At 69.2% G+C, this 112,734-nt stretch carries 112 protein-coding genes, 3 tRNA genes and 1 pseudogene (2 of these 116 running past the window's edge); 26 read left to right on the top strand and 90 right to left on the bottom strand.

Annotation, left to right across the window (positions count from 1 at the left end; genetic code table 11):
* The 13 genes from ACWCO2_RS07285 to ACWCO2_RS07225 all read right to left on the bottom strand — a co-directional run.
* A protein-coding gene (locus ACWCO2_RS07285) for an NADH-quinone oxidoreductase subunit J (RefSeq protein ID WP_450126833.1) crosses the window boundary here: on the bottom strand, positions 1–489 show its 5' portion. The gene continues 453 nt to the left of window position 1, outside the view; 489 of the gene's 942 nt are visible here — the first part of the coding sequence; the start codon lies at positions 487–489; the stop codon falls past the left edge of the window.
* Positions 486–1,088, bottom strand: coding sequence for an NADH-quinone oxidoreductase subunit NuoI (gene nuoI, locus ACWCO2_RS07280; protein WP_450126832.1), 603 nt, complete (start codon positions 1,086–1,088; stop codon positions 486–488). The genes ACWCO2_RS07285 and nuoI overlap by 4 nt, the downstream gene beginning before the upstream one ends.
* A complete protein-coding gene (gene nuoH, locus ACWCO2_RS07275) occupies positions 1,075–2,379 on the bottom strand; it encodes an NADH-quinone oxidoreductase subunit NuoH (RefSeq protein WP_450126831.1) in 1,305 nt (434 codons plus the stop codon). The genes nuoI and nuoH overlap by 14 nt, the downstream gene beginning before the upstream one ends.
* Complete coding sequence (locus tag ACWCO2_RS07270; RefSeq protein ID WP_450126830.1) at positions 2,376–4,886, bottom strand: NADH-quinone oxidoreductase subunit G; 2,511 nt, start codon at positions 4,884–4,886, stop codon at positions 2,376–2,378. Before ACWCO2_RS07270 ends, nuoH begins: the two co-directional genes overlap by 4 nt.
* Complete coding sequence (gene nuoF / locus ACWCO2_RS07265; protein WP_450126829.1) at positions 4,883–6,184, bottom strand: NADH-quinone oxidoreductase subunit NuoF; 1,302 nt, start codon at positions 6,182–6,184, stop codon at positions 4,883–4,885. Before nuoF ends, ACWCO2_RS07270 begins: the two co-directional genes overlap by 4 nt.
* A 7-nt stretch (positions 6,185–6,191) precedes the next feature.
* Positions 6,192–6,947 carry an NADH-quinone oxidoreductase subunit NuoE gene (gene nuoE, locus ACWCO2_RS07260; protein ID WP_450126828.1) on the bottom strand — a complete coding sequence of 252 codons (756 nt, stop codon included), beginning with the start codon at positions 6,945–6,947 and terminating at the stop codon, positions 6,192–6,194.
* Positions 6,944–8,287 carry an NADH-quinone oxidoreductase subunit D gene (locus tag ACWCO2_RS07255; protein WP_450126827.1) on the bottom strand — a complete coding sequence of 448 codons (1,344 nt, stop codon included), beginning with the start codon at positions 8,285–8,287 and terminating at the stop codon, positions 6,944–6,946. The genes nuoE and ACWCO2_RS07255 overlap by 4 nt, the downstream gene beginning before the upstream one ends.
* An 82-nt stretch (positions 8,288–8,369) precedes the next feature.
* Complete coding sequence (locus tag ACWCO2_RS07250) at positions 8,370–9,083, bottom strand: NADH-quinone oxidoreductase subunit C (protein WP_450126826.1); 714 nt, start codon at positions 9,081–9,083, stop codon at positions 8,370–8,372.
* Between the two features lie 6 nt (positions 9,084–9,089).
* Complete coding sequence (locus ACWCO2_RS07245) at positions 9,090–9,764, bottom strand: NuoB/complex I 20 kDa subunit family protein (protein ID WP_450126825.1); 675 nt, start codon at positions 9,762–9,764, stop codon at positions 9,090–9,092.
* Between the two features lie 189 nt (positions 9,765–9,953).
* Positions 9,954–10,319 carry an NADH-quinone oxidoreductase subunit A gene (locus ACWCO2_RS07240; protein ID WP_270953813.1) on the bottom strand — a complete coding sequence of 122 codons (366 nt, stop codon included), beginning with the start codon at positions 10,317–10,319 and terminating at the stop codon, positions 9,954–9,956.
* Between the two features lie 158 nt (positions 10,320–10,477).
* Entirely contained in the window at positions 10,478–11,776 is a 1,299-nt protein-coding gene (locus tag ACWCO2_RS07235) for a geranylgeranyl reductase family protein (RefSeq protein ID WP_450126824.1), read from the bottom strand.
* 377 nt (positions 11,777–12,153) lie between these two features.
* Complete coding sequence (locus tag ACWCO2_RS07230; protein ID WP_450126823.1) at positions 12,154–12,843, bottom strand: demethylmenaquinone methyltransferase; 690 nt, start codon at positions 12,841–12,843, stop codon at positions 12,154–12,156.
* A 48-nt stretch (positions 12,844–12,891) separates the two neighbouring features.
* Positions 12,892–14,022, bottom strand: coding sequence for a glycosyltransferase family 4 protein (locus tag ACWCO2_RS07225; RefSeq protein WP_450126822.1), 1,131 nt, complete (start codon positions 14,020–14,022; stop codon positions 12,892–12,894).
* A gap of 273 nt (positions 14,023–14,295) precedes the next feature.
* On the opposite strand from ACWCO2_RS07225, the gene ACWCO2_RS07220 reads away from it, so the two are divergent.
* Entirely contained in the window at positions 14,296–15,156 is an 861-nt protein-coding gene (locus tag ACWCO2_RS07220) for an inositol monophosphatase family protein (RefSeq protein ID WP_450126821.1), read from the top strand.
* Between the two features lie 177 nt (positions 15,157–15,333).
* On the opposite strand, the gene ACWCO2_RS07215 is transcribed toward ACWCO2_RS07220, so the two are convergent.
* The 3 genes from ACWCO2_RS07215 to ACWCO2_RS07205 form a co-directional block, all read right to left on the bottom strand.
* Positions 15,334–15,930 carry a hypothetical protein gene (locus ACWCO2_RS07215; protein ID WP_450126820.1) on the bottom strand — a complete coding sequence of 199 codons (597 nt, stop codon included), beginning with the start codon at positions 15,928–15,930 and terminating at the stop codon, positions 15,334–15,336.
* 233 nt (positions 15,931–16,163) lie between these two features.
* On the bottom strand, positions 16,164–17,030 hold the full coding sequence (gene paaC / locus ACWCO2_RS07210; protein ID WP_450126819.1) for a 1,2-phenylacetyl-CoA epoxidase subunit PaaC: 867 nt from the start codon (positions 17,028–17,030) through the stop codon (positions 16,164–16,166).
* A gap of 122 nt (positions 17,031–17,152) precedes the next feature.
* Positions 17,153–17,650 (bottom strand): DUF3592 domain-containing protein, encoded by a 498-nt coding sequence (locus ACWCO2_RS07205; RefSeq protein WP_450126818.1) that lies wholly within the window; start codon positions 17,648–17,650, stop codon positions 17,153–17,155.
* Positions 17,651–17,764: 114 nt separating this feature from the next.
* Here ACWCO2_RS07205 and ACWCO2_RS07200 point away from each other — a divergent pair, with 114 nt between their 5' ends.
* Entirely contained in the window at positions 17,765–19,057 is a 1,293-nt protein-coding gene (locus ACWCO2_RS07200; protein ID WP_450126817.1) for an isochorismate synthase, read from the top strand.
* 63 nt (positions 19,058–19,120) lie between these two features.
* Here ACWCO2_RS07200 and ACWCO2_RS07195 read toward each other — a convergent pair whose 3' ends face one another.
* The gene (locus ACWCO2_RS07195; RefSeq protein WP_450126816.1) at positions 19,121–20,620 is read right to left on the bottom strand and encodes a M1 family metallopeptidase; all 1,500 of its coding nucleotides are present in this window, start codon (positions 20,618–20,620) and stop codon (positions 19,121–19,123) included.
* Between the two features lie 240 nt (positions 20,621–20,860).
* Positions 20,861–22,531 carry a 2-succinyl-5-enolpyruvyl-6-hydroxy-3-cyclohexene-1-carboxylic-acid synthase gene (gene menD, locus ACWCO2_RS07190; protein WP_450126815.1) on the bottom strand — a complete coding sequence of 557 codons (1,671 nt, stop codon included), beginning with the start codon at positions 22,529–22,531 and terminating at the stop codon, positions 20,861–20,863.
* Positions 22,532–22,665: 134 nt separating this feature from the next.
* Here menD and ACWCO2_RS07185 point away from each other — a divergent pair, with 134 nt between their 5' ends.
* From ACWCO2_RS07185 to ACWCO2_RS07175, 3 genes are all read left to right on the top strand, one after another.
* Positions 22,666–23,589, top strand: coding sequence for a 1,4-dihydroxy-2-naphthoyl-CoA synthase (locus ACWCO2_RS07185; protein ID WP_450126814.1), 924 nt, complete (start codon positions 22,666–22,668; stop codon positions 23,587–23,589).
* Between the two features lie 308 nt (positions 23,590–23,897).
* A complete protein-coding gene (gene menE, locus ACWCO2_RS07180; RefSeq protein ID WP_450126813.1) occupies positions 23,898–25,082 on the top strand; it encodes an o-succinylbenzoate--CoA ligase in 1,185 nt (394 codons plus the stop codon).
* Positions 25,083–25,140: 58 nt separating this feature from the next.
* A complete protein-coding gene (locus ACWCO2_RS07175; protein ID WP_450126812.1) occupies positions 25,141–26,013 on the top strand; it encodes a 1,4-dihydroxy-2-naphthoate polyprenyltransferase in 873 nt (290 codons plus the stop codon).
* A 62-nt stretch (positions 26,014–26,075) separates the two neighbouring features.
* On the opposite strand, the gene ACWCO2_RS07170 is transcribed toward ACWCO2_RS07175, so the two are convergent.
* The 7 genes from ACWCO2_RS07170 to ACWCO2_RS07140 all read right to left on the bottom strand — a co-directional run bounded on the left by ACWCO2_RS07170 (position 26,076) and on the right by ACWCO2_RS07140 (position 30,501).
* Complete coding sequence (locus tag ACWCO2_RS07170) at positions 26,076–26,552, bottom strand: hypothetical protein (RefSeq protein ID WP_450126811.1); 477 nt, start codon at positions 26,550–26,552, stop codon at positions 26,076–26,078.
* Between the two features lie 19 nt (positions 26,553–26,571).
* The gene (locus ACWCO2_RS07165; RefSeq protein WP_450126810.1) at positions 26,572–27,000 is read right to left on the bottom strand and encodes a hypothetical protein; all 429 of its coding nucleotides are present in this window, start codon (positions 26,998–27,000) and stop codon (positions 26,572–26,574) included.
* Between the two features lie 22 nt (positions 27,001–27,022).
* Positions 27,023–28,000 (bottom strand): WXG100 family type VII secretion target, encoded by a 978-nt coding sequence (locus ACWCO2_RS07160; RefSeq protein ID WP_450126809.1) that lies wholly within the window; start codon positions 27,998–28,000, stop codon positions 27,023–27,025.
* Between the two features lie 10 nt (positions 28,001–28,010).
* Entirely contained in the window at positions 28,011–28,340 is a 330-nt protein-coding gene (locus ACWCO2_RS07155; RefSeq protein WP_450126808.1) for a hypothetical protein, read from the bottom strand.
* A 157-nt stretch (positions 28,341–28,497) separates the two neighbouring features.
* The gene (locus tag ACWCO2_RS07150) at positions 28,498–29,055 is read right to left on the bottom strand and encodes a DUF3558 family protein (protein WP_450126807.1); all 558 of its coding nucleotides are present in this window, start codon (positions 29,053–29,055) and stop codon (positions 28,498–28,500) included.
* Positions 29,056–29,080: 25 nt separating this feature from the next.
* Positions 29,081–30,178 carry a PLP-dependent cysteine synthase family protein gene (locus tag ACWCO2_RS07145; RefSeq protein WP_450126806.1) on the bottom strand — a complete coding sequence of 366 codons (1,098 nt, stop codon included), beginning with the start codon at positions 30,176–30,178 and terminating at the stop codon, positions 29,081–29,083.
* Positions 30,179–30,186: 8 nt separating this feature from the next.
* A complete protein-coding gene (locus tag ACWCO2_RS07140; RefSeq protein ID WP_450126805.1) occupies positions 30,187–30,501 on the bottom strand; it encodes a DUF4229 domain-containing protein in 315 nt (104 codons plus the stop codon).
* Between the two features lie 196 nt (positions 30,502–30,697).
* Here ACWCO2_RS07140 and ACWCO2_RS07135 point away from each other — a divergent pair, with 196 nt between their 5' ends.
* Together ACWCO2_RS07135 and ACWCO2_RS07130 are read left to right on the top strand one after the other, a co-directional pair.
* Entirely contained in the window at positions 30,698–30,922 is a 225-nt protein-coding gene (locus ACWCO2_RS07135) for a BldC family transcriptional regulator (protein WP_450126804.1), read from the top strand.
* Between the two features lie 305 nt (positions 30,923–31,227).
* Positions 31,228–31,419: a hypothetical protein gene (locus ACWCO2_RS07130; RefSeq protein ID WP_450126803.1), complete on the top strand. Its 192-nt coding sequence runs from the start codon at positions 31,228–31,230 to the stop codon at positions 31,417–31,419.
* A gap of 86 nt (positions 31,420–31,505) precedes the next feature.
* Here the strand turns inward: ACWCO2_RS07130 and ACWCO2_RS07125 are convergent, their stop codons facing one another.
* The 20 genes from ACWCO2_RS07125 to ACWCO2_RS07030 all read right to left on the bottom strand — a co-directional run bounded on the left by ACWCO2_RS07125 (position 31,506) and on the right by ACWCO2_RS07030 (position 50,210).
* Positions 31,506–33,029, bottom strand: a complete 1,524-nt coding sequence (locus ACWCO2_RS07125; protein ID WP_450126802.1) for an AAA family ATPase — start codon at positions 33,027–33,029, stop codon at positions 31,506–31,508.
* Positions 33,030–33,265: 236 nt separating this feature from the next.
* Entirely contained in the window at positions 33,266–34,267 is a 1,002-nt protein-coding gene (gene ccsB, locus ACWCO2_RS07120) for a c-type cytochrome biogenesis protein CcsB (protein ID WP_450126801.1), read from the bottom strand.
* On the bottom strand, positions 34,267–35,889 hold the full coding sequence (gene resB / locus ACWCO2_RS07115; RefSeq protein ID WP_450126800.1) for a cytochrome c biogenesis protein ResB: 1,623 nt from the start codon (positions 35,887–35,889) through the stop codon (positions 34,267–34,269). Before resB ends, ccsB begins: the two co-directional genes overlap by 1 nt.
* Complete coding sequence (locus ACWCO2_RS07110; protein ID WP_450126799.1) at positions 35,889–36,671, bottom strand: cytochrome c biogenesis CcdA family protein; 783 nt, start codon at positions 36,669–36,671, stop codon at positions 35,889–35,891. The genes resB and ACWCO2_RS07110 overlap by 1 nt, the downstream gene beginning before the upstream one ends.
* A gap of 524 nt (positions 36,672–37,195) precedes the next feature.
* Positions 37,196–37,786, bottom strand: a complete 591-nt coding sequence (locus ACWCO2_RS07105; RefSeq protein WP_450126798.1) for a TlpA family protein disulfide reductase — start codon at positions 37,784–37,786, stop codon at positions 37,196–37,198.
* Positions 37,783–38,388 (bottom strand): histidine phosphatase family protein, encoded by a 606-nt coding sequence (locus ACWCO2_RS07100; RefSeq protein ID WP_450126864.1) that lies wholly within the window; start codon positions 38,386–38,388, stop codon positions 37,783–37,785. Before ACWCO2_RS07100 ends, ACWCO2_RS07105 begins: the two co-directional genes overlap by 4 nt.
* Positions 38,389–38,540: 152 nt before the next feature.
* Positions 38,541–39,821 (bottom strand): glutamate-1-semialdehyde 2,1-aminomutase, encoded by a 1,281-nt coding sequence (gene hemL, locus ACWCO2_RS07095; RefSeq protein ID WP_450126863.1) that lies wholly within the window; start codon positions 39,819–39,821, stop codon positions 38,541–38,543.
* Between the two features lie 108 nt (positions 39,822–39,929).
* Positions 39,930–40,268 (bottom strand): hypothetical protein, encoded by a 339-nt coding sequence (locus ACWCO2_RS07090; protein ID WP_450126797.1) that lies wholly within the window; start codon positions 40,266–40,268, stop codon positions 39,930–39,932.
* 154 nt (positions 40,269–40,422) lie between these two features.
* Positions 40,423–40,857, bottom strand: a complete 435-nt coding sequence (locus tag ACWCO2_RS07085; RefSeq protein ID WP_450126796.1) for a hypothetical protein — start codon at positions 40,855–40,857, stop codon at positions 40,423–40,425.
* Positions 40,854–41,222, bottom strand: a complete 369-nt coding sequence (locus ACWCO2_RS07080) for a hypothetical protein (protein ID WP_450126795.1) — start codon at positions 41,220–41,222, stop codon at positions 40,854–40,856. Before ACWCO2_RS07080 ends, ACWCO2_RS07085 begins: the two co-directional genes overlap by 4 nt.
* A gap of 47 nt (positions 41,223–41,269) precedes the next feature.
* Complete coding sequence (locus tag ACWCO2_RS07075; protein WP_450126794.1) at positions 41,270–41,974, bottom strand: hypothetical protein; 705 nt, start codon at positions 41,972–41,974, stop codon at positions 41,270–41,272.
* 317 nt (positions 41,975–42,291) lie between these two features.
* Positions 42,292–42,774, bottom strand: coding sequence for a hypothetical protein (locus ACWCO2_RS07070; protein ID WP_450126793.1), 483 nt, complete (start codon positions 42,772–42,774; stop codon positions 42,292–42,294).
* A 39-nt stretch (positions 42,775–42,813) separates the two neighbouring features.
* Complete coding sequence (locus ACWCO2_RS07065; protein ID WP_450126792.1) at positions 42,814–43,386, bottom strand: hypothetical protein; 573 nt, start codon at positions 43,384–43,386, stop codon at positions 42,814–42,816.
* Entirely contained in the window at positions 43,383–44,366 is a 984-nt protein-coding gene (hemB, locus tag ACWCO2_RS07060; RefSeq protein ID WP_450126791.1) for a porphobilinogen synthase, read from the bottom strand. The genes ACWCO2_RS07065 and hemB overlap by 4 nt, the downstream gene beginning before the upstream one ends.
* Positions 44,367–44,443: 77 nt before the next feature.
* Positions 44,444–44,626 carry a DUF397 domain-containing protein gene (locus ACWCO2_RS07055; protein ID WP_450126862.1) on the bottom strand — a complete coding sequence of 61 codons (183 nt, stop codon included), beginning with the start codon at positions 44,624–44,626 and terminating at the stop codon, positions 44,444–44,446.
* Positions 44,627–44,911: 285 nt separating this feature from the next.
* Positions 44,912–46,444 (bottom strand): uroporphyrinogen-III synthase, encoded by a 1,533-nt coding sequence (locus ACWCO2_RS07050; RefSeq protein ID WP_450126790.1) that lies wholly within the window; start codon positions 46,442–46,444, stop codon positions 44,912–44,914.
* A 14-nt stretch (positions 46,445–46,458) separates the two neighbouring features.
* Entirely contained in the window at positions 46,459–47,397 is a 939-nt protein-coding gene (gene hemC, locus ACWCO2_RS07045; RefSeq protein ID WP_270950781.1) for a hydroxymethylbilane synthase, read from the bottom strand.
* Positions 47,394–48,776: a glutamyl-tRNA reductase gene (locus ACWCO2_RS07040; protein WP_450126789.1), complete on the bottom strand. Its 1,383-nt coding sequence runs from the start codon at positions 48,774–48,776 to the stop codon at positions 47,394–47,396. The genes hemC and ACWCO2_RS07040 overlap by 4 nt, the downstream gene beginning before the upstream one ends.
* Positions 48,773–49,615 (bottom strand): redox-sensing transcriptional repressor Rex, encoded by an 843-nt coding sequence (locus ACWCO2_RS07035; protein WP_450126788.1) that lies wholly within the window; start codon positions 49,613–49,615, stop codon positions 48,773–48,775. Before ACWCO2_RS07035 ends, ACWCO2_RS07040 begins: the two co-directional genes overlap by 4 nt.
* A gap of 358 nt (positions 49,616–49,973) precedes the next feature.
* The gene (locus tag ACWCO2_RS07030) at positions 49,974–50,210 is read right to left on the bottom strand and encodes a glutaredoxin family protein (RefSeq protein ID WP_450126787.1); all 237 of its coding nucleotides are present in this window, start codon (positions 50,208–50,210) and stop codon (positions 49,974–49,976) included.
* Positions 50,211–50,613: 403 nt separating this feature from the next.
* Between ACWCO2_RS07030 and ACWCO2_RS07025 the strand changes: the two genes are divergently transcribed.
* Together ACWCO2_RS07025 and ACWCO2_RS07020 are read left to right on the top strand one after the other, a co-directional pair.
* A complete protein-coding gene (locus ACWCO2_RS07025; protein WP_450126786.1) occupies positions 50,614–51,240 on the top strand; it encodes a sigma-70 family RNA polymerase sigma factor in 627 nt (208 codons plus the stop codon).
* 188 nt (positions 51,241–51,428) lie between these two features.
* Positions 51,429–52,310: an HAD family hydrolase gene (locus ACWCO2_RS07020; protein WP_450126861.1), complete on the top strand. Its 882-nt coding sequence runs from the start codon at positions 51,429–51,431 to the stop codon at positions 52,308–52,310.
* Positions 52,311–52,354: 44 nt separating this feature from the next.
* On the opposite strand, the gene ACWCO2_RS07015 is transcribed toward ACWCO2_RS07020, so the two are convergent.
* The 8 genes and pseudogenes from ACWCO2_RS07015 to proC all read right to left on the bottom strand — a co-directional run bounded on the left by ACWCO2_RS07015 (position 52,355) and on the right by proC (position 60,097).
* Entirely contained in the window at positions 52,355–52,765 is a 411-nt protein-coding gene (locus ACWCO2_RS07015) for a VOC family protein (RefSeq protein ID WP_450126785.1), read from the bottom strand.
* A gap of 161 nt (positions 52,766–52,926) precedes the next feature.
* A complete protein-coding gene (locus ACWCO2_RS07010) occupies positions 52,927–53,508 on the bottom strand; it encodes an HdeD family acid-resistance protein (protein ID WP_450126784.1) in 582 nt (193 codons plus the stop codon).
* A 160-nt stretch (positions 53,509–53,668) separates the two neighbouring features.
* A pseudogene (locus ACWCO2_RS07005) lies at positions 53,669–56,191 on the bottom strand (ATP-dependent Clp protease ATP-binding subunit).
* 249 nt (positions 56,192–56,440) lie between these two features.
* Complete coding sequence (locus ACWCO2_RS07000) at positions 56,441–57,349, bottom strand: lysophospholipid acyltransferase family protein (RefSeq protein ID WP_450126783.1); 909 nt, start codon at positions 57,347–57,349, stop codon at positions 56,441–56,443.
* Positions 57,349–58,407, bottom strand: coding sequence for an NAD-dependent epimerase/dehydratase family protein (locus ACWCO2_RS06995; protein ID WP_450126782.1), 1,059 nt, complete (start codon positions 58,405–58,407; stop codon positions 57,349–57,351). The genes ACWCO2_RS07000 and ACWCO2_RS06995 overlap by 1 nt, the downstream gene beginning before the upstream one ends.
* A 209-nt stretch (positions 58,408–58,616) precedes the next feature.
* Complete coding sequence (locus tag ACWCO2_RS06990; protein ID WP_010241351.1) at positions 58,617–58,718, bottom strand: 30S ribosomal protein bS22; 102 nt, start codon at positions 58,716–58,718, stop codon at positions 58,617–58,619.
* A gap of 201 nt (positions 58,719–58,919) precedes the next feature.
* Complete coding sequence (locus ACWCO2_RS06985; protein WP_150067011.1) at positions 58,920–59,144, bottom strand: helix-turn-helix domain-containing protein; 225 nt, start codon at positions 59,142–59,144, stop codon at positions 58,920–58,922.
* A 137-nt stretch (positions 59,145–59,281) separates the two neighbouring features.
* Positions 59,282–60,097, bottom strand: coding sequence for a pyrroline-5-carboxylate reductase (gene proC, locus ACWCO2_RS06980; protein ID WP_450126781.1), 816 nt, complete (start codon positions 60,095–60,097; stop codon positions 59,282–59,284).
* Between the two features lie 154 nt (positions 60,098–60,251).
* On the opposite strand from proC, the gene ACWCO2_RS06975 reads away from it, so the two are divergent.
* Positions 60,252–61,880, top strand: coding sequence for a long-chain fatty acid--CoA ligase (locus tag ACWCO2_RS06975; protein ID WP_450126780.1), 1,629 nt, complete (start codon positions 60,252–60,254; stop codon positions 61,878–61,880).
* A 52-nt stretch (positions 61,881–61,932) separates the two neighbouring features.
* On the opposite strand, the gene ACWCO2_RS06970 is transcribed toward ACWCO2_RS06975, so the two are convergent.
* The 12 genes from ACWCO2_RS06970 to ACWCO2_RS06915 all read right to left on the bottom strand — a co-directional run bounded on the left by ACWCO2_RS06970 (position 61,933) and on the right by ACWCO2_RS06915 (position 74,511).
* Positions 61,933–62,721 carry a thioesterase family protein gene (locus tag ACWCO2_RS06970; RefSeq protein WP_450126779.1) on the bottom strand — a complete coding sequence of 263 codons (789 nt, stop codon included), beginning with the start codon at positions 62,719–62,721 and terminating at the stop codon, positions 61,933–61,935.
* Positions 62,722–62,886: 165 nt separating this feature from the next.
* The gene (locus ACWCO2_RS06965; RefSeq protein ID WP_450126778.1) at positions 62,887–63,744 is read right to left on the bottom strand and encodes a sugar phosphate isomerase/epimerase family protein; all 858 of its coding nucleotides are present in this window, start codon (positions 63,742–63,744) and stop codon (positions 62,887–62,889) included.
* 136 nt (positions 63,745–63,880) lie between these two features.
* Positions 63,881–65,026 (bottom strand): hypothetical protein, encoded by a 1,146-nt coding sequence (locus tag ACWCO2_RS06960; protein ID WP_450126777.1) that lies wholly within the window; start codon positions 65,024–65,026, stop codon positions 63,881–63,883.
* Positions 65,023–66,051, bottom strand: coding sequence for a Ppx/GppA phosphatase family protein (locus ACWCO2_RS06955; protein WP_450126776.1), 1,029 nt, complete (start codon positions 66,049–66,051; stop codon positions 65,023–65,025). The genes ACWCO2_RS06960 and ACWCO2_RS06955 overlap by 4 nt, the downstream gene beginning before the upstream one ends.
* Before the next feature lie 131 nt (positions 66,052–66,182).
* A complete protein-coding gene (locus tag ACWCO2_RS06950; RefSeq protein ID WP_450126775.1) occupies positions 66,183–66,863 on the bottom strand; it encodes a response regulator in 681 nt (226 codons plus the stop codon).
* Positions 66,860–68,095, bottom strand: a complete 1,236-nt coding sequence (locus ACWCO2_RS06945; protein ID WP_450126774.1) for a sensor histidine kinase — start codon at positions 68,093–68,095, stop codon at positions 66,860–66,862. Before ACWCO2_RS06945 ends, ACWCO2_RS06950 begins: the two co-directional genes overlap by 4 nt.
* Before the next feature lie 370 nt (positions 68,096–68,465).
* The gene (locus ACWCO2_RS06940; protein WP_450126773.1) at positions 68,466–69,209 is read right to left on the bottom strand and encodes a phosphoglyceromutase; all 744 of its coding nucleotides are present in this window, start codon (positions 69,207–69,209) and stop codon (positions 68,466–68,468) included.
* 66 nt (positions 69,210–69,275) lie between these two features.
* On the bottom strand, positions 69,276–69,707 hold the full coding sequence (locus ACWCO2_RS06935) for an OsmC family protein (protein WP_450126772.1): 432 nt from the start codon (positions 69,705–69,707) through the stop codon (positions 69,276–69,278).
* Positions 69,708–70,200: 493 nt separating this feature from the next.
* A complete protein-coding gene (locus tag ACWCO2_RS06930; RefSeq protein ID WP_450126771.1) occupies positions 70,201–71,028 on the bottom strand; it encodes a DUF4349 domain-containing protein in 828 nt (275 codons plus the stop codon).
* Between the two features lie 67 nt (positions 71,029–71,095).
* Positions 71,096–71,608, bottom strand: coding sequence for a YbjN domain-containing protein (locus tag ACWCO2_RS06925; RefSeq protein ID WP_450126770.1), 513 nt, complete (start codon positions 71,606–71,608; stop codon positions 71,096–71,098).
* Complete coding sequence (gene mshA, locus ACWCO2_RS06920) at positions 71,605–72,900, bottom strand: D-inositol-3-phosphate glycosyltransferase (protein ID WP_450126769.1); 1,296 nt, start codon at positions 72,898–72,900, stop codon at positions 71,605–71,607. Before mshA ends, ACWCO2_RS06925 begins: the two co-directional genes overlap by 4 nt.
* Before the next feature lie 456 nt (positions 72,901–73,356).
* Positions 73,357–74,511 carry a L,D-transpeptidase gene (locus ACWCO2_RS06915; RefSeq protein ID WP_450126768.1) on the bottom strand — a complete coding sequence of 385 codons (1,155 nt, stop codon included), beginning with the start codon at positions 74,509–74,511 and terminating at the stop codon, positions 73,357–73,359.
* Positions 74,512–74,731: 220 nt separating this feature from the next.
* Between ACWCO2_RS06915 and ACWCO2_RS06910 the strand changes: the two genes are divergently transcribed.
* A complete protein-coding gene (locus tag ACWCO2_RS06910; protein ID WP_450126767.1) occupies positions 74,732–75,478 on the top strand; it encodes an SDR family NAD(P)-dependent oxidoreductase in 747 nt (248 codons plus the stop codon).
* Between the two features lie 119 nt (positions 75,479–75,597).
* Here the strand turns inward: ACWCO2_RS06910 and ACWCO2_RS06905 are convergent, their stop codons facing one another.
* Positions 75,598–76,518: a hypothetical protein gene (locus ACWCO2_RS06905; protein ID WP_450126766.1), complete on the bottom strand. Its 921-nt coding sequence runs from the start codon at positions 76,516–76,518 to the stop codon at positions 75,598–75,600.
* 176 nt (positions 76,519–76,694) lie between these two features.
* Entirely contained in the window at positions 76,695–77,864 is a 1,170-nt protein-coding gene (locus tag ACWCO2_RS06900; protein ID WP_450126765.1) for a UDP-N-acetylmuramate dehydrogenase, read from the bottom strand.
* Between ACWCO2_RS06900 and ACWCO2_RS06895 the strand changes: the two genes are divergently transcribed.
* The 4 genes from ACWCO2_RS06895 to purU all read left to right on the top strand — a co-directional run bounded on the left by ACWCO2_RS06895 (position 77,851) and on the right by purU (position 81,012).
* Positions 77,851–78,363, top strand: a complete 513-nt coding sequence (locus ACWCO2_RS06895) for a DUF2505 domain-containing protein (protein WP_450126764.1) — start codon at positions 77,851–77,853, stop codon at positions 78,361–78,363. The genes ACWCO2_RS06900 and ACWCO2_RS06895 overlap by 14 nt on opposite strands.
* On the top strand, positions 78,342–79,220 hold the full coding sequence (locus ACWCO2_RS06890) for a class I SAM-dependent methyltransferase (protein WP_450126763.1): 879 nt from the start codon (positions 78,342–78,344) through the stop codon (positions 79,218–79,220). The genes ACWCO2_RS06895 and ACWCO2_RS06890 overlap by 22 nt, the downstream gene beginning before the upstream one ends.
* A gap of 39 nt (positions 79,221–79,259) precedes the next feature.
* A complete protein-coding gene (locus tag ACWCO2_RS06885) occupies positions 79,260–80,000 on the top strand; it encodes a maleylpyruvate isomerase family mycothiol-dependent enzyme (protein WP_450126762.1) in 741 nt (246 codons plus the stop codon).
* A gap of 139 nt (positions 80,001–80,139) precedes the next feature.
* Positions 80,140–81,012, top strand: a complete 873-nt coding sequence (gene purU, locus ACWCO2_RS06880) for a formyltetrahydrofolate deformylase (RefSeq protein WP_450126761.1) — start codon at positions 80,140–80,142, stop codon at positions 81,010–81,012.
* A gap of 144 nt (positions 81,013–81,156) precedes the next feature.
* Here the strand turns inward: purU and ACWCO2_RS06875 are convergent, their stop codons facing one another.
* From ACWCO2_RS06875 to ACWCO2_RS06855, 5 genes are all read right to left on the bottom strand, one after another.
* On the bottom strand, positions 81,157–81,705 hold the full coding sequence (locus ACWCO2_RS06875) for a YbaK/EbsC family protein (protein ID WP_450126760.1): 549 nt from the start codon (positions 81,703–81,705) through the stop codon (positions 81,157–81,159).
* Positions 81,706–81,742: 37 nt separating this feature from the next.
* Positions 81,743–82,441, bottom strand: a complete 699-nt coding sequence (locus ACWCO2_RS06870; protein ID WP_450126759.1) for an alpha/beta fold hydrolase — start codon at positions 82,439–82,441, stop codon at positions 81,743–81,745.
* 38 nt (positions 82,442–82,479) lie between these two features.
* Positions 82,480–82,764 (bottom strand): DUF2516 family protein, encoded by a 285-nt coding sequence (locus tag ACWCO2_RS06865; protein ID WP_450126758.1) that lies wholly within the window; start codon positions 82,762–82,764, stop codon positions 82,480–82,482.
* Between the two features lie 126 nt (positions 82,765–82,890).
* Positions 82,891–83,526 carry a hypothetical protein gene (locus tag ACWCO2_RS06860; protein ID WP_450126757.1) on the bottom strand — a complete coding sequence of 212 codons (636 nt, stop codon included), beginning with the start codon at positions 83,524–83,526 and terminating at the stop codon, positions 82,891–82,893.
* Between the two features lie 5 nt (positions 83,527–83,531).
* Positions 83,532–83,936, bottom strand: coding sequence for a helix-turn-helix domain-containing protein (locus ACWCO2_RS06855; RefSeq protein WP_450126756.1), 405 nt, complete (start codon positions 83,934–83,936; stop codon positions 83,532–83,534).
* Between the two features lie 85 nt (positions 83,937–84,021).
* On the opposite strand from ACWCO2_RS06855, the gene ACWCO2_RS06850 reads away from it, so the two are divergent.
* Positions 84,022–84,567, top strand: a complete 546-nt coding sequence (locus ACWCO2_RS06850; protein ID WP_450126755.1) for an MmyB family transcriptional regulator — start codon at positions 84,022–84,024, stop codon at positions 84,565–84,567.
* On the opposite strand, the gene ACWCO2_RS06845 is transcribed toward ACWCO2_RS06850, so the two are convergent.
* Together ACWCO2_RS06845 and ACWCO2_RS06840 are read right to left on the bottom strand one after the other, a co-directional pair.
* Positions 84,558–84,941, bottom strand: coding sequence for a VOC family protein (locus tag ACWCO2_RS06845; RefSeq protein ID WP_450126754.1), 384 nt, complete (start codon positions 84,939–84,941; stop codon positions 84,558–84,560). The two genes, ACWCO2_RS06850 and ACWCO2_RS06845, sit on opposite strands and share 10 nt — an antisense overlap.
* Before the next feature lie 11 nt (positions 84,942–84,952).
* The gene (locus ACWCO2_RS06840) at positions 84,953–85,168 is read right to left on the bottom strand and encodes a hypothetical protein (protein ID WP_450126753.1); all 216 of its coding nucleotides are present in this window, start codon (positions 85,166–85,168) and stop codon (positions 84,953–84,955) included.
* 99 nt (positions 85,169–85,267) lie between these two features.
* On the opposite strand from ACWCO2_RS06840, the gene ACWCO2_RS06835 reads away from it, so the two are divergent.
* On the top strand, positions 85,268–85,813 hold the full coding sequence (locus ACWCO2_RS06835) for a CGNR zinc finger domain-containing protein (protein WP_450126752.1): 546 nt from the start codon (positions 85,268–85,270) through the stop codon (positions 85,811–85,813).
* Between the two features lie 98 nt (positions 85,814–85,911).
* On the opposite strand, the gene ACWCO2_RS06830 is transcribed toward ACWCO2_RS06835, so the two are convergent.
* A complete protein-coding gene (locus ACWCO2_RS06830) occupies positions 85,912–87,117 on the bottom strand; it encodes a DUF445 domain-containing protein (protein WP_450126860.1) in 1,206 nt (401 codons plus the stop codon).
* Positions 87,118–87,332: 215 nt separating this feature from the next.
* On the opposite strand from ACWCO2_RS06830, the gene ACWCO2_RS06825 reads away from it, so the two are divergent.
* On the top strand, positions 87,333–88,502 hold the full coding sequence (locus tag ACWCO2_RS06825; RefSeq protein ID WP_450126751.1) for a pyridoxal phosphate-dependent aminotransferase: 1,170 nt from the start codon (positions 87,333–87,335) through the stop codon (positions 88,500–88,502).
* Between the two features lie 80 nt (positions 88,503–88,582).
* Here ACWCO2_RS06825 and ACWCO2_RS06820 read toward each other — a convergent pair whose 3' ends face one another.
* From ACWCO2_RS06820 to ACWCO2_RS06805, 4 genes are all read right to left on the bottom strand, one after another.
* The gene (locus tag ACWCO2_RS06820; RefSeq protein WP_450126750.1) at positions 88,583–91,201 is read right to left on the bottom strand and encodes a CHAT domain-containing protein; all 2,619 of its coding nucleotides are present in this window, start codon (positions 91,199–91,201) and stop codon (positions 88,583–88,585) included.
* Positions 91,198–91,674 (bottom strand): hypothetical protein, encoded by a 477-nt coding sequence (locus ACWCO2_RS06815; protein ID WP_450126749.1) that lies wholly within the window; start codon positions 91,672–91,674, stop codon positions 91,198–91,200. Before ACWCO2_RS06815 ends, ACWCO2_RS06820 begins: the two co-directional genes overlap by 4 nt.
* Positions 91,671–92,255, bottom strand: a complete 585-nt coding sequence (locus ACWCO2_RS06810; protein ID WP_450126748.1) for an RNA polymerase sigma factor — start codon at positions 92,253–92,255, stop codon at positions 91,671–91,673. The genes ACWCO2_RS06815 and ACWCO2_RS06810 overlap by 4 nt, the downstream gene beginning before the upstream one ends.
* Positions 92,256–92,337: 82 nt before the next feature.
* A complete protein-coding gene (locus ACWCO2_RS06805; protein WP_450126747.1) occupies positions 92,338–93,531 on the bottom strand; it encodes a S8 family peptidase in 1,194 nt (397 codons plus the stop codon).
* A 198-nt stretch (positions 93,532–93,729) separates the two neighbouring features.
* Here ACWCO2_RS06805 and ACWCO2_RS06800 point away from each other — a divergent pair, with 198 nt between their 5' ends.
* The gene (locus ACWCO2_RS06800; protein ID WP_450126746.1) at positions 93,730–94,428 is read left to right on the top strand and encodes a hypothetical protein; all 699 of its coding nucleotides are present in this window, start codon (positions 93,730–93,732) and stop codon (positions 94,426–94,428) included.
* 289 nt (positions 94,429–94,717) lie between these two features.
* Here ACWCO2_RS06800 and yczR read toward each other — a convergent pair whose 3' ends face one another.
* Positions 94,718–96,160, bottom strand: a complete 1,443-nt coding sequence (gene yczR / locus ACWCO2_RS06795) for a MocR-like transcription factor YczR (protein ID WP_450126745.1) — start codon at positions 96,158–96,160, stop codon at positions 94,718–94,720.
* A 61-nt stretch (positions 96,161–96,221) separates the two neighbouring features.
* Between yczR and yczE the strand changes: the two genes are divergently transcribed.
* Entirely contained in the window at positions 96,222–96,869 is a 648-nt protein-coding gene (yczE, locus tag ACWCO2_RS06790) for a membrane protein YczE (RefSeq protein WP_450126744.1), read from the top strand.
* Positions 96,870–96,989: 120 nt separating this feature from the next.
* On the opposite strand, the gene ACWCO2_RS06785 is transcribed toward yczE, so the two are convergent.
* Positions 96,990–98,636 carry an ABC-F family ATP-binding cassette domain-containing protein gene (locus tag ACWCO2_RS06785; RefSeq protein WP_450126743.1) on the bottom strand — a complete coding sequence of 549 codons (1,647 nt, stop codon included), beginning with the start codon at positions 98,634–98,636 and terminating at the stop codon, positions 96,990–96,992.
* A gap of 284 nt (positions 98,637–98,920) precedes the next feature.
* Here ACWCO2_RS06785 and ACWCO2_RS06780 point away from each other — a divergent pair, with 284 nt between their 5' ends.
* The gene (locus tag ACWCO2_RS06780; RefSeq protein ID WP_450126742.1) at positions 98,921–99,631 is read left to right on the top strand and encodes a GTP pyrophosphokinase; all 711 of its coding nucleotides are present in this window, start codon (positions 98,921–98,923) and stop codon (positions 99,629–99,631) included.
* A gap of 311 nt (positions 99,632–99,942) precedes the next feature.
* On the opposite strand, the gene ACWCO2_RS06775 is transcribed toward ACWCO2_RS06780, so the two are convergent.
* Positions 99,943–101,514: a trypsin-like serine protease gene (locus ACWCO2_RS06775; RefSeq protein ID WP_450126741.1), complete on the bottom strand. Its 1,572-nt coding sequence runs from the start codon at positions 101,512–101,514 to the stop codon at positions 99,943–99,945.
* A 234-nt stretch (positions 101,515–101,748) separates the two neighbouring features.
* Here ACWCO2_RS06775 and ACWCO2_RS06770 point away from each other — a divergent pair, with 234 nt between their 5' ends.
* The 3 genes from ACWCO2_RS06770 to ACWCO2_RS06760 all read left to right on the top strand — a co-directional run bounded on the left by ACWCO2_RS06770 (position 101,749) and on the right by ACWCO2_RS06760 (position 104,898).
* Entirely contained in the window at positions 101,749–102,444 is a 696-nt protein-coding gene (locus ACWCO2_RS06770; protein ID WP_450126859.1) for a response regulator, read from the top strand.
* On the top strand, positions 102,441–103,916 hold the full coding sequence (locus ACWCO2_RS06765; protein WP_450126740.1) for a HAMP domain-containing sensor histidine kinase: 1,476 nt from the start codon (positions 102,441–102,443) through the stop codon (positions 103,914–103,916). The genes ACWCO2_RS06770 and ACWCO2_RS06765 overlap by 4 nt, the downstream gene beginning before the upstream one ends.
* A gap of 361 nt (positions 103,917–104,277) precedes the next feature.
* Positions 104,278–104,898 (top strand): polysaccharide deacetylase family protein, encoded by a 621-nt coding sequence (locus ACWCO2_RS06760; protein WP_450126739.1) that lies wholly within the window; start codon positions 104,278–104,280, stop codon positions 104,896–104,898.
* 330 nt (positions 104,899–105,228) lie between these two features.
* Here the strand turns inward: ACWCO2_RS06760 and ACWCO2_RS06755 are convergent, their stop codons facing one another.
* From ACWCO2_RS06755 to ACWCO2_RS06735, 5 genes are all read right to left on the bottom strand, one after another.
* The gene (locus tag ACWCO2_RS06755; RefSeq protein ID WP_450126738.1) at positions 105,229–105,372 is read right to left on the bottom strand and encodes a hypothetical protein; all 144 of its coding nucleotides are present in this window, start codon (positions 105,370–105,372) and stop codon (positions 105,229–105,231) included.
* Between the two features lie 75 nt (positions 105,373–105,447).
* Positions 105,448–105,521: transfer RNA gene (locus tag ACWCO2_RS06750), tRNA-Phe, on the bottom strand.
* A gap of 29 nt (positions 105,522–105,550) precedes the next feature.
* Positions 105,551–105,627, bottom strand: a tRNA-Asp gene (locus ACWCO2_RS06745).
* A 23-nt stretch (positions 105,628–105,650) separates the two neighbouring features.
* Positions 105,651–105,723: transfer RNA gene (locus tag ACWCO2_RS06740), tRNA-Glu, on the bottom strand.
* A 609-nt stretch (positions 105,724–106,332) separates the two neighbouring features.
* Positions 106,333–106,572: a hypothetical protein gene (locus tag ACWCO2_RS06735; RefSeq protein WP_450126737.1), complete on the bottom strand. Its 240-nt coding sequence runs from the start codon at positions 106,570–106,572 to the stop codon at positions 106,333–106,335.
* Positions 106,573–106,804: 232 nt separating this feature from the next.
* Here ACWCO2_RS06735 and ACWCO2_RS06730 point away from each other — a divergent pair, with 232 nt between their 5' ends.
* Together ACWCO2_RS06730 and ACWCO2_RS06725 are read left to right on the top strand one after the other, a co-directional pair.
* A complete protein-coding gene (locus ACWCO2_RS06730) occupies positions 106,805–107,026 on the top strand; it encodes a heavy-metal-associated domain-containing protein (protein WP_450126736.1) in 222 nt (73 codons plus the stop codon).
* 312 nt (positions 107,027–107,338) lie between these two features.
* Positions 107,339–107,887 (top strand): hypothetical protein, encoded by a 549-nt coding sequence (locus tag ACWCO2_RS06725; protein WP_450126735.1) that lies wholly within the window; start codon positions 107,339–107,341, stop codon positions 107,885–107,887.
* Positions 107,888–108,039: 152 nt separating this feature from the next.
* Here ACWCO2_RS06725 and ACWCO2_RS06720 read toward each other — a convergent pair whose 3' ends face one another.
* The 3 genes from ACWCO2_RS06720 to ACWCO2_RS06710 all read right to left on the bottom strand — a co-directional run.
* A complete protein-coding gene (locus tag ACWCO2_RS06720) occupies positions 108,040–109,233 on the bottom strand; it encodes an acyl-CoA dehydrogenase family protein (RefSeq protein ID WP_450126734.1) in 1,194 nt (397 codons plus the stop codon).
* A gap of 29 nt (positions 109,234–109,262) precedes the next feature.
* The gene (locus ACWCO2_RS06715; protein ID WP_450126733.1) at positions 109,263–111,278 is read right to left on the bottom strand and encodes an acetyl-CoA carboxylase biotin carboxylase subunit; all 2,016 of its coding nucleotides are present in this window, start codon (positions 111,276–111,278) and stop codon (positions 109,263–109,265) included.
* A gap of 101 nt (positions 111,279–111,379) precedes the next feature.
* Positions 111,380–112,734, bottom strand: the 3' portion of a protein-coding gene (locus ACWCO2_RS06710) for a carboxyl transferase domain-containing protein (RefSeq protein WP_450126732.1). The gene runs 259 nt beyond the window's last position; 1,355 of the gene's 1,614 nt are visible here — the last part of the coding sequence; its start codon lies beyond the right edge, outside the window — the gene reads right to left on this strand; its stop codon occupies positions 111,380–111,382.

Genomic DNA, 112,734 nt, shown 5'->3' with positions numbered 1-112,734 from the left:
CAGGTACTCGGTGAAGATCAGCCGACCGAGGCCACCCGCACCGCCGCCCTGCGGCGTCCACGGGTTCAGCGGCGCGGCGACCGGCACGTCGGTGAGCGCCCGAGCCAGCCCGGACACCAGCAGCGCGGCTAGGCCGATGCCGCCGATGCCGGCCCACAACCGTTGTCCGCGAAGGACTTCCACCACGGAGTCGGAGGAGTCGCGGCCGACCATCATCAGCACGAACAGGAACAGCATCATGATCGCGCCGGTGTAGACGATGATCTGCGTGAACCCGAGGAACTGAGCGCTCTGCGCCATGTAGAGCACGCCGAGGCACAGCATCGTCAGCACCAGGAACAGCGCGGAGTGCACCGCGTTGCGCGCGAAGACCATGCCCAACGCGCCGACCAGCGCCAGCGGCCCCAAGATCCAGAAGGCCGCCGTCTCACCGGCACCGATGGTGGCTCCCTGCGCCTGCGCCAGGAACTGCGCCGTTTCGAGGGTCATCTCCCGGCCTCCTCGTGCCCGGACTCGACCGTTTCCTCGGAAGAAACATCCACGCGCTGACTGCTTTGATGGCTCGACCCTGCAAGCAGGTCTCGCGCCAACTCGGGACCGCGGACGTAGTAGTCCTGCTCGTTCTCGCCCAGCCGCATCGGGTGCGGAGGCTGTTCCATGCCGGGCAGCAGCGGCGCCAGCATGTCTTCCTTGGTGTAGATCAGGTCCTGGCGGTTGTCGTCCGCGGTTTCGTACTCGTTGGTCATCGTCAGCGCCCGCGTCGGGCACGCCTCGATGCACAACCCGCAACCGATGCAGCGCAGGTAGTTGATCTGGTAGTCCTTGCCGTAGCGCTCACCGGGCGAGTAGCGCTCTTCCTCGGTGTTGTTCCCGCCCTCCACGAAGATCGCGTCGGCCGGGCACGCCCAAGCGCACAGCTCGCAGCCCACGCACTTCTCCAGCCCGTCCGGATGCCGGTTGAGCTGGTGGCGGCCGTGGAACCGGGGCGCCGGGATCTTCTTGACCTCCGGGTACTCCTCGGTGGCGACCTTCTTGAACATCGTCGAGAAGGTGACGCCGAAGCCCTTGATCGGATCAAACATTCCCATGCGGCGCCTCCTCGCCCTCCGCGCGCTCGACCTCGCCCGCGGCACCGTTGCGCACCGGGGTGCGGCGTGGCGGGGCCTCGGGGACCTGCAGGTCGAGCGGCGGGATCGGGTAACCGCTGCCCGACAGCGGCACTTCGTCGGTGTCCTTGGCCGGACGGCGGTCCGGGATCAGGAACGTGGCCACCAGCAGCACCGCGATCACGACGGCGCCGCCGATGAGGAACTGCTGCGTGGTGACCGCTTCGTCGTTGCGCACCGCGCGGATCACCGTCACCGCGATGATCCACAGCAGGCTGCAGGGCACCAACACCTTCCAGCCCAGGTTCATGAACTGGTCGTAGCGAAGGCGGGGCAGCGTGCCGCGCAGCCAGATGAAGAAGAACAGGAACGCCAGCGTCTTGCCGAGGAACCACAGCACCGGCCACCAACCGGTGTTGAGCACCCCGTCGCCGATCATCGACAGCGGCCACGGTGCGTGCCAGCCGCCGAGGAACAGCGTGGTCGCCAGCGCCGAGACGGTGACCATGTTGATGTACTCGGCGAGGAAGAACAGCGCGAACTTCAGCGACGAGTACTCGGTGTGGAAGCCACCGACCAGCTCGGACTCGGCTTCCGGAAGGTCGAACGGGGCGCGGTTGGTCTCACCGACCATCGCGACCACGTAGACCACGAAGCTGAACGGCAGCAGCAGCGCGAACCAGCCGTTGGTCTGCGCGTCGACGATGCCCGAGGTGGACAGCGTCCCCGAGTACATGATCACCGCGACGAACGACAGGCCCATCGCGATCTCGTAGGAGATCACCTGCGCCGCCGAGCGCAGCGAACCGAGCAGCGGGTACGGCGACCCGGACGCCCAACCGGCCAGCACGATGCCGTACACGCCGACGGACGCGCAGGCCAGCACCACCAGCAGGCCGACCGGCAGGTCCACCAGCTGCAGGGCGGTGCGCTCGCCGAAGATGGTCACCTCGGGGCCGATCGGGATCACCGAGAACGACACCAGCGCGGGCGTCGCCGAGATCACCGGGGCCAGGAAGTAGATCCACTTGTCGGCCAGGACCGGGCGGATGTCCTCCTTGAACGCCAGCTTCAGACCGTCGGCCAGCGACTGCAGGATGCCGAACGGGCCAGCCCGGTTCGGGCCGGGCCGGTTCTGCATCCGGCCGATCACCCGGCGCTCCGCCCAGATCGTCAGCAGCGTCATGACGACCAGGAAGACGAAGATCGCCACGACCTTCAGCAGGATCAACCAGAGCGGGTCGTCGGCGAGCAGTTCCGCGGTTGGAGTCATGCTCTCCCCCCGTTGAGGTGGGTGGTGCCGTGGCCGTTGCTGGCCGCGGGGGACATCGGCGAGGTGGCGGCGATGTCGACGAGAGCGCCGTGCCCGACGCCGAGTGCGCGGTGCACCTGCGACGTTCCGGAATCGCTGGGCAGCCACACCACGTCGTCGGGCATCTCGGCGAGTTGCACCGGCAGCACGATCGCGCCCTTGTCGGTGCGGACCTCGATGCGCTGCGCGTGGCCGAGTTCGATGCGCTGCGCGGTGCGCGGCGAGATCACCGCGACGGCGCTGCGCGCGGTGCCGGCCAAGCTCGGCTCTTCAGCCTGCAGCGAGCCGTTGTCCAGCAGCTGCCGCCAGGTTGCGAGCACCGCCTGCTCGGGTCCGGGGACCGGCGCGGTGGACGCCGGCACGTCCGGGGCGGGAAGTCTGGCACCGACGCTCGGACCGATCCGGTCGAGTTCAGCGCCCGCGGCGGCCGGGGTCTGGGTGAACAGGTCGGCGTCCATCTCCACCGCGAGGGTGTCCAGAACCCGGCAGTCCGGCAGCGCCCCGGTGCCCTCGATGGTGGTGCGGAACTCGCGGCGGCGGCCTTCCCAGTTCAGGTAGCTGCCGGACTTCTCGACGCTCGGCGCGATGGGCAGCACCACGTCGGCGTGCTCCGTGACCGCGCTGGGCCGCAGCTCCAGGCTGACCACGAAGTCCGCGCTGCGCAGGGCCTGCCCGGCCAGCGCCGGATCCGGCAGGTCGTTCGGGTCGACACCGCCGACGACAAGGCCGGACAGCTCCCCGGATGCTGCGGCGGTGAGGATGCCGGTGAGGTCGCGGCCGGCCGCTGCGGGCAGCCCCACGCCCCAAGCCTGTTCGAGCTCGGCGCGGGCCGCGGCGTCCGCGACCGGCCGACCACCTGGCAGCAGCGTCGGCAGCGCACCGGCCTCGATCGCTCCGCGCTCCCCCGCTCGACGCGGGATCCAGGCGAGGCGAGCTCCGGTCCGCTGCGCGGCGCGCAGGATTTCCGAGTACAGCCCGGGAATCTCCGCCGCGCGCTCACCGACGATCAGCACCGCGCCCGACTGCTGGAGGGATTCCTCCACTTCGGATGGAAGCGATCGCAGCGCGGCGGCCTCTCCGCCCGGGGTGCACGAGACCAGCTCGCCGGTCCGGACCGGGCCGCCGTTGTGCGTGATGACCGTGGTCTTCTCCACGCCCGGCGAGGCCCACTGCCCGAGGTGGAACACCTTCGTCTTGCCCTTGCGAGCGGCTTTGCGCAGCCGCAGGAAGACGATCGGCGACTCCTCCTCGGGTTCGAAGGCCACGCACAGCACCGCGGGCGCGGACTCCAGCTCCCGGTAGGTGACCCCGGTCCCCGGCGTCACACCGACCACAGTGGACCCGAGGAACTGCAGCTCCTCGTCGGAGTGCGGCCGCGCTCGGAAATCGATGTCGTTGGTGCGCAAGGCGATCCGCGCGAACTTCGAGTACGAGTAGGCGTCCTCGACGGTCAACCGACCACCGGGCAGCACGCCGACCCCGCGCGCATCGCGCGCATCGGTCAGACCCTTCGCCGCGGTCTGCAGCGCCTCGGTCCAGGAAGCCTCGCGGAGCGCGCCGTTCTCCCGGACCAGCGGGCGGGTGATGCGGTCAGCGGCGGTGGCGTAGCGGAAGGCGAACCGGCCCTTGTCGCAGATCCACTCCTCGTTGACCTCCGGGTCGTCCGCGGCCAGCCGGCGCATCACCTTGCCGCGCCGCCAGTCGTTGCGGATCTCGCAGCCCGACGCGCAGTGCTCGCACTGGCCCGGCGTGGACACCAGGTCGAACGGCCTCGACCGGAACCGGTAGGCCGCGCTGGTCAGCGCCCCGACCGGGCAGATCTGGATGGTGTTGCCGGAGAAGTAGGACTGGAACGGCTGCTGCTCGCCGATGCCGATCTGCTGCAGCGCCCCGCGCTCCAGCAGCTCGATGAACGGGTCGCCGGCGACCTGCTTGGAGAACCGGGTGCAGCGCTGGCACAGCACGCAGCGCTCGCGGTCCAGCAGCACCTGCGAGGAGATCGGCACCGGCTTGGCGAAGGTCCGCTTGGTGTCGTGGAAGCGGGATTCGGCCCGGCCGTGCTTGAGCGCCTGGTTCTGCAGCGGGCACTCGCCGCCCTTGTCGCAGACCGGGCAGTCCAGCGGGTGGTTGATCAGCAGCAGCTCCATCACGCCCTGCTGCGCCTTGTCCGCCACCGGCGAGGTCTGCTGCGTCTTGACCACCATGCCGTCGGCGACGGTCATCGTGCAGGAGGCCTGCGGCTTGGGCATCGGGCGCCCGCCCATCTCCACCTCGACCAGGCACTGCCGACACGCCCCCGCGGGGTCCAGCAGCGGGTGGTCGCAGAAGCGCGGGATGGTGATGCCCATCCGCTCGGCGGTGCGGATCAGCAGCTCGCCCTTGGGCGCCTCGACCTCGATCCCGTCGATGGTCAGGCGGACGTAGCCCTCCGGCACCGGGCGGGCTTCTGACTCTGGCGCCATCGTCATCGGGCCGCTCCTACCAGTTCCTGCTGACCGGTCTTGTTCTTCTCGCACAGCGCGAGGAACTCCTCGCGGAAGTACTTGATGCCGCTGACGATCGGGCTCACCGCGCCGTCGCCGAGGGCGCAGAACGAGCGGCCGAAGATGTTGTCGCAGACGTCCAGGAGGGTGTCGATGTCCTCCTCGGTGCCGTGCCCCTCGACCATCCGCTCCAGCACCTGCGCCAGCCAGTAGGTGCCTTCGCGGCAGGGCGTGCACTTGCCGCAGGACTCGTGCTCGTAGAACTGCGTCCACTTCATCACGGCCCACGGCACGGACACGGTTTCGTTGAACACCATCACCGCGGTGGTGCCCAGCATCGACCCGGATTCGGCCGCGCCCTCGAAGTCCAGCGGCACGTCCAGGTGCTCGGCGGTGAACATCGGCGTCGACGAGCCGCCCGGCGTCCAGAACTTCAGCGGGACGCCGTCCTTCATGCCGCCCGCCAGCTCCAGCAGCTCTCGCAGCGTGGTGCCCAGCGGCGCCTCGTACTGGCCCGGCCGCTCCACGTACCCGGAGATCGAGTAGATCTTCGGGCCCGGCGACTTCTCGCTGCCCATCGTGCGGAACCACTCGGCGCCGCCGTTGACGATGTAGGGCACGGTCGCGATGGTCTCGACGTTGTTCACCGTGGTCGGGCAGGCGTAAAGCCCGGCGGCGGCGGGGAACGGCGGCTTGAGCCGCGGCTGCCCGCGCTTGCCCTCCAGCGAGTCCAGCAGCGCGGTCTCCTCGCCGCAGATGTAGGCGCCGGCGCCGGCGTGCACCACGATGTCCAGGTCGAACCCGGAGTCCAGGATGTTCTTGCCCAGGTAGCCGGCCTGATAGGCCTCGCGCACCGCGTTGTTCAGCCGCCGGATCGGGTGCAGCGCCTCACCGCGCACGTAGATCATGCAGTGGTTGGCGCGCATCGCGTAGCTGGCGATGATGCAACCCTCGATCAGCGAGTGCGGGTCGGCCATCATCAGCGGGATGTCCTTGCAGGTCCCCGGTTCGCCCTCGTCGGCGTTGATCACCAGGTAGTGCGGCTTGGTCGGTTCCTTCGGCATGAAGCTCCACTTCACGCCGGCCGGGAACCCGGCCCCGCCGCGACCGCGCAACCCGGCCGACTTGACCAGTTCGACGAGCTGGTCGGGAGTGCCCTTGAGAGCCTTGCGCAGCGCGGTGTAGCCCTCGAGCTGCTCGTAGGTGTGCAGGGTCCAGGAGTTCGGCGACAGCCACCGCTTGGTCAGGACCGGTGTCACCGGGCTGATGCTTGGTTGCGTCATTGCACCCTCACTTCTTCTCCGGCACCGGCGGCAGTTCCACGTCGTCGGGCATGCTCGGCGCGGTCCAGCCGCGCTCGTTGGCCAGCTGCGCGCCGCGCACCGTCTCGACCGCCGCGGACGGACCGGCCACAGTGGACTCGAGGTCGTCGAAGAAGCCGGCGAGCTGACGCTCCGCACCCCGGAAGTCCGACAGCGCCGGACCGCGCGTCGGCGCCGGTTTTTCCCCTCGCTGCAAGGACTTCACCATGTCCAGCGCTTGCTCGGGCGTCTGGTTGTCGAAGTACTCGTAGTTCACCTGGATCACCGGCGCGAGGTCGCAGGCCGCCAAGCACTCGGCGTGTTCGAGGGTGATCGAGCCCTCCTCGCCCGGCGTGCCGGCGGTCTCGTCGTGCCCGACGCCCAAGTGCTCGCCGAGCTTCCGGTAGATCGCATCGCCGCCCAGCGCCGCGCACATCGTGTTGGTGCACACGCTGACCAGGTGCTGACCGCACGGCTTGCGCTTGTACATCGTGTAGAACGTCGCGACCGCGCTGACCTCCGCAGTGGACAGCGCCAGCTGGTCGGCGCAGAACTGGATCCCCGCCGCGCTGACGTGCCCCTGCACCGACTGCACGAGGTGCAGCATCGGCAGCAGCGCCGACCGGGACTCCGGGTAACGCGCGATGATCTGCTGCGCCTCGGAGTGCGTCTTCGCGTCGAACACCGACGTGTCCACGGCGTCCGCCGCTTCCTCCGTCGTGGTGAACTCGAACTGCTCGGTCATCGATCCACCCCGCCCATCACCGGGTCGATGGAGGCGACCGCCGCGATCACGTCGGCCACCAGTCCGCCTTCGCACATCGCGGGCATCGCCTGCAGGTTCACGAAACTGGGTTCCCGGACGTGCACCCGCATCGGCCGGGTGCCGCCGTCGGAGACCAGGTGCATGCCGAGCTCGCCGCGCGGCGACTCCACCGGCGAGTAGACCTGGCCCGGCGGGACGTCGAAGCCCTCGGTCACCAGCTTGAAGTGGTGGATCAGCGATTCCATCGACTGACCCATGATCTTGCGGACGTACTCCAGCGAGTTGCCCATGCCGTCCGGGCCGATGCTCAGCTTCGACGGCCAGGCGATCTTGGCGTCGGAGACCATGTGCGCGCCCGGTTCCATCTTGTCCACGCACTGCCGGATGATCTTCAGCGACTGGTGGATCTCCTCCAGCCGCAGCAGGTACCGGGCGTAGCAGTCGCCATCGGTGCTGGTCGGCACCTCGAACTCGTAGTCCTCGTAACCGCAGTACGGCTCGATCTTGCGCAGGTCCCAGGCCAGTCCGGCGGAGCGCAGCAGCGGACCGGTGATGCCCAGCTGCAGGCAGCCGTCCAGCGGCAGGTAGCCGACGTCCTTCAGGCGCTGCTTCCAGATCGGCTGGCCGGTGAACAGCTTGTCGTAGGACGGCAGCCGCGAGTCCATCACCTCGATGAACGACAGCACCTTCTGCTGCCAGCCCTCCGGCAGGTCCTGGGCGGTGCCGCCCGGCCGGATGAACGCGTGGTTCATCCGCAGGCCGGTGAGGAACTCCAGCAGGTGCAGGACCTCTTCGCGCTCCCGGAAGCCGAAGGTCATGCCGGTGGTCGCGCCGAGCTCCATCGCGCCGGTCGCCAGGAACACCAGGTGCGAGGAGATCCGGTTGAGCTCCATGAGCATCACCCGGAACGTCTGGGCCCGCGGCGGGGCCTCGATGCCCAGCAGCTTCTCGATCCCGAGGCAGTAGGCGGCCTCGTTGTACAGCGGCGCCAGGTAGTCCATCCGCGTCACGAAGGTGACGCCCTGGGTCCAAGTCCGGTACTCGGTGTTCTTCTCGATGCCGGTGTGCAGGTAGCCGATCACCGAGCGGGCCTTGGTGACGGTCTCGCCCTCCATCTCCAGCACCAGCCGGAGCACGCCGTGCGTCGACGGGTGCTGCGGGCCGAGGTTGATGATGACGCGATCCTCGCCGGAGGTCTCGTCGATGAACTCGTCCCAGTCCCCACCGGTGACGGTGTAGACCCGGCCCTCGGTGGTCTCCCTGGTCTCGGCGGCCTCGGGGTCGCCGAGCCCGGTACCGGCCAGTGATTCGGTACTCATCTCCAACACCTCTCCGCGGTGTCGCCGCCCTCCGGGAACGCGATTTCCGTTGGAATCGCGGAAAACCTGCGCGCCCCGGCCATCACGAGTACGACCTGCGCTGGTCGGGCGGCGGAATCTCGGCGCCCTTGTACTCCACCGGGATCCCGCCCAGCGGGTAGTCCTTGCGCTGCGGGTGGCCGTCCCAGTCGTCGGGCATCAGGATCCGGGTCAGCGCCGGGTGACCGTCGTAGACGATCCCGAACATGTCCCACGTCTCGCGCTCCTGGAAGTCCGCCGTCGGGTACACCGCGACGACGGACGGAACGTGCGGATCCTCCACGTCCACCGCGACTTCCACCCGGATCCGGCGCCGGTAGGTCATCGACGTCAGGTGGCAGACCGAGTGCAGCCGCTGCGGCACCTCCGGCCCGTAGTCCACGCCGGACACCGAGCTGCACAGCTCGAACCGCAGCGCGGGATCGTCGCGCAGCGTCCGGCAGACCTCGAGCAGGTGCTCGCGGCGCACGTAGAAGGTGATCTCGCCGCGGTCGACGGTCACCTGCTGCACGGTGTCCGCGGGCAACCCCTGCGCGCCGAGCGCGTCGAACAGCGCGTCCGCCACCTCGTCGAACCAGCCGCCGTAGGGGCGTTCCGCGGCCGACGGCACGTAGGCCGGCAACCGCAGCCCGCCGAAGCCCGAGGTGTCGCCCGAGCCGCGCACGCCGAACATGCCCTGGCGCGCCCGGCCGGCCACCGGACCGGACTGCCGGACCGGTTCCACCGCCCAGCTCTGCTTGGATTCGTTGTCAGCCAACCGAACTCACCTGCCCGCTTTGAGCTCGCGGGGCCGCTGCGGTGAATCCGCGAACGCCCCCGTCGACGGATCGGAGCCCAACTCCCGGCGCTGCGCGGCCTGCTGCCGCTCCGCGCGCCGCCGCTGCACCGCGTTCTTCGGCGCGTACCGCTCGGAGGACGGGATCATCGGCGTGCGCTCGCCGCTCTCCAGCTTCAGCTGCGCGCGCTTGGCGTTGATCGGCTCGTCCATGATCTTGGCGTGCAGCTTGAGGATCGCGTCCAGCAGCATCTCCGGCCGCGGCGGGCACCCCGGCAGGTACATATCCACCGGCACCACGTGGTCCACGCCCTGCACCACGGCGTAGTTGTTGAACATGCCGCCGCTGGAGGCGCACACCCCCATCGCCAGCACCCAGCGCGGCTCCGGCATCTGGTCGTAGATCTGCCGCAGCACCGGCGCCATCTTGTTGGTGACGCGACCGGCCACGATCATCAGGTCGGCCTGCCGCGGTGTCGCGGAGAACCGCTCCATGCCGAATCTCGCGATGTCGTAGCGGGAACCGCCGACCGTCATCATCTCGATGGCGCAGCAGGCCAGACCGAACGTGGCGGGCCACATCGAGGTCTTCCGCGTCCAGTTGACGAGCTTCTCCACGTTGGCCAACAGGATGCCGTTGGGCAACGACTGCTCCAGCCCCATCACCAACTCCTCTTCCGTCGGAGGGTGGTCACCTTGCTTGAAAGTCGCGAAACCTGGTGATACTTCACGGTTTTCCCGATCAGCTCACCGCGGTCGGTCACGTTCGGGGCGAAGCTGCTGCACGCGTTCACCGCAGCGCTGCTCGCCTTCCTGGTGCTGAGGCCGGTGCGCATCTTCGGTCGCCTCCGGTCAGTTCCAGTCCAGGCCGCCGCGGCGCCACACGTATATGTAGGCGAAACCGACGGTGGCGATGAACAGGACGATCTCGATCACGCCGAACAGGCCCAGGGCGTCCGCGGAGACCGCGAACGGGTAGAGGAAGACCATCTCGATGTCGAAGAGGATGAACAACATCGCGGTCAGGTAGTAGGCCACCGGCATCCGGCCGCCGCCGATCACCGGCTGCGGCGAAGGTTCGATACCGCACTCGTAGGCGTCGAGCTTGGCCTTGTTGTACCGGCGGGGGCCGACGAGGGGGGCGATCGTGACCGAGAACAACGCGAAGGCGAACGCCAACGCAAACAACAGCACGAGCGGGATGTAGGGATCGAGCATTCCGCTGCCCTCCTTCGGCGACCCCCGCCGAGACGAAGCTCACGTCTTCGGCGTCGGTGCGCACTCTATGCGGTCGACCGTATCGGATCCGTAGTGAGGCGAACCTAACTTTATGACCTCTCGCACACCTGCCGAGACATCTGACCAGATCTGTGCCATCAGGCGCTAGGGGTGAGACGAGTAGTGGTGCTGATCACACGGTCCATGGTGTCGCCGCCCTTCTCGTCGTGGAGATTTGCCAACAGCTTCAACACGAAACGCATCAACGTGGTCCTCGGTAGACCGTGCTTCGTGGCCGTCCGCATCACCACCGGATTGCCAATCAACTTGCTGAAGATGTTGCCCAGCCGGAAGTAACCGCCCATCGCCTGCTGCACGGCCATCGGGTACCGGCGCAACACCTGCTCCCTGGAGTAGCCGGCCGGACGGGCCAGCGCGTGCACCACGCATTCAGCCGCCAGCGCAGCGGATTCCATCGCGTAGGCGATGCCCTCGCCGTTGAACGGGTTGACCATCCCGCCCGCGTCGCCGACCAGCAGCAACCCGTTGCGGTAGTGCGGCGTCCGGTTGAAGCCCATCGGCAGCGCGGCACCGCCGATCCGCCCAGTCGCGTTCTCCTCGCGGAAGCCCCACTCCTCCGGGGTGCCGTCCAGCCAGGAGCGCAGCAGCTGGCGGTAGTCGGTCTTGCCGTAGGCCTTGGAGGTGGACAGGATGCCCAGCCCGACGTTCACCGTCCCGTCGCCCATGCCGAAGATCCAGCCGTAGCCCGGCATCAGCGTCGGCTCGCCCGGACCCGAGCGGTCCCACAGCTCCAGGTGGGATTCCAGGAAGTCGTCCTTGGTCCGCGGGCTGGTGTAGTAGCGCCGCACGGCCACGCCCATCGGGCGGTCCTCGCGCTTCTCGATGCCCACCGACAGCGCCAACCGCGCGGAGACCCCGTCGCAGGCCACCACCAGCGGCGCCCGGTAGGTGACCGGGGTGCGCTCCGGCCCGGCCTTGGCGGTGACGCCGGTGATCCGGCCGGTCTTCTCGTCGGTGACCGCGCCGGTCACGGTGGTCTGCTGGAGCAGCCGGGCCCCGGCCCGCTGGGCGTTGCGGGCGAGCAGGTCGTCGAAGTCGTTGCGGGGCCGCACCACCCCGTAGGGCGGGAAGCTGGCCAGGCTCGGCCAGTCGAGCTCGATCTGCACCCCGCCGCCGACCACGCGCAGGCCGCGGTTGTGCAGCCAGCCCGCTTCCTCGCGGGTGTCGATGCCGAGGTCGATGAGCTGCTTGACGCCTCGCGGGGTGATGCCGTCGCCGCAGACCTTCTCCCGCGGGAAGACGCTCTTCTCCAGAAGCAGGACGTCCAGGCCCGCCCGGGCCAGGTACGTCGCAGCCGTCGATCCGGCCGGCCCGGCACCGACGACGATCACTTCGGCGTCGTCGTCCGGTCGGCGGCGGCTGGTGGCGCTGGTCATGACACTCCTTGAGCTAGTGCATCGCGCGGTGCGGCCACCCCTCCCGGCTGACCGCACCGGGGAACCCGCTTGTGAACGAGTTCACTAACTCCGAGTTTATGCCGGACAAAGGCCGCGATCGACCCCCCGAACTACGCCACCCGAGTGACCAACACCCCAGGTGGTGGAGCCGAACTCGACCAACCGGGTGAGCTCGCACGCCAGCGCCGCACAGTTTCAATTGAAACTGCTATCCCCAGGCACGGTGATTCACAGTTTCAATTGAAACTGTGGTTCCCACGCACCGAGCGGGGGCGAGAAGAGTCCTGGTGACGAGCCTGGTCGTGAGTGCGAATACCGGTTGCAGCCGGTTTCAGCACTCACGACCTTCGCGGGTGTCAGGAGGGCTTGACGGCGCGGTGGATCGCTACGACTCCGCTGGTGAGGTTGCGCCAGGCGACGTTGGTCCAGCCGGACTCGGCGATCAGTTCCGCCAGTTCGCGCTGGTCGGGCCACTCGCGGATCGACTCGGCGAGGTAGACGTAGGCGTCCGGGTTGGACGAGACCGCGCGGGCGATCGACGGCAGCGCGCGCATCAGGTAGTTCATGTAGATCGTGCGGAACGGCTGCCAGGTCGGGGTGGAGAACTCGCAGATCACGAGGCGGCCGCCGGGGCGCACCACGCGCTGCATCTCCCTCAGACCGGCCGCGGTGTCGACCAGGTTGCGCAGGCCGAAGGAGATCGTCACCGCGTCGAAGGACTCGTCGGCGAAGGGCAGCCGCAGTGCATCCGCCGCGACCATCGGCACCCCTCGGTGCCGACCGACCGACAGCATGCCCATCGAGAAGTCCGCGGCGACGCACCACGCGCCGGACCGGGAGAACTCCTCGGTCGACACGCCGCTACCGGCCGCCAGGTCGAGCACGCGCTCGTCGCGCTTGGGCGACAACGCCCGCCTGGTGACCTCCCGCCACCGCCGGTCCTGCCCGAAGGACAGCACCGTGTTGGTCAGGTCGTACCTGCGCGCAACACCGTCGAACATCGCGGCGACTTCGCGAGGGTCCTTGTCCAAACCTGCCCGAGACACACCCGCAGCGTACGTGCCTGACCCCGCGTGTCGACCACCACGCCCCGGTCAGGCTGCCATTCGCCGCTCGCCCGCGGTGACCGCGTCGTAGTGCCCGATCAGCTGCTGGCACAGCGCGGGCCAGGTCCTCCCTTGGACCGCTTCGCGCGCAGCCGCGCTGAACTGCCGCCGTCGGTCGGCATCGCGCAGCGCGGTCACCGCCTCCCGCAGCGCCTCCGCGTGGACGTCGACGTCGTGGGCCGGGAGCAGGTAGCCGGTGCGACCGTGGTCGACCAGGTCGCGCGGCCCGCCCGCGTCCGGGGCGACGACCGGGACGCCCGAGGCCATCGCCTCCTGCACCGCCTGGCAGAACGTCTCGTGCGGGCCGGTGTGCACGAACACGTCGAGGCTCGCGTAGATCCGAGCCAGGTCGTCCCCGGTCCGCTGGCCGAGGAACACCGCGTCCGGCACCGCATCGGCCAGCCGCTCGCGGTCCGGCCCATCACCCACGACGACCACCCGCACGCCGCGCATCTCGCCCAGTGCCGCCAACCGCTCGATGCGCTTCTCCGGGGCCAGCCGGCCGACGTAACCGACCAGGAGCTCGCCGTCCGCGACGAGCTCCTGGCGCCAAGCCGAATCCCGGTGCTGCGGCGAGAAGCGCACCGTGTCCACACCCCTTCCCCACCGGTGCACGCGCGGAATCCCGTGCTGCTGCAACGTTTCCACGGCCCACGTCGACGGCGCCAACGTCCGGTCGGCCGCGCCGTGCAGACGCCGGATCCAGCGCCACGCGGCCCGCGCGGTCAGCCCCAACCCGTACGACTCGGCGAAACCCGCGACGTCGGTCTGGTACACCGCGACCGTCGGCACCCCCAACCGCCGCGCCGCCGCCAAACCTCGCGCGCCCACCACGAACGGCGATGCGAGGTGGACGACGTCCGGCTGGAAGTCCTGCAGCCCGCGCAGCAAGCGCCGCGTCGGGAAGCCGATCGGCAACGACGACACCACCGGCAGGTCCACCGCGGGCAGGCGGATCACCGGGAACCCCGCGTACTCCTCCGGGCCGGCGCCGGGCGCGATGACCAGCGCCGAATCCCCTCGGCGGCGCAAGTGCTCCAGCACTCGCAGCACCGAGTTCGTCACCCCGTTGATCTGCGGCAAGAAGCTCTCGGTCACGATCGCAATGCGCACGCGCATCACGGTCGCGCTCCGGGTCGGCGAGCAGTCGACCGGAACGTGACGGCACCGCCAACGGCAACCGAAGAAGTCGTTTCCGCGGCAGTCTTCTGTCTTCGAACGCGTTTTGCGTGGCGGTGCAGGTAGCGCGGACAGCGCGGTTCAACGGGGAAACGTTCTCCGTGGACACCACGGCGAGCCTGACACGGTGACGCGCAATCGTGATCTGCCTCTCCACCCCCGGTCACCTGGGCGTTGCGCGCCGGTCACCCGCCGCACGGAACCTGGGGCGGCATGACGGTCCTGCCAACCCCGCCCGCGCAGAGCGACCCAGCACTGGTCTCGCGAGCGTTCGAGGTCGCCGGGCGACTCGCCAACGACGCCGCCGACGTGATCATCGCGACCGCGGGGCGCGGGGCGCAGCCCGCCCCGACCGAGTCCCCGTTCGACTGGGTCACCGACACCGGCCGCACCCTCGAACGGCACACCCGGCGGGTGCTGGCCGACGAATTCCCCGGAATCCCGGTGTTCGGCGAGGAATTCGACGCGGCACCGACCACCATCGCCGAGCACTGGGCAGCCCGCGCCGGCACGGCCAAGTTCCGCTGGTCGGTCGATCCGGTCGACGGCACCGCCAACTACGTCGCCGGACTGCCCTGGTGCACCTACAGCCTCGCGATGCTCGACGAGCACGGCCCGGTCGTCGGAGTGGTGGCCGACCCGTACCGCACGCAGATCTACGCCGCCGCCCGCGGCCGCGGCATGCGGGCGAACGGAACACCGGTGCGGCTGGGCGAACAACGCGAAACGCGCGGCGGCATCGTGTGCACCGAGCTGACCAAGAACGGCCCGTGGCGGGGCATGGACCGGTTCATCACCAACGCGGCCAGCGCCCAGGTCGGCGTTCGGCTGCTGGGATCCCCAGCGCTGGCGATCACCCAGGTCGCGCTGGGCCACGCGGTAGCCGCGGTGCTCGACTCCTACCAGGAGTGGGACGTCGCCGGAGCTCTCGCACTGGCCACCGAAGCTGGCGCCACGGTCCTGGACCGACGAGGCGAACCGAACCCCTTACCGCTGGACGGACTCCTGGTCACCGCCCCCGGAGCCGCCGCCGACGTGCACGACTGGTGGCACCAAGCAGTCACCCACGGCTGAAATCGCCGCCCGGAACGCCCCGAGGAACCCGGGTCTGAATGACAGCGGTGCGAAGCGCCACCTCGGGGGGCGGCGGTCGGGCGAAGGGCTGGCCCAATTTCGCGAGAAATTGACCGTCACCCGGATGACGAGGTTGGGGTCCGGCCGAAAATGGGGTTGTGGCGGGGTTTTCGTCTTTCAGGCTGCGGGGAGGAGGGTTCGGGCTGGGGTGGAGTCCGGTTTCGGACCGAAGACCGCGGACATCGGGCGCAGGAGTGGGAACTGGTCTCGCAGCACCACGACCTGTTGGTGGACTCGGTTCAAGTCGGGGTCGGCGACGTGCTCGACGACGGTCTCCAGGACGTGGTCGGCGACCATGCCGAAGCGGACCGCGGCATCCTCCAACTGACCTCGTACGCGGAGCAGGACCTCTTCGTCGGATCCTGTGCGCGTCAGGCCTCGCCCCAGCTCAGCGAGTGCGCGGACGTTCGGCAATTCGGCGTCCATGCGGCGGACCACCACGTGCAGCCGCTGCCTCGCCTGGGCCGAGGACACCGCCTCGACGGCCCGCGCTGCCCGGTGCACCGCCTGCTCGCAGCGGTGGACGTCGTGCAGCCAGCGGCCCTGCGGTTGAACCTGGACGAGCTGCGCTTGGACGGGCTGCACCGGCGCGGGTTGCTGGGGCAGCGGAGTGGGCGCGGTCCGGCGTCTTCCGGTGCCGGCCGCCAGCACCACTCCGGCCCCGCATGCACCCGCGACCAGTGCGATCAGCACTTGCACCCAGAATCCGTCCACGTCCAGTTGTCCTTCCACTCGGCCGCGAGCAGCCGTCGAAACCGGTGTTCGCGCCCGCGGATTCCGGTCCGACGTGATGTTCCGGACCGAGGTTCCCGAGCGTCTCCGATCAACTCTGCTCCGTTCCCCCGCGGAGTGCTTGGGGAAAAGTACTCAATCTGACCGGTCGCCCTGCCTGCGTAGCCGAGCAGAGCCGGAAGCGTCCCAAATTTAGGGAAACTTGGGACACCCGGTCAGCCGGATCGGGCCAGGTACTGCAGATCGGCCACCAGGAACTCGAACCCCCCGGTGTGCGCGCCGTCGCGGCCGCCGGGGCGGACGAACTCGCCGAAGTCGGCCGGTTCGGGACGTTGGAGCCGGGCCACCGAGAAGACCTCGTCGAGCACATCGCTCACGTCGTTGCGCACCTTCGCCGGGTCGACCGCACATCCGAGATCCGCCAGCCAGGCCTCCACCGGATGCGGGACGAACAGCTCAGCGGTCAACGGCCACACCCGCTGGAACCCGGCCGCGATGCGCCGCGCCGAGTTCGCGTTGCCGTCGCCGAACCGGATCACCCACTGGGCCGCGTGATCGCGATGCCGAGCGATCCGGTTCAGCGAGCCCGCCGCCAGGGACGCCAGCACAGCGTCGGTGCTGCCCGCCAACCGCTCGAACACCGCGCGCCGCCAGGCCGTGAACAGCAGGAGCCGGGCCATCGTGGCGGGGAAGTCGCCGCCGGGCCCGGGGCCGCAGTCGATCTCGACGAGGCGGACGTTGCGGAAGTCCTCGGCCGCGCGGAAGTAGGCCAGGCGGTCTTCGTCCCGTCCCGCTCCCTCGACCTCACCGGCCCGGTGCAGCAGGATCCGCGCCTGCTCCAGCAGGTCCAGCGCGATCCCGGTGAGCGCTGCGGACTCCTCGAGCTCCAGCGCGCGGACTCCCCACTCGGTCAACCGGTGCGCGAGGACCAGCGCGTCGTCACCCAACATCGCGCAGTACTGGGAGAGGTCCGAGGCGAGCACTCCCCCGGGCACTGAACGATCCACAGTGGACATCGATGGCGCGCCGAGCACCCACTGCTGCACATCCGCTGCACCCGCGCGCGATTCCCGGATGTTCATCATGGCGACCTCGCAGGCCGGGGCCGACTCTCAGCGTCGGGGACGATCTACATCGGTCGTCCGACGGGCTGTCGACGGGCGCGTCCAGTGTCACACCACCCGACCGGGTTAGGGAAGCCCGTTCAGCGGTTCGCCGAGCGGCGGAACAGCCAGTACAGCGGCAGCAGCACCGCCCACAGCACGGCCAACATGCTGCCCACCGGCAGCAGCGAAAGCGTCGCGTTGCGCCCGGCCACCCGGACCAGGTCGGGGTTCCGCGAGTCGAACTCCACCCGCACCAGCTGCCCGGTCTGCAGGTCGGCCGGGTACAGGACGCCGTTCGGCGGGATGTAGACGCGGCCCTCGTCGGTGTTGAAGCGCACCACGGTCCGCACCAGCGAGGTGTCGACGACCTCCGCGACCGCCTCGCCCTGGGACTCCTCGATGGTCCGGTCGTTGATGAAGCAGGCGACGACGATGGACAACCCCATCGCGGTCATCAGCACGCCGAAGATCAGGACGCCGCGCGCGGCACGCCTCCAGCCCTTGCGGCGCGCCGGTCGCGCAACCGGTCGGTCACCTTCCGTGCTGGATCCGGTCACCGAGTCGGCCGCGTTCGGTGCCACCGCGTCGCTCGCCACGGTGACCGATTGTAAGCGCGTCGCCCTCGCGTCCCCGCGCGGCTTCGGTGTCGTCCACCTCATCGAGCCCTCGGTGTCGTCCGTCTCATCGAGGTCGCCGCATACTCTCCAGGAGTGGCGACTACATCGCGGCTGCTGGTGGCCCGGACCCGCCGGCTCGAACCAGGTGACCCCCGACACGACCGCCCGCTGCTGGAGCTGCTGCCCGACGGGTCGGCGCTGAGCTGGGTCCGCGACAGTGCCGGGCTGGTCGGCTGGGGCTGCGCAGCGCGCCTGGAGGTGGACGGCCCGAGCCGCTTCACCCAGGCCGACGACTGGTGGCAGCAGCTGTGCGAGCGGACTGAGGTGTTCGACTCGGTGGGCCTGCCCGGGTGCGGCCCGGTGGCGTTCGCCAGCCTGGCCTTCGACGACGAGCCGGGGCACTCCGTTCTGGTGGTCCCCGAGGTCGTGGTCGGGGAACGCGACGGGGTTCGCTGGATCACCACGATCGGCAGCGGACCGACCGAGTCCACCCCGCCCGAACCAGTTCACCCGCCCGGCACCGTCTCCTACAGCGACGGGCAGCTCTCCGCCACCGGCTACCGGCAGGCGGTGGCCGAAGCCGTGCGCCGGATGCAGGAGCCCGACGGCCTGGGCAAGGTCGTCCTCGCGCACGACCTGCTGGCCACCACCTCGGAGCCGCTGGACATGCGGTTCCTGCTGTACAACCTGGCCGCCCGCTACCCGTCCTGCTGGACCTTCGCCGTCGACGGGCTAGTCGGTGCCACCCCGGAACTGCTGTTGGAGCGGACGGGGTACGAGGTCCGCTCCCGCGTGCTGGCCGGCACGATCTGGCCGCACGAGGACCACAGCACCGAAGAGCTCGCCGCGGAACTGCTGTCCTCGGAGAAGAACCGCAACGAGCACGCCTACGCCGCGGAGTCCCTGGCCGTGCAGCTTCGCCCGTTCTGCAGCGACCTCACCGTGCCTGACGAGCCCGAGGTGCTCCAGCTGCGCAACGTGATGCATCTGGCCACCAACGTCGAGGGCAAGCTCAGCGACGCCGACGGCCGAGCCGCGTCGCTCCTGCGCATGACCGCTGCCGTACACCCGACGGCGGCCGTCGGGGGCACGCCCACGCCGGACGCAGTGCGGCTGATCAGCGAGCTGGAGGGGATGGACCGGGGCCGCTACGCGGGGCCGGTCGGCTGGCTGGACGGCAGCGGCAACGGTGAACTCGGCATCGCCCTGCGCTGTGCCCAGGTGGAGAACGCCGCTGAGCCCGGCGAGGAAACCGGACGCAGCGGCGGCAAGGTGAGACTGTTCGCCGGGTGCGGAATCGTCCCCGACTCCGACCCGGACCTGGAAGTCGCGGAAGCAGAAGCGAAGCTGCTCCCAGTCCGAGAAGCCTTGGAAGGCCTCCACTAGCAAGAAGGTCGTGAGCGGCGATGGTCGCTCTTACGACCATTCCCGCTTACGACCTCCAGGCGATCAGTGCTCGTGCAGCAGGGCGTGGGTGCGGTCGATCTCCGCCACCGCCTTGGGCGGAGCGGCCGCCACCTTGACCGCGCTGGCCGGAACGCCCGTGGCCTCGCCGACCGGCGGCTTGCCCTTGGCGAACAGCCAGGTGTTGAAGAAGTCGCCCAGCTGCTTGCCGGACTTCTGCTCCGCGAGCTGGATGAACTCCTCGACGGTGCCAGTGCTGTAGCGCTTCTCCGACACCCAGGTGCGGGCGATGTCGGTCAGCACCTCGTCGCCCACCACGTTGCGCAGCGCCTGCAGCGTCATCGCACCCCGGTCGTAGACGGCGTCGTCGAACACCGCCTCCTTGCCCGGGTCACCCGGCATGACCTGCCAGAACGGGTCGTCGTCCGGGTGCTGCGAGTAGTAGTGGTCGAACAGCTCCTGCGCGGTGCCAGTGCCCTGGGACTCCGACCAGAGCCACTCCGCGAACGACGCGAAGCCCTCGTTGATCCAGATGTTGCGCCAGGTGTCCACCGAGACCGAGTCGCCGAACCACTGGTGCGCGTTCTCGTGCACCACCACCGAGGTGTTCGCCCCGTCGCGGAAGAACAGGTGGCTGTAGGTGGGCCGGGTCTGGTTCTCCAACGCGAAGTTCATGCCCTCCGAGGAAACCAGGCCGCCCTGCGCCTCGAACGGGTAGTCGCCGAGCACGCCGCTCAGGAAGTTCAGAACCTCCGGGGTGCGTTCCACGCTCGCCTTCGCCGGGCCTGCGAGCTCGCCGAGGTTGTCCGAGTAGGCGGTGATGGACGGCTGCCCGAACGCGCCGGTCTTCTCGTTGATCTCGTAGTTCCCCACGCCGAAGAACGCGAGGTAGGTGGCAGTCGGCTTGGTGGTGCGCCACTTCCAGGTCGTCCACCCGGCCAGGCTGCTGTTGCCGGTGTTCACGCCGTTGGCGACCACCTCGGTGCCGTCCGGCACGGTGACCGCGATGTCGTAGGTCGCCTTGTCCCTCGGGTGGTCATTGCCGGGGAACCACCAGGCGGAGATCTCCGGCTCGCCGACCGCGAGCGCACCGTCGGAGGTGCGGATCCACGGGTTGAGCCCGTCGACCTCGACGGTGGACGGGACGCCCTCGTAGGAGACGACGAAGGTCGCCAGGCTGCCCTCCGGCAGCGTCTCCGACGGGGTCACCGTCAGCTCGGTGCCGTCCTGCGAGAACTGCGCCGGCTTTCCGTTGACAAGCACGGACTTCGGGGTCAGCGCGAAGTCCAGGTTGAACGCGGTCAGGTTCTGCGTCGGCTTCGCCACGATCGTCGCGGTGCCCTGCAGGTGATCGTCCGCGGGTTGGTAGCGCAGCTGGAGGTCGTAGTGCGAGACGTCGTAGCCGCCGTTGCCGTAACCCGGGAAGTAGTCGTCACCCGCGCCCGGCGCTCCCGGTCCGTCACCGCCCGCCAGCGCCGGTGATGCGAAGATCGCCGTCGCACAGCAGGCCGCAGCCGCCGCTCGCAGGCCGTGTCGTCGAAACACCTGCCACCTCCTCGAATTCGTGGTCCGGATCGGAGCCTAGAGAAGGTCGTGACCAGCGGGTGGCTTTTTCGTCGGCACGTTTTTCCCAGAATGTCGGAGAATCCGCGAATCACCCCGAAGGGCTAGCGCAGAACCCCACCAACGGCGGAAACAGGTCGATTCGAGGGCAGCACCGCGCACCGCACCGATGTCTCACGGCGTGAGAAGCGGTCAGCGGTCAGAGCGGCTAGTCAGCAGCGATCAGCCCAGCAGCGCGGAGCGGACCGCGGCCTGCAGCCGCTCGTGCACCGACCGCCGCGCGGATCGGTCCGCCTGGACCTCGATCACGCGCAGTCCCGGCCGCCACCGCAAAGCGTCGGCGAACTCGGACTGCTGCTGCACCAGTTCGTGCTCGATGCCGTGCGCAGCGCAGAGCCTGCCGAGGTCGGTGCCGTGCGGCGTACCGAAGATCCGCTCGAACGACTCGCCGTGCTCCGGACTGCCTTGCTCGAGCAGCGAGAAGATCCCGCCGCCGTCATCGTTGAGCACGACGATCGTCAGGTCCGGTCGTGACTCGTGCGGCCCGAGCAGCAAACCGTTGCTGTCGTGCAGGAAGGTCAGGTCGCCCAGCAACGCGTAGGCCGGTCGCCCGTGGGCGATGGCCGCGCCGATCGCGGTCGACACGGTGCCGTCGATCCCGGCCACACCCCGGTTCCGGTGCACGACCACGTCGGGCCGCTGCCGCGCGGCCAACGCGACATCGCGCGTCGGGTTCGACGATCCCAGCACCAGCAACGCGTGCTCCGGTAAGGCGTCCACCACCGAGCGCGCCACCACCGGACCGTTCGGCCAGTGCTCCAGGTCCAGCGCGGCGTGCAGCGCAGCGGAGGCCTTCTGGTCCGCCTGCTGCCACTCGGTCAGCCAGTCTGGATCGGCCAGCGCGATCGAGGGGCCGAAGGTTTCCGCAACCTCCCGCAAGTTGTGCGCCGGTGCGGGCCAGTCGACCCCGCCGTGCGCGAGCAGCACCTCCACGTCGGTATCCGCCAACAACCGCTGCACCTGCCGGAACACCGTCGGACGTCCAACGCACAGCACCTGCTCCGGTCGGTGTTCCCGGACGAAATCCGGCAGACCGAGCAGCCACATCCCGGTGCTGATCACCGAAGATCCGGGCACGCCGACCGCGCCGACCTCCGACAGCACAGGCCAGCCATAGCGGTCGCCCCACTCCCCGACACCGTCGACGGCCGAGTCCGCCGCTAGCACCAGTCCGTGCCGGGCGTGGACGCGGGACAGCGCGCTGGGCGCCCACCCGAAGTCGGAATTTTCCGTCCACCGAACACCGTCCGGGCGACCGTCGAGCGACTCGCACCAGTGGTCGTCACCGGAAGGCACCAGCGGCTCCCGGAACGGGAGGTTCAGGTGCACCGGGCCGCCCCGGACGTCGCCCTTCGCGGCGTGCCACGCCCGGCACGCCTGGCTCCGCCAGTAGGCGTTCTGCCCCGGCCGGTTCTCGGCGACCGCCAGCTCGTCGAACAGGCGGATCTCGGAACCGAACAGGCGCTGCTGGTCGATCGTCTGGTTCGCACCGGCCGCCCGCAGCTCCGGCGGGCGGTCCGCGGTCAGCACGATCAGCGGCACCCCGGAGTGGAACGCCTCGCTGACCGCCGGGTGCAAGTTCGTCGCTGCGGTGCCCGACGTGCAAGCAACCGCGACCGGGGACTGCGCGCGCGCCGCCAACCCCAGGGCCAGGAATCCCGCACTGCGCTCGTCGATGCGCACGTGCAGCTGCAAGCGCCCAGCGTGGTCGGCCTTGTACAGTGCGTAAGACAGAGGTGCGTTGCGGGATCCCGGGGAGAGCACCACCTGCCGCACTCCGTTGCGGACGAGCTCGTCGACGATGACCTCAGCCTGAGCAGTGGACGGATTCAACCCATCACCCCTGAACCTCGTTGGCGGACTCCGGCGGAGGAGGCCATGGTCCCCCTCGCCGCCGTCCATGCAGGTGCCGGGCTGCCGCGGGGAGGGCCCCGCGCCGAGCACTTGCTGCGCCTATTGTCCCAGGTGTGCAGAATCCCCGTGTCTCTGAGCTGTTCGATCCGGCTTCGTGGGAGCCCGTCGCGGGCTTCGACTTCACCGACATCACCTATCACCGCTGCGTCGAAGACGGCCCCGGGAAGGGCACCGTGCGCATCGCGTTCGACCGGCCCGACGTCCGCAACGCGTTCCGCCCGCACACCGTCGACGAGCTGTACCGCGCCCTGGACCACGCGCGGATGACCAGCGACGTCGGCTGCGTGCTGATCACCGGGAACGGCCCGTCCGCAAAGGACGGCGGCTGGGCGTTCTGCTCCGGCGGGGACCAGCGGATCCGCGGCCGCTCCGGGTACCAGTACGCCGACGGCGAGACCGCCGACACCGTCGACCCGGCCCGCGCCGGGCGGCTGCACATCCTCGAGGTGCAGCGGCTGATCCGGTTCATGCCCAAGGTCGTCATCGCCGTGGTGCCGGGCTGGGCCGCCGGCGGCGGGCACAGCCTGCACGTGGTGTGCGATCTCACGCTGGCCAGCGCCGAGCACGCCAAGTTCAAGCAGACCGACGCCGACGTCGGCAGCTTCGACGGCGGCTTCGGCTCGGCCTACCTCGCCCGCCAGGTCGGCCAGAAGTTCGCCCGCGAGATCTTCTTCCTGGGCCGCCCCTACGGCGCTGAGCAGGCGCACCAGATGGGCATGGTCAACGCCGTCGTCCCGCACGAGGAACTCGAGACCACCGCGCTGCAGTGGGCCCGCGAGATCAACGGCAAGTCCCCGACCGCGCAGCGCATGCTCAAGTACGCGTTCAACGCCATCGACGACGGACTGGTCGGCCAGCAGCTGTTCGCCGGCGAGACCACCCGCCTCGCCTACATGACCGACGAGGCCGTCGAAGGGCGCGACTCGTTCCTGGAGAAGCGGGACCCCGACTGGTCCTCCTTCCCCTGGTACTACTGAGCCGAGCTCCTGAACTCCGCCCACGTCGCCGCGCGACTGCGCAGCTTCGGCGGCGGGGTCCTCGGGATCACCTCCGGGCGGGCCCGTTCCAGCGCGGGCCCAGAACCGGCCGTCCTGCTCACCCGCCGACCAGCCTTCGAACAGGTCAGCAGGGCACACGAGCACGATCAGAACCATCATCTTCGGACTCCTTCCAAGCGCGTACTCAATAGATCGACCAGCGCTTTCGAACAATTGATCGCTAGAACAGGTGATCGATGCCAGGAATCACGCGGGCGCAACTCAGGAGCCGGTCGACAATGGAACCCATGTCGAACGCCCGCCACCTGCAGCCCCTTCCCGTGCCATCTGGAGCGGGCGCGCTGGACGTCCTCCCTGCGCTGGAGCGGGCGCTCAACGGCGAAGGCCCAGCCCTGCTCCCGGTTCGCGGCGACGACGGCGAGGAATCCCGCCGACTCACCGAGGCGCTGGCCGGCCCGCTGACGTCCGCGGAAGACGCCGACGAAGACCCAACAGCCCTGGTCATCGCCACGTCAGGCTCCACCGGCACCCCGAAAGGCGTGCTGCTGACAGCCTCCGCCCTGCGCGCCTCCGCCGAGGCCACCCACCGCCGCCTAGGCGGTCCCGGCCACTGGCTGCTGGCGATGCCCGCGCACCACATCGCCGGGGTCCAGGTCCTGGTCAGAGCCCTGCTCGCCGGCACCCGCCCGGACGCCGTGGACACCGCTGACGGCTTCCGCCCGGACAACTTCGCCACGGCCGCGCAATCCGTCCTCGCCGCAGACGGTCCGCACTACACCGCACTGGTGCCCACCCAGCTGTCTCGACTGCTCAGCGCAGGTGGCGATGGCCTCGCCTCTCTCCGGAAGTTCGACGGCGTGCTGCTCGGGGGCGCCGCGACCCCACCCGCCCTCCTGCGCCGAGCGCTCGACGACGGCGTCCGCGTGACCACGACTTACGGGATGAGTGAAACCGCAGGTGGATGCGTGTACGACGGGCAACCGCTGGACATCGCGGAAGTCCGCATCGACGGCGAGACGGGACCGGTGCTGCTGAGCGGACCGATGCTGGCCAGGGGATATCGCCACCAGCCGGAGGCAGGCGCGTTCGCCGACGGCTGGTTCCGGACCGGAGACCTCGGCCGCTGGCACGACGGTCGGCTGACGCTGCTCGGACGCGCCGACGACATGATCGTCACGGGTGGCGTCAACGTCGCCCCGCTGCCGGTGGAGCGGATCCTCGCCGAACAGCCCGGTGTCCGCGAGGCATGCGTGCTCGGCATCGCCGATCCCGAGTGGGGACAGGCGGTCGTGGCTGCGATCGTCCCGTCTGACCAGGCACAACCACCGTCCGAACCGGACTTGCGCGCCGCCGTCCGAGCGAGCCTGAACTCCGCCGCCGCGCCGAAGCGCTTCGCATTCCTCCCAGAACTACCGCTGCGCGGCCCGGGCAAACCCGACCGCCGGGCCCTGGCAGCGTTCTTCCAGGCCTGAGGCACTCATCGGGGAGGCTGCCACTGCCGGGTGACACCGGTAGGCGAAGATGGCTGGCATGGCGACTGTTGCGCAGTGGATCGAGGGAGCTCGGATCCGCACCTTCCCGAACGCGATCGCGCCGGTGCTCGCCGGGACCGGCGCTGCCGCAGGGGTCGACGGGTTCAACTCGCTGATCGCGGTACTCGCCCTAATGGTCTCGATGTTCCTGATCATCGGGGTGAACTTCGCCAACGACTACTCCGACGGCATCCGGGGCACCGATGACGACCGGGTCGGCCCGTTCCGCCTGGTCGGCTCTGGCGCCGCCCAGCCAGGCGCAGTTCGCACCGCGGCTTGGATCTGCTTCGGGCTCGCCGCGATCGCCGGTCTGGGCGTGGTCTACCTCAGCGGGCAGTGGTGGATGCTCGCCATCGGCGCACTCTGCATCGCCGGCGCCTGGTACTACACCGGCGGCAAGCGGCCCTACGGCTACGCGGGATTCGGCGAGCTGGCCGTGTTCGTCTTCTTCGGACTGATCGCGGTGCTGGGCACCATGTACGTGCAAGCCGGGACGATCAGCGGCTTCGGCATCGGCGCCGCGGTCGGCGTCGGTGCGCTGTCCAGCGCGGTGCTGGTGGCCAACAACCTGCGCGACATCCCGTCCGACCGCGTCACCGGCAAGCGCACCCTGGCCGTGCTGCTCGGCGACCGGGACACCCGGACCCTCTACGTCGCGCTGGCGCTGGTCCCGTTCCTGATCACCGTGCTGATCGGTCTGCGGAACTCGTGGGTGCTGCTCGGTTTCGCCGCGCTGCTGCCCCTCGCCGTCCCGCTGCGAGCGGTGATCACCGGCGCCCAGGGCCGCAAGCTGATCCCGGCGCTGCGCGACACCGGCCTCGCGATGCTGATCTGGGCGATCGTCACTGGTGCCGCCCTGGCCTTCGGCTGACCTCTACAACGAACGAACGGCCCGTCCACCTCGCTGGTGGACGGGCCGTTCACTTCGTTCGATCAGGCCTGCGCCTTGCGGGTGCCGAGGCCGAAGACGCTCACCGCCAGGAACGGTCCGGCGGCGATGATCGCGGCACCGAACTGCACCACGCGGTTCTTGGTGGCCAGCTCGTAGTTCGAGACCTCGGATCCGACCCGGATCTTCACCGGAGTCGTGCACGACATCTGGGCCTCGCCGGAGAACCACGGGGTGACCGCGTTCACGGTCCGGCGCTGCTCCGCGCGGTAGGTGTTGATGTCGCGCGTCTCACCGTCGTCCGGGACGACCTTGCAGACCGCGTCCTTGCCACTCTGCGTGCTGGTGACCAGCATCTCCTCGCCCTTCCAGCGGTAGTACGGCCCGGTGGAGCCGTCCGCCGTGCTGGCCTTCGCCAACGAGGTGCCGCTGAACATCGCCATGCCCAGGAACACCGCAGCGACCAGACCGACCAGGACACCCCAGCCGATGGTGATGCCGATCAGAGTCTTGCGGTTCATAGTCGAATCACTCAGTCCCTCACCGCAGGAACGAATCCGGCGGTTCGTCGTCGTAGGTGTCCTCCGGGGCGCGGTTCGGGTCGTTGTTGATGATCGTCGCCGTGTCGTACCCGGCGTCGAGCAGCTCCTTGGCCTGCTGCATGTTCTCCACGCTCTTCGAGAACGCGGACTGCACCGACTCGTCGCGCAAGGCCTCACCGCTGGCGATGTCCTGCCAGCTGAACTCGCCCGCATCGATCCGCCCCTGCAGAGCCGCGATCTCCGGCGGAGCCTGGCCGGAGCGGATGCGCTGCTCGATGTCCTCGATCTGCTCGTCGTTCAGCTTGATCTCGGGCAGCGCTGCCTCGTACGCGGTGGCGCGCTCCAGCGCCTGCTCCGCCTGGAGCAGACGCTCCTCGAGCATCGCCTCCGCATCGCGGATCTCCGGCGTCTTCCAGTCGTCACTCACGTCGCGTCATCCTCCTCGACCGTCACAGGCTGCCGGACGCCAGCGTCTGATGCCCCGAATTTCCGTCAGAACCTGTTCCCCCGGTGCCAGTTCCGCCGGTCCCACCACCGGAGCCGTTCCCACCGGAGCCGGTCCCACCAGAACCGTTCCCGTCGCCGGAGCCACCGCCGCCCGAGCCGTCACCGGAGCCACCGGTCACCGCGGTCGTGACCCCGGTCGCCGCGTCCTTGACGCCGGTCGCGGAGTCCTTGACCCCGGTGGCCTTCTCCTTGACGTCGGTGAAGTCGTCCTTCGCCTGCAGGCCGATGTTGACCACGTCGCCGAGGCTGTTCGCGTCCTTGATCTTGGCCAGGTTCGTGCCCGCGTTCTTGACCGACTCGACCAGCGACACAACCGAGTCGTACATGTTCTTCAGCGCCTCGAAGAGCTCGAGGATCGACATGACGATCTCGACGCACTTCTCGACGTTGCGCACCACGTTGGCCCAGCCCGCGACCGGAATCCACCCGGTGGCCGCGGTCTCGATCAGCCGGTCGACAAGCTTCTTGATCAGCTCCAAGGCCTTGTCGGTCATCTTCCGCGACATTTCCGCGGCCTTGGTGAAGCCCTTGCCGATCAGCTTCGCCAACATGGCGTCGCCCTCGAGCGCGACGGTCCAGGTGGCGACCAGCAGCGTCTCGAACGCCACCGCGCCCGCGCCGTCCCAGCTCTCGCGCAGGTCGCTGATGCCCTGGTTCAGGTTCTGCCGAATCGCCCGCAGCGCATCGCCGACCTGCCCCCAGGCCTCGGCGTTGGTCTCGATCTTCGAGAAATCACCGGTGATCGGCGAGATGAGCGTTTCGATCAGGTTCTCGCCGGTGACCTTCTCGTAGACCCAGTTGACCGCCTGGACCTGCCAGCCGGCGTCCTCGATCGCCTGCTGCTGTGATTCCTTGTTGCTCTCGCTGGGATCCGCCTTCAGGACCGCTATCGGATCTTCAGCGTCCGCGAACGAAGCCATCTCATCCCCCTCAGATCTTGATGTCGTCGAGCTCGACGTGGATCTTCTGGAACATCGACACGACCTTTTGCTCGATCTCCTCGTATTCCGCGGAGGCATCGGCCAGGTCGTCCTTGACCTTCAGCAAAGCGCTGTTGGCCCATTCCAGGGTTTCGCCGTACAGCGCGGTCACCATCTCGACGACAGGGATGAGCACCATCATCAGCCCGGTGAACCCGCTGGTGTCAGAGGCCGTGTTCTCCGCCCACTCGTCGATCTTCTTGAAATATCCGGCGTTCCGCTCCAGAAGGCCTTCGAAGCCCTTCATCTCCTCTGGAATCGCCTTAAGGTTGTCGGCCATCCGAACCCCCGACTCGCGCACAATCCGTCAGGGCAATACGACAACACGTCCCACACGCAAGTTCCCGGAATTCAGAACTTGTTCCCCAGTCGTGACAAGCCGTGCCGCAATTGCCGGTTTCAGCCGAAAACGGCACCGGTGATCAAGGGGAAATGGACTAGCGGACCAGCGCGGGCAGAACGTATTCGGTGACCGACTGTGCCGTGCGGCAGTCGTCCGAATCCGCTTCCGCCTCGGACACCGAGACCTGCAGGGTTCCGCCGGCGACGCCCGCGTAGATGGTGCAGTCGCTCGCGCGCAGGACCCGGGTACCGCGGACTTCGCCGAGCTCCACCTCGTCCCGGCCGAGGTCGCCGAAGCCCTCCCGCTGCGCTCCGATCAGCACCGAGCGAGTGCCGGAATTGGAGTCGAAGCGGCAGCCGCGCAGCTGCTGACCGAGCTCTTGCGGCCGTCCGCTGTCGACAGCGAAGGCCAACGACCCGAGTTCCGCCGGGTCGACCAGTCCGCAGATCTGGTCGGCGGACAGCTGCCCGAGGTGTTCGCGCTGCTCCGGAGGGATGTTCCGGGTGATCGAGGGCGCCGCGGACTCAGTTGCCGACTCCTCCGCCGAGGTCGTCGGCGCCGACGACTCCTCGGGCTGCGGCGACTGCTCGGAAGCGCATCCGGCCACCGTGGCGAGCAACGCCGCCCCAGCAACCCAACCCCAACGCCTCACCGGCACCAACCTTCCTGCTCAGCGCTCATTCCGCCCGGAACTCGCCGGTCGCGTGGAAGCGCTCCAGAACCGCGCGCGGCGCGTCCAGGTCCATGCTGCGGGCGGCGACCCACTCGTCGTCGTAGTAGGTGTTCGCGTACCGCTCGCCGCCGTCGCAGAGCAGCGTCACGATGCTGCCGCGCCGCCCCTCCGCGAGCATCTCCGAGGCGAGGGCGAACACGCCCCACAGGTTGGTCCCGGTGGATCCGCCGACCCGCCGCCCCAGCACCTGCTCGACGTAGCGAATGGTGGCAATCGAGGCGGCGTCCGGAACCCTGATCATCCGGTCGATCGCCTGCCCGACGAAGGACGGCTCCACGCGCGGGCGGCCGATGCCCTCGATCAGCGAACCGCGATCGCTGGTGCGCTCGGGATCGCCGTCCCGCCAGGCATCGAAGAACACCGAGCACTCCGGGTCGACCACGGCGAGCTCGGTGCGGTGGCACCGGTACCGCAGGTAGCGGCCGATCGTGGCGCTCGTGCCGCCGGTGCCCGCGCCGACCACGACCCAGCTCGGCTCGGCATGCGGTTCCAGCGCCAGCTGCTCGAAGATCGATTCGGCGATGTTGTTGTTGCCGCGCCAGTCGGTGGCCCGCTCGGCGTGGGTGAACTGGTCCATGAAGTGACCGCCGAGCTCCGCGGCCAGCCGGCGCGACTCGGTGTAGATCGCGCCCGGCTCGTCCACGAAGTGGCAGCGACCGCCGTGCCACTCGATCAGCGACACCTTCTCGCGGCTGGTGGAGCGGGGCATCACCGCGATGAACGGCAGCCCCAGCAGCCGGGCGAAGTAGGCCTCGGACACCGCGGTGGAACCGGAAGAGGCCTCGATCACTGGCGTGTTCTCGGTCACCCAACCGTTGCAAATCGCGTAGAGGAACAGGGATCGGGCCAAGCGGTGCTTGAGCGAACCAGTCGGATGTGTTGACTCGTCCTTGAGGTAGAGATCGATTCCCCACTCCGCGGGCAGCGGATAACGCAGGAGATGCGTGTCCGCGCTGCGGTTCGCGTCGGCCTCGATGATCCGGACCGCTTCGCTGGTCCAGGCCCTGGTCCGCACGCAGGAACGGTCGATGCTGCTGGCCATCCCCGGACTCACTCGGCGTCCGCGGCCCGGTCGCCGCGCAGTTGCGCCAGGAGTTCTTCACGATGGGCTTTACGAACCTCGGCGCGCTCGGCCATCCCGGTCGCGACCCGGCGGCGCAGCTTGCCGAAGACCAGCAGCGACAGCGGCATCATCACCACGACGGACACCGCGAACGCGACCAGCGCGGGCACCTGGGCCAGCATCAGCAGCGCGGCAACCAGGATCACCATGGCAAACCTGGCGACGGTGTACAGCGCGATGTCGCGGGCGAGAGTCGACTTCGCCCCCTGGGCCGTGGTTTCGGACTCCTGCTGTTCCTGCACGTCACCAGGGTAGAGCAAACGACCGCCGAACCGGCCGGGCGGCCGCTGGCGACGGGCTCGCGAGCCGCCCGAAGCGCCGTTTTCGTCCCTTACCTTCCCTTTACCTAAACCCAAATGTTCGAGTACCTGGCCCTCGAGGTGCCAGGATGCGACCGGATTGCCCGAATAACCATCTCGCAACTCGTGGAGGTCACCTGTGACCGCGACTACCCAGCAGCCGCGCCAGAACGGCCAGGAGCAGCTCCTCACCCCCGGAGAGGTCGCGACCCTCTTTCGCGTGGACCCCAAGACCGTGACCCGGTGGGCCACCGCCGGCCGCATCGGCTCGATCCGGACGCCCGGCGGCCACCGCCGCTTCCGCGAGTCCGAGGTCCGCGCACTGCTCGCCGAACTCACCAACGACGTCAACCGCGCCGTCTGAGCGTTCGTCCGCCGAACTCGTCCTGCGTGCGGCCCGAGGTAGCACTTCGGGTTCCCCGGTACGCGCAAGACCAGTTCCCAGACGTGCGCTGAGGTCATCGGCCGCTCGCCAGCGCCCCTCATTGGCGAGTGCTCCAAACGCAGATCTGAACATCGCCCGCGGTCCGGCGACGACCGCCGGTCCAGGTGGTGCCTCGTCCTCACGCGAGGCATCACCTGGATCCGCCCCGGCGCGGCTACCTCCGACGCGGACAACCGAGGCCGGAATTGGCTAATCTCGGAAGCGGCAGAGTTGGAGGTGGCCCGATGATCTACGTCCTGGCAGCGATCGGTGCACTCACGATCGCGGTGCTGATGTGGAAGGCGTTCGGCCCCGTCTCGGCCGGGTCGGAGCGGCCCGGTCCAAGGCAGGCGCCGATCGCGCCCGACGACGACCCCGAGTTCCTGCGCCGCTTGGACGAGCAGCAGCGCAAATCACGGCCCTCGGAAGACGACTGAGGGCCGTTCTTCGAACTCGGATTGCGGGTAGCGGAACCTCAGACCCCGTCTGAGGTTCGCCATCCCCGACTCGGATAAGCCCCTGATCAGCTCTGCCGGTTGCGCCCCGGCGCGTGCGGGAAGTCATCCGCCACGATCGCGGCCAGTTCCAGCAGCGCCAACTGCGTCGGCGCGCCCAGCTGGCCCAGCTCCACCTCCGCGCCCTCTTCCAGGTGCGGGTCGAACGGGATCTTCGACACCGCGCGGCAGCGCGAGCTGAAGTGCGCGGTCAGCTTGTCCACGTCGACCTTGCCGGAACCCGGGCGCACCGAGTTGATCACCGCCACGGACCTGGCCACCAGGTCGCCGTAGCCGTGCGCGTCCAACCAGTCCAATGTGGCCGATGCGCTGCGCGCGCCGTCGATCGAGCTGGACGAGACGATCACCAGCGAGTCGGCGAGGTCCAGCACGCCCTTCATCGCGGAGTGCATCAGGCCGGTGCCGCAGTCGGTGAGCACGACGTTGTAGAAGTGCTCCAGCAGCGTGACGGTGCGCCGGTAGTCGTCCTCGCTGAACGCCTCCGAGACGGCCGGATCCTGTTCGCTGGCCAGCACTTCCAGCCGGGACGGGCCCTGCGAGGTGTAGGCGCGGACGTCGCTGTACTTGCGGATCCGGTGCGCGTCGCGCAGCAAGTGCCGCACCGTCGCGGTGGTCTCCAGCGGGATCTTCTGCGCCAGGGTGCCGCGGTCCGGGTTCGCGTCGACCGCGATCACCCGGTCACCCCGCAGCGAGGAGAACGTGGAGCCGAGGGTGGCGGTCGTGGTCGTCTTGCCCACGCCGCCCTTCAGGCTCAGCATCGCGATCTTGTAGCAGCCCTGCAGTGGCTGGTTGACCCGCGCGATCAGCTCGCGGCGGCGCCGATCGGCCGGCCCCTCGCCGAAGTTGACCGTCCTGCCGCTGGCCAGGTAGACCGCCTTGCGCCACCCGGATTGGGGAGACCGTTTGGTCTGCCGGAGCAGCTGAGCGGACGAGAGGTCCTGGCCGAATGGCCGATCCCCCTGGCCCGCGTTCGGGGCAGCCTGGGGGTATGACGAAAACGACTGCTGCGGGCCCGGTTGCGGCCCGCCCTGGGAATTCTGCGGCGGGTACTGCTGGCCGACCGGGTACGGCCCGGACTGTCCTCCTGCGGCCGGCGCGTACGGGCCGGAGGGGCCGCCGGAAACCGGTGGGAACGGACCGGACTGTCCACCGGAGACCGAGTACGGACCCGACTGCGCCCCGGGCACCTGCACCTGCTGGTGCGGGCCGGATGCTGTCGGCTCGACGAACTGGGACTGGTGCGGGCCGGACTGACCCGGGTCGCCGTACGCCGGTGCCGCACTGGCGGGCGCGCCACTCGGGTAGTACGGCTGCGGTGCTTCGCCGACGGGGTTGCCGGACTGGTCGACCTGGGACGGATCGACGTACGACGGAGCGGGGTGCGCTGGCCGGGTTTCCGGCTCGACGTACTGGCCAACGGGTGCGGCCGGTGCCGCCCCCGAGCTACCGGACTCGACGTCCTCGCCGTCGGGCTGCGCCGCGGTGGTCCCCGCGTTCCGCTGCGCTTCGGGCTCTTCGTACTGTCCGGTCACCGTTGCCGTCCCTCCCACAATCGAGCCGCGTCCTGCCGGACCGAATCGAGAAATTCCCGTCCCCGCAAGGCACGGTAGTCGCAGAGATGCCCACAAGTCACCGGGGGTGGGCGGTCGCTTCCCCCGGTTTTCGGCCCCAGCGGGGCGTGAATTGCGCAGGTGGCGGACTGTGCGCACCGAAGTCCGCCGTGCGCGGCGGACTTCCCGCGGCGCCTCGGTGGGCGCCGATCATCCGCTCACAGTCCAGCGTACGAGTGAAGACCGGCGACCACGATGTTAATGAAGAACAGGTTGAAGATCATGACTGCGAGACCCAGGATGTTGATCCACGCTGCGCGCACCCCGCGCCAGCCCGCGGTAGCGCGGGCGTGCAGGTACGCGGCGTAGACGACCCAGGCGACGAAGGAGCAGGTCTCCTTGGGGTCCCAGCCCCAGAACCGGCCCCAGGCCGCTTCCGCCCAGATCGCGCCCGCGACGATGGCGAACGTCCACACCGGGAAGATGATCACGGTGGCGCGGTAGGCAACCCGGTCCAGCGCCTGGCTGGTGGGCAGCCGGGAACCGATCTTCGTCATTTTCAGCGGGTTGTTCTCGTACCGGCAGCGCAGCACGTAGAGCACGCTGGCCACACCGCCGAACAGGAAGACACCGCTGGAGATGATCGCTGCGGCGACGTGGATCACGATCCAGTAGGACTGCAGCGCCGGGATCAGCGGCGCGGCCTGCGCGTAGAGCACCGTGCCGGACAGGAAGAGCAGCAGCACCACCGGCAGCATCAGGAATCCGCCGAGCCCGCGCAGCTGCGTCGGGGTCGCGTCGCGACGAGCGGTGCGCGTCTGCCGGAGCAGCACGACCAGCCAGGCCAGCACGGAAGCGAGGCAGATCGCCGAGCCGAACTCGTACATGTTGCCCCACGGCACCCGGCCCGTGGCCAGACCGCGCAGCAGCAAGGAGGAGAAGTGCACCACCGCGCCGAGCAGCGTCATGGCGACGGCCATACCGCCGAGCCGCTCGGAGAACGGCCGCTTCTCCGGGGTCGGCACGTGCCCAACGACCAGCGTCGAGTCGGAATCCCCGCTGCCTGAACCGACCAGAGCCGACTCGCGTTTGCGCGCGACCTCCCCGATGCGCCCTTGGGAGAACTCCGCGAAGTACAGCAGCATCGCGAGGATGTAGACCACCACGGAAGTGGCGTAGGCCATGTCGCTGTAGATCGACAGCGTCTGGTTGACCGGCATCAGCTCTTCCTTTCGCGCGCGGGGCCAGCGACCGCGCGGGACTTCGGCGAGTGGTCGACATCCGTGCCGAGGAGGTCAGCGGCGAGCCTGGTGAACTCCTCGCCGTACCCGGCCTGATCGGTGCGGGCGAGTCCGCCGACCTCGACAACGGTACGCACTGAACCGGATCCGTCCGGGTCTGGGTGCGGCACGGCGCGGACCCAAACCCGGCGCCGCTTGATCATCAGCGAGGTGCTGATGCCGAAGATGATCAGGATGGCGAACAGGAGCACCCACGACTGGAACGGGTCGTGCGACACCTGCAGGTTGGCCCAGCGCTCGACGCCGTCGAAGTGGACCGTGGTGCCGTCATCGAGGCGGATCTCCTCGCCGACGCGCAGGTTCTCGCGGGCCACCCGCTGGAGCCTGCCCTGGTCCACCATGGACTGGTCCACGCCGAAGATCGACTGGCCACGACCGGAGTCGAGTCCGAGGTCGCCGCGCAGCACGTCGACGGCCACGGCCGGGTCGTTCAGGGCCGGGAAGCTCGAACTGAGGATGGCGCCGTCGAAGGACGCGGTGGGCGCGAACAGGCCGGTCACGGCGAGCTGCTTCTGGCGGCGCTCCGCATCGTCGAGCACGCCGGGCGGGTCAAACTTGGTCGCGCCCTGGGAGAGCATCGTCTGCGGAACGGCCGGCTGCCACTGGATGACGCTGGTGCGCTTCTGCCCGTCCGGGAAGGTGACGGTGAAGCGCGGCGCGTAGCCGTTGCCGGTCAGGTAGATGCGGTCGCCCGCGGTGCGCAGCGGGTGGTTGACCTGCAGTAGGTATGGCTGCCACTTGTTGGAGGCCAGGTCGTCCTCGGACTGGTACTCCATGTCCACCCGGTAGTCACCGACCTGCCCGTTGGGCTGGTAGTCGATGTCGAAGTCCTTGACGCGCACGCAGAACGGGCTGAGCTGGGTGCCGTCGACGTTGAGACCCGCGCGGAAGGAGTCGTAGTTGTAGGTACCGGAGTTGCAGAACTCGGAGCCGTCGGCCACCACGATGACCTGGCCCTCGTAGCCGTAGAGCTTGCCGCCCGCGATGCCGACCAGCAGGCCCACCAGGGCGAAGTGGAAGACGAGGTTGCCGATCTCGCGCAGGAAACCGCGTTCCGCGCTGATCGACTTCGCGCCGTCGTCCTCCTCCCGCTCGACCATCCGCCACCCGCGGAGCCGGGTGCGGGTCGCGGCCATGACCTCGTCGACCGAGGAGTGGAGGGTGGCCTTCTCGTGGTGCGGCATCCGGGAGAGGTTGCGCGGTGTGCGCACCGGCTTGCTACGCCACTGCTTGTAGTACTCGTAGCAGCGCGGCAGCAGGCAGCCGATCAGGGAGATGAACAGCAGCACGTAGATGGAGGCGAACCAGACGGAGCTGAAGACCTCGAAGGCACCGATCTTGTCCAGGATCGGCGCGAGCTTCGGGTATTCGGCGAAGTACTTGTCCACTTCGGCCTGGTTCAGCGAGCGCTGCGGGATCAGCGCGCCCGGCAGCGCGGCCAGGGCGAGCAGGAACAGCAGCACCAGCGCGGTGCGCATGGACGTCAGCCCGCGCCAGGTGTTGCGCAGGAACGCCAGCGCCGCGATCAGGGGTCCGCGCATCAGAGGATCGTCTCGTATCCGGCGATCGGGCCACGGAGCAAGGCGATCAAATCTCCCCACAAACCGGTGACGAGCAGCAGGCCGACCACGACCAGCAACACCCCACCTGCGATCTGGATGACACGTCCGTTCCGGCGCAGCCAGTCCGCGCTGTGCAGCGCCCACCGGGCGCCGAGGGCCAGCAGCACGAACGGCAGGCCCAGGCCCAGGCAGTACGCGGCGATCAGCAGGACGCCGCGGACCACAGTGCCGGTCGAACCGTCGGTGGCAATGGCGATGGAAGTCACCCCGGTCAGGGTCGGCCCGAGGCACGGGGTCCAACCGAGGCCGAACACCGCGCCGAGCAGCGGAGCGCCCCAGATACCGGCACGCGGTACCCGGTGGATGCGCACATCGCGCTGCAGCGCGGGCACCAGCCCGATGAACACCAGTCCCATCGCGACGGTGACCACACCACCGATGCGCTGCAGCAAGAGCTCGTTGGCCAGGAGCGCATCGGACAGGCCGAGCAGCAGCAGCGTTCCGGAGGCGAAAACGACGGTGAACCCGGCGACGAACAGCAGCGCCGCCCCGGCGACCCGCCAACGGCCGCGCCGCGACCCGTCGGCCTCGGTCGCGTCCACGGGCGGGGTTTCAGCGCCGACGACTCCCGCCAGGTAGGCGAGGTAGCCCGGCACCAGCGGCACCACGCAGGGCGAAGCGAAGCTGATCGCCCCGGCCAGCACCGCGAGAGCCGCCGCGAACAGCAGCGGTCCGGACGCGGCGAGGTCAGTGGGGTTCACACCTCGAGGGTAGGAAAGTCAAGACCACCGCGATGCACCGGGCTCGGTGAACCGGCCCACGTCGTCCCTGGTGGCAGGCCTAAGCAGGGGGAAATCACCCCGCCAGGGCCATTGGTCCCGCTTTTTCGGGACCCTCAACCCCACCTGCTCAACCCAAGAGATGAGTCTCACACCCGCACGACCACCAGACCACAGTTTCAATTGAAACTGTAAATCCCACCCACGGCGATTCACAGCTTCCATTGAGCCTTTTCATCCTGTCTGGCCCGTGACCGCGAAGTACGACCAGCACCGCGCGGCGAGGGCCGCATGCGCCGAAGGCGCATAGCCCACCCTCGCAACCGGCACCGGCCGCGGGTGCTCAGCGTTCGCCTGGCGAGGACAGCCCTGACGCAACGTATTGGCGCATACACAAGTCAGGGCACCCGCGGACCAGCGGACGCTGAGGTTCCGCTACCCGCACCGCCACGCAAAACGAGGATGGGAAAAACCTCATTGAAACTGCGGATGTCCAGCAGCAGGGCTCAGGGCTTCTCGGCTGCGACCTTCTGGACCTCGGGGAGCAGTTCGCTCTCCAGCATTTCCGTCAGGAAGACCGCTGCAACGCGGTGCTGGCGGTCGAGGATGATCGTCGCCGGGACCGTGCTGCGCGGGAACTGGCGCAGCGCGAGCAGCGAACGGCCCGACGGGTCGAAGATCGACGGGTAGGTCAGCCCGCGGTCGCGGTGGAAGTCCGCTGCCGCCGACTGGCTGTCGCGCACGTTGATCCCGAGCACTTGCACGCCCTGGGGACCGGCCTTGTCCTGCACGGCCTGCAGGTCGTCGGCCTCGGACCGGCACGGCCCGCACCACGAACCCCAGATGTTGAGCACCACGACCTGCCCTTCGAAGTCGTCGATGCCCACCTGCTTGCCCGGCTCCAGCAAGCTGTCCCCGGACAGCCCGGAAACCCGGCCGCGCTCGTCCGGCGCGTAGAAGAGGCGGGTCTGCCCACCCGGCGAGACGAAGGTGAACTCGCCACCGGTGGCCACCGCGTCCTCGCCCTGGGTCGCGCACCCGGCGACCAGCGCCAACGTCGCCGCGACCAGGCCCAGGCGTACCAACAGCTTCTTCATGCCCCTGTCACCTTCGGATCAGTCGCCCCGGCGGGCTCCACGTAGGCTATGCGCACGAGCGCCTCGCCGCGGAAGACCAGGCTGGTCAACGAGGCCAGCGAGCACTGGCGCCGCCGCGGGTCGTGCCACATCGGCTTGCCCTCCAGGAACCGACGCAGCGTCCAGATCGGCAGCTGGTGCGACACGCACACCGCTTCGTGCCCGGCCGCGGCCGCGCGAGCGCGGTGGGCGGCGCCGAGCATGCGGTGCGCGATCTCCAGGTAGGGCTCGCCCCACGACGGACGCAGCGGGTTCCAGAGCTTCCGCCAGTGCTTCGGCGAGCTCAGCGCGCCGTCGCCGACCGACACCTTCAGGCCTTCGAAACGGTTTTCCGACTCGATGAGCCGCTCGTCGGTGGCCACGTCGGTCTGGAAAGTCGCGCCGATCGGCTCGGCGGTCTGCTGCGCCCGCTGCAGGGGCGAGGCGACCACGTGGACGACGTCGCGCCCAGCCAGGAACTCGGCGACGAGCTTCGCCTGCTGCTCGCCGCGATCCGACAGGCGGTAACCGGGCAGCCGGCCGTAGAGGATCCCCTCCGGGTTGTGCACCTCGCCGTGGCGCATGAAGTGCACGACGGTCCGCCGTTCCGCCTCCCCGCGATTCACAGTGGTGGTTGCGTCCGGATCGATCTTGCGTTTCGCGGTTTCTTGTGGCCGGGTTGCGTCACGGTCCCCTGAGGTGCGGTTGCGCAGGGCTGGGGTTGGCACAGGGTCGCTCATGCGGTCGCCTCCGGCGCGGTGGCGGCAGCGCGGGCGGCGTGCGGCAGGGCGTCAGCGATCGTCTCGAATGCCGCTTCGTCCATCGCCGCGTTCACGAACCACGACTCGAAGGCGCTCGGCGGGGCGTAGACACCGCGGTCGAGCAGCTCGTGGAAGAACGGCGGGAATCGCCAGGTCTGCTGGGCCTGCGCCTGCTCGTAGTTGTGCACCGGGTTCTCGCTGAAGAAGACGCTGACCATGTTGGCCGCGTAAGCGATCTGGTGCGGCACGCCCTCAGCGGTCAGCGCCGAGCCGAGCAGGTCGCCCAGCCGCTTGCTGTTGCGGTCCAGCGCCGCGTACGTGTCGTCGTTGGCAGCCCGCAGGTTCGCCAGGCCGGAGGCCACCGCAACGGGGTTCCCGGACAGCGTGCCCGCCTGGTAGACCGGCCCGGACGGGGCGAGGCGCGCCATCACGTCGGAGCGGCCGCCGAAGGCAGCGGCGGGCAGCCCGCCAGACATCACCTTGCCGAAGGTGTAGAGGTCACCGGCCACGCCGTCGACCCCGAACCAGCCCGCGCGGGAAACCCGGAAGCCGGTCATGACCTCGTCCATGATCAGCAGCGCACCGGCGGCGCGGGTGATCTCCCGCAGCCCCTCGTTGAAGCCCGGCAGCGGCGCGACGGTGCCCATGTTGCCCGCCGCGGCCTCAGTGATCACGCAGGCGATCTCGTCGCCCCGCTCCGCGAAGACCTGCCGCAACGCCTCGAGATCGTTGTAGGGCAGGACGATCGTGTCGGCGGCCTGCGCGCCGGTGACGCCCGGCGAGGTCGGCAGACCCAGCGTCGCCACCCCGGACCCGGCGCTGGCCAGCAGCGCGTCGACGTGACCGTGGTAGCAGCCGGCGAACTTGACGATCTTCTGGCGTCCGGTGAACCCGCGGGCCAGCCGGACGGCGCTCATCGTCGCCTCGGTGCCCGAGTTGACCAGCCGGACCTGCTCGACCGGCTCGACGCGGTCGATGATCTCCTGCGCGAGGTCGATCTCACCGGCACCGGGGGTGCCGAAGGAGAGGCCGTGCGACGCGGTCTCCTGCACGGCGCGGACCACGTCGGGGTGCGCGTGCCCGTTGATCATCGGGCCCCAGGAGGACACCAGGTCGACGTAGCGGTTGTCGTCGGCGTCCCACAGGTAGGCGCCTTCACCGCGAACCATGAACCGGGGCGTGCCGCCGACCGAGTGGAAGGCGCGGACCGGCGAGTTGACGCCGCCCGGCGTCACCTCCTGCGCGCGGTCGAACAGCTGCCGCGACCGCGGAGCCGGATCGTGGTTCGGATTCGATGCGGGGTTCGCAGAAGCTGTCACGCACCCAGTCTGACAGGCGCAATTCCGTGGCCGGTCGCACCCCGACTAGCGCGCACGTGCGCGCACGGCCAGCGCCACCTGGCGGATCGCGTCGAGGAGCAGCAAACCGGCGAAGGTCGCCGCGGCGACCGCCGACGCCAGCCAGCTCCCGAGCGACCGGGTGACCACGTCGGTCGCCCCTTCCGGACCGGGCAGGTAGATCGTCACCGTGCCGTGCTGCCACGCCCACCAACCGGCCACCACCAGCGCCACGGCCACGGCCAGCTCGATCCCGGCCACGGCCGCCCGCCAGGGCTGGTTCAACCCGCCCCGCGGCTCTTCGCTCTCGAGGCTCTCGGCGCTGAACTTCGGCCCATCCGCAGGCCACGGTTCCGGAGTGGTCACGCAAAGAAGCGTCTCACGACCCACCGCACACCCGGGCCACCCGCCCACCGATGGATCCGCAAGTTCAATTGGAAATCGGACGTCCAATTTCCATTGAAATCGCGTGATGGCGGCGTGTTGGGGCACGACACACCGAGACCTGAGGCCACCGGGGCTACTTCTCCACGAGCCGGGTCAAGGCGGCGGCCAGAGCGCCGGGTTCCTTCGCCCAGGCCAGGACGACCTTGTCGTCGTCGATGCGCAGTGGCACCTCGCCCGTCCCCTTCGGGACCGTCCAGCTTCCGCCGAGCACCCGCGCGCCCACCGGCGCACCCACGTCGGTCACCGCCGCGATGCGGCTGACCTCGATCTCCTCGCGCCCCAGCACGAGTTCCGCAGGCGTCAGCCGCACCGAGACCAGGCGACGGCGGCCGTGCACCCACACCGCCGCCGCGACCGCGAACAGCCCGCCGAGCAGGCCCCACATCCACGCGTTCACCGGGCCCGGCGTCAACGCCTCGACGCCGAACCCCAGCAGTGCGAAGGCCGGACCCCAGAGCACCGGCCACCAGCTGCTACCGCGTTCGGAGTACAGCACTGGCCCGCTCATCGCTCACCCGTCAACCATTCCGTGCTCGGCCGCCGCCACATCAACACCGCCGCCGTTCCTCCCAGGACGAGCAGGATCGTGTGCACGCTGAACACCGCACCGGACCCCAGTACGAGTACCAGGTGCACCAGTGCGAACGCGGTCAACGCCATCCGCGCCCACGAATGCCGCTTGAACACCGCCGCGCCGAACCCGAGGTACGCCGCCGCGAGCACGACGGCGATTCCGGTGTTCGCCACGATCATCTGCTGCGCGCGGGCGGCCGCGTCCGCTGGTACCAGCTGCTGCTGCTCGCCCAGCTGCTGCACGAGCTCAGCGCGCCCGGACCACATCAGCCCGGCCTGCAGCAACAGGAGAAACGCCACCGTCCACCAGAGGACGATGGCGTAGCGAAGCGGTCGCGGTGATTCCATCAGTAAGTGCGGCGGTTGGCGTTGAAGAACCAGTTCGACGGCTTCAGGAAGACCAGCGTGATGAACGCGCCCATGGTCAGCAGTCCGAGCCCGGCCTGGCTGTAGGTCAGCACGTAGTACGACGTGGGCAGCGCGACGTTCGGCAGGTCACCGTTGAAGGTCACGCTGCCGCCGCCGATCAGGCTGACGATGGCGTTGATCAGCCAGAGCGAGGCGAAGACGGTGAGCGTGACCCGCGCCCAGTTCCGGCCAGCCCGCATCTTGAAGCCGAACAGGATCCACAGGCCGGTCAGGATCAGGAAGATCACCGTGATGAAGATGAACGTGAACAGCATGATCCCGTTGACGACCGAGGTCATCCCGTCGCTGATCTCGCTCGGCATGTCGGGATCGGTGACATCGGCCACCATGTCGTTCAGGAAGCCCTGCAGCAGCATGTAGCTCACCACGGACAGCACCGTCGCCAGCAACGGCACCACGATGGAGATCCAGAACGCGATCTCCACGGTGATCGGACGCGGAACCTGGCTCATCTCCTGCTGCGGCACGGGCGGCGCCGAGTAGGGGGTCTGCTGGTACCCGGCCTGCGGGTACTGCTGCTGCGGGTACCCGCCCTGGGGGTACTGCTGCTGCGGGAAACCACCGGAAGGCGTTCCGCCCTGCGGGTATCCGCCCTGCTGCCATGGATTTTGCGGTGAGGTCACCGGCAAACAGTAGAAACCCGGCTCGTGCGCTGTCCACTTGGTTCGGCGAAATTACCGACCCGTCATCGCTTTGAAATAGGCGTTGGCCGATCCGCCCAGCGCCAAGATCATGAAAACGATGGGCGTGACCAGGGACAACAGCAGTTCCACGTGCGATCCGCGCGGAATTGCGCCCCTTCCGCATTTTCGCCGAGAACACGATCCACAGCACCGCGCACGCCACGGAGCCGACCATCAGCACGTTGTTGATCAAAACCGGAATCACCGGGTTGGTCAGGTACTCGAGAATCTGCGCGCTTTCGCGGATCAGCCCGATCTCAACCGCGCCGCGCGAGCTGGAAGTAGTGGTTCGACAACGGCAGGTAGGCGAACACGAGCGTCGCGCCCACGGTCAGCACCTGCAGCAGCGCCAGCAATGCCGTCACGACACCACCGACCGATCCTCCGGTCAACGACGGCAGGGTCAGCACGATCCAGCCCGCGCCCACCGCCGTGATCACCACTCGCGCCCAGTTCCGGCCCTTGCGCATGAGGAACAGGAACACGATCCACAGCGCCGCGATCACCGCGACGATCGCGGTCGCCAGCACCAGTATCCCGGCGTAGACGGAGCGGGCCTGGTCCGGGCTGAGCTGCTGGCCCTGCGCCGCGGCCGCCTCCACCACCAGCTTCAGCTCGGCGTCCGAGACGAGCAGGAACGTCGTGGCGAGGATGGCGAACCCCACCACGACGCTGGCAATGCCGAACCAGAACGCGCCGTCGACCGTGCCCGGCCGCGGGTTCGTCTCCTGCGACGTCATTCGCCCAGGTTAAGAACCCGCGGCGGAAGCGACAATTCGTCAGCGCGCCGCGCGGCCCTGCCGCAGGCGCGGACCCATCTCGCGGATGAACCGGTTGCCGTCCGGCCGGAACATGAACACGATCGCGGCCGCTTCGACGACCGCCACCAGCGCCGTGAACAGCACGTCGACCCAGGTGATGGTGATCGGGGTGAGCTCATTGATCATCGCGGTGCCGAACACCGCGACGCCCAGCAGTGTGATCAGCGCGTTGAACACCCCGAACCCGCCGACCACGGTGAGCACGATCCGCGACCAGTTCCGCCCTTCCAGCATCCGCCGGGTGAGCATCAGGTACACCATCAGGATCAGCGCCTTGAGCAGGAACGCGAACATGATCCCGCTGTTGGCCGCGGTGTCGAGCTCCATCTGCCCCATGCTCGGGTCCACCGCACGCAGCTCCTCGATCAGCCGCGGCCGGTCGAGGAGCTGGATGAACGCCTGCACGCCGCCGATCAGCACAGAGCCGATCCACAACCACCGCGCCATCAGCAGCGACTGCGGTGCCTGCGGCGACTCCGGTTCCGGCACCGGACGGCCGAACGCGTCCATTCGCTGCCCCAGATCCGTCATGCTCGAGCGTCCCGCAGCCACTGCGCAGCCTCGACGGCCCAGTAAGTGAGGACGATGTCCGCGCCCGCCCGCCGGATCGAGGTCAGCGACTCCAGCACGGTCCGCTTCCGGTCCAGCCAGCCGTTGGCCACCGCGGCCTCGATCATCGAGTACTCGCCGGACACCTGGTAGGCGGCCACCGGAACGTCGGCCACGCCCGCGACGTCGCGCAGCACGTCCAGGTACGACATCGCCGGCTTGACCATCACCATGTCGGCGCCTTCGGCCAGGTCCAGGTCGACCTCCCGCAGCGCTTCGCGGCCGTTGGCCGGGTCCTGCTGGTAGGTGTTGCGGTCGCCCTGCAGCTGCGAGTCGACGGCGTCCCGGAACGGCCCGTAGAACGCCGAGGCGTACTTCGCCGAGTAGGCCAGGATCGAGGTGTCGCCGTAGCCGGTCGCGTCCAGCGAGTCGCGGATGACGCCGATCTGGCCGTCCATCATTCCGCTGGGGCCGACCACGTGCGCCCCGGACTGGGCCTGCACCACGGCCATCTCGCCGTAGATCTGCAGCGTGCTGTCGTTGTCGACGGTGCCGTTCTCGTCCAGCACGCCGCAGTGGCCGTGGTCGGTGAACTCGTCCAGGCACAGGTCGGCCATCAGCACGGTGTCGTCACCGAGCTCGGCGCGCAGGTCGCGCAGCGCGACGTTGAGGATGCCGTCCGGGTCGACCGCCCCGGAGCCCATCGCGTCCCGCTCGGCGGGCACGCCGAAGAGCATCAGCCCGCCGACTCCGGCGCTGACCGCGTCCACGGCGGCCTTGCGCAGCGATTCGCGGGTGTGCTGCACGACGCCCGGCATCGACGGGATCGGCACGGGCTGGCCAACGCCCTCGCGCACGAACATCGGCAGCACCAGGTGCCGCGGCTCCACGGAGGTCTCTGAAACGAGCCGGCGCAGTGCCGGGGTGCGGCGAAGCCGGCGCGGACGGTGCGAGGGATACATGCAGCGGCTCCCCAAGAAGGTTCGACGGGGTGACAACCCCGAGCGTAACTACCCCGACGAACCGGACCCCGAAGGGCTCAGCCTGACAACCGCCCAGCCTTGATCCCGTCCAAGAACCCGGCGAACGTCTCCGAGCCGAAGACCAACGCAGGCCCGTCAGGATCCTTCGAATCCCGAACCGCAGTGGCAGCGGATAAGCACGCGACCTCGACGCAGTTGTTCGCCCCGTTCTGGTTTCGGCTGCTCCGCCGCCATGTCACGGGAAGTTCGGACGCGCGCACCACTTCGACCACTCCAGAGGATGGGGTTCGGACCTAGCTCGTTTGAGCATCTCCAGCGACTCAGCCGAAGGCAGCGCCGCCCGATGTGCTCGGTCGAACTTCAGAGCTCTGTATGCGGCGGTCCATCAAAGAAGTCGGAGTCAGCGATCCGGATCGCAGGCGAGGATCCGACGCGGGTCGATTCGTAGCGTCCTGTCCGTCGGGGGCTGGAAACGCCGAAGGGCGCCTTCGACCGAGGTCGAAGGCGCCCTTCGGGTCAGCTCGTCAGCTGCGGCGGGCTCGCTTGGCCTTGCGCGGGGGCGGCAGGGCGCCTTCGGCGCGCAGCCGGGCCGCGTGCTCTGCCAGGGCGTCCACCAGGTCCTCGACGCGCGGGACCTCCGGCTGGACGTCGACCCGCAGGCCGAACTCCTTGGCCGTCTCCGCCGTGTTCGGGCCGATGCAGGCCACCAGCGTACGGGCGTGCGGCTTGCCCGCGATGCCGACCAGGTTGCGGACCGTGGACGACGAGGTGAAGCACACCGCGTCGAACCCGCCCGTCTTGATCATCTCGCGGGTCTCGGCGGGCGGCGGCGCGGCGCGGACGGTGCGGTAGGCCGTCACGTCGTCGACCTCCCAGCCGCGCTCGCGCAGCCCGGCCGACAGCGTCTCGGTGGCGATGTCCGCGCGCGGCAGCAGCACCCGGTCGACCGGGTCCAGGATGTCGTCGTGCGGTGGGAAGTCCTGCAGCAGGCCTTCGCTGGACTGGTCACCGGAGGGCAGCAGCTCCGGAATGATCCCGAATTCGCGCACCCGCTCCGCGGTGGACTCGCCGACGCAGGCGATCTTCACGCCGGAGAACGCACGGGCGTCCAGACCGAACTCGCCGAACTTCTCCCACACCGCCTTGACGGCGTTGGCCGAGGTGAACACCACCCACTGGTAGCGGCCGTCGACCAGGCCCTTGACCGCGCGCTCCATCTGCGCGGGGCTGCGCGGCGGCTCCACGGAGATCGTCGGCACCTCGTGCGAGACGGCGCCGTGCGACCACAGGCGCTCGCTCATCACGCCGGCCTGCTCCTTGGTGCGCGGCACCAGGACCTTCCAGCCGTACAGGGCGCGGGACTCCCACCAGGACAGCTTGCTGCGCTCGGACACGACCCCGCCGATGGTCACCACCAGGTGGCCTTGCAACTCACCTGCGTCGGCGGCCAGCGAGGCCAGCGTCGTGTCGATCGTGCGCTGCTGCACCGTGGTGCCGGAGGCGGTCACCGCGACCGGCGTGGTCGCGGCCTTGCCGTGCTCGACCAGTCGGGACGCGGCTTCGGCCAGGTGGCTGCCGGTGGTGTGCAGCACCAGCGCGCCGGGTGAGGCGGCCAGGGCCGCCCAGTCCACGTCGCCGCGGACGTCCACCTCGGTGTGCGCAGCGCCGAGCGCGACACCGGCGTAAGCCGGAACCGCGCTGCCACCAGCGACACCCGGAACCACGTCGAACGCGGCACCGGTCTTGGCGGCCTCCTGGACCTCGCGGACCACCGCGTCGGCGGTCAGCGGGTCACCGGCGACCAGGCGCACCACGCTGCGTCCGGTGGACGCCTCGTTGGCCAGGTCCTTTGCCACGTCGGCCGGGTCACCCACGGCGGGGCGCACTTCGGCACCGTCCGCGGCCAGGCCGACGATGTCAGCGGGAACGTCCGGGTCGGTCACCAGCAGGGCGGCGCGGGTGATCGCATCCCGGGCCCGAACGGTGAGCAACCCGGCGTCACCGGGTCCGGAGCCCACGAATGCAATCCGTCCGGGGTTCTTGCGTGCTCGGGTCATCAGGGCACTCCCCATCAACTACTGCTCGGGCCGCTGAGCAGTGCGGCTCGAGCTTCGATCAGCTGGGCGGCCAATTCACGGCCCAGCTGGTCAGCGGCGGTCGTCTCACCAGTGGCGGAGGCGCGGACCAACCGAGCGTCGTCGGCCGCTACCACCCCGCGCAGGGACAGCCGCAGCGCCACGCGCCCGTCCTCGTCGAGGTCCTCCACCACTTCGGCCAGCGCGCCGACCGGCGCGCTACAGCCCGCTTCGAGCGCGTTCAACATGCCGCGCTCGGCGGCCGCCGCGGCGCGGCTGGCCTGATCGTCCAAAACGGACTGCAGCAGGTGCTCGGTGTCCACGTCGTCGACGCGGCATTCCACTGCGAGCGCGCCCTGAGCGGGCGCGGGCAGCATCTGCAGTGGATCGAGCGTTTCCGTGATCACCTCGAGCCGGCCCACGCGGGCCAGGCCGGCGCGGGCGAGGACGACGGCGTCCAGCTCGCCGTCGGTCACCTTGCGCAGGCGGGTGTCCACATTGCCGCGGATGCTGCGCACCTCCAGTCCCAGGCCGAGGGCCCGGAGCTGGGTGGCGCGTCGCGGCGAACCGGTGCCCACAACGGAGCCCGGGGGCAATTCGCCGAGCGTCAGACCGTCCCGTGCCACCAGCGCGTCCCGCGGGTCCTCCCGGAGCGGGACAGCAGCCAGCGACAACCGGGGGTCCGGTTCGGTCGGCAGGTCCTTGAAGGAGTGCACCGCGACGTCCACCTCGTTGTTGGCCAGCGCTTCGCGCAGGGCCGAGGTGAACACGCCCACGCCGATCTCGGCGATCGGCGCCATCGACAGGTCGCCGGGCGTTTTCACGGAAACCAGCTGGGTCGGGTAACCCGCCTTCTCCAGCTGCTCGGCGACCTGCGAGCTCTGCGCCATCGCGAGAGCGCTGCCGCGGGTGCCGATGCGGAGGGTCTTGTTCAACGGTCCTCCCCGTCTTGTCCCTCTCGATCGCGCATCCGTGCCTGTGCGACGGTGGTCCCGGGCAGGCCTTCATCGGCCTGCGGGGCACCGAGCACCGCGGTGGTCTGCGGATCGAGTTCGAAGAGTTCTCGAAGTGCGTCGGCGTAACCGGCTCCGCCCGGCACCGACGCCAGTTCCTTGACCCGGACCGTGGGGGCGTGCAGCAGCTTGTCCACCACGCGGCGGACGGTGCGCGCCAGTTCGTCGCGCACGCCGCCGTCGAGCTCGGGCAGGCGCGAGTCCAGCCGCAGCAGCTCGCTGTCCACCACCTCGGCGGCGCGCTTGCGCAGCGCGGTCACGGTCGGGGTCACTTCTGCCGAGCGCTGCGCGGCGAGGTAGCCGCGCAGTTCCTCGGCGACGATCTGAGCGGCGCGCTCGGATTCGTTGCCGCCCTGCCGGTCGGCGAGCCGCTGCTGCAGGCTCTCCAGGTCGACGACGGTGACGCCGGGCAGCTCGGCCACGTCGGCGTCGATGTCGCGGGGCAGTCCGAGGTCGCAGCACAGCAGCGGCCGCTCGTCGCGCTCCGCCAGCGCGGCGGAGACCACGTCTGAGGTCACCACGGCACCGATCGCACCGGTGCAGGCCACCAGCAGGTCGGTCGCGGCGATCGCGCCGGAGAGGTCGCTGAGGTCCGCGATGCGCGCGTCGACGCCGTCGGCGCGCAGCGACTCGACCAGCCGCTCGCCGTTGGCAGGCGTGCGGTTGGCGATCACGACCTCGCCGATGCCTACGCGCTTGAGCTGCGCGGCGGCCAAGCCGCCCATCGAGCCCGCTCCGACGATCAGCGCGCTGCGCCCGGCCAGGCCGTCCAGCGCCACCTCGGCGTCGGCGAGCGCCTCGGAGACCACCGACGCGCCTTCAGCATCGATTCCGGTCTCGCTGTGCACCCGCTTGCCGACGCGCAGCGCCTGCTGGGCCAGCTCGTGCAGCGTCTTGCCGACGGTGCCGTTCTCGTCCGCGGTGCCGTAGGCCTGCCGCAGCTGGCCGAGGATCTGCGCCTCGCCGACGACCATCGAGTCCAGCCCGGCTGCAACCGAGAACAGGTGCTCGACGGCAGCGCCGGCGTAGTAGACGTAGAGGTGGTCGGACAGCTCGCGGAAGTCCTCGCCGGAGTGCCTGGTCAGCACCGAGCTGACGTCGTCCAGGCCGCCGTGGAAGGTCTCCGCGATCGCGTACACCTCGACCCGGTTGCAGGTCGAGATCACGAAGGCCTCGCACACGTGGTCCTGCTGCAGCAGTTCGTCGAGGATCTTGCGGACTTCGTCGCCGCTGATCGAGACCCGCTCCAGCACCCGGACCGGGGCGCTGCGATGGGAAATCCCGACGGTGAGCAGGTTCACAGCCGTTCCACCATCCTGTTCGCCGATTCGACCTCGCCTGACACCTGTTCGCCGGTGGTCCCCGGCGGCCCCAGGTCCGCACCGTCCACTTCGGACTGCGCGGCTGCTTCCTGCTGGCGCCGGGCCACGTGGAACGACAGGATCTGCATCTCCACCGCCAGGTCGACCTTGCGGACTTCGACGTCCTCGGGGACCTGCAGCACGACCGGCGCGAAGTTCAGGATGCACGAGACGCCACCGGCGACCAAACGGTCGCAGACCTCCTGGGCGCCCTGCACGGGCGTGGCAATCACGCCGATGGTGACCTCCCGCTCGGAGCAGACCTCGACGATGTCGTCGATGTGGCTCACGGGGATGCCGCCGACCGGCACGCCGACCAGATCGGGGTCCAGGTCGAACAGCGCCGACACCGGGAAGCCGCGACCCGGGAAGCCGCCGTAGTTGGCCAGCGCGTGGCCGAGGTTGCCGATGCCGACCACCGCGACGCTGTGCTTGCGGGTCAGGCCGAGGGTGCGCTCTATCTGCCCGATGAGCACAGCAACCTCGTAGCCGACACCGCGAGTGCCGTAGGAGCCGATGTAGGACAGGTCTTTGCGGAGCTTCGCGGAGTTGACACCCGCTGCGGCGGCCAACTCGTCGCTGGAGACCGTGGTGATGTCCTGCTCGGACAGGCCGGACAGGGCCCGCAGGTAGACCGCGAGGCGGGCGACGGCGGCTTCCGGGATCGCGCGGGCTCGCTCCCGAGCCGCGGGCACCTCGACCGACTGCTTGGACTCGACCCGGGAATCGGCCTCGGCCTGCCCGTCTCCGTCCTGCACGTCCGCTCCGTGGGCCGTCACGCTGGATCTCCCTCGCCCTGCTCGCTCACCTGTCCACCCGCCGCTCCGCCGCGAGTGGCTGTCGTGGTCGTCGACTTCCCGACTCATCCGCAGGCGGGGAGCACCGACACCGACCGGGTTTGCTCCTCGGCGGCATCGGCCCGGGTCCGCGGACGGCACCTGGTCGGCTGATCCGCACCGGAGTTCCGGCGGTCGGACCCCTACACCGTAACCACTTGTGAACGCATGCACAAAGTCGTCGCGGTCGTATCGGCCCGGAGGCGCAAACCTTCCCCGCCATCATTGCCGATAGCCCCCCGACGTGCCAAAACGCGTGGTCCAGGGCACGTGACGGGCGTCGCGCCGAGCGAGATCGCTTTCAGCCGGTCAGGGCGCGGCGGAAGCGCTCCTCCTCGACCCGCCAGAAGCCGTGCTCGTCGCCGTCGATCAAGATCACCGGGACCCGGTCACCGTACTCAGCGCGCAGTTCCGGGTCGGCGTCGACGTCCTGTGCAGACCACGTGGTGCCGAGCTCAGCGCAGATCCGGCGCACGTCGGCGATCGCGTCGTCGCACGCGTGGCAGCCATCGCGGGTCATCACGGTCACTTGGTGCATACCGCCGCTCCAGGGAGAGATTCGAGCCGATTTCCAGGGCTTCACGGTACCCAGCCGGACACCTCGGACCGTGCGGCAAATATCGCTGGTCAAGTGTCCAAAATCACCCCTTGGAGCGAGCGGGGGAGACACGATCGGACACGTTGCGTGACGTCACGATCACCGCGTTGCACTACCTACTTCTGAGTAACAACACGTATGCTGCTGCTCCAACGCCCACGCCCCCGGCGCAGCCCAGATGCGCCTGGGACCCGAACGAGCGACCCGAAACCGCCACGAACGACTGCTCGCTCGGCCCCCGGAGGCGGGTGTCCGCAGGACACCGCGACATGACGCCGGACCTGGTGCGTCTCCCCCGAGCACCGGGAACCGGCCCGCCAACGAAGGCAGGAGGTCGCAAGAGATGAGCAGCCCCAACGCGCTCGCACCCCCCGCCCCGGAAGTCGCCCGCCGCGTCGAGACCCCGCTCGCCCCGATATCGGGCAACTGGGCCTACGTCAGCGCAGCTCAGCAGGGCGACAACGACGCCTTCGGGCGCCTCTACGACGAGTACTCCCAGACCATCTACCGCTACGTGCTGTTCCGGGTCAGCGACCACTGCCTGGCCGAGGACATCACCAGCGAGACCTTCCTGCGCGCCCTGCGCCGGATCGCCTCGATCAGCTACCAGGGCCGCGACGTGGCCGCCTGGTTCATCACCATCGCTAAGAACCTGATCCTCGACCACATCAAGTCCAGCCGGTACCGGCTCGAGATTCCCACCTCGGACTGGACCGACAACCTCCCGACCCACCGCGTGCCCTTCGGTCCCGAGCAGCACGTGCTCACCGAGGCCACCCACCACGAGCTGCTGCGCTGCGTCCGTCAGCTCAATCCCGACCAGCGGGAATGCATCCGACTGCGGTTCCTGCAGGGCCTGTCGGTCACCGAGACCGCGGTCGCGATGCAGCGCAACGAGGGGGCTGTGAAGGCACTGCAGCACCGGGCGATCCGCCGCTTGGCGCAGCTGCTGCCGGACGATCTTCGCTGAACCGTTGCCGCGCCTGCCGGAGGTGCGCAAAGGTGGTTGCCGACAGGCTCTAAGCTAGAAGCCTGCTGAGCCGAACGGCCCAGGGTCGGCCAGACCAGGAACTTTCGCACGAACACTCCGGAGGACCCCAGGGAGGCGCGGCGGTGCCGACACGTCAGGGCTCGGCCGATGGCGCGGAGCAGCGCGGCCTGCCCACGACCGGGCAGGTCGACAGCGCGAAGGTGGCCGGTCGCGCTTCAGCGGAAGCCGCCGTCGCCGCGGCCCCCGGCCCGGACGGCTCGCTGGCCACTCCGCCCGATCTCACCGCGGCGGCGTTCTTCGACGTCGACAACACGATGATGATGGGCGCCTCGCTGTTCCACTTCGCCCGCGGACTGGCCGCCCGCAAGTTCCTCACCGCCACCGACCTCGCCGGGTTCGCCTGGCAGCAGCTGAAGTTCCGGGTCGGCGGCCAGGAGAACCACCAGGACATGCAGGCCAGCCGCGAGCAGGCGCTGTCGTTCGTGGCCGGCCGCAAGGTCTCCGAGCTGGTGGAGCTCAGCGAGGAGATCTACGACGAGCTGATGGCCGACCGGATCTGGGCGGGCACCCGGGCGCTGGCGCAGATGCACCTCGACGCCGGGCAGCGGGTGTGGCTGGTGACCGCGACGCCGGTCGAGCTGGCGCAGATCATCGCGCGCCGCCTCGGCCTGACCGGCGCGCTGGGCACGGTCGCGGAGAGCGAGAACGGCGTCTACACCGGGCGACTGGTCGGCGAGATGCTGCACGGGCGGGCCAAGGCGCACGCGGTGCGCGCGCTGGCGGCCAGCGAGGGCTTGGACCTGCGCCGCTGCACGGCGTACTCGGACTCGGCCAACGACATCCCGATGCTGTCGGTGGTCGGCACGGCGGTGGCGGTGAACCCGGACCAGCGGCTGCGCGACATCGCCCGCGCCCGCGACTGGGAAGTCCGCGACTTCCGCACCGGCCGCAAGGCCGCGCGCATCGGGCTGAACTCGATGCTCGGCGCCAGCGCCATCGCCGGCGCGATCGCAGCGGGCCTGGCCTACCGCCGCCGCGACCGCTCCTGACCACCCGCGATCTCCGCGATTTCAATCGCGTCGGGCCGACGGCGTCACTGGGCGGCGATGATGTCGACCATCCACGTGATGCCGAAGCGGTCGGTGCACATGCCGAAGACATCGCCCCACATCTGCTTCTCGAGCGGGACCGCGACGATGCCGTCCGTCGAGAGCTTCTCCCAGTAGCCGCGCAGTTCCGCGTCGTCGTCGCCGCTGAGGCTCACCGAGATGTTGTTGCCGGGCTTGTGCTCCGTGCCCGCTGGGACGTCCGCCGCCATCAGCGCGAAGCCGCGGTCGTTCTCCAGCATCGCGTGCATGATCTTGTCGGCTTCCCCCGCTTCGCCGATACCCGAGTCGCCGTAGGTGCTGGTCCGGAGGTTCCCACCGAAAACGCCCTGGTAGAACTCCATCGCCTGCTGAGCGGTTCCGTCGAAGCTGATGTACGGGTTGAGACGAGAAGACACCGGGGATCCCCCTTCGCTCGAACTCTGGGCTCTTGCAGGCTAGGCGTGCAGACCGACAGCGGCGCGCTGGAGAACTCGGGCCGGTGCGACGTCATCCCCGCCCACCGCACCGACCCGTCCGGCCGGGCGCACCCCACCCGACGCGCCCGGACGACCCGAGTTCAGGTCTGCGCGACGCGCTTGGCAGCGCTGCGGATGCGGAACGCGGTGATGATCTCCACGACGCCGACCACCACCAGCCAGGTCCCGCCGAACAGCACCAGCAGCGTGACCGAGGCAAGCGGCGACACGATCAGCACCACACCGCCCAGCGCGGTGAGGACGCCGAGGAAGATCTGCCAGCCGCGCGCGGGCATGTCGCGATCGGCTGCCGACGCGATGATCGCCGTGACGCCGCGGAACAGCCAACCGATCCCGATCCACAGACCTAGCAGCAGGATCGACTGCATCTCGCCGCGGAAGCACAGCAGTCCGAGCAGGATCGACAGCGCACCGCTGATGAACGCCAGCACGCGGATGGCGACCGAGGTGTGCGTGCCGAACGCGGCGACGATCTGCAGGACCCCGCTGACCAGCAGGTAGATGCCGAACAGCGCGCCCACCACGTGCAACGTCGCGGCCGGCCACACCAGTGCCAGCACGCCCACCACCAGAGAGCAGAGCCCGACCACCAGGATCGACTGCCACGCCATCTTCGCCAGCCGCTGCCCGAGCCGCGCGGGTTCCTCCGGAAAGACGCTCATGAACCATCCTCCGCACGGAGTCCAGGACCCCGCACTCCCGAACCCCGCGCGTCATCAATCCGGGTGGTCGCGCCCCGTTCGGGAACCACAGTTTCAATTGAAACTGTGATCCGGCGTGCCTGGGTTTTACAGTTTCAATTGAAACTGTGGTCACCCCGGATCACACCGCAGTGGAATCCTGTTGCCGGGTTCCGGATTGTTGTTCGGGGACCGAGGGGCGGGCGAGGGTGCAGAGGAGGTCGTCGTTCTCGATGGAGGCCAGGATGGTGTCGCCGGGGTGGACCTCGCCGCCGAGCAGCAGCTTGGAGATCCGGTTGTCCAGTTCGGACTGGATGGTGCGGCGCAGCGGGCGGGCGCCGAACTCCGGCTGGTAGCCGCGTTTGGTGAGCCAGCGCTTGGCGTCGTCGGTGACCTCCAGGTCCACCTCCTGCGCGCGCAGCAGCCGCTTGCTGCGGTCCAGCAGCAGCTCGACGATGTGCGACAGGTCCTCCTCGGCGAGCCGGTGGAAGATGATGATGTCGTCGATGCGGTTGAGGAACTCCGGCGCGAAGCCGAGGTGCAGGTCGTCCATCAGCTGATCGCGGATGTCCTCCACCCGGCCCTCGTGCGCGAGGATCCGCTGGGCGCCGATGTTGCTGGTCATGATCACCACGGTGTTGCGGAAGTCCACGGTGCGGCCCTGCGCGTCGGTGAGCCGGCCGTCGTCGAGCACCTGCAGCAACGCGTTGAACACGTCCCGGTGCGCCTTCTCGATCTCGTCGAACAGCAGCACGCTGTAGGGCTGGCGGCGGACCTTCTCGGTCAGCTGCCCGGCCTCCTCGTAGCCGACGTAACCGGGCGGTGCGCCGAGCAGCCGGGACACCGTGTGCCGCTCCTGGAACTCGCTCATGTCGAACCGGATCAGCCGGTGCTCGTCGCCGAAGAGCATCTCGGCCAGCGTCTTGGCCAGCTCCGTCTTGCCGACGCCGGTGGGGCCGAGGAACAGGAACGAGCCGATCGGCCGGTTCGGATCGCCCATCCCTGCCCGACTGCGTCGCACCGCCTCGGCCACCGCGGTGACCGCCTCGTCTTGGCCGACGACGCGGTCGTGCATCGCCTCCTCGAGCTTCAGCAGCCGTTCCTTCTCGCTCTCGGTCAGCTGCGAGACGGGAATGCCGGTGCGTTTGGACAGCACCTCGGCGATGTCCTGGACCGTGACGTCGGTGATGCCCTCCCGGCGCTCGACGATCCCGGCCAGCTCGCCTTCGGCGACCTCGATCTGATGTTTGAGCTCCGCGGCCCGGTCGAACTCCTCGGCCGCGACCGCCTAGTCCTTCTCCCGGTGCAGCTTGGCGATCTCGTCCTCGCGCTCGCGGGTCCCGGTGCTGCGGTGCAGCGTCCGCAGCCGCACCCGCGCGCCGGTCTGGTCGATCAGGTCGATGGCCTTGTCCGGTAGGAACCGGTCGCTGATGTAGCGGTCGGACAGCGTCGCGGCGGCGGCCAGCGCATCGTCGGTGAACCGCACGCCGTGGTGCGCTTCGTAGGAATCGCGCAGGCCTTCCAGGATCTGGATGGTCTCCTCGACGGTCGGCTCCGGAATCGTCACCGGCTGGAAACGGCGCTCCAGTGCGGCGTCCTTCTCGACGTGCCTGCGGTACTCGTCGATGGTGGTGGCGCCGACGACGTGCAGTTCTCCGCGCGCCAGGGCGGGTTTGAGGATGTTGCCCGCATCCATGCTGCCTTCGGCCGCGCCCGCGCCGACCACGGTGTGCATCTCGTCGATGAACAGGATCACCGAGCCCTCCGCCGCGCGGACCTCGTCGATGACCTTCTTCAGCCGCTGCTCGAACTCGCCGCGGTACTGCGCACCGGCCACCAGCCCGGTCAGGTCGAGCGCGACGACCCGCTTGTCCTGCAACGTTTCCGGGACGTCGCCGGAGACGATGCGCTGCGCGATGCCCTCCACGATCGCGGTCTTGCCAACGCCGGGCTCACCGATCAGCACCGGGTTGTTCTTGCTCCGCCGGGACAGGATCTCCACGGTCTGCTCGATCTCGTCGCCGCGACCGACCACGACGTCGACCTTGCCCGCGCGGGCCTCGGCGGTGAGGTCGCGGCCGTACTCGTCCAGCGTCGGGGTTTCGCTGCTCGGCGCGGCCGGGGTGCCTTCCGCCGCGGCGGAGCGCTCGACGCGGTCGCGGAGCCGGTCGGTGTTGATCTACTGCGTGTCCAGCAGCCGCACCGAAGCCGCGTCCGGATCGTCGAGCAGCGCGGCGAGGATGTGCTCCGGGCCGATGTCGGAGGCACCGACCGCCTGCGAGCGGGCGTGCGCGCTGATCAGGACCCGCTTGGCCGCCGGGGTCAGGCCGGGGTTCGCCGACGGCTGGGAGCTCTCGCCGGGCAGGATCTCGGCGATCCGCTCAGCGAGGTGGTCCGGTTCCGCCCCGGCCTGCTCCAGCAGCTTGCGCGTCGCGTCGACCTGGGTGGCGGCCCAGAGCAGGTGCTCGGTGTCCAGGTCGTCGCTGCCGTCCTGCTCGGCGCGGGCGGAGGCGCGGCGGATCAGGTCGGTGGCGGACTCGGTGAGCAGCCGTCCGATCGGCACCCGCTGCACGGCCGGCGGCGAGGTGCGCGGCGACATGCCGAAGAACCGGTTGAGCAGATCGGCGAAGGGATCCTGCGCGCCGAAGCCGGAAGGGAAGCTCATCATCCACCGCCAGAGCCTTCTAGGTCGGGAAACCTGGACGAAAGCCGCGCTCGACCACCCACGCAAAGCGCGTCTACCAGCCCAAATAGACCAACCCCGCGGCCCAGCCGCAACGCAGCGCCAACCCCCGCCCGGCCGTACAATCGCGCCGCCCCCGGGGAAGTCCGCAATTTCAATGGAAATCAGATGTCTGATTTCCATTGAAATTGCGGAAGTCGTCCACAGGCAGAGCCGGAGTTGTGGATCAGGTCAGCCGAGGAAGACGTTGGTGCGTTGGAAGAGCAAGCGATAGAGGGCCTGCTGGATGTTCTCGCGGACCTGGTCGCTGAGGCTGAACACCAGCATCGGGTCGTCCGCCGCGCCCTCCGGGTAGGACGCCGTCTCGATCGGCTCGCCGAACTCGATGTACCACTTCGACGGCAGCGGCACCGCGCCCAGCAGCCCGAAGTGCGGGAACAGCGGTGTGACCGGGAAGTACGGCACCCCGAGCAACCGGGCCAGCGGCTTGATGTCGGCCAGCTTCGGGTAGATCTCCTCGGCACCCACGATGGCGCAGGGCACGATCGGCGCCCCGGTGCGCAGCGCCGCCGAGACGAATCCGCCGCGCCCGAACCGCTGCAGCTTGTAGCGATCCTTGAACGGCTTGCCGATGCCCTTGAAGCCCTCCGGCCAGACGCCGACCAGCTCACCGTTGGTCAGCAGCCGCTCAGCGTCCGGGTTGCAGGCCAGCGTGTGCCCGGCCTTGCGGGCCAGCGCGCCGAGCACCGGCATCTGGAACACCAGGTCGGCGCCGAGCATCCGCAGGTGCCGCAAGTCCGGGTGGTGGTCGTGCAGCGCGACGGTCGTCATCAGCGCGTCCCACGGCAGCGTGCCGGAATGGTTGGCCACCACCAGCGCTCCGCTGTCCCCGGGCACGTTGTGGGTGCCGATGGCCTCCACCCGGAACCACTTGTCGTAGAACGGCCGCAGCAGCCGCAGGAAGACCTCGTCGGTCAGCTCCTCGTCGAAGCCGAACTCGTCGACCGCGTAGTCGCCGAGAAGCCGGCGGCGGGCGAAGGCGAGCACCTCGGTGACGGCGTCCTCCCAGCCGGGCTCGGTCGGCTCCGGGATTTGCTCCCGGTCCGCTGCCCGCAGCGGGATCACCTGCGCATCCGCCATCACGACTCCACATCCCGCGCGGTGCCGCGCAGCTTCATCACCAGGTCCCCGGCGCCGCGCTCGGCCGCCAGGACGGTTTCGGGGGCCACCACCGGCCGCAGGCCTCGACCGCTGACGAAGTCGTCGAACGCCTGCCGCGTGGTCCAGCGCGGGGTGAACCCGAACTGCTCTCGGAGCCTGGTCGTGTCCAGCACCCGACCGAAGTTGAGGTAGCGCAGCTGCTCGGCCGAGAAGTCGACCACCCGCGCGCTGCGGAAGAACTGCATCACCGGCAGCACCGCCGGACTCGGCAGCGGCAGTGCGATCCGACCGGCCCGCCGGATCGCCTGCGACAGCATCAGCACGCCGTCCCCGGCCACGTTGAACACCCCCGGATGCTCGCCCAGCGTCGCGCGCTCCAACACCGCCAGCGCGTCCTCGGAGTGCAGCAGCTGCAGCCGCGCGTCGAAGCCGAGCACGGTCGGCACCACCTGCAGGGCGAAGTAGCGGGTGAGCATCGCGTCGATGCGCGGGCCGATCAGGTTGCTGAACCGCAGCGTGGTGATGTCCACGTCGGAGCGCCGCCGTCCGAAGCCCCGCACGTAGCCCTCGATCTCCACCGCGTCCTTGGCGTAACCGGACGACGGCAGGTCCCTGGGCTCCATCTCCTCGGTGAACACCGCAGGATCCCGCGAACTCGACCCGTACACGGCGCACGTGGAGCGGACGACGACCTTCCGCACCTGCGGCGACTGCTGGCACGCGGCCAACAGCTGCATGGTGCCGATGACGTTCATCTCCTTCACCACGGCCCGCCCAGCGGGTCCGGAGTGGGTGTTGACCGCCGCGTGCACCACGGTGTCGACTCCAGCCCTGGCGATGACCTTGCCGATCAGGGGATTCCGGATGTCAGCCCGAACGAACTCGGTGCGCCCCATCCGCCGCAGCAGATCACGCCCGGGCTGCACGGTGTCCACACCCAGCACCCGGTCGATCGCAGGATTCGCAGCAAGCCGCGCAGCGAGGTACCCACCCAGAAAGCGACTGACCCCGGTCACCAACACGACGTTCGGGCCCATGCGACTCCCTGCACCGGAACCAATCCCACCGCGACCGATGCTACCGCCAACAGCACTACGCACAGCTACAACGAAGTAACCAGCAGAAACCCGACCCGATTCCAGGCGGGCGCGGAGGTTCCGCTACCCGCACCGCCACGCGAGAGGGCCACAACCTTCTACACACAAAAAACCGCCGCCGACAGCTGGTGTCGGCGGCGGGCGCTAGATCACTTGCCCAACTTGCGTCGCTGGACTCGCGTCTTGCGGAGCAGCTTGCGGTGCTTCTTCTTGGACATGCGCTTGCGGCGCTTCTTGATGACCGAGCCCATGCGGACTCCTTCACTCTTGACGGTTCGGACGTCTCCCGCGCCGGTACAGCCGCTATGAGCGCACCAGGCACGACCAACCCAAAACTTTACCTGCCCAGGTCCGGCGCCCTGCGGCCGTGGTCCTCGAAACGCCGCCGGGCACCGCTCGACGACCGTCGCGCAGGGCGCGCGACGATCGACTGCGGTGCCCGTCGACCTGTGTCAGCCCGCGTTGTAGTAGGCGCTCTCCAAGTAGGCGTGGACGTCCTTTTCCGCCACCCGAAATGACCGGCCGACGCGTGCTGCGGGCAGCTCGCCAGCGTGGACGAGCCGGTAGACCGTCATCTTCGACACCCGCATCAGCTTGGCGACCTCGGCGACGGTGAGGAACCGCACCTGGCCCATGTTCGGAGGTGCCTGTTGGCTGGGTTCGGAGTTCGCAGACATGCTTCACCGTGCCCTTCGGCACGTGTCGCGCCGTCGGCTTCCCCTCCGACGGAAACCTCACGCACGTGCTCTATCGAGAGTAGCGGGACGGCTGGGGAACCTGCGATGGCCGAACTACCTGAGTATTCGCCCGTCGGTCAGTCGCGGTCGTCGTGAGCCGCGCCGAGCTCCACGGACCGGTCACGAGCTGCCTCGATGGCGTCGATCAGCGCCGCCCGGACACCGTGCTTCTCCAGCTCGCGGATGCCCGCGATGGTGGTGCCGGCCGGGGAGGTGACCGCCTCGCGCAGCATCACCGGGTGCCCGCCGCCCTCACGGAGCATCGCGGCGGCGCCGACCGCCGACTGGACGATGAGGTCGGCTGCGGTGGCGCGCGGGATGCCCAGCAGGATGCCCGCGTCGATCATCGCTTCGACCAGGTAGAAGAAGTACGCCGGGCCGGAACCGGACAGCGCGGTGACCGCGTCCTGCTGGCTCTCCGGGACCCGCGCCACCTTGCCGACGCTGCCGAGCAGCTCCTCGACCAGAGCCAGGTCCGCGTCCGAGGCGTGGGCGCCGCCGGAGATGGCGCTCATGGCCTCGCCGACCAGCATCGGCGTGTTCGGCATGACCCGGACCACCGCGGTGCCTTCGGGCAACCGCCGCTCGAACAGCTTGGTGGGCAGGCCCGCGCACAGCGACACCACGAGCTTGCCGGACGGTAGGTTCGGGGCCATCTCGTCCAGCAGCGGTTCGATGTCCTGGGGCTTGACGGCGACGACGATGACGTCCGCGCGCTGCACCGCGGCGGCCACGTCCACGTGCGTGATGCCGTAGGTCTTGGTGAGCTCGGCCGCGCGGGTTGCGAACCGCTCGGTGAACAGCAGTTCCGCCGGCGCCCGTCCGGCCTTGAGCAGGCCCGTCAGCAGGGATTCCCCGATCTTTCCGGCTCCGAGTACGGCGATCGTCGTCATGCCGCTCAGGGTGCCAGAACACGCTCCGCGAACGACATCAGCCGCCCCATGACCGGTTCGCGGAGATCTCCCGAATCCCGATCACAGCAGCTACTGTGTCTGCCACCACAGCGCCCGCCACGGCCATGCGATGCAGACCGAAGGAGCTCTGACCATGTTCAGCACGATGCAGGACGGCCCCCTATCGATCGCCCGGATCCTCGAACAGGGCACCGGCCCGCACGGCGCATCAGGCCAGGTCATCACGTGGACCGGCGAGGGATCGCGGCGCCGCAGCTACGCCGACGTCGGCCGCCGGGTGGCGCAGCTCGCGCACGCGCTCCGCGGCCTCGGCATCACCGGTGACCAGCGGGTCGCCACGTTCATGTGGAACAACGCCGAGCACCTGGAGGCCTACCTCGCGGTGCCGTCGATGGGCGCCGTGCTGCACACGCTGAACATCCGGTTGTTCCCGGAACAGCTGGTCTACGTCGCCAACCACGCCGAGGACGAGGTGGTGCTGGTCGATCACACTCTGCTGCCGCTGTTCGGCAAGCTGCTCCCGGAGCTCAAGACGGTGCGGCACGTGGTCGTCGTAGGCGGCGACAAGGCCGCGCTGGAGGCTCCGCGGGGCGTCGAGGTGCACGGCTACGAGGAGTTACTGGCCGGGCATCCGATGGAGTTCGACTGGCCGGAGCTGGACGAGCGGTCGGCGGCGGCGATGTGCTACACCTCCGGCACCACGGCCAGCCCGAAGGGCGTCGTCTACTCGCACCGCTCGATCTACCTGCACTCGATGCAGGTGTGCATGACCGACGGGATGGCGTTGTCGCAGGCAGATCGCGCGCTGGCGGTCGTGCCGATGTTCCACGCGATGTCCTGGGGCCTGCCGTACGCGGCGTTCATGGTCGGCGCTTCGATCGTCATGCCGGACCGGTTCCTGCAGCCCGAGCCGCTGGCGAAGATGACCGCGGCGGAGCGCCCGACGATGGCCGCGGCGGTCCCGACGATCTGGCAGGGCGTGCTGCAGTACCTGTCGGCGAACCCGCACGACGTGTCCTCGCTGAAAGAGGTCGTGGTGGGTGGGGCGGCCTGCCCGCCGTCGCTGATGAAGACCTTCGAGGAGCAGTACGGCATCCCGGTGCTGCACGCCTGGGGCATGACGGAGACCTCGCCGCTGGGCAGCGTGGCCCGGCCGCCGGTCGGAGTCACCGGGGACGAGCTGTGGAAGTACCGGTCCAGCCAGGGACGGCTGCCCGCCGGCGTGCGGGCGCGGCTGGTCGGCGACGACGAGCAGGTGCTGCCGTGGGACGGCGAGAGCGTCGGTGAGCTGGAGGTCCGCGGGCCGTGGATCACCGCCGCCTACTACGGCGACGACGATCCGGAGAAGTTCCACGACGGCTGGCTGCGCACCGGCGACGTCGGATACATCAGCTCGGACGGCTTCCTGCAGCTGACCGACCGGGCCAAGGACGTGATCAAGTCCGGTGGCGAGTGGATCTCCTCGGTGGACCTGGAGAACAAGGTGATGGACCACCCGGCGGTCGCCGAGGCGATGGTGATCGGGGTGCCGGACGAGAAGTGGTCGGAGCGCCCGCTGGCGGCAGTGGTGCTGCGCGACGGTCAGCAGGCCGACGCCGAGGAGCTGCGCGACTTCCTGGCGGGCTCGCTGGCGAAGTGGCAGGTCCCGGAGTACTGGACGTTCATCGCGGAGGCGCCGAAGACCAGCGTCGGCAAGTTCGACAAGAGGCGCCTCCGCCAGCAGCACTCCGAAGGCCAGCTCGACGTCACCCACCTGGCCTGACCGCGGTCGTGAGTGCGCAGCAGTGCTCCAGCACAGCTGCGCACTCACCACCTCACGACGAGAGAGCTAGTTGGCGGGCTTGGCAGACGAGGCGACCCACCGAGTCCACGACCGTGACGTCCTCGTCGAACCACTGGCCTTGGACCGCTCGGCAGTCCACCGCGAGGCGGAGCCAGCCGTTGGCCGGGGGCGTGCGGAGCAGGGCCGTCAGCTGGACCGTCGGGGCCCAGCCCATGCGGGCCAGGTTCAGCGTGACCGGCACGGCCAGATCCCCTGCGACCAGACCGAACAGCAGGTCCGGCTGGGCTTCCCGGGGCTTGACCCACATCCGAAGGCGGGGCGGTCCGGTGCGGCCGTCGAGGAACTCCGCGGTGCCCGCGTCCAGCCGCATGTCGCAGACCTTGGCCAGTGAGAAGAACTTCCGCGCTTCGCTGGCACCGAGATCGATCGCGTTCGACGGCGGGTTCACCGGCATCTCGGGCAGCTGCGACCACGTCGGCTCGCCCTCCGGGGACTTGCCGAGGGTGATCGTGGCGTCGACGCAGGTCTTCCCGCTCTGCTCGAGCAGCGCCCGGGCCGCGGTCACCGTCTTGCCCGCCTTGAGGACCTCGGTGCGGATCAGCACCGGTCCCACCTTGGGCGGCCGCAGGTACTGCGCGCTGACCGCCAGCGGATCGAGCCCGGTCAGGTCGCCGAGCGACTTGGTCAGCAGCGTGAGCAGGTAACCGCCGTGCGGCCGGCCGCCCACGGCCCATTCCGGATGCAGGTTGGCGACGAAGCTGCCGTCGCCGAGCGGGCGCACCGAGGTGGCCGCTGCGAAGGGGTCCAGGGCCTCGGTCACATGCGGTCCAGTGGTCGACTGCGCTCGACGACCGATGCGCGCAACGTGTTCATGTTCACTGATACTAGTGACCTCAACCCGAAGTTGATCATTCCGGTCAGTGCCCGCCTTGCTGAGGTTCCGCCACCTGCACCACCAAGCAAAACGAGTGCGTCAGACAGGCGTTCAGGTCAGGGACAGCGGCTGCAGGTGAAGTCGGGTGAACAGCAGCGCTTCGGACAGCAATGCCGCCCGCTGCTGGGGATTGCGCGCCTTGCGGGTGTTGATCTCGAGCACGACAGACCCCTGGTAGCCGTCGGCCGCGAGGGCTTCGCAGACCTCAGCGCAAGGCTGATTCCCCTGCCCCGGCACCAGGTGCTCGTCCCGCGGCGCACCCGTCCCGTCGGCCAGGTGCACGTGCGCGAGACCGCCCTTCATGCGCTTGAGCAGGTCTATGGGGTCCACGTGCGAGGCGGCGGCGTGCGACACGTCGAGCGTGTAGTTGCGGAAGCCCACCTCGGTCGGATCCGGCGACGGCTTGAACGCGGAGAGCCCGCTGGCCTTCCCGCCGCGCAGCCGGTTCAGCGTGCTCGGCGGGCGCAGCGGGAACATGTTCTCCACCGCGACCGCGATGCCGCTGGTCTCCTCCAGCTCCGCGACCAGCTCGTTAAACCCGTCGGCGTAGCGGCGCTGCCAGCGGAACGGCGGGTGCACGACCACCGTGGACGCGCCCAGCTCGCTGGCCGCCACCACGGCCCGGCGCAGCCGTTCTTCAGGTTCCGGCGACCAGACCCGCTGGGTGATCAGCAGGCAGGGCGAGTGGACCGCCAGGATCGGCACCCCGTGCTGCTCGGAAAGCCGGTGCAGCGCATCGACGTCCTGGCTGACCGCGTCCGCCCACACCATCACCTCGACCCCGTCGAAGCCGAGGTCGGCGGCCATCTCGAAAGCAGCGCGGGCTGGTTGCGGCCACACTGAGGCGCTGGACAACCCGACCGGGATGCGTCCCGGGGCGTCCTCGCGCGGTGGCGGTTGCACTGTCATGTCCTGCCAAGGATGACCGACGATCGCTGGGTGGTCACGCGGCGGTGCCGCAAACGGCGAACAGCTCACACCGCGGTGTTCCGCAGTGTGAGTGTGCCAAACCTGGTCCTGTCCCAGTCGCGCAGTACCGCCACCGCTAGTGGCTGATCAGCAGCAAAGCAGCTGGGGACACGGTGCAGAACAAGCCGACGAGCACTGCGAGCAGGATCGTCTGCAGATCGTTGTTGCGCAGGAACTTCCACGCGATCAGCACCAGCAGACCGGTGAACAGCAGCGCAGCACCCAGGGCAGCCATCGCGTGGAAACCCCAGAGCCAGCGGAAACCGAACCAGACCGCGCCACCGGCGACGAGACCAGCGACGCCCTGCAGCACCAGCGTGCCCCACTCCTTGGCGGGCGACGGCGGCTCGGCGTCCTCCTCCTCGTCGCGGTAGTCGTCCGCGTCCATCCCGGCGGGCAGCTCGGGGTCGTAGTCGTCCTCGTCGGCGTACTGCGCCTCGGGCTCCTCGAAGGAGTCGAAGTCGTACGGGTCCTCGTCCTCGTGCTTCGGCTCTTCCTCGACCGGCTCCGGCTTGGACTTGGCGACCGGGACTGGCGGAACGGCCATCACCTCGGTGCCCTCGACGTCCGGCCGTGGCCGAACGGCAGGCGCTGCCACGCGCGGCAGCTGCTCGGTGACGCCCTCGGGCGGCCTGGGCTTCTTGGACGCCGTCGGCGGCACCGGCGGCGCGTCCGCGCGCAGCGCGGGCTGCTGGATGGTCGCCTCGGCATCGCCTTCTGCCGGCGCGGGCTTCTTGCCACCGGCGCTGGCGAACCGCTGAGCCCAGTAGCTCGCACCACCAGCCTGATTGGCGGAAGCATCAGCTTCCGGAACCTCGGGAGCTGACTGCTCAGGTTCCGGAGCAACCGGAGTAGCCGGAGGCTGTTGAGCCGCGGGCAGCGGGGCAGCCGACGGGGGACCGGTCGGCGGCTGAGCGACGGGAGGCTGAGCAGCTGGAGGCTGGGCCTCGGGAGGCGGGGTGGCCGGTCGACGACCGGAGACCCGGTGGCTGCGGTGCTGCGGCGGCTCGGCGTCGGGCTGGATGGCCCGCATCTGGCCGCTGTCCGACAGCACCCGCTCGATGATCGCCTGCGGCGCGGTCTCGCTCGGGTCCTCGGCTCGCCTGCGCCGACGGCGGTTGTTGTTGCCGCCGCCCTTCTGCCCGCCGCTGTTGCCGTACTCGGCCAGCAGCTCCGCCACTGTCCGCTGGGTGGGCTGATCGGCCCCGCTGTCCCGATTCATCGCTCCCACCGTGCCCCGTGCTCCGTCCGGCGTCCAGTTCCGTCCTCGGTCCCGGCGAGCCGCAACGCCGCTCGGGCCTGGATGGCAGTGTGACTGTCTCCGTTGGTGTGGTCCAGTCGCCGCAGGATCACCCCTTCTCGCAACGCCCAGGGGCAGATGTCGAGTTCCTTCACCCCGAGGGCCTTCATGGTGGCCTCCGCCACTAGCGCACCGCCAACGAGCTGGTGGGCCCGCGCGGCGCTGACCCCGTCGAGGGCGGCCAGGTCCTGCGACGACATGCGGGTGATGAACGAGACCAGCTGGCGCAGGCCGGTGTCGGTGAGGCTGCGCGGCACCCGCGGACCGGCCGAGGCCGGGGCGGCGCCGGTCAGCCTGGCCAGCGACCGGAAGGTCTTGGAGCTGGCCACCGCCCGGTCCGGTCGGCTGAGCTTGCGGAACTGCTTGGCGGTGGGCGCGAGCTGGCCCTGCAGCCATTCGCGGAGCTTCTTGACCTCGCTCTGGCGCGGCGGGTCGCCCAGCATGGTGCGGGCCATCCGCCCGGCGCCCAGCGGCAGCGACACCGCCAGGTCGGGCTGCTCGTCGATGCCCATCGCCAGCTCCAGCGAGCCGCCGCCGATGTCGAGCATCAGCAGGTTGCCCGCAGACCAGCCGAACCAGCGGCGCGCGGCCAGGAAGGTGAACCGGGCCTCGTCCTCGCCCGGCAGCACCTCCAGCTCGATGCCGGTCTCAGCCGCCACTTGGGCGAGCACTTCGGCGACGTTGTCCGCGTCGCGTATCGCCGAGGTCGCGAAGGCCATCAGCTCCTCGCAACCGGCCGCGATCGCCGACTCCTGAGCGTCGGCGACGGTGCGGACCAGCTCGGCGGCGTCGTCCTCGCTGAGGCGGCCGCCGTGCGCGCCGATCCGCTCGGCCAACCGCAGCACGGTCTTGTCCGATGTCATCGGGGTCGGATGGGCACCACGATGTGCGTCCACCACGAGCAGGTGGACGGTGTTTGATCCGACGTCGAGCACCCCTAGGCGCATGACCGACAAATTACCGGCTGCGCACGCGACCGGGGGCCAGGTGGGCCCGCAAACGGCCCACCCGAGCACCCCGAACAGCCCTCGAACCTGCTCAACCGGCGCATCTCGTGCTCCCGATCACGCGGTCGAGGTCACGCCTCGAACTTGTAGCCCAGGCCACGCACCGTGATCAAGTAGCGCGGATCGGCCGGGTTCGGTTCGACCTTCGAGCGCAGCCGCTTGACGTGCACGTCCAGCGTCTTCGTGTCGCCGACGTAGTCCGCGCCCCACACCCGGTCGATCAGCTGGGCGCGGGTGAGCACCCGGCCGACGTTGCGCAGCAGGTACTCCAGCAAGTCGAACTCCTTCAACGGCAGGTTGACGTCCGCGCCGTCGACGGTCACCACGTGCCGCTCCACGTCCATCCGCACCGGCCCGGCAGCCAGCACCTGCGGCTGCAACTCCTCGGCCTCGCCGCGGCGGCGCAGCACCGCGCGCACCCGCGCGATCAGCTCGCGCGCCGAGTACGGCTTGGTGACGTAGTCGTCGGCGCCCAGCTCCAGGCCCACGACCTTGTCGATCTCGCTGTCCCGCGCCGTCACCATGATCACCGGCACCGAGGAGCGCTGGCGCAGCTGCTTGCACACGTCGGTGCCGCTCATGCCGGGCAGCATCAGGTCGAGCAGCACGATGTCGGCGCCGTTGCGATCGAACTCGTCCAACGCTTCCGGACCGTTCATCGCGACTGCCGCCGTGAATCCCTCCTTGCGCAGCAGAAAAGCGAGCGGGTCGGCGAAGGACTCCTCGTCCTCCACGATCAGAACCCTGGTCACCGGACTCCTCCCGTTTCGACGGCTGTGACCCCGTCGGCACTGTCCTTGGTCGACCGGGCGGGCGGCGCTGCCCGATCCGGTTGCTCGACGGCTGGTTGGCCGTCGGTCGTCCGAGCGCCGTGCCTGGGCACCCGAAGCGTGAAGGTGGAGCCGGTACCGGTGCGGCTCCAGAGCTTGACCTCGCCGCCGTGGTTGGCGGCGACGTGCTTGACGATGGCCAGGCCGAGGCCGGTGCCACCGGTGGCGCGCGAGCGGGCCGGGTCGACCCGGAAGAACCGCTCGAAGACCCGCTCGTGGTACTCGGGTTCGATGCCGATGCCGCGGTCGGTGACCGCGATCTCCACGAAGTCCCCGGACAACCGGCGGCTGATCGACACCGGGCTGTCCGGCGGCGAGTACGACACCGCGTTGTCGATCAGGTTGGTCAGCGCGGTGACCAGCAGCGTCCGGTCCCCGTCCAGCAGGTGGCCGGTGGGCTCGTCGACGGTGATCTCGATCCCGGCGGACTCCGCGCCGAGCCGGCAGCGGCCCAGCGCCTCCTCGATCACGACGTCCACGTCGACCGTGGTCAGGTCCGGCATCCGCTCGGCGCCCTGCAACCGGGACAGCGCGATCAGCTCGGAGACCAGGGTCCCCAGCCTGGTCGATTCGTGCAGGATCTTGGTGGAGAAGCGCCGCACCTCTTCAGCATCGTCGGCGGCGTCCAGAACAGCCTCCGCGAGCAGTGCGAGCGCCCCGACCGGGGTCTTGAGCTCGTGGCTGACGTTGGCGACGAAGTCGCGGCGGGTGGCCTCCAGGCGGACCGAGTCGGACTCGTCGGCGGTGTCGACGACGACGAAGCCGTCGCCTAGCGGGCGGACCTCGCCGAGCACCGCGGCGGGACCGCGGCCGCGCAGCGCGGGGCGCTCGGTCAGCGGGGAGAGGTCGACGGGTACGGCTTTGCTGGTCTCCAGGGCCTGCTCAGCGGCTTTGCGCGCGCGGTCGTCGGCCCGGTGATCACGGATGACGCCGAGTTCGTCGGCCCGGGGGTTGTGCAGCACCACGTCGCCGAACTTGTTGAGGATGACGACGCCGCCAGCGCTGGTGTGCACCAGCCGCTGGAGCAGCTCGGCGACGGTCGGGCCCTCGGGTTTGCCGCGGCCGTAGAACCTGAGTCGCGCGATGACGTAGCCACCGACCGCACCCACCAGGAGCACAGCGGCGATCAGGGCGGTGTAGCCCAAAGCGGTCACGTCAGCATCGTAAGCGCGCCGGGGTGGGGAAAAGCCAGTCTACGAGGGCGTTCAGTGATTCCCGCGACACGAATCGGGGGCTTCTTCACCTCCCCTTCACTCCGCGCTGGCAGCCAGTTCACCTACCGCCGACCCGTCAGTAGCGCTCCGTTCGCCACCACGGCGACTTCTCGCCACCAGTCACCCATGCGGGTGACGAACGCAGGGCACCTCCAACCGTCACCGCCACCTCCGCTCGTCCACAGTTTCAATTGAAACTGTGATCCGCCGTGGGTGGGATTTACAGTTTCAATTGAAACTGTGGTCTCCGGAACGCAAGAGGGGCACCCGGCCGAGTGGCCCGGGTGCCCCTTTCGCGGAACTGATCGAGTCAGCGGCCCTGGTTGGCGACTGCGGCGGCGGCCTTGGCGGCGGCTTCCGGGTCGAGGTAGGTGCCGCCCGGGTTGGTCGGCTTGAAGTTCTCGTCCAGGTCGTAGCGCAGCGGGATGCCGGTGGGGATGTTCAAGCCCGCGATGTCGTTGTCGGAGACACCGTCGAGGTGCTTGACCAGCGCGCGCAGCGAGTTGCCGTGCGCGGCGACCAGCACGGTGCGACCGGCGTTCAGGTCCGGCACGATCGCCGACTCCCAGTACGGCAGCAGCCGCGCCACGACATCCTTCAGGCACTCGGTGCGCGGCAGCTCGGCGCCGAGGTCCGCGTAGCGCGGGTCGGCGTCCTGGCTGAACTCGCTGCCGAGCTCGATCTCCGGCGGCGGGGTGTCGTAGGAGCGGCGCCAGAGCATGAACTGGTCCTCGCCGTAGGCGTCCAGGGTCTGCTTCTTGTTCTTGCCCTGCAGCGCGCCGTAGTGGCGCTCGTTGAGCCGCCAGTCGCGGCGGACCGGGATCCAGTGCCGGTCGGCCGTGTCCAGGGCGATGTTCGCCGTGGAGATCGCCCGCCGCAGCAGCGAGGTGTGCAGCACGTCCGGCAGCACACCGGCGTCGCGCAGCAGCTCACCGCCGCGCCCGGCTTCCGCCACGCCCTTCTCCGACAGCGGGACGTCCACCCAGCCGGTGAACAGGTTCTCGGCGTTCCACGTGCTCTCACCGTGCCGCAGCAGCACCAGGGTCGAAGTCATATCCCCAGGCTATAGAGCCGATCCGCCGGCCTTGCCCCGGAGGTCGGGCGCGTGGAGCTGAACCGATCAGTCCAGCGCCGCGTCGAGGGTGATCTCGGTTCCGGTGAGCGCGGCGGAGACCGGGCAGATCTCCTTCGCCTTCAGCGCGGTCTCGTCGAAGGCCGCCGGGTCGATGCCCGGCACCTTGGCCCGCACGGTGAGCGCGATGCCGGTGATGGCGAACCCGTCGCCGCGCGGCCCGAAGGAGACCTCGGCGCTGGTGTCGATCGATTCCGGTGGCGTGCCCGCCGCGGACAGCAGCCCGGACAGCTGCATCGAGAAGCACGCGGAATGGGCGGCGGCGATCAGTTCCTCGGGGCTCGTGCGACCGTCGGGGGCCTCGGAGCGCGACGCCCAGGTGACCGGGAACTGGCCGGCGTTGGACGAGTCGAGGGTGATGGATCCGGCACCGGACTTGAGGTCGCCGGTCCACTGCGTGGTGGCATTGCGCTCGATCATCTGACCGCTCCTAGTGGGGTTCGCGAAGGCGGCTGCGCACCGCCCGGTCAACCCTCCCGCAACGCACCGCGACCCGCACATTTGGTTGTGCTGTTCACTCGACAGTTATGTGATCAACGCGGCAACGTGACACGAAAGTGGCCATAGTCACCACCGTTGGCAAAACGAAGACGTTTTGATTCCTGCGCGTTACTTTTTGCACTAAACATCACACTAATGGAGTAATGTGGCGGCCTTGTGGCAGCTGCATGACTCTGCGAAGTTGACAACGCTCTCCTTGATCGGATCCCACGCACTCCCCGATCACGCGAGAGCAACACACGCGGTCCACCTCCCCCATCGGACCGCGCCCGCCGGGCCCAGGGTGCCCCCCGCCCATCGGCCCGTCAGGCGGGACCCCCGCGCGGGGCGGCTCGACTCGTGACTCCCCCTCTCTACCGAGCCGCCCCCGCGGTCCGTCTCTTCCGGGCTCGCTCTGCTTGACGGCGGGGATCTACAGTGTTGGGGTCTTCAGAGCCTTCTTGCGGCGGTGGAGCAGATAGAAGGCCGTGGCTGGGACTGCGAGGATTGCCGCGAAGGGCAGTACTGCTCCTGCTGTTGTCAGGAGGGCTGCTCCTGCTTCGGTCAGGGCTCGCCAGCCCGTTGTCAGGCCTGCCAGGAAGCCTGTTTCTTCGGTCGTTGCCGTTGGTTTGATTTCCAGGCCGACCCTGAGAGTGGCCAGTTGGACCTGGTTCGTCGTGGACGCTTCTTGGCGTTGCAGGGCTTCCAGGTCTGTTTCCCGGGTCGTCAGCTCCGATTCGATCGCGACGACGTCGTCGACCGTTGCCGCTCGGGCCATCAGGTCGCGCAGGCGCTGGACGCTGGCTCGCTGGGAGTCGATTCGGCTTCGGGTGTCGACCAGCTGGTCGGTGACGTCCTGGGCTTGCAGGCTGCGGGCGGTCACGTGCCCCAGGGCGGACAGGTCGTCCAGGGCTCGGTCCAGTTCCGCTGCCGGGATTCGGACGGTCAGCGTCGTGCTGGAGCGGTAGCCGTCCTCCTGCTCCAGATAGCCGTGGACCGCCTCCGCTCGGCGGCGCACCTCCGCGCTCGCGGCCGCGACGTCGTCCACCTCGACGTCCAGGGCTGCCGTTCGGACCACCTCGCGCTGCTGACCGGCGGTGGCGTCAGCGCTGCGCCCCGGGGTCTGCGAGAACTGCGAACTTCCCTGGAATTCCGGGGCCACCGCACTGACATCGCTGTCGATCGCCGAGCTCGACGTCGACGAACATCCCGCGAGCAACCCGGCCGCCAACACGACCGGGATCCAACGTAATCGCACCATCCACTCCTCCGAGTCGTTTCGGACACAGCGAGGACGGAACGGTGCGATCTTCCGGTTGCACCCGGAGTTACGGCTGGTCGTGCAAGGGCCCCAGCGGGCCGTCGCGCTCCACGAGCTGGCGGAACGGCTGCAGGTTCGACAGGGACTCGCCGCGCGACTCGCGCCAGCCCCACTCGCGGCGGATCGCCGTGGCGAACCCGATCTCCAGCAGCGCGTTGAAGTCCCTGTCGGCGGCTTCCAGCACCTGGCCGAGCACCCGGTCCAGCTCCTCCGCGGTCACCGCGTGCAGGCCGATCCGGCCGATCAGGTAGATGTCGCCGTTGGAATCGAGGGTGTAGTGCACCCCGTAGAGCTTCGCGTTGCGGCGCAACAGGAATCGGTAGACCTCTTCGTGCGCCTCGTCCGGCTGCCGGCACACGAAGGCCTCGACGACCAGGGCGTGCTCGGCCACGATCAGCCAGCAGTTGGTCTGCAGCTTCTTCGTGCCGGGCAACGTGACGAAGAACCGGCCCGAGCCCTTCTCCTGGTGATCCAGCCCGCTCTCGTCCAATGTGGACTTGATGACCTCGTCGAGGCTCACGCCGTCACCTCCTGGATGCGCAGTTGCGCGTGGAAGGCCATTTTCGCCTGCGCGTAGGCATCCAGTAGCGCCTCGGTGGTGTGCCGCCACGAGAACTGCGTCGCGTGGCCCGTCGCGCCCGCGGCCAAACGCGCTCTCAGCTGCGGATCGAGCACGACCGCTCCCAGCGCATCGGCCCACTGCCCGGTGCGGTGCCCGTCCACGAGCAGCCCGGACACGCCGTCGTTCACCGCCACCGGCAGCCCGCCGACTGCGGCGGCCACCACCGGTGTCCCGCAGGCCTGCGCCTCGAGCGCGACCAGGCCGAACGACTCGTTGTAGCTCGGCACCGCGACGACGTCCGCAGCCCGGTAGACGTTGGCCAGCAACGCCCCGGCGCGCGGCGGCAGGAACCGGACGACGTCGGTGATCTCCAGCTGCGCGGCGAGCTCCTGCAGCGCGCGCGGCCGCTCCAGACCGCTGCCGGACGGCCCGCCGACCACCAGGACGACCAGGCGTTCGCGCAGCTCGGGGTGCCGCGCCAGCAGCTCCGCGGTGGCGCGGAGGAGCACGTCCGGAGCCTTCAACGGCTGGATGCGGCCGACGAAGGCCAGCGCGATGGCGTCGGCGGGAAGGTCCAGCTCGGCGCGCGCGGCAGCTCGGTCGCCCGGCGTGAAGACGTCCAGATCGACGCCGGGCGGGATGGTCGCGACCGAGGCCGGGTCCGCGTCGTAGCGCTCGATCAGGTCGGCGGCCTCGAACTCGGTGTTCGCCACCAGCACGTCCGCCGCCTCGACGATCTGCTCCTCGCCGGCCACTCGCACCCGCGGCTCCGGGGTGTCACCGGCGGCGAGGTTGGCGTTCTTGACCTTGGCGAGGGTGTGCGCGGTGTGCACCAGTGGCACGCCCCAGCGCTCCCGAGCCAGCCAGCCGACCTGCCCGGACAGCCAGTAGTGCGAGTGCGCGATGTCGTAGTAGCCGGGATCGTGGTGGGCCTCCACCCGCAGCGCGCCGGCGGCGAAGGCGCACAGCTGCGACGGCAGCTCGTTCTTGTCCAGACCTTCGAAGGGACCGGCAACGACGTTGCGGACCAGGACGCCCGGGGCGAGCTCGGCGATGGGCGGGACGTCCGAGGACGTGGCGCGGGTGAAGATCTCGACCTCGGTGCCGAACTCGGCGAGCTGCCGCGCGGTCTGCGCGATGTAGACGTTCATGCCCCCGGCGTCACCGGTGCCGGGCTGCTCCAGCGGTGAAGTGTGCAACGAGAAGACGGCCGCGCGGCGCGGGCGCATGCGTAACGTTCTGGAGGTCATCTGCTGTCCATCGCGAGCGGGTCGCCCCGAGGGTTTCGAGGCGCACGTAGAAGCCGACATCCCGGGCCGCGGAAACATTCCCGCCGCAGTCCCGCAACGCCAGGCCGACCGTCGACGCTACCGCCCCCGAGCTGCGAAACCCCCAGCTCGACCGGCAACTGGTGGCGCTGCTCACACGACCCCGGACAGCAGAACGGCGGTGGTCGTGGAGACCACCGCCGTTCGCGTGAAATTTCGTCAGAACCTGTCTTTGAACTCGTTTTGCGTGGCGGTGCGGGTAGCGGAACCTCAGCGCCCGCCTGGACTGCGGGTGCCCACCCTTATGTATGCCAATACACGGCGGGTGGGCCGTCCTCGCCAGGCGAACGCTGAGAACCCGCGGCGGTGCCAGCGCCGAGGGTGGGCTATGCGCCTTCGGCGCATCAAAGATCAAAAGCCCGGATCAAAGGCAGGCACTCAGGCCGCCGACTTCGCGGTCCACTGGTCCCAGCTGAGGAGCCAGTCGTAGACGTCGAACTGCGGGGGCATGCTGCTCGCCGATCCGGTGATCTCGACCGGGTCACCGATCAGCGCGGTGTCGTAGTACGCCTTGGCGTCCACCGCGCTGAGGTTGATGCAGCCGTGCGAGTTGTTGACCTTGCCGAGAGCCGCGGCGTTCTCCTGGTTCTCGTGGATGAACTCGCCGTGGTTGGAGAAGCGGGTCGCCCACGTCTTGCGCACGTCGTGGTAGCCGTACCGGGGGTTGTCCATGATCTCCACCGGCTTCTTCTCCATGACGATGTACGTCCCGTTGGGCGTGTTGCGGCCCGGGTCGTACTCCTCGCCGTAGCTGGCGGCGTAGTTGGCCACCTGCTGGCCGTCGCGCTCCACGATCAGCCGGTGCGTGCCCACATCGCCCTTGACGATCTGCGCGCGACCGATGTTGAACTCGCTGGTCAGGTCGGCCACCCCGTAGGCGCCGTCGCCGTAGGACACGCCGTAGAGCTTGGCGCTGACGCTGACGTGCGTGTTCGCGGGCCAGTAGTCCTTCGGCCGCCAGTCGACCTGCTGGTCGGACAACCACGCCCAGGCGCCCTCGACCGGGACCGAGGTCTGCACGTTCAGCGCCTTCTGGGCGGCGGCCTTGTCCTGGACCGGCTTGTCGAACTTGATGCTGATCGGCATCGCGATGCCGACCTCGGCGTCATCGGTCGGGTTGACCGTAGCGCGGACGGTCTCCTGCGGCTGGAGGGTGGTGAACTTGCCCTCCACCGGGACCTGCTTGCCGTCCTCACCGGTCGCCTGGCCGGACCAGGTGTAGGTCTTGCCGTAGCCGAGGGCGACGCTGGGCTGCCAGCTCTTGCCGTCCTGCGCGAGCTGCCCGTCGACCGGCTTTCCGTCGTCGTTGGTCAGTTCGACGGAGTCGAACTTGCCCTTCTCGACGCTGGCCTTGACCGGGGCGGCCGGGTTGACGTCACCGGCATCGGCCCCGGGCTCGAAGGACACCTTCGCAACCGGATCGGCCGGCTTCTGCTGTTCGGGGGTGGACGAACCGCAGCCGGAGATCAGCAGCACAGCCGCAATTGTCCCGGCGAGTGCAGGCCGCAGGAGCCGCAGCTTGGAACCACTCACTTCGATCCCTTCTGAGAAATTGCGACCGCGCTGTCCACTTTGCCTAAATCCAGCCGAACAGCCGCCGAAAAATGACCCACATTCATGAGACGTCCGGAAACCCGAAAGGATGTCTTCCTTTTCTAGTGTGCCGTGTCACATCGATCGGGTGACAACGAGCCCCTCCGGGTGACGTGATCGGATGATGAGGGCAACCCGAAACCGGCGGGAGGACGTGGACGTGGGTACGAATTCTGCAGGTCGCTGGGCAGTGGTCACCGGGGCGAGCTCCGGCATCGGCGCCGCCACCGCACGACAGCTCGCCGCTGCGGGCTTCAACGTGGTGCTGGGCGCGCGACGGCTCGACCGGCTGACCGAGCTGGCCGAGGAGATCGGCGCCACGGCGCTGCCGCTGGACGTCACCGATCAGGAATCGGTGGACGCGTTCGTCGCGCAGGTCCCCGAGTGCCACGTGCTGATCAACAACGCCGGCGGCGCGAAGGGATTGGCCAAGATCGCCGACGCGGACGAGGACGACTGGCGTTGGATGTGGGAGACCAACGTGCTCGGCACGCTGCGGGTCACCCGGGCCCTGCTGCCCAAGCTGGTCGCCTCCGGCAACGGCCACGTGGTCACGGTGACCTCGGTGGCAGCCTCCGGGGTCTACGACAACGGCGGCGGCTACACCTCGGCCAAGCACGCGCAGGGCGCGCTGCACCGCACGCTGCGCGGCGAGCACCTGGGCGAGCCGGTGCGGTTCACCGAGATCGCGCCGGGCGCGGTGGAGACGGAGTTCTCCGAGGTGCGCTTCGGCGGCGACAAGGACCGCGCGGCGGCTGTGTACCGCGGCATCACCCCGCTGACCAGCGACGACATCGCCGATGTCATCACCTTCGCGGTGACCCGCCCGCCGCACGTCAACATCGACTTCCTGGAGATCAAGCCCCGCGACCAGCACTCGGCAACGCGAATGCACCGCCACGAGTGAGTTCCCAGGGCCAGGCGACGGTTTTGCCTGGTAGCTGCCCGTGAGTCTTTTGTATCGCTCTAGCAGCGCAACGGACTCACGGGCCATGAACTGCGGAAGCAATCGCCAGGCGAATTCGACTAGGCGTGGATTCGCTGCGGTTCGGTGCACAGCTCCACGTCGAGTTCGGCGAGCACGTCCGTGATCGGGCTGGCGAATCCGACGGCTCCGTCGCAGCTGCCCGCGACGTGCAGGCCGATCACGCGACCGCCCGGTCCGAGCACCACCGACCCGGCGTCGCCGGGCCCGCAGAAGTGCAACGACGAACCCACGATGCGGACCTGCTCGCGCAGCACCCGGACCCCGAGGGCGTCCCCGTGGTCGATCCGGACCGTCGCATCGACCGAGGTCACGACGCCGACGGTCACGCCGGTGCCGAAGCCGTTCTTGCTCACCCGCTCGCCCGGGTAGGCCGTCGCCGACCCGGTGATCGGCCCGATGCCCTCGACCACGCAGGTCGTCGCGGATCCCGGCGCCAACGCGACCGCCGCCGCGTCCACCCGGCCGGACAGCGCGGCCCGCGCGAGCTCGGCGTGCACCCGCCCGCCCTCGGGGTCGGCCATCCGGTCGCCCACCGACCAGCCGTCGTCCAGACAACCCACGTCGAAGGTGGTCAGACCCATCGTCACCGCCATCGGCGCGGCGCCGGTCACCAGCGCGCCCAGCGTGCCGATCCGCCGGTGCGAACCGGCCTCCGGCACCTGCGGCGGCGCGAGGTGGACCGCCCGGCACGGCGCGATCCCGCTGCCGCCGCTGATCAACCCGGGCCGCTCGACGCGCCGCGGCCGCGGCGTCAGCGACTCGTTCTCGGCGCAGTGGATGTGCTGCAGGACCGGCTGCTCCTCAACCACGTCGGTCGGGATGCCGAAGACGTCCGGCGGCACGCAGGCGTCGGGTTTCAGCTGCTCGCGCGGTCTCTTGCGCGCGACCGAGACCACGATGACTTGCTGCCCGGTGCTGCGTCCGGCACGGTGTTTCGCACCGATGTCGACAGCGGTCACCCCGGGCAGGTCGAGTAACTGATCCTCAACTGCCCGCTTTATCGGGCGTATCACTGCCCGATCTCTCAGCTCCCTGATGCTCAGCATGGTGGCCCCCTCCACCTACACCATTTAACACTCAGGGTTACGCGTCAGTCACGAAGAGTCACTCTTACGGCCGTTCAGCTCTTCGGCTGCTACAGCGAACAGTCCACCAAGACGGGCTCCGGTGCCAGCGAAACGCCGAAGGCCACGCGTACTCCGTCCCGAACTTCACGCGCAAGAATGAGCAGGTCCTGGGTGGTCGCGCCGCCGCGGTTGGTCAGCGCGAGCGTGTGCTTGGTGGACAGGCCCACCCGTCCGCCCGGCCCCTGGTGGCCCTTGCCGAACCCGGCGCGCTCGATGAGCCACGCCGCGGACAGCTTGACCCCGCCGTCGGCCGGGTACTGCGGAATCCGCTGGTCAGCACCAACGCGCTCGGTGATGCGCTCGAGCACCGCGGGCAGCTCGGCCTCGTCGACGATCGGGTTCGTGAAGAACGAACCGGCGCTCCAGGTGTCGTGGTCGTCCGCGTCGAGCACCATGCCCTTGCCGCGACGCAGCGCCAGCACCGCCTCGCGCGCGCTCGCCACGTCCACCTGTCCACCGGGCTCGACGTCGAGCGTGCGAGCCAGCTCGCCGTAGCGGATCGGGGCGGACAGGTTGTCGTCGCGCAGCAGGAACCGAGCGCGCAGCACCACGGCGGCGTCGCTGTGCTTGAGCACGCTGTTGCGGTAGGTCAGGCCCAGCTCGGTGGCCGGGACGGTGCGCACGGTGCCAGCGGCGCGATCGAGCAGGTCGACCGAGACCAGCAGCTCCGAGACCTCCACGCCGTACGCGCCGACGTTCTGCACCGGGGTCGCGCCGGTCAGGCCGGGGATGCCGGACAGGCACTCCAGCCCACCGAGGCCCTGGCGCGCGGTGTCCGCGACGACCTCGTCCCAGTCCTCGCCGGCTTCCGCGGTGAGCTGCACCAATCCGTCGCCGACGCTGTCGTACTGACGGCCCTCGGTGGCGATGCGCACGACGTGACCGTCGAACCCCTCGTCGGCCACCACCACGTTCGAGCCGCCACCGAGGACGAGCAGGCGGTGCCCGCCCGCATCAGCCGCGCACACCGCTTCGATGATCTCGTCGGAGCGGGTCGCGACCACCAGGCCGGTCGCCGGACCACCCAGCCGCAGGGTGGTGTGTTCGGCCAGGGGGACACCAGCGGTTTCGCCGGGCAGTTCGGCCACGGGCGCTGTGTCACCGCGCACTTCTTCGGCACCGGACGTGGAGGGCTTCACGGTTGCCAAAGGTAACCTCCGCTCCATGGCACGCCGCATCGAGCACCGAAGCACCTCCGAGTCGCCCGCGGTCCGGTTGTACGAGGCGCTGATCGACATCGACTACCTCAACGACCGCCTCGAGGAGCTCGGCGGCGCCAACGCCGAGCTGGTGAAGCACGTGGCGACCAACGGCGGCGCGCAGTTCCAGATCCGCCACTCCGTGTCCGCGGACTCGCTGCCCTCGGTGGCCCGCACCGTGGTCGGCGGCGATCTGACGATCGATCGCAGCGAGTCGTGGCGACGCGAGGAGGACGGGCACTACACGGGCGAGATCGCGGCCGAGATCGCCGGGGCGCCGTGCACCATCACCGGCTCGATGTGGCTGCGCGACGTGGCGGGCGAGGCCTCGATCAGCGAGTTCGTGGTGTCCGGCAACGTGCGGGTCAACGTGCCGTTCCTGGGCGGCAAGATCGAGGACCTGGTGGCCGACCAGGTGCAGAAGTTCCTCAGCGCCGAAGAGCGCTTCACCACCGAATGGCTGGCCCGCCGCGGATGACCTCGGTCCCGAAGAAGCGGGCACCGCGGCTCGCGGCCGGTCGCGCCCGCGCGCTGGGCATGCCCACCCGGGGCACGACGAACCCGAACCGGCTGCGCCGCGTCGACCGCTGGATCCTCGGCACCCCGTGGGTCGCGGGCGCCGTGCGCGACGCCGCGGAACCGGTGGTGGTCGACCTCGGCTACGGCGCGACGCCGGTGACGACCGTAGAACTGGCCGATCGGCTGCGTCCGCTGCACCCGGAGCTGCGGGTGGTCGGCCTGGAGATCGACCCGGACCGGGTCGCGGCTGGGAAAGAGGTCGCCGAACCGCCGTCGCTGGAGTTCCGCCGCGGCGGGTTCGAGCTGGCCGGACTGGCCGCCGGGGTGCGCGGCTTCGCCGGTCCGACGCTGGTGCGGGCGTTCAACGTGCTCCGGCAGTACTCCGAGCCGGAGGCGTGGAAGTACTGGGACGAGCTGTGCGCCCGGCTGGCCCCGGACGGGCTGCTGGTGGAGGGCACCTGCGACGAGATCGGGCGCCGCTGCTGCTGGGTGACGCTGGACCGAAGCGGCCCGCTGACCTTCACCCTGGCCTGCCTGCCCGCGGACCTGGAGAAGCCCTCCGACCTGGCCGAACGGCTACCCAAGACGCTCATCCACCGCAACGTGCCGGGTGAGAAGGTGCACGCGATGCTCGCCGAGCTCGACGCCTGCTGGGCGACAGCGGCGCCGATGGCCCCGTTCGGCCCGCGAGCCCGCTGGGCGCATGCGGTGCAGCTCTTCGCCGACCGCGGCTGGCCGGTCCTCGACCGCCGCCGACGTTGGCGCCTCGGCGAAATGACCGTCCCGTGGACAGCCGTCGCTCCCGACCGGTCTTAAGCACCACCACCGCCGCTCACGGAGGCCTACCGTGGGGGTATGGCTAGCGAGTTGTTGAACCGTGCTTTCCCGGAGCAGGCCGCAGCCTTTCGCAGCGCCGCGCTGCAGGCCGGACCGAACGCCCAGGTGTCGACCTGTCCGGGCTGGGACGTTCGCCGCCTGGTGCAGCACCTGGCGCAGGCGTACGCCAGGGCCGAGCTCTCCCTGCACCTGGAGCCGGGCGCCCCTCGCCCCGAAGCGCCGGGCCCACCGGCCGAGTTCGACGACGTGCTGACCTGGTGGGACGAGCGACTGGCCGACTTGCGCCACACTCTATCCACAATGGACCCGTCCCGCCGGGTGCGGTCGTTCTTCCCCGGCGGCACTGCCGCCAGCTGGACCCGCCGGATGGCGCACGAGACTGCGATCCACCGCTTGGACGCCGAACACGCCCTCGCCGGCCTGGGCTCGGACCACGTGCACGACCTGATCTTCGACCCGGAACTGGCCGCCGACGGAATCGACGAGTTCCTGACCATGATCCTCCCCCTCGGCGACTGGAGCGAGAGCACCGCCGAGGGCCAGGTGCTCGTCCACGCCCCGGACGCAGGCCGGGCCTGGCTGGTCGAGTTCCACCCGGGCGAGCCACCGCGAGCCGCAACAGCCACCGGTGCTGCCCTCGAGGTCGACGCAACGATCGCCGGCACAGCCGACGCGGTCTACCGCAAGGTCTGGGGCCGCCCGAGCACCGCCGCCCTCACCGGCAACGCCGCCCTCACCACCCTCATCAACGGCCGCTGAGCCCAGCCGCGTCACCCGAGGGGTGGTCAATTTCTCGCGAAATTTACCGCCCACCGGGTGAACCGGCGTGGGCCGTGGGCTCGGACACAGGTTGCCCTGTGATCGACGGGACCTCCACTACCTGCGATAATGCCTGATCGTGAGCCCTTCCGAACGGCGTTTCGTCATCAGCTTCGGCTGCCCCGACCGCACCGGCATCGTGTCCGGCATCTCGAGCTTCATCGCCGAGTTCGGCGGTTGGATCGTCGAGGCCGGCTACCACACCGACATCGAGACCGGTTGGTTCTTCACCCGCCAGGAGGTCCTCTCCGGCTCGCTGCCGTTCGGCATCGACGAGCTCCGCGAGCGCTTCGCCGCCGTCGCCGAGGAGCTCAGCAGCCAGAGCAGCTGGCGCATCTCGGACACCGGTGAGCGGCGCCGGGTGGTCATCCTGGTGTCGAAGGACGGGCACTGCCTGCACGACCTGCTCGGCCGGATCAGCTCCGGCGAGCTGGACGTGGACCTGCGCGCGGTGATCGGCAACCACCCGAACCTCGGCCCGATCACCGAGGCGCACGGCATCCCGTTCCACCACGTGCCCTTCGGCAAGGACCCGGCGGCGAAGGCCGAGGCGTTCGAGCAGGTCCGCTCGCTGGTCGACGAGCACGACCCGAACGCGATCGTGCTGGCCCGCTTCATGCAGGTCCTGCCGCCCGAGCTGTGCGAGGCCTGGGCCGGCCGCGCGCTGAACATCCACCACAGCTTCCTGCCGTCGTTCGCCGGCGCCCGCCCGTACCACCAGGCGTACGACCGAGGCGTGAAGCTCATCGGCGCGACCTGCCACTACGTGACGGCAGAACTGGACGCGGGCCCGATCGTCGAGCAGGACGTGATCCGCGTGGACCACACCGACGACGTCGAGGACATGGTCCGCAAGGGCCGGGACATCGAGAAGCTCGTCCTCGCCCGAGGCCTCCGAGCCCACCTCGAAGACCGAGTCCTCGTCCACAACCGCCGCACAGTCGTCTTCTGATCTGAACGTTCTCCAGGCGAAAGGCACCTTCAGGCAACCTTGGGTTCTAGCTGAGTTGCTAGAAGGTGCCTTTCCCCGCTCACCCGGAAGCGTTGATCGGGTGGGTTTCCAAATTTCCCTAAAGTTGGGAACTCCGCAGGGCTTTCAGCGACCGAGGCCGTCGAGGACTTCTGCGTTGGGGAGTTGGGTCAGGAGTTCGCCCGGGGTGATGAGCTTGCTTCGGCGGACACCGCTGCCGACCACCACGGCCGAAGCCTTTGCTACCTCCGGGTCGATCAGGATCGGCCAGTCCGCGGGGAGACCGAACGGGGTGATTCCGCCGTACTCCATGGCAGTCAGCTCGACCGCGTCGTCCATCGGCGCGAAAGACGCCTTGCGGACGTCCAAGCGGCGCTTGACCACGCCGTTCACGTCGGCCCGGGTGGTCGCCAGGACCACGCAGGCGGCGTAGCGGACCTCGCCGGATCGCTTGCCCGCGACGACCACACAGTTCGCCGAAAACTCAAGCGGCGAGCCGTACTTCTCGCAGAACGCTGCGGTGTCCGCCAGGTCCGGGTCGATCTCGGTCGCCCCGATGCGCGCATCGTCGAGCTCCCGGACCGACTCCGCTACCGGGTCGGCGAGCAGTTCGAGGCGCTCCAGCGCCGATGCGACGTCCAGCGTTCCCGCGGCCAAAGACCAATCAGCACCCATGGCACGACGATACGAACCGCTGCCGAGTGCCAGTGGTTCAGGCCAGGAAGTCGACCAGCAGGCGGCGCAGCTCGCGGCGGTGGGTGAGCATCGGTGCAGGCGAGGGGAAGATCTCCAGCTGCGCGCGGGCGAAGGCGGCAGCCACGGATTTGGCCACCTCTGCCGGGTGCAGGGGGTCGTCGGTGGCTCCGGCGACGAGCACGTCCGAGTTGGCGGAGCTCAGCGCGGACGCGTCCGCGAGCGGTGCTCGCTCGGGCAGTTCGCGGAGCGCGTCTTCGAGGCGGAGCAGCGCGTTGGCCCGCTGCTCGACGTAATCCCCGAGTTCGGCGCCCGGCGGCAGGTCCTCCGCGACGAGCTTGCGCAGCTGCGCGCCGTCGCCAGCCGCGACCGCGTCAGCGAGACGTTCGAAGGACCAGTTCGCCGCGATGCTGCGAGGGCGGTCCAAAGCGGCCGGGAGCAGCAGTGCCAGCCGCTCGAACCGGTCCGGGTGCTCGGCCGCGATGCGGGTCAGCGCACCTGCGCCCATCGAAACACCGACCGCACGCGTCGCTCCGACCTCGTCGGCGACTGCGAGGACGTCCGTCGCGATGGCCGCGTAGTTCCAGTAGCCCGACGGGGCGTCCGGGGCGTCGCCGTGCCCCGGCAACATGACGACGACCCGGGTGCCCGGCAGTCCGGAGGCCGGGATGCGGGCTTCGCCCTCGGTGGCGCCCAGGCCGTGCACGACTAGCGTCACCGGTCCGCCACGGCCGTGCGTCGCCCAGCGCGGACCCACTACCAGGACCGTCCCTGGATCTCCCGCACCTTGGGGCGCACGTCGACGATGTAGACCAGCGCGGCGACCAGTCCGGCGATCCAGATGATCCCGTACGGGCCGCGCTGGTCCAAGATCAGCAGCAGCGCGGCGGCACCTGTGATGGCCAGCCACTTCACCTTGTTCAGCTTGTCCACGGCGGTGAACGCGTCAGGGCGCTGCAGGGCAGCGTGCACGAACGCGAAGACCCCGACCGGGATGCCCGCGAACCAGATCACCAGCAAGATCCACTGGTACAAAGCCAAGCCGGTAAACACCCCTCCACCTTACGTGCTGCACGAGTGCACAGGCACCTACCGATCGCCAACACCCCCGCAACGACCAACTCCCCGACGCGTCTGGGCGTGTCGGGGAGTTGGTGACGGCGGGCGTCAGTTCTGGGTGGACTTGTCCGAGGTCTTCTTCGCCGCGGGCTTGATGGTGCTCTTCGCGGTCGACTTGGCCGCCGGCTTGCGGGTCGCGGCGGGCTTGGACTCCTCGACCGAAGCCTTGTCGCCCGAAGCCTTCTCGGTTTCCTTGGCGGGGGCCTCGTCGGCCTCGACGAACGGGCGGCTGACCTTGCCCAGCACGTCGTCGGCCAGGTCGCGGACCTCGCCCACGGTCTCCTCGACCTTGTCCTGCGCGGTGCCGACCTGGCTCCAGGCCTTCTTGACCTGCGGCTGGTCCTGCAGCCTGCCCAGGGCCTCCTCGCCGCGCTCGGCCAGGTAGTCGTAGAGCTGCTTGGCCGTCTGGCTGTAGGCGTCGATGCGCTTGCGCAGCTCGGCGGGGTCGAGCTTGCCGCGCAGCTCGTTCAGGTCGTTGGGCAGTTCCTGGCGGGCCGCCTCGGCGCGCTCGTTGAGCTGGCTGCGAACCTTGTTGACCGCGTCCAGCAGCGCCTGCGCAGCGAGGTCACCGGCACCGAGAGCGGCGAGCAGCGGCGTGCGGGCCTGCTCGACGGCGTCGCCGAAGGTCTTCTCGGCCTGTTCGCGCACCTTGTTCACGTCCTCGGTCTTCGGGAAACCCGGCATGGTGGTCACTCCTCGGATTGCTGGCTGTCCTCGTCCGGTTCGGCGTCCTGCTCGCGCCGGAACGAGGCGTAGATGTCCAGAAGCACTTGTTTCTGCCGCTCGTTGAGCTGGGGGTCGGCGAGGACCGCGTCGACCACCGGCCCGCTCTCGCGGCGCTCCAGAATCCCGGCCTGCACGTAGAGCGCTTCGGCGGAAATCCGCAGCCCCTTGGCGATCTGCTGCAGGATCTCCGCGCTCGGCTTGCGCAACCCGCGTTCCACCTGGCTCAAGTACGGGTTCGACACACCGGCGAGCTTCGCCAGCTGCCGCAACGAGATCTGGGCGTTGTTGCGTTGCGTCCGGATGTAGCCGCCGAGATCGCTGACCGCCTGGTTCACGGCCTTGTTGACTGCTTTGTCCACACGTTCCACGGGCTAGCACCTCTCCGGTCGCCGACCACGATACGCACGAGTGCTAACTCTTGCAAGCACCCTGCTTGCACTCGTTCGTGGGACCTTGGAACGCGAACACCTCTACCTGCTCGCCGGGCTCAACCCGCCGCAGGCCGAACCGGTACGGCGGCGGGCCTCCCCCGAGCTGCAGCGGCTGATCGACGGTTGGATGACCAAGCCCGCCTACCTCATCGACCGGCACTGGAACCTGATCTCGCTCAACAGCGCGGTGAGCGCGGTCTTCGGCTACGGGACCCGACGACCACAACTGCCTGGTCACCTTCTTCACCAGCGCCCGCTACCAGTCCGCAATCCGCGGCCAGCAGGACGCGGGTCGCGGACTGGTCGGCCGGTTCCGGGCGGACGCCGCGCGGTATCCCGACGATCCCGAGTTCGACCGGCTGGCCACCGACGTGCGCGAGGCGAGCCCGGCGTTCGCCGAGATCTGGGCCGAGCACCCGATCGGCGCCGACCCCAGGGCACCAAGGTCCTCGACCATCCCCAGGTCGGCGAACTGGTCTTCGAGTACACGATGCTGCCGCTGTCCGGTCATCCTCGCGCGATGGTCCAGGCCCTGCTCCGCGCGAGCAGGGCCTGGGATCACACCTGACAAGCGCACATGCAGAACGGGTGGCCGTCCGGGTCGGCGTAGACGCGCCAGTTCGAGTCCAGCTGATCGGACGGCTGTGGAAGCTGCGTGGCACCTGCCGCGATCGCGCGCTCGTGGCCCTCTTCCAGGGTTCGCACGCGGATGTCCAGGTGCATCATCTGCGGGACGTCGCGGCTCGGCCAGGTCGGCGGGCGGTAGCCGGGGTCCCGCTGGAACGCCAGCACTGCACCACCGTCGGGGTTCGCCAACTCGACCCAGTCGTCCTCGGTCTCCGACTCGTCGATCTGCCAGCCGAGCAGGCGGCCGTAGAACTCGGCGAGCTTTCGCGGTTCCGGGCAGTCGATGGCGAACGCAGTCAGCTTGAGCTCGGTCATCAATCCTCCGTTCAGTTCAGGCAGCCAGGCGGAGTGGGCCCGGGGCCAACGGCTGCGCCGGGGCGCAACGCCGCCGAAGCCTTCACCCACCAGTCGGCGAACCGGTCCAGCCAGAGTGGCCACAGCCGACCGCCTTCGCTCAGCGCGCGGTCGATCTCCCTTTGTCGGTCCGCCGCGGCGGTCAGCTCGCACCCGGTGACCCGCGACGCGATCTGAGACGGGTGCATTCCAACGCTCCTAACCGGCTAATCAGCTTCACCAGTTACTAACTGCCATTACGAGTATGGTGGTTACACTCACCCGACACAACCCCCTACTGGCTTACGATGGTGTTCGTGAACAGCAGAGCTGTCGCTCCGGAGGCGGTCCGACCACCGACGCTGGAGGCGGTCGAACTCGACTTCGATCACGACATCGAGCTACTCCTGGCCTTCCTCAACACCTACGACGTAGACGAAGGCACCGAACGCCTGGACGATCTGGACCAGTGGCAGCAGTGGTGCGCGGACCGGGGCCTGGGGGCGGCCTCCGACGTCGAAGCGGCGCGCGAGATCCGCGATTCCATGCGCAGCGCGGTCTCCTGCGACGGCCTGCCACCGGAACCGACCACGGCCTGGCCGGTGCAAGTCCGCCTGCAGCAGGGCATACCGGTGCTGACCGGCACCGATGCGCTGGGAACCGTGCTGGTGGCGGCTGCGCGCCTAGCGCACACCGGGCACTGGGACCGGATCAAGATCTGCCCGGCCGAGGACTGCCTGTGGGCGTTCTACGACCGATCCCGCAACCGCTCTCGGACCTGGTGCTCGATGCGGGTGTGCGGAAACCGGGAGAAGGCCCGCTCCTGGCGCGAACGCCACACCACGTCCGCCTGATCACGGGCGAACGCTTGCGGCGCATCGAAGGCAAAGGATCAAAACAGGCACTTGGGCAAAACTGACACGCCTCCTGGGCACGGGATCCCCTTGCCGGGTCAGAAGAACAGCTGGGAAATGCTGTAGATCGCCAGGCCCGCCAGGGAGCCGACGACCGTGCCGTTGATCCGGATGAACTGGAGGTCGCGGCCCACCTGGAGCTCGATCTTGCGGGAGGTCTCCTGGGCGTCCCAGCGCTCCACCGTGTCGGTGATCAGCGTGGTCAGCTCGTCGCGGTAGTTGGACACCACGTAGACCGTGGCGCCCTCCAGCCAACCGTCAACCTTGGCCTGCATGTCGGGCTCCTCGACGAGTCGGCGGCCCAGCGAGCGCAGCCCTTCGCGGACCCGGACGCGCAGTTCGCTGGAAGGGTCCTCGGCCGCGTCGAGCAGCATCTTCTTCGCGGTGCCCCAGGCCGAGGCGACCAGACTCTGCACCTCGGGGTGCTCCAGCACCTGCTGCTGGATCTGCTCGGCCTTGGCCATCGTCTTCGGGTCGTACTGCAGGTCGTCGGCGAACTCGACCAGGAAGCGGTCGACGGCCTTGCGCATCGGGTGCTCGGTGTCGGTCTTGACCGCCCAGGCGAAGGACAGCACCTCGGCGTAGATCTTGTCGGCCACCATGGCGTCGAAGAACTTCGGCGACCAGGACGGCGCGCGCTGGCTGACCACGCGCAGCACCGTCTCGTGGTTGTCCCGCACCCAGTCGTAAGCCCGGTCGCAGACCAGGTCCACCAGCTTGTGGTGCGAGCCGTCGGCGAAGACCTGCGACAGGATCCGCCCGAGCGGCGGGCCGAACGGCTGCGCGAGCACCTTCCGCACGACCGCCTGCTCCAGCACGGCCTGCACGTCGTCGTCGCGCAGCACCTGCACGGCACCGCGCACGGCGGTGGCCAGCTCCGAGGTGACCCGCTCGGCGTGGTCCTCGTCGTCGAGCCAGCCGCCGAGCCGCCGGCTGATCTCCGCGCGGCGCAGCTTGTCGCGCACCACCTGCTCGGCCAGGAAGTTCGAGCCGACGAAGTCGCCGAGGCTGCGGCCGATCACGTCCTTGCGGGTGGGGATGATCGCGGTGTGCGGGATCGGCAGCCCGAGCGGTCGCCGGAACAGCGCGGTGACCGCGAACCAGTCCGCCAGCGCACCGACCATGCCCGCCTCGGCAGCTGCTCGCACGTAGCCCGCCCACGCGGCGCCGTTGCTCTCCTGCCAGCGGGCGAAGATGTAGACCAGCGCCGCGAACAGCAGGAGCCCGCCGGCGACGGCCTTCATCCGCCGCAGGCGCTGGAGCTTGTCAGTGTCGGAAACCGATGTGGGCTGCACATATCGATTGTGGCAGTGCTCGACTAGTGCTCACGCCGTCGGCGAACCGAACGTGACGACCACCGCGCCGTTCGCCCTGGTAGGAGCCCGTGTGAGTTCCACTTCTTGGACAGCTGCGAGCTGGATCCGCATTCGGCCTGCCATTTCGACTAGTGTCGGCAGACGTGCGTACTCCAGCCCTCACCACCCGGTTGCGCCCGTTCACCTCGACGATCTTCGCCGAGATCACCGAGCTGGCCCGGCAGAACGGCGCGGTCAACCTCGGCCAGGGATTCCCGGACACCGATGGCCCCGAGGGCATGCTGCGGGTCGCGCAGGAGGCGATCGCCAACGGCGTGAACCAGTACTCGCCGGGCATGGGCGAGCCGGAGCTGCGCGCCGCGATCTCCGAGCACCGCGCAGCGCGCTACGGCATCGAGCACCGGCCCGAAGACGAGGTGCTGGTCACCTGCGGTGCCACCGAGGCGCTGACCGCCGCGATGATCGCACTGGTCGAGCCCGGTGACGAGGTCGTGCTCATCGAGCCGTACTACGACTCCTACCCGGTCGCGATCGCGATGGCCGGCGGCGTGCGCCGGACCGTCGCGCTGCGGCAGGGCGAGGACCACCGCTTCGAACTCGACCTCGACGCGCTGCGCGCCACTGTCGGGCCGCAGACCCGCGCGCTGGTGCTGAACTCGCCGCACAACCCGACCGGCACCGTGTTCACCGACGCCGAGCTAGCCGCCATCGCCGAGGTGTGCCGCGAGAACGACGTCATCGCCATCACCGACGAGGTCTACGAGCACCTCCTCTACGACGGTCTCGAGCACCACCCGCTGGCCACCCTGCCGGGCATGGCCGAGCGCACGCTGTCGATCTCCAGCGCGGGCAAGACCTTCAACGCCACCGGCTGGAAGATCGGCTGGATCTGCGGACCGGCCGAGCTGGTCGGCGCGGTGCGCGCGGCCAAGCAGTTCATGACCTTCGTCGGTGGCGCCCCGTTCCAGCCCGCGATCGCGCACTCCCTGCGCAACGAGCTCGACTGGGCCGAGCAGCTCCGCCAGAACATGCAGCGCAAGCGTGACCGGCTCGCCGAAGGCCTGACCGACGCTGGCTTCGACGTGCTGCACAGCGAAGGCACGTACTTCATCTGCGCCGACGTCCGGCCGCTCGGCTTCGACGACGGCGAGCAGCTGTGCCGCTCACTCCCGGAACGCATCGGCCTCGCCGCGATCCCGGTCCAGGTCTTCTGCGACAACCCGGAACCCGCCAAGCACCTCGTGCGCTTCGCGTACTGCAAGAAGGACGAGGTCCTCGACGAAGCAGTCCGCCGCCTCCACAAGCTCCGCTGAAAATCCCGGTCCGTGAGCACTCCGGGTCGCTGTGGCAGCCCGAAGTGCTCACGGGTCAGGTAACCTGCGCGAGGAAGTGGTCATCGATCACCTCCGTAGCCGAGGCAGACGAATCCGGATTCGCCGTGTTCGGCTTGGGCCGCAGCGAGCGCTTCGGCTGGTGCGACTCCATCGCGCAAGGCCCTGTGCAGCGACATCATCACGTTGACCGTTCGCTCGTCGGGGACCGGGACGACGCTGGCGATCACCGTCGAGGTGCCGCGGCCGAGCAGCGTGGTCGCCAGACCGCTGAGCTGATCACCTCGACTGACGACGGATCTGCCCACGTCGCAGGCCGACAGCACCACCGTGGCCGGACCGCGGTGCAGCCTGTCGAGGTCGTAGGCGTAGAGCGGGCCGTCCGCGAGATCCAGGCAGGACAGCAACGGCTGGTCGTCGCGGAACCTGCCGTGCGCGGCGATGTGCGCCACCGCTGCACCATCCACAGTGGACAACAGGTGCTCAGTGGTCGCATCCGCGCCGGCCAGCAACCGACCGCCCGCCGCACCATGCAGGGCCCGCGCTTCGCGCTCGGCGTGGCGCAGTCCCGGTCCGGCGATCCACACCGCCGAACCCGCAGGATCCGCAGCACGCGCGTCCTGCGCTGCGCGCAGCCAACACCGCACGGACGGCGCCACGGTGACGCTCCGACCTCGGCACGCCGGCAACGCCGCCCAAGGCAAGACGTGCAACCGCCCGGTCGGAATCACCACCAACGGACGTCCCTGTTCGAGCGCCGGTAGCACCGGTTCCAGGAGCTGAGCCTGCAACTCCTCCGCTGCCTGTCGAGCCCCGTACTCGAACATCGGCGCAGCACGCGGCGCCGTGCCGCTCGCCTGCCTGGCCAGCAGGTGCCGGAGTCGAGCCGCTTGCGCGTGCGCGTTGGATTCAGGTCCGAGCACGTGCAGTCGAACCTTTTCGTCCACAATAGACACCGCAAAAAGCCTGCCGTGGTGGGAGCAAAGGCTCAGCAACGCGGCGTCACCGAGCTCGGCAGTCACCTCGTCCAGCCCGCACTGCGTTGGCAGCCCGCTGGTCCTGCCCTCAACCAGGATCGCCCGGTGCCGGACCTGCTCCTCCAACCCGGCAACGGTCCGCAGCGCCTCCTTCGGATCCCGCGTGCGCTGGGTCGCCTGCACCGCCGAGCGCAACCGCACCAGGGTCGAGTTCAGCTGCGAATCCACCGGCGGCCGCAAGACTCGACGGTGCAGGGCACTGGCTCGCGAGCGCTCCGTCCACCGCAGCACCAGTTCGGGATCTCCGCTGCGCAGCGCGGCACCGACCGCGAGATCACCGAGCTCGGCGGCCAGTCCTGCGGTGTGCACGCGCAGTTCGAAGGCCGCCATGTCGGAAATCTGACTGTCCACAGCGCGCGATCCGCCCTCGCACGCCTCGAACAACCGCTCGGTGTCATCGTCCTGCTCGGCCAGCAGCGCTTCGGCCAACCACCCCAGCGCCCGATGCTGCGGAGGCGCCTCCACGGCTTCCCGCAACGGCGCGCACATGGCGAGCAATTTCCGGGACGTCGCACGCATTCCCGACCGCGCCGCGCATCTGGCCGCAGTGAGCCGGAGTTCCGCAGCCAAGCCGGTCCAGCCGAACTCCGCGCACGCAGCAGCCGCTCGCCGCGCCGCTGACAAGGAGTATCGCGAGCACTGGCCAGCGCGTAGCTTCGCCTGCCACGCCACGGCTGTCGCCAACGCCGCCCATGCCGGACGTCGCTGCGTGCGGAACAGCCGACGCGCACTGTTCGCCGCCTGCACCGCAGCGACCAGGTCGTCGACCTGCAGCGCACAACTAGCGAGCGCCAGCCTGGTCTCTGCGAGCCGACCAGCCCTCCCACACGCTGCCAACCGATCCGCCGCCTGCTCCATCACCGCTCGCGCATCGGCGGTCAACCCGGCCGCAGCCAGTGCCTCCGCGCGATCGACCAGCGCCTCCGGACTCGACCGCACGTCCAAGCCAGCCGCGACGGCTTCCTCGAACAGCCGCAACGCGCGCGGCAGGTCACCAGCCCGGAAAGCGACGCAGCCCCGGTTGTGCCGACACCCCGCCGCCCGCGCGGTCTGCCCGTCGGATGCGAAGACCCGCTCAGCTGCGGACAGATCCGATTCGGCAGCCACCAACCGGTTCTCGTACAGGTTGGCCAGACCACGGCCCATCAGCGCATTGGCCATCCAACGGCGGTCGTCGTCGATCTTCAGGCTGCGCAGCGCTCGGGTCAGCTCGGCACGCGCCTCGCGGTGCTGATCGCCCTGGCAGTGCAGCAGTCCGCGCAAGCATGCCGCGCGCCCCTGCTCGGCAGCAGACAACTGGGGCTCCGCCGCCACCAGGTTCGCCCAGCTGGCATCGACATCGCCGCGCTCCAGCTCGATCCACGCCAACGTGAGCTGCAGCTGCCCGGCCAATCGCCACCGCTCCGCGCGCCGCGCCGCAGTGAGCCCGAGGCGGGCGTGCCGGTGCGCCTGCCGCACCCGCCCCTGCTCGACCGCTGCCAAAGCCGCGATATGGCGGGCCAGCGCGCGCAGTTCGCCGTCCGCATCGGACAGCAGCTCCACGGCTTTGCGCATCGCGTCGTCCGGCGCCGAGCTCGCGTTGTCCCTCCACCACGTCGCGGAACCGATCCGATCCGGCGGTGCCACCGCCGTACCGGCGCTCAACAGACCAGCCAATCCGCGACGGCGGGCGCCGACCGCAGCGGCCGGAACACCACGCTCAGCGGACCGCGCGGGACATCTCCCACCCGGAACGCACCATGCTCGTCCAACGCTCCCGCGCACTCACCGACCCGGTGCCGCAGCACCACGTCCCCGGCCGGCGGCGTGCCACCCGCTCGGTTCAGCACCATCCCGGACACCTGGTACCGGTCCTCCTCGATCGGGAGCAGGTCCAGTTCCAGCACCCGGCCGGGCATCGCGAAGGTGAGCACCCGCGGTTCCGGCGGACCGATGGAACGCACTTTCGCCAGCGACTCCGCGGAATCCCCGATCAACTGCAACGACACCGGATCCTGGTAGCCCGACCGACGCGACATCGCCGCGTACGCGCCCGCGAGTGCGCGCTCGGGAACGGGATCGCAGGACTGGAACAGGTCACGCAACCCGCGCAGTTCGCTCGGCAGCTGCGGATTCATCCCGCCACCTCCTCCGGCACGTCGGCGGCGAGCATGCGCCGCCGCAGCTCCGCCAGACACCGGCTCTTCTTCGGCCCGATCGTGCCGCGCGGCCACCCCAGCACCTCGCTGACCTGCGCGTAACTCGCCTCCGGCGCGACCGCCAGCACCCGCAGCAGCTGCTGGCAGCGCTGCGGCAGCTCGGCGAACGACTTCGCCAACCGCGAGCTCGTCAGATCCCGCAGCACCTTGTGCTCCGGATCCTCGGCGTACTCGGCCACCGCGAGCGCCTCGGAATCCAGCCCCACCGGCGATTCCCGCTTCCGAGCGCGGTGCAACCGCAGCGACTCCCGGCGCGCGGTCGTCACCAACCACGCGGACAACGATCCCGGATCGCGCAGCCGATCCAAGTTCTCCGCCAACAACAACCACGTCGCCTGGCAGACGTCCTCGGCATCCGCAGTGCTCGTGGTGAACGCCCGCGAAACACCCCAGACCACCGACGCGTTGCAGTCCACCAACTCCTGCCACGCCCGCTGATCACCGTCCGCCGCCCGGCGCAACAGCACCGCCACGGCACTGGTCTCCCCGACCTCCTGCACGACCTGCTCCTCCCCGCTCTCGAACTTTCGGCCCCTGGGTAATAGAGGAGCGAGCAGGCCGTACAGATTCACTTCGCGCCGATTACCGCTCGAACGGGTAGTCCTCGCGGACGAGATCGAGTGCTTCTGCCGGAGTCCGGCCCTCGTGCAGCGCGGTGGCAGCCGCAGCCGCCACCCGCGGTGCGGCGAAGGACGTTCCGCTCCAGCTCGCGTAACCGAAGCTCCGGCCACCACCGCCGGTCATCTGGACGAAACTGCTGGTCACGTCCACTCCGGGCGCGGCCGCGTCGACCCAGGGGCCGAAGTTCGAGAACTCCGCCACCGCTCCGTCCGACCCGGTGGCGGCCACGCCCACCACCGACGGCAGCGCCGCGGGCCAGAACGGCCTGTTCCGCGCCTGGTTCCCGGCCGCCGCCACGACGACCGCGTCCGACCAATGCTCCAACTCCTCCTGCAAGATCGGTGGGCATTCGTCATCGGTGGTGTGACAGCCGGCGGTCAGCACGACGACGCCGATGCGCTCACCACGTGCGGCAACGGCCAACCGCAGCGAACGCAGCCCGGACACCACCGTGTAGTCGTCGGTGAAGCCGAGCGAGGAAAGCACCCGCTGCGTCCGCAGCACCGCTCCCGGCGCGTGCTGCAACAGCACTCCGCTGACGAACGTTCCGTGCCCAGCCTGCCGGTCCTGACCTGCGTCGTCGTCGGCATCGAGCTCCTCCGGCACTGCCTCGAACCACGGCCGATCCCGGAACCACGGATGCGGATCGCAGCCGGTGTCGAGCACCCCGACCACCACCGCCGGATCCCACTGCGCCGCGGGCGGTTCCGGAATCGGAGGCGCCGCCTGCGCTTCCGCACCGGTCCCGTACATAACCGGTGTTCCGTACATGACCGGACTTCCGAAGTGCACGTGATTGGCCGCGACGCCGCTGATTTCGCGCGCCATGTCGACGCACCGATCCCGCTCCGCACCCCGCAGCCACACCCTGGCCAGCAGCAGGTCCTCGTCGTGCTGCACGTCGTCGACCCACCTCCGGTACTGGTCGAGCACCGGGCTCAGCGACTTCGCCGAGGTGATCAGCTCGCCACGCCGGACCAGGCATTCGCCGCTTCCGCCCGGATCGTGCAGCAGCAGGTCGTGCCCGTAAGCCGCCCACAACTGCCGGAGTTCACCAATTCCGAGTTGAGTTCCACTTCTTTGATCCACAGCGGACACTGTCCCCAGCACGACGTCCGTCCACAGCGGACACGCCGCCACCGGAATCGGACTCACCCGACCGACGGCGGCGCAGATCTTCCCCAGTCGCCCGATTGCGTGGAGAATGCAGGAACGACCGCTGTTCCCCTCGCGGTCGGTGGCACGAAACAGCCACTGGAAGTGGTTGAATGCCACCACGGCGTCGATCACGGCGCAACCAACGCTGATGCCGCGCTCTGCCACGCGGGACCCGACCGACAGGCGGTGGTGATCGTGACCGGAAGCTGCGCACTGCGCGGCCCCAGGTCGCGGCTCGCCCTGCTCGTCGCCCGAGTTTCGCTGTTCATCGGCATCTGCCTCGGCGGCTGGCTCGGCGGGGACTCGATCGCCGAAGCCGCCGAGCAGCCCGATCTCGAAAAGCCGCAGGTCGAGGTCGAAATCGCCCCACCCGAATTCGACGTCGTGCCGCCACGCGCGGAGGACCTGCGCCCCGAACTGGACGAGGTGCAGCGTCCGGAGCCCGAGCTGCCCGACGTCGTGGAGATCGAACCGCCGGCACCGGTCGACGAGCAGGAACCGCCTGCTGTGATCGACGATCCGGATCCCACCCTGGTAGCCGCGCCGACCGCGCTGCCACCGACGCAGCAGCCCTCCGCCGCGCCACCCCGCGCCGCGCAAGCCGTGCCGTTGCCCCCGGAGCCTGTCGCCGTTGCGCGCACCCACGCCCGCAGCCCGGCGGAACCTCGTGCGTCCAACCCCGACTCAGCCGACGAAGCACCTCTGAACAGCAGCGATCACGACACCGACCCCCCGTCGCAACCCGCTTCCGGAGACAGCGACCTGCGCGGCGCGCTGGTCGTCCTGCCGACCGGACCGAGCCTGACCAACCCGCGGACGGTCGGCTCGAATCACCCGGAGAACCGCCCGATCTCGGGTTTGTCGTCCGCCGAACCGTCAGCATCTCCCGACTGACGCTGCACCGAACCGCTTCGGCGGTGACTCTGGTCATCGCGCACCCAAACTCCGAGTCGGCCGTCTGCGCCCGGCCGGGTCGGATCGGGGCACCACCACCTCCCGGCGACGTCGCTGACCTGCCGAACCGCGAAGGCGTGGTCCCCGGCCCCGGTGCCGCAAATGCCCCTGCGGCACCGGGGCGACACCTACCGCTCGAACCGCTCATCGGCACGACGAGGGGCCGTGCCGACGGGTGCTCGGCGGTACGCGGGCGGCCGTCCTGAATCCGGGACGGCCGCCCGCACGTTCAGGCGATCGGAGCGGTCAGGACCGTCGGACCATCTCCGTGAACTGCAGCGGAAGCGGCGGCGAGACGGCGGATGGCTTCCACCAGCTGATCGCCGGGCAGCGTGTACGGCAGGCGGATCCAGTTCTCCAGCGAACCATTCACCGAGAACCGCGCTCCCGGCGCGACCCGCACGCCGTGCTGTTCCGCCGCCACCGCCAGCCGGCTGCTCACCGGCGCACCGATGTCGCACCACATCGCCAGACCGCCGTCGGGAAGTCGGAAGCTCCAGTTCGGCAGGTGCTCGCGCAGGGCGTCCACCAGGCAATTCCGCCGCTCGATCGCCTCGGTGCGCCGACGCGTCAGGACCCCGTCGGCGTCGGTCAGCAGCTCGGCCAGGACGAGCTGCTCGAACACCGGACTGCCGAGGTCCAGCGCGGCCCGCCCGACGACCATGCGCTGCACGAAATCCTCGGACGCCCGGATCCACCCCAGCCGCAGGCCGCCCCAGAACGACTTGCTGGCCGAGCCGACGGTGATCACCCGGTCGGTCAACGCGGCCATCGGTGGCGGAGGCTGCTCGTCGGTCAGGTCGATGTCCACCAGGGTTTCGTCGACGACCGCATTCGTGCAGGTCCGGGCCAGCGCGCGGGCGAGACGATCGCGGCCTTCGGCGTCCAGCCGGACACCGGTCGGGTTGTGGAAGTCCGGGATCAGATAGGCCAGCCGCGGCGAGGTCTGCCGCAGGTTCGCGGCCAGCAGTTCGAGGTCCCAGCCGTCCTCGACCATCGGCACCGCCACCGGCATCGCGTTGAGGCCGCGCAGCGCTTCGAGGGCGTTCGGGTAGGTGGGGTGCTCCACGAGAACGCGCTCACCAGGAGAAACCAGCATCCGCAACACCAGCGCGAACCCGTGCTGGGCACCGTTGGTGACCAGGATCTGCTCCGGAGTCGTCGGCAGGCCGCGCCGGGTGAACCGCTCGGCCAGCCGTTCGCGCAGGATCGGCAGACCGTGCGGTTGGTAGCCGTGGCTGTGCAGCTGCTCGGTCAGCCGCGGTCGCGCTCGGTCCACCGCAGCGCACAGCTCCGGCGGCGCAGTGGGCGTGGCCTGCGCGAGGTTCAGCACCTCAGTGCTCTCCGGCGGGAACCAGCCGCCGTGGGCTTCGTTGTCCCGATCCGAATCCGGCAGCTTGATCCACGAGCCCGCACCACGTCGGCTGGCCGCGAACCCAGCGTCGCGCAGCCGGTCCAGCGCCCGGGCGACCAGGGTCCGGCTGACGCCGAGACTTTCCGCGAGCTCGCGCTCGGCCGGCAACCGGGTACCCGGCAGGAGTCGTCCATCCAGCACCAGGTGCCGCACCGCGGCGGCCAGCAGCTGCGACGACGGCCGGTCCGCGCCGTGCCAGGAACCGAGCAGCTCGACGAGCTTGCGCCGGTGGAGCTGGGCGGACGTCGTGAAAACCATGAGTCCAATATAGTGAGATTGGTCCTCGAATTGAAGTCCAATGTTGTTCTATAAAGAGCTCATGGCCTCGTTATCAGCCCCGATGGATCTCTCGCCGCTTCCGATCCGGACTCGGCCAACCCTCCGGTTCGCGCAACTGCTCGGCGGCTTGGCCGCCTACGGGATCAGCATGGGCCTCATGGTCCGCGCGGAGCTGGGCCTGAGCCCGTGGGACGCCCTGCACCAGGGCTTGTCGCAGCGGCTGAACTGGAGTTTCGGCGCGGTCACCGCGCTGACCGGCGTGCTCGTGATGCTGGCCTGGTTACCGCTGCGGCAACGCCCGGGCATCGGCACGGTGGCCAACGTCGTCGTCATCGCGTTCGCGGTGGACTTCACCCTCGCGATGACCCCGCAGCTCAGCTCGCTCCCGGCCCGGATCGCCCTGATGGTCTTCGCGGTCGCGCTGAACGGACTCGCCACCGCGGTGTACGTCGGAGCACGGTTGGGTCCGGGACCGCGGGACGGCTTGATGACCGGTCTGCACGCCCGCACCGGGTGGTCGCTCAGAGTGGTGCGCACCACGATCGAGGTCTGCGTGCTCGCCGTCGGATGGACGCTCGGCGGCACGGTCGGCGTCGGAACCGTGCTCTACGCAACATCGATCGGTCCGCTGACCCAGCTCTTCCTGAGATTCGCGGTAATCCGCGAGAAAAAAGATCTCTGCCCCTAGAGACATCTCGCATACCACGAAGTAGCATTGACGCCGTCCACCTGACCCCCAGGGGTGGACCTTGACGCCCCCGCACTCCCGGTAACCCCCAGGCCGGTTGAGCGCGGGGGCGTCCCTACTTCACCGGTCGATCAGTTCGGTCAGCTTTCCGTCGGCCATCTCCAGGCGTCGGTTGGTGCGGATCGCGTCGAGCATGCGGCGGTCGTGGGTCACCAGCAGCAGCGTGCCCGGGTAGGTGTCGAGGGCGGATTCCAACTGCTCGATGGCCGGCAGGTCGAGGTGATTGGTCGGTTCGTCCAGCACCAGCAGGTTGACGCCTCGCCCCTGCAGCAGGGCGAGCGCGGCACGCGTGCGTTCACCGGGCGAGAGCGTGGTGGCCGGGCGCAGCACGTGGTCGGCCTTGAGTCCGTACTTGGCGAGCAGCGTGCGAACGTCGGCGGGCGGAGTGTCCGGCACTGCCGCGCAGAACGCGTCGAGCAGGGACTCCGAACCGTGGAACAGCGCGCGGGCCTGGTCGACCTCGCCGATGACGACGCCTGAACCGAGCGCAGCAGCTCCCGCGTCCAGCTCGACACGACCCAGGAGCGCGCCGAGCAGCGTCGACTTGCCGGAACCGTTGGCGCCGGTGATCGCGACGCGATCCGCCCAGTCGATCTGCAGCGTCACCGGGCCGAAGGTGAAGTCACCACGCCGCACCTCCGCCTCGCGAAGGGAGGCGACGACCGCGCCGGAGCGAGGCGCCGCCGCGATCTCCATGCGCAGCTCCCACTCCTTGCGCGGTTCCTCCACGACCTCCAACCGCTCGATGAGCCGCTCGGTCTGACGCGCCTTGGCGGCCTGCTTCTCGGATGCTTCGGAGCGGGTCTTGCGGCTGATCTTGTCGCTGTCGGTGGCCTTGCGGCGGGCGTTCCGGACGCCCTTGTCCATCCAGGAGCGCTGCATCCGGCCACGCTCCTCCAGCGCGGACTTCTTGTCGGCGTACTCCTCATACGCTTCCCGCGCGTGCCTGCGCGCGACCGCACGTTCCTCCAGGTAGGCGTCGTAGCCGCCGCCGTAGAGGTTGATCTGCTGCTGGGCGAGGTCGAGTTCCAGGACCTTGTTGACGGTGCGGGCGAGGAACTCGCGGTCGTGGCTGACGACGACGGTTCCGGCACGCAGCCCGCGCACGAACTCCTCGAGCAGTTCGAGACCTTCGAGATCGAGGTCGTTCGTGGGCTCGTCCAGCAGGAACACGTCGTAGCGGGACAGCAGCAGCGAGGCGAGCCCGGCGCGCGCGGCCTGACCACCGGACAGCGAGGTCATCGGCTGTTCGAGTTCGACGGCAAGGCCGAGCTGGTCCGCGACGCCTTTAGCGCGTTCTTCCAGGTCAGCGCCACCCAGGCTCAACCAGCGCTCCAGGCTCTCGGCGTAGGCGTCGTCCGCACCGGCGGCGCCTTGAGTCAGCGCCTCGGTCGCGTCGTCCATCACGCGCTGCGCAGCGGCGACGCCGGTTCGGCGGGCGAGGAAATGGCTCACCGTTTCTCCGGGGCGCCGGTCGGGTTCCTGCGGCAGGTAGCCGACGGTCGCGGTGACCGGGGAGAGACGCAGCTCTCCGTGCTCCGGCGCGTTCAGCCCGGCGAGCAGCCGCAGCAGAGTTGATTTCCCCGCGCCGTTGGCCCCGACGAGTCCGATGACGTCGCCCGGAGCGACGACGAGGTCCAGCCCGGAGAACAGGGAGCGGTCGCCGTGCCCAGCGGCGAGGTTCGAGGCAACGAGAGTCGCAGACATCAGATCGCAAGGATATGAGGTCGCCCGAAGGCGCCGAACCGAGACGCGAAAAAGCTCCCGTCGAGTGACAGGAGCTTTCACAGCGTCGGCGAACCTGCTCGCGCACCCGGAGTCCGAGGTGAAGGCGCGAGGCAAGCAGATCCCAGTGCGGGCGAGACTGGTCACAGGGGCCGCGCCGGAGACCGGGAGATCCACGTGTTCGTCCTCTCACCCGCGCCTGAGCGAGGGCCCGGTCGTCCGGTCCGGCCTAGGCTGGAATCAACCAACCGGGTGGAGGAGCGTTGATGGGTACTGCGGACAGGTCACCGCGCGGCGGCTCGCGCGGGTGGCCCTATCTACAGCACAACGCCATCGAGCAGCTCAGCACCATGGACCGCGACGAAGCCCTCGCCTTCATGCGCCGGATCGGCGACCTGCTGATGGTGCACAAATTCGGCGTCGACGAGCTCATGACCAAGCTGCGGATCTGGAGCGAGGAGTTCGACTACTCCCACAAGCACGATCCGATCGAGCACATCACCTCGCGGATCAAGCGTCCAGAGGCGATCGCGGCCAAGCTCGCCCGGCGCGGGCTGCCGGTCGACCCGGTGTCGGCCCGCGAACACCTCACCGACATCGCCGGCGTGCGCGTCGTGTGCCCCTTCATTTCCGACGTCTACCACCTCCGCGATCTCATCCGCCATCACCAGATTGAGATCGTGCAGACCAAGGACTACATCGCCGCGCCGAAGCCGAACGGCTACCGCAGTTTGCACCTGATCATCAAGGTGCCGGTGCACCTGTCCGACCGCACCGAGCTGGTCGCCGTCGAACTTCAGCTGCGCACCATCGCGATGGACTTCTGGGCCGCAGTCGAGCACGAGCTGCTCTACAAGAGCGGTGGCGAGGTGCAGGAGAGCTTCGCCGCCCAGCTCAAGGCGGCGGCCGAGGCCGCTGCCGGACTCGACGCTCAGATGTCTTCGCTGCACGAGCGCAGCGACGGGGCGCCCGGTTAGAGCCGGGAGTTGGACCGCAGCACCGACAACCTACGAGCCCACCAGCAGTCCGGCGCCGACGGCTCCAGTGCCACATGCGACCGGTGTTGATACCTGCCAGCTCCCATCGCCCAGCGCATGCCATATGAAGCAGCCGGAACGACGTGGCCAACTGGCTGAACGCCTACTTCTGGGACGCGAACTGAGCTTGCGTTTAAAGGTGGGAGGGCATGCTGAACGGGTCACCGCGGGCTGCGGTGACCCGTTCTCGTTGCGGGGTCTAGGGCTTCCCGGTCTTCTGGGTCTTCTTGATCACTGGGTGCCCGTCATGGTCACGGCAGTGGCGTCGTGGTGGTCAGGGGCGGGGCACCGGTGAGGGTGCAGCCCGGGCGGGACAGGTCCAGCTTCGACCCCGTGGTCAGACAGGCCGCGATCAGGTCGACCTGCTGGCCGTAGCCACGGCCCTTCACGGCGGTCACCTCCCCGTCCGGGCCCACCTCGCAGGGGTTGTTGTCGGTGCATTGCTCGCCGGCATCGTTGTGGGTGTTGTGGATCCCCACGACCGTGGTGCCGTCGGGGGCCAGCAGCGCCGAACCGGATGTGCCGAACCCGGGGGTGCAGTCTTCGCTGGTGGCGTAGCGGATCGAGTCGTCCTGCTGGTAGCCGCCCTCCCGCAGGTGCGGGACCACGGCCTCGGCGGTGCACTCGAAGCGTTGGCTGGCGTAAGCCATGGTCAGCGGGTCGCCCGCGCGCACTGGGGTGGGGGCGAGCTGGAAGACCTTCGCGCCCTCGGCCTCCAACTGCGCGTAGGTCTTGTCCAGGCGGTACAGCGCGATGTCGGTGCCGGTCATCGTCGCGTACACCAGCCGGTTCGCGTGGGCGGTGGCCTGCGGGTAGCCCTGGCGGTCGGCGATGGACACCTCTTGATCGAGGTCGGCGGGCAGGTCCACCAGCGCGCTTCCGGGCGCGGGCCGCTGTCCCTGCACGCAGTGACCGTTGGTCAGCACCAGCGCCGGGTCCTCCGGCCGGGAGGTGGAGGTGCGGACCACTGAACCCACGCAGCCGGGCAAGTCCACCGTGCCTTCCACGTTCGGGATCTGGTCGTCGGGGGGCACGTTGGTGCCGGTGATGATGCCGTTGATCCAGTCGGCGTGCTTGGTGACATCGGTGTACAGCGTCGGCGCGTTGTCGCCGCTGGGGCCGCTGACCACACCGGCCAACGCCCACTGGTCGCCTTCCCGGACCAGCGCAGGCCCGCCGGAGTCCATGTTGGACGCGGCGACGCTGCCGTTGCGGCTACCGATGCACAATTCTCCGCTGGGCTGGGCTTCCGGACACGCCGAGAGCGGCTGCACCACGGTGTCAGCTTCCCGCAACCGCGTGGGGAAACACGCTGGATTGTTGAAATCGTCGCAGGTCATGCCCCAGCCCATGATGCGGACGGGCGTGTTGTCCGGTGGCGTGGTCGAGGCGATCCGCACGGGCTTGGCCCGAACCGGGGTCCGCAGGTGCATCAACGCGAGGTCCTTGCCCCAGAAACCCCCTTCATCTTTGTTGGTTGCCAGCCGGTAGTAATGGTCGACCTCGGCGACCTCGCCCCCGGACGTGGTGTCCAGTGACCCGATCCGGACCTGCCAGCCACGCGGGACCCCCACCTTCGCCCCGGTCGGGTTCCTACCGGCGCAGTGGCTGGCGGTCAGTACCCATTGCGGCGCAAGGACTTCCACCCCACAGCCGTGTTCGTCCGGGCGCGGTGGCGCGGGAAAGGACAGCTGGAACGAGCCCATGAACGAGTAAGCCTGGGTTGATTCGGTGCCACCCACGATGGCCTGCGCCGGAACGGCGCACACCAGGACAGCGGTCAGCGCGAGCACGACGCTGCGCAACAAAGAACAACTTCGCATGCGGCTCACACTGCTCGGTCGATGCCCGCGTAGCGCGATCATCGTGTGACAGCTCCGTGACAACGCGGCTCTGGCGCGAACCTGTCGCACGTTGCCGAGAAAGGCCAGCAAAGCCCGACACCACCGCCGCCGAACGTCGATGGCATGACCGAATCGACCACAGCCGCCAATCGGCGCGATAGCGTGCTGTCGTCCCGATTCGGCCCGACGCCGCCAGAGAAGGAGACATGTCCAGTGCCCCGGTTGCTGTTGGTGGAGGACGACGCCGTGCTGGCCGAGGTGTTGTCCCAGGCACTGCGCGACCTGGGCCATTCCGCGACCGTGACCGGCAGTGGCGAGCAGGCTCTGGAATCGTTGTACGACAACAGAATCTCTGTCGACCTCGTGCTGCTGGATGTGATGTTGCCCGGTATCGACGGCTTCGAGGTGTGCCGCCGGATCCGCGCCCACCACACCATCCCCGTGATCCTGTTGACCGCGCGCGGTGATCCGATCGACGTGGTCGCCGGCCTGGAAGGCGGCGCCGACGACTACGTGGTCAAACCAATCGAGCCGCGGGTCCTGGACGCCCGGGTGAAGGCCGTCCTGCGCCGATCCACTCCCGCGACGCCGCCCGAGCTTTCGCCGCCGGCGCTCACCCTTGGCGATCTCGCTGTCGACCGTAGGGCCTGGTCGGTGACCAATCGGGGGACGGAAGTGCACCTCACGCCGACGGAGTTGCGGCTGTTGTTCGAGTTCATCGACCACCTCGGCCAGTTACTGAGCCGTCGGACGCTGCTGCAGCGGGTGTGGGATTACGGCTACAGCGGTGACGCCCGGCTGGTGGACGCCGCGGTGGCCAGACTGCGGGCGAAGATCGAACCGGACCCGGCCAATCCGATCTTGCTGCGCACCGTGCGGGGACTCGGCTATCGGATGGTCAAGCCGTGAAAGTGCGACTCGGCCTGCGTGCCAAGATCGCCGTCACCGTGGTGCTGACCACCGTGGGCGCGTCCGCCGCACTGGCCCTCTCCGCCTATACCATTCAGGCCACCTCGGCCAGGGACCGCTTCGTCAACTCGGCGACCCTCGGGTTTCGGTCCGATGTAAAGCAGGCAGCCCAGCATCACGCGACGTGCCAGGGCGACCCCGTGTACTGCTCGGTGTTCTCCGCCGCGAGTTATATGCGCGGGCGACTCGGCCTCACCTGGGCGTTGGTCGATCTCACCCCAGGCGGGTCCGTCGACAGGGACGGCCGGTACATCCCGGTCGACGGGCGCACAGGATGGCGGACCGGCCAGCTCCCAATCGCCCAGATCGACCGAGCAAGCGACGCGAATGGCCAACCGATCACCTATTCCTACGAAGGAGACGACGGCTCCTATCTCGTAGTGGCCGGCACGATAGCCCCCGGCATCGTGCTGGCCGAGTTCTACAGCACCGCCGGACTGGACCGCGAGGTCGCCAACCTGCGTACTCAGCTCGCCGTGCTCACGGTCGTGGTCGCGGCTACGGCAGCCGTGATCGCGCTACTGGCCGCACGGCGCATCCAGCAACCGGTACGGGCCACGGCCGCGGCGGCGAGGCGACTCGGTGCGGGCGCGCTGGACACCCGGCTGCCGGTGCACGGGCATGACGAGCTCGCCGAACTCGCCGACTCGTTCAACGCCATGGCGCAACAGCTGGGTGAGTCCGTCGACGAACTTCGCCGCAAAGACGCCCAGCAACGCCGCTTCGTCGCCGACGTCGCCCACGATCTGCGCACACCGCTGGCCTCGCTGGTCGTGCTCGCGGATAGCCTGGACAGCCCGGATCCCCGTGCTCGGGCCCGTTCGGTCGAGCTGCTCGGCACCCAGATCCGCCGGCTCGGCGTCCTGGTCGAGGACCTGCTGGAGATCTACCGGATCGACGCGGGGGTAGCCGATTTCCGCCCCGAAACGATCGATCTCGTGGAACTGGTGGCCGATGTGACCGGAATGGTTTCGGCGGGCTCCGAGGTCACGCTCACCTCTGCCGGGGAGACGGCGATCCAGGGTGACGCCCGCAGGGTGCACACCATCGTGCGCAATCTGCTCATCAACGCCGAGCACCACGGGGCCCAACCGGTAAGCGTGACCATCGACGGCACCGACCTGCGGAAGGCGACGGTGACGGTCCCCGATTCCGGGCCAGGAGTCCCGGACGATCTCGTATCCGTGATCTTCGACCGATTCGTCCGCGGTAACCACGCACGGGCCTATACCGAGGGCAGCGGCCTGGGCCTGGCGATCGCTCAGGAGAACGCGGTCATGCATGATGGCCGGATCACCGTGCGCAACGTACCGGGTGCAGGCGCCGCCTTCACCCTCACCGTTCCCCGCGCGAGCTCGGAGCCCGGACCGGGCGACCATCAACCGCACAACCCGACCGACGTCACCCGCTGAATACCGCGCGCTTCTTGTTTTCGCAGCTTGTGAGCGGTGGCCAGGGGCGGGGTCGAACCGCCGACCTTCCGCTTTTCAGGTCTGCGATCGCCCGTTCAGCGGAGGACGGCTTCCCCAAAAGAGCTGGTCAACGAAATGTGGTGAACACATCGAGGGGAATTCGACCTGCCGTGAACGACGGTGAATGAGACCAAAGCTGAGACCACAACAGCTGGTTACGCTGACGGTCATTGTCCGCTGGCCCCTTGAGTTCCCGATCAATAACCGAGCGCAACAGGCCGCCGACAGTAGTTGGTAATTTCCGTTCCCCCGATGGAGAGTCGCCATGTCGGCAAGGAATAGTCCGCAGACTGTGACAGCAATGGACACGGCCTCCGCCGCCACCCCGGACATCGTCTCGTACACCGCGACACCCGGGCAGTACTTCGCGATGACCATCGACGATGGCCCGGATCCCACCTACACGCCGCAGGTTCTCGATCTGCTCAGAGATCGTCGGGTGCAGGCGACCTTCTGCCTCATCGGCCAGAGCGCTCAGATGTACCCGGACCTGGTGGAGCGCATTGTCGATGAAGGGCACCGGCTCGGCAACCACACCTGGGACCACAGTGACCTGCAAACTCTGACGGAGGAGCAGCAACAGGCCGAGTTGCAACAGACCACCGACGCCATCAATGCGATCGTGCCCGGTGTGCCGATTCCCTATTTCCGCGCCCCCTACGGCCACTGGACGTCGTTCTCCCAGCAGTTCGCCGCCAGCGAGGGCATGCAGCCGATCGGCTGGTCGGTGGACACGCAGGACTGGAGCAGTCCCGGCGTCGACGAGATCTTCAACAACTACAAGCAGCAGTTCTCCGATCGTGGCGTGATCCTCATGCACGATGGCGGTGGTGATCGGAGCCAAACCGTCACGGCCATGGGCGATATCCTGGCCGACTTGGCGACGCTGGGTTACTACGACGATTTCCCGGCCACGCTGTGAGCCTCCGCGAGGTGGTGCGGTCGATGTCCTCGACCGCACTCCCCTCAGGTTGCGATGCGAACATGTAGCGGAGCTTCAGAAGCTTCGTTGATCTCCTGTTGGCGGCCCTGGCATTCTGGTCGTGCCGGGGTTGGCCGATGTCGAGCCGGTCGGTGGTGTTGACGTCGCACTCGACGCCGTCGACCCGCACGGTCTCGGTCTGCTGCACGAGGTGCGCGTGCGGCGAGATCCGTTTTCGGCTCCATGCATTGGTTTGCCAGAACCAGCGGGCGACGTTGTCGCGGTGGGCGACGACGGTGCGCATCTGCGACTCGGTGGTGATGTCCTGGTCTACGGCAGAGTGCCCGTCTTGTCGAGGTAGGTGCCGACCTTGCGGGCTGCGGATGTGTAGATGCCGTCGGCCTTGAGGGCACGGGTCCAGTCCGTGATCAGGCTGGACCAAGATCGGGAAAGCGCCGTGCTCAGATGCTCCACTGGTAGTGCCTCCGAGCACTGCGCCAAACGCGAAAACCCCCGACCGCGACTGTTTCCGCAGGTCAGGGGTGGCCGTGGCCAGGGGCGGGGTCGAACCGCCGACCTTCCGCTTTTCAGGCGGACGCTCGTACCAACTGAGCTACCTGGCCGATAGCGTCCGGTTTGCACCGTTACGCCTTGGCGACCCAGACGGGACTCGAACCCGCGACCTCCGCCGTGACAGGGCGGCGCGCTAACCAACTGCGCCACTGGGCCATGCTTCTGTATTAAGTTGTTCGTACCCCCAACGGGATTCGAACCCGCGCTACCGCCTTGAAAGGGCGGCGTCCTAGGCCGCTAGACGATGGGGGCTTGGCCGATTCGGAACCGACCCGGCCTTGCCTCCAACCGGCTTTCCCTTTTCAGGTCCGCTCCGTTGGCGTTGAGAAAAGCTTACGACATGCCTCCAGCGGGCTTGCAACAGGGGGGTCCCTCAAGCCGAACAGCCCCCTCGGGCGCCCACCTCGAGACCCTCGCTCGCCAGCCACACTACCGCCTTGACCTGCCGATCTCGACCCATCGCCACAGTCGAACCCGGCACGCGCCGAGGCGCGCCCAGCGCCCCAGCAGGCGCCGCCTCGGACTTGAAACCCGGCAAATCGCTCAAGATCTAAAAATGTGACCTGGGACTCAGTCCTGAGCGATTTTCGGCTTCTGGAGCGCACCGCCCCGACGAGCACCGCGCGACAGATCTAGATGAAGCGATCCGGCGGACCTATTGGTGAGCGAGCAGCTGTCCAACGCAACGCGCACACCGCTTTGCAGGCTGCTGCGGCGCGGCTCGGCTTCGACAGGTGGCAGCCGCTCTGAATTCCGCTCGTCCGGGCGACCCGCCCCACGAACGATTGATCTACGACGCCACCGAAAGTTACGCCGCCCCGGGCGTCGCGCCCACTGGCAGACGCCTCCGCGCGACACCCGTCAGCGGGTGACCGGCGGCTGTCCGTCGTCGTCGGGAGCCAATCCCAACATGTCCAGCAGGAGTCTGCAATCTTCGGCGCTCTCCGCACCACGGGCGACCGCCATTCTCGCCTTGTGCACCTGATCCGGCGAGATCCGCGAGGGCTCACCAGCCCGCGGAGCGGGCACTGCGCCCGACTGCCGCGAGTGTCCGTCTTCCTGCTGCCACAAGAACTGCCGTACGTCCAGCGACCCGTACATGACGCCTCCCCGGCCTCGGGTTCCCGGCGCAGGCTATCCACAGGTTGTCCACACCCGCAGCCCCCCAGAGAGTGATTTGACTTCGACGCAGAGTAATCACGCTCAGGAGTGACGATCCACTTCGGATCTTCGTGTTGCGCCGGTCACCCGCATTGATCGTCCACACTGGACGAACGGCAGAGTTGCCCCGGACACCGCCGATTCGGGGCGGACCCCTCAGGAAGGAACGCACATGAGCAGTCGAACGTTCACCGTCAGTGGCATGACCTGCGGCCACTGCGCCACGTCGGTCACCGAGGAGCTGTCCGAGCTCCCCGGCGTCACCGACGTGTGGGTGTCGGTGGACAGCGGACAGGTGTCGGTCACCAGCGAGCAGGAGCTCAGCCGCGAGGCGGCCACCATGGCGATCACCGAGGCCGGCTACACCATCACCGACTGGCCAACCGCGAACTGAGCTCCTCGCCGGGGTCGCGGTTCGCGGGATAACACCTCGAACCGTTGCGCGAGACCGCCGAGCGGGCCCGCCCCGGAGGCGCCGGACGCACGAATCGTGCGCCAAACGCTCCCCAAAGGGCCTTGCCACGTGCCACAATCGGGTCGCTGACACACCCCCGGTCAGCACCTGTGGAGATCCCCTCCGGCCCCCGCGTCCGTCCCCCTGACGCGGGGGCCCTCCGCTTCCCACGGCCTGCGACGCAGGTACCACGCGCGGTGACGGGAGCCACAGCAGTTCACGCTTCGCAACCCAACCGTTATCGTGGTGCGCGTGGCTCTAGGACGAACCAAGACCAGCCGTCGGCAGAAGGCGGCCGAACCGGCCGAACCCGATCACGAGTTCGAGTCGTACCTGGCTGCGCTGGCCCCGGAGGAGAACGTCGAGTCCACCGGGTCCGGTCGCCGCTTCGGCGCTGCGCAGGTCTACCAACTGCGCCTGCCCCTGATGGCCAACGAGCGGCTCAAGGAGCTCGCGTTCAAGCAGGGCACCTCACCGGCCGCCCTCGCCCGTGACTGGGTGATGCAGCACCTCGCGTTGGAGGAGGACAACGCAGCAGCCGCTCCAGCGGCACCGATGCGCCAGTCAGCTCCGGCCGAGTACACAGCTCTCATCGAGCACGCTGCTCCGGACGAGTACTCCGCTCTGGACGACTACGCGGCTCCGGCTGAGTACGGCGCTCCGCAGGCGAACCCGATGTGGCCGGACCAGGACACCCAGCAGCACTTCCAGCCGGTCTCCGAGCCGGTGCGGCACGACGCCTACGGCGACGTCGAGCAGACCGAGGAGATCACGGTGCCGCAGAACCGCTTCCGGCGCTGATCTGCACCCAGGTCTGGATGACTGCGGTGCGAAGCGCCACCTTGAGGGGTGGTGGTCGGGCGAGGGGCTGGCCCCATTTCGCGAGAAATTGACGTCCCACCAACCCGGGACAGCTGGGTTGGTGGGACGCCAGATTCGCTTCAGCGGGGGGCTCAGGCCGGGAGGCCGAGTTCCCGGGCGATCAGCATTCGCTGGACCTCGCTGGTTCCCTCACCGATCTCCAGGATCTTGGCGTCGCGGTAGAACCGGCCAACCGGGGTTTCGTTCATGAACCCGTAGCCGCCGAAGATCTGGGTGGCGTCGCGGGCGTTGTCCATCGCCGCGTTCGACGAAGCCAGCTTCGCGATCGCCGCCTGCTTCTTGTACGGCTCACCGCGCAGCATCCGCGAGGCCGCGTCGTAGTAGGCCAGACGCGCGGTGTGCGCGCGCAGCTCCATGTCGGCGATCTTGAACTGCATCGCCTGGTACTCGCCGATCTTGCGACCGAATGCCTCGCGCTCGTCGACGTAGCGCAGGCACTCGTCCACGCAGCCCTGGGCGAGACCGACGCCGAGCGCCGCGATCGCGACCCGGCCCTCAGTGAGCGTGGCGAGGAACTGCGCGTAGCCGCGGCCCCGCTCGCCGAGCAGGTTCTCGGCTGGCACCCGGCAGTCGTCGAAGGACAGCGCGTGGGTGTCCGAGGCGTTCCAGCCGACCTTCGAGTACTTCTTGGCGACGGTGAACCCCGGAGTGCCCGAGGGCACGATGATCGTGGAGATCTCCTTGCCGCCGTTGGGCTTCTTCCCGGTCACCGCGGTGACGGTGACCAGCCCGGTCAGGTCGGTGCCGGAGTTGGTGATGAACGCCTTCGAACCGTTGATCACCCACTGTCCCCCACTCTCGGCTCCGCTCGAGCGGGAGGTGCCCCCCTCGTCCAGCACCGCAGTGGTCTGGGTGGAGCCCGCGTCGGAGCCGCCGCCCGGTTCGGTCAGGCCGAAGGCGCCGAGGACCTCACCGCTGGCCAGCTTCGGCAGCCAGGTCTTGCGCTGCTCGTCGTTGCCGAAGCGGTAGATCGGCATGACGCCCAGCGAGACGCCCGCTTCCAGGGTGATGGCCACCGAGGAGTCGACGCGGGCCAGCTCCTCCAGGGCCAGGCAGAGCGCGAAGTAGTCGCCGCCCATGCCGCCGTGCTCCTCGGGGACCGGCAGGCCGAACAGGCCCATCTCCCCCATCGTGCGCACCAGCGGGTACGGGAACTCCTCCCGCTCGTAGTAGTCGCCGATGACCGGGGCTACTTCCTTGCGGGCGAAGGTCCGCACGCTGTCGCGCAGGGCTTCGTGCTCTTCGCTGAGCCGGTGGTCCACCATCGTTGGGCCTCCTGTGTTGTCCCGGTCGCTCATGACTCGTTCGACGGGGTGAGGACAGCCAGCGGCTGGTCGAGCCCGACCGACTGTCCCTTCCTGGCGTGCACTTCGCTGACGATTCCGTCGATCGGGGCGGTGACGGTGTGCTCCATCTTCATCGCCTCGACAACGAACAGACGTTGTCCGCTGCTGACCTGCTGACCTGCGGTGACGTCGGCGACCAGCACCGTGCCGGGCATCGGGCTGGTGACCGTGCCGTCCGAGCGGCCGCCGGCGCCGCCGCGGTCGGCGAGCAACTGGTGCTCGGCGAGCGCCCAGGTTCGGCCGTCGGCGGCGAGCCACGTGGTGCCATCGACGTGCGCGAACCGGTAGCGGCGGGTCCGGCCCTGGTAGGCGACGGTCAGCACGTCGCCGTGCACCTCGGCCGAGGCCTGGTGGACCGCAGTTTCGATCGAGACCTGGGCGTCGTTGGCTCGGCCGCGGATGCGCACCTCGACCTCGCCGCCGTCGGCCGCGAAGCGCCAGGTGCTCCAGGCCGGTTCGCCGAGCCGCCAGCCGTCGGGGACGTCCCACGGGTCGATGTCCGAGCCGATTGGCTCGGACGCGAGCAGGCGTTCCAGGGCTGCCGCCACGTAGATCTCGTCGGGCGTGATCGCGCTTTCGGCGATCAGCGCGTCGAGTTCGCGCTCGACCAGTCCGGTGTCGAGGCTGCCCGCCTGCACCTGCTCGTGCTGCAGCAGCGCGCGCAGGAACGCGACGTTGGTCTGCAGGCCGAGGACCGCGGTGTCACCGAGCGCCTTGTCCAAGCGGCGCAGCGCGTCGGCGCGGTTCGGGCCCCAGGCTATGACCTTGGCCAGCATCGGGTCGTAGTCCGAACCCACCCGGGCACCCGGGCGGACGCCGGAGTCGACTCGCACGCCGGGGCCGGACGGCTCGTGGACGGCGAGGACGTCACCGCCGGTCGGGAGGAAGTTGCGGCTCGGGTCCTCGGCGTAGACGCGGGCCTCCACCGCGTGTCCTTCGAGGGAGATGTCCTGCTGGGTCCAGGGCAGCGGTTCGCCCGCGGCGACCCGGACCTGCTGCTCGACGAGGTCGATGCCGCGCTGTCCGGCGACGGTGGCGACGAGCTCGGTGACCGGGTGCTCGACCTGCAGGCGGGTGTTCATCTCCATGAAGAAGAACTCGTCCGGCCGGTCCGCGGAGACGATGAACTCCACCGTGCCCGCGCCGACGTAGCCGACCGAGCGGGCGGCGTTGACCGCGGCGGTGCCGATGCGGGCGCGGGTTTCGGCGTCCAGCAGCGGCGACGGGGCTTCTTCGATGATCTTCTGGTGGCGGCGCTGCAAGCTGCACTCGCGTTCGCCGAGGTGCACGACGTTGCCGTGCGCGTCGGCCAGCACCTGGACCTCGATGTGCCGGGGGCGGCTGACGAAGCGCTCCACGAACAGCGTGTCGTCGCCGAACGCCGAGCGCGCCTCACGTCGTGCGGAGGCGATCTGATCGTCCAGTGTGGACCCGTCGTGGACCAGGCGCATGCCCTTGCCGCCACCGCCGGCGGAGGGCTTGATCAGCACCGGGAACCCGATGTCCAGCGCCGCCTGGTGCAGGTCGGCGTCGGTCATGTCCGGGTCGCTGCGGCCGGGCACCACCGGGACGTCGGCGGCCGAAACCGTCTGCTTGGCGCGGATCTTGTCGCCCATCGACTCGATCGCGGTCGCCGGCGGGCCGATGAACTCGATTCCGGCCTGGGCGCATTCCTCGGCGAAGGCCGCGTTCTCGGCCAGGAAGCCGTAGCCCGGGTGGATCGCCTGGGCACCGGTGCTGCGGGCGGCGTCGAGGATCCGCTTGCTGTTGAGGTAGCTCTCCGCGGCCGCACTCGGTCCGATGTGGACAGCCGTGTCGGCTTCGCGGACGTGCCGGGCATCGCGGTCGGCGTCGCTGAACACCGCAACGGAGCGGATGCCCAGCTCGCGCAGTGTCCGGATCACCCGGACCGCGATCTCACCCCGGTTCGCCACCAGCACCGCGTCGAAGTGCTGCATCGTCATCCCTTCACTTCGCCGAACGACTAGGTTTTGCCTGGTCAGGACCTGTGAGTGCGGTGAGCTGCCATAGCGACCAAAGTGCTCACGGGCCCTGACCAGCGACATCACATGCGGAAGACGCCGTAGGAGATGTCCTCGAGCGGGGCGTTGGCCGCCGCTGAGATCGCCAGGCCGAGGACCGTGCGAGTCTGCTTGGGGTCGATGACCCCGTCGTCCCACAGGCGGGCCGTCGCGTAGTACGGGTGGCCCTGGTTCTCGTACTGGTCGCGGATCGGCTGCTTGAACGACTCCTCGTCCTCGACCGACCAGTCCTCGCCGCGCGCGTCGAGCTGGTCGCGGCGGACCGTGGCCAGCACCGAGGCCGCCTGCTCGCCGCCCATCACCGAGATCCGCGCGTTCGGCCACATCCACATGAACCGCGGCGAGTACGCCCGGCCGCACATCGAGTAGTTGCCCGCGCCGAAGGAACCACCGATGACCACGGTGAACTTGGGGACCCGGGCGCAGGCCACCGCGGTGACCATCTTCGCGCCGTGCTTGGCGATGCCGCCGGCCTCGTACTCCTTGCCGACCATGAAGCCGGAGATGTTCTGCAGGAACACCAGCGGGATGGAGCGCTTGTCGCACAGCTCGATGAAGTGCGCGCCCTTCTGCGCCGACTCGCTGAACAGGATCCCGTTGTTGGCGATGATCCCCACCGGGTGCCCGTGGATGCGGGCGAAACCGGTGACCAGCGTCTGGCCGTACTCCTGCTTGAACTCGGCGAACCGGCTGCCGTCGACGATCCGCGCGATGACTTCCCGCACGTCGTAGGGGGTGCGGCTGTCGGTCGGGACCACGCCGTAGAGCTCGTCGGGATCGGCCACCGGAGCTTCGACCGGCGCGACGTCCCACGGGCGGGGCGTGCGCGGGCCAAGGGTGCTGACGATGTTGCGGACGATGCGCAGCGCGTCGGCGTCGTCCTCGGCCAGGTGGTCGGTGACACCGGAGGTGCGGGAGTGCAGGTCGCCGCCGCCCAGCTCCTCGGCGGTCACCTCGGCACCGGTCGCGGCCTTCACCAGCGGCGGACCGCCGAGGAAGATGGTTCCCTGCTCGCGGACGATCACCGCTTCGTCGCTCATCGCCGGGACGTAGGCGCCGCCGGCGGTGCACGAGCCGAGCACGGCGGCGATCTGCGGGATGCCGCGGGCGGACATCGTCGCCTGGTTGTAGAAGATCCGGCCGAAGTGCTCGCGGTCCGGGAACACGTCGTCCTGCCTGGGCAAGAACGCGCCGCCGGAGTCCACCAGGTACACGCACGGCAGGTTGTTGTGCAGCGCGACTTCCTGCGCGCGCAGGTGCTTCTTGACGGTCATCGGGTAGTACGTGCCGCCCTTGACCGTCGCGTCGTTGGCCACCACCACGCATTCGCGGCCGGACACCCGTCCGACGCCGGTGATGATGCCCGCCGACGGCGCTT

The sequence above is a fragment of the Saccharopolyspora sp. NPDC002376 genome, assembly GCF_053593195.1.
This window is presented reverse-complemented; position numbering and strand designations above follow the sequence as displayed.

Bases quoted from the DNA above. Each gene is read 5' to 3' on its own strand.
- ACWCO2_RS06735 (WP_450126737.1), bottom strand. From the start codon at position 106,572: ATGTACGGGTCGCTGGACGTACGGCAGTTCTTGTGGCAGCAGGAAGAC.
- ACWCO2_RS06830 (WP_450126860.1), bottom strand. From the start codon at position 87,117: ATGAAGGCCGTCGCCGGCGGGCTCCTGCTGTTCGCGGCGCTGGTCTAC.
- ACWCO2_RS06930 (WP_450126771.1), bottom strand. From the start codon at position 71,028: ATGGTGCGATTACGTTGGATCCCGGTCGTGTTGGCGGCCGGGTTGCTC.
- ACWCO2_RS07000 (WP_450126783.1), bottom strand. From the start codon at position 57,349: ATGGCGGATGCGCAGGTGATCCCGCTGCGGGCAGCGGACCGGGAGCAA.
- yczE (WP_450126744.1), top strand. From the start codon at position 96,222: ATGGCCTCGTTATCAGCCCCGATGGATCTCTCGCCGCTTCCGATCCGG.
- ACWCO2_RS07155 (WP_450126808.1), bottom strand. From the start codon at position 28,340: ATGGCCGACAACCTTAAGGCGATTCCAGAGGAGATGAAGGGCTTCGAA.
- ACWCO2_RS07225 (WP_450126822.1), bottom strand. From the start codon at position 14,022: ATGCGCGTGCGCATTGCGATCGTGACCGAGAGCTTCTTGCCGCAGATC.
- ACWCO2_RS07270 (WP_450126830.1), bottom strand. From the start codon at position 4,886: ATGACGATGGCGCCAGAGTCAGAAGCCCGCCCGGTGCCGGAGGGCTAC.
- ACWCO2_RS06775 (WP_450126741.1), bottom strand. From the start codon at position 101,514: ATGCGAAGTTGTTCTTTGTTGCGCAGCGTCGTGCTCGCGCTGACCGCT.
- ACWCO2_RS06960 (WP_450126777.1), bottom strand. From the start codon at position 65,026: ATGAATCGGGACAGCGGGGCCGATCAGCCCACCCAGCGGACAGTGGCG.
- ACWCO2_RS07070 (WP_450126793.1), bottom strand. From the start codon at position 42,774: ATGACGTCGCAGGAGACGAACCCGCGGCCGGGCACGGTCGACGGCGCG.
- ACWCO2_RS07050 (WP_450126790.1), bottom strand. From the start codon at position 46,444: ATGACCCGAGCACGCAAGAACCCCGGACGGATTGCATTCGTGGGCTCC.
- ACWCO2_RS06760 (WP_450126739.1), top strand. From the start codon at position 104,278: ATGGACACGGCCTCCGCCGCCACCCCGGACATCGTCTCGTACACCGCG.
- ACWCO2_RS06835 (WP_450126752.1), top strand. From the start codon at position 85,268: ATGGTGTTCGTGAACAGCAGAGCTGTCGCTCCGGAGGCGGTCCGACCA.
- ACWCO2_RS06875 (WP_450126760.1), bottom strand. From the start codon at position 81,705: ATGGGTGCTGATTGGTCTTTGGCCGCGGGAACGCTGGACGTCGCATCG.
- ACWCO2_RS06900 (WP_450126765.1), bottom strand. From the start codon at position 77,864: ATGCGGCGTGCCATGGAGCGGAGGTTACCTTTGGCAACCGTGAAGCCC.
- ACWCO2_RS07245 (WP_450126825.1), bottom strand. From the start codon at position 9,764: ATGGGGCTGGAGCAGTCGTTGCCCAACGGCATCCTGTTGGCCAACGTG.
- menE (WP_450126813.1), top strand. From the start codon at position 23,898: ATGTCGAACGCCCGCCACCTGCAGCCCCTTCCCGTGCCATCTGGAGCG.
- ACWCO2_RS07030 (WP_450126787.1), bottom strand. From the start codon at position 50,210: ATGCACCAAGTGACCGTGATGACCCGCGATGGCTGCCACGCGTGCGAC.
- ACWCO2_RS06885 (WP_450126762.1), top strand. From the start codon at position 79,260: ATGGCTAGCGAGTTGTTGAACCGTGCTTTCCCGGAGCAGGCCGCAGCC.
- ACWCO2_RS06955 (WP_450126776.1), bottom strand. From the start codon at position 66,051: ATGCGCCTAGGGGTGCTCGACGTCGGATCAAACACCGTCCACCTGCTC.
- ccsB (WP_450126801.1), bottom strand. From the start codon at position 34,267: ATGCCGGTCAACCAGACGCTGTCGATCTACAGCGACATGGCCTACGCC.
- ACWCO2_RS07100 (WP_450126864.1), bottom strand. From the start codon at position 38,388: ATGCGCCACGGCGAGGTGCACAACCCGGAGGGGATCCTCTACGGCCGG.
- ACWCO2_RS07145 (WP_450126806.1), bottom strand. From the start codon at position 30,178: ATGGCCAGCAGCATCGACCGTTCCTGCGTGCGGACCAGGGCCTGGACC.
- ACWCO2_RS06720 (WP_450126734.1), bottom strand. From the start codon at position 109,233: ATGGTGGACCACCGGCTCAGCGAAGAGCACGAAGCCCTGCGCGACAGC.
- ACWCO2_RS07130 (WP_450126803.1), top strand. From the start codon at position 31,228: ATGATCTACGTCCTGGCAGCGATCGGTGCACTCACGATCGCGGTGCTG.
- ACWCO2_RS06990 (WP_010241351.1), bottom strand. From the start codon at position 58,718: ATGGGCTCGGTCATCAAGAAGCGCCGCAAGCGCATGTCCAAGAAGAAG.
- proC (WP_450126781.1), bottom strand. From the start codon at position 60,097: ATGACGACGATCGCCGTACTCGGAGCCGGAAAGATCGGGGAATCCCTG.
- ACWCO2_RS07220 (WP_450126821.1), top strand. From the start codon at position 14,296: ATGACGGTCCTGCCAACCCCGCCCGCGCAGAGCGACCCAGCACTGGTC.
- ACWCO2_RS06785 (WP_450126743.1), bottom strand. From the start codon at position 98,636: ATGTCTGCGACTCTCGTTGCCTCGAACCTCGCCGCTGGGCACGGCGAC.
- ACWCO2_RS07160 (WP_450126809.1), bottom strand. From the start codon at position 28,000: ATGGCTTCGTTCGCGGACGCTGAAGATCCGATAGCGGTCCTGAAGGCG.
- nuoI (WP_450126832.1), bottom strand. From the start codon at position 1,088: ATGGGAATGTTTGATCCGATCAAGGGCTTCGGCGTCACCTTCTCGACG.
- resB (WP_450126800.1), bottom strand. From the start codon at position 35,889: ATGCGCGGACCCCTGATCGCGGCGCTGGCGTTCCTGCGCAACACCTGG.
- ACWCO2_RS07085 (WP_450126796.1), bottom strand. From the start codon at position 40,857: ATGAGCGGGCCAGTGCTGTACTCCGAACGCGGTAGCAGCTGGTGGCCG.
- ACWCO2_RS06975 (WP_450126780.1), top strand. From the start codon at position 60,252: ATGTTCAGCACGATGCAGGACGGCCCCCTATCGATCGCCCGGATCCTC.
- ACWCO2_RS06935 (WP_450126772.1), bottom strand. From the start codon at position 69,707: ATGATCGAGCGCAATGCCACCACGCAGTGGACCGGCGACCTCAAGTCC.
- ACWCO2_RS07170 (WP_450126811.1), bottom strand. From the start codon at position 26,552: ATGAACCGCAAGACTCTGATCGGCATCACCATCGGCTGGGGTGTCCTG.
- mshA (WP_450126769.1), bottom strand. From the start codon at position 72,900: ATGACCTCCAGAACGTTACGCATGCGCCCGCGCCGCGCGGCCGTCTTC.
- ACWCO2_RS06780 (WP_450126742.1), top strand. From the start codon at position 98,921: ATGGGTACTGCGGACAGGTCACCGCGCGGCGGCTCGCGCGGGTGGCCC.
- ACWCO2_RS06965 (WP_450126778.1), bottom strand. From the start codon at position 63,744: ATGACAGTGCAACCGCCACCGCGCGAGGACGCCCCGGGACGCATCCCG.
- ACWCO2_RS06840 (WP_450126753.1), bottom strand. From the start codon at position 85,168: ATGCACCCGTCTCAGATCGCGTCGCGGGTCACCGGGTGCGAGCTGACC.
- ACWCO2_RS07010 (WP_450126784.1), bottom strand. From the start codon at position 53,508: ATGAGCGTCTTTCCGGAGGAACCCGCGCGGCTCGGGCAGCGGCTGGCG.
- nuoF (WP_450126829.1), bottom strand. From the start codon at position 6,184: ATGACGCAACCAAGCATCAGCCCGGTGACACCGGTCCTGACCAAGCGG.
- ACWCO2_RS06715 (WP_450126733.1), bottom strand. From the start codon at position 111,278: ATGACGATGCAGCACTTCGACGCGGTGCTGGTGGCGAACCGGGGTGAG.
- ACWCO2_RS07255 (WP_450126827.1), bottom strand. From the start codon at position 8,287: ATGAGTACCGAATCACTGGCCGGTACCGGGCTCGGCGACCCCGAGGCC.
- ACWCO2_RS06890 (WP_450126763.1), top strand. From the start codon at position 78,342: ATGGCTGGCCCGCCGCGGATGACCTCGGTCCCGAAGAAGCGGGCACCG.
- ACWCO2_RS07175 (WP_450126812.1), top strand. From the start codon at position 25,141: ATGGCGACTGTTGCGCAGTGGATCGAGGGAGCTCGGATCCGCACCTTC.
- ACWCO2_RS07105 (WP_450126798.1), bottom strand. From the start codon at position 37,786: ATGAAGAAGCTGTTGGTACGCCTGGGCCTGGTCGCGGCGACGTTGGCG.
- ACWCO2_RS06940 (WP_450126773.1), bottom strand. From the start codon at position 69,209: ATGACTTCGACCCTGGTGCTGCTGCGGCACGGTGAGAGCACGTGGAAC.
- ACWCO2_RS06730 (WP_450126736.1), top strand. From the start codon at position 106,805: ATGAGCAGTCGAACGTTCACCGTCAGTGGCATGACCTGCGGCCACTGC.
- ACWCO2_RS06985 (WP_150067011.1), bottom strand. From the start codon at position 59,144: ATGTCTGCGAACTCCGAACCCAGCCAACAGGCACCTCCGAACATGGGC.
- ACWCO2_RS06895 (WP_450126764.1), top strand. From the start codon at position 77,851: ATGGCACGCCGCATCGAGCACCGAAGCACCTCCGAGTCGCCCGCGGTC.
- ACWCO2_RS06815 (WP_450126749.1), bottom strand. From the start codon at position 91,674: ATGAATCCGCAGCTGCCGAGCGAACTGCGCGGGTTGCGTGACCTGTTC.
- ACWCO2_RS06995 (WP_450126782.1), bottom strand. From the start codon at position 58,407: ATGGGCCCGAACGTCGTGTTGGTGACCGGGGTCAGTCGCTTTCTGGGT.
- ACWCO2_RS07065 (WP_450126792.1), bottom strand. From the start codon at position 43,386: ATGACGGATCTGGGGCAGCGAATGGACGCGTTCGGCCGTCCGGTGCCG.
- paaC (WP_450126819.1), bottom strand. From the start codon at position 17,030: ATGAACATCCGGGAATCGCGCGCGGGTGCAGCGGATGTGCAGCAGTGG.
- ACWCO2_RS07240 (WP_270953813.1), bottom strand. From the start codon at position 10,319: ATGCTCGATCCCTACATCCCGCTCGTGCTGTTGTTTGCGTTGGCGTTC.
- nuoH (WP_450126831.1), bottom strand. From the start codon at position 2,379: ATGACTCCAACCGCGGAACTGCTCGCCGACGACCCGCTCTGGTTGATC.
- nuoE (WP_450126828.1), bottom strand. From the start codon at position 6,947: ATGACCGAGCAGTTCGAGTTCACCACGACGGAGGAAGCGGCGGACGCC.
- ACWCO2_RS06845 (WP_450126754.1), bottom strand. From the start codon at position 84,941: ATGACCGAGCTCAAGCTGACTGCGTTCGCCATCGACTGCCCGGAACCG.
- ACWCO2_RS07235 (WP_450126824.1), bottom strand. From the start codon at position 11,776: ATGACCAGCGCCACCAGCCGCCGCCGACCGGACGACGACGCCGAAGTG.
- ACWCO2_RS06860 (WP_450126757.1), bottom strand. From the start codon at position 83,526: ATGCCGGGTTTCCCGAAGACCGAGGACGTGAACAAGGTGCGCGAACAG.
- yczR (WP_450126745.1), bottom strand. From the start codon at position 96,160: ATGGTTTTCACGACGTCCGCCCAGCTCCACCGGCGCAAGCTCGTCGAG.
- ACWCO2_RS07025 (WP_450126786.1), top strand. From the start codon at position 50,614: ATGAGCAGCCCCAACGCGCTCGCACCCCCCGCCCCGGAAGTCGCCCGC.
- hemB (WP_450126791.1), bottom strand. From the start codon at position 44,366: ATGTATCCCTCGCACCGTCCGCGCCGGCTTCGCCGCACCCCGGCACTG.